Source organism: Deinococcus aquaticus, assembly GCF_028622095.1.
GTDB lineage: Bacteria > Deinococcota > Deinococci > Deinococcales > Deinococcaceae > Deinococcus > Deinococcus aquaticus.
The window spans coordinates 2960006-3071716 of sequence record NZ_CP115165.1; the positions used below are offsets into that span (position 1 = coordinate 2960006).

Annotated in this window: 107 protein-coding genes and 1 tRNA gene (2 of these 108 only partly in view); 46 read left to right on the forward strand and 62 right to left on the reverse strand. The window is 69.8% G+C overall.

Annotation, left to right across the window (positions count from 1 at the left end; genetic code table 11):
• The 3 genes in view from M8445_RS14275 to M8445_RS14285 are tightly spaced (at most 18 nt apart) and all read right to left on the reverse strand, a layout consistent with a single transcriptional unit that may run on beyond the window.
• Window positions 1-464, reverse strand: the 5' portion of a protein-coding gene (locus M8445_RS14275) for a P-loop nucleotide/nucleoside kinase family protein (protein ID WP_273988581.1). It extends 16 nt beyond the left edge of the window; the window shows 464 of its 480 coding nt (coding positions 1-464); its start codon is at window positions 462-464; the stop codon falls past the left edge of the window.
• 11 nt (window positions 465-475) lie between these two features.
• Window positions 476-2020 carry a hypothetical protein gene (locus M8445_RS14280; protein WP_273988582.1) on the reverse strand — a complete coding sequence of 515 codons (1545 nt, stop codon included), beginning with the start codon at window positions 2018-2020 and terminating at the stop codon, window positions 476-478.
• 18 nt (window positions 2021-2038) lie between these two features.
• Window positions 2039-2554: a M67 family metallopeptidase gene (locus M8445_RS14285; protein ID WP_337961602.1), complete on the reverse strand. Its 516-nt coding sequence runs from the start codon at window positions 2552-2554 to the stop codon at window positions 2039-2041.
• Between the two features lie 119 nt (window positions 2555-2673).
• Here M8445_RS14285 and M8445_RS14290 point away from each other — a divergent pair, with 119 nt between their 5' ends.
• Complete coding sequence (locus M8445_RS14290) at window positions 2674-6156, forward strand: DNA translocase FtsK (protein ID WP_273988583.1); 3483 nt, start codon at window positions 2674-2676, stop codon at window positions 6154-6156.
• A gap of 317 nt (window positions 6157-6473) precedes the next feature.
• A complete protein-coding gene (locus M8445_RS14295; protein WP_273988585.1) occupies window positions 6474-8186 on the forward strand; it encodes a fasciclin domain-containing protein in 1713 nt (570 codons plus the stop codon).
• A gap of 80 nt (window positions 8187-8266) precedes the next feature.
• Here M8445_RS14295 and M8445_RS14300 read toward each other — a convergent pair whose 3' ends face one another.
• The 3 genes from M8445_RS14300 to M8445_RS14310 all read right to left on the reverse strand — a co-directional run bounded on the left by M8445_RS14300 (window position 8267) and on the right by M8445_RS14310 (window position 11293).
• A complete protein-coding gene (locus M8445_RS14300) occupies window positions 8267-9121 on the reverse strand; it encodes a metallophosphoesterase family protein (protein ID WP_273988586.1) in 855 nt (284 codons plus the stop codon).
• Between the two features lie 152 nt (window positions 9122-9273).
• A complete protein-coding gene (locus M8445_RS14305; RefSeq protein WP_273988588.1) occupies window positions 9274-10569 on the reverse strand; it encodes an ABC transporter permease in 1296 nt (431 codons plus the stop codon).
• The gene (locus M8445_RS14310) at window positions 10562-11293 is read right to left on the reverse strand and encodes an ABC transporter ATP-binding protein (protein ID WP_273988590.1); all 732 of its coding nucleotides are present in this window, start codon (window positions 11291-11293) and stop codon (window positions 10562-10564) included. The genes M8445_RS14305 and M8445_RS14310 overlap by 8 nt, the downstream gene beginning before the upstream one ends.
• Before the next feature lie 543 nt (window positions 11294-11836).
• On the opposite strand from M8445_RS14310, the gene M8445_RS14315 reads away from it, so the two are divergent.
• Both M8445_RS14315 and M8445_RS14320 read left to right on the forward strand, forming a co-directional pair.
• A complete protein-coding gene (locus M8445_RS14315) occupies window positions 11837-12343 on the forward strand; it encodes a transcription initiation factor IIE subunit alpha family protein (protein ID WP_273988591.1) in 507 nt (168 codons plus the stop codon).
• A gap of 137 nt (window positions 12344-12480) precedes the next feature.
• The gene (locus M8445_RS14320; protein ID WP_273988592.1) at window positions 12481-12810 is read left to right on the forward strand and encodes a cyclic-di-AMP receptor; all 330 of its coding nucleotides are present in this window, start codon (window positions 12481-12483) and stop codon (window positions 12808-12810) included.
• Between the two features lie 93 nt (window positions 12811-12903).
• On the opposite strand, the gene M8445_RS14325 is transcribed toward M8445_RS14320, so the two are convergent.
• Both M8445_RS14325 and M8445_RS14330 read right to left on the reverse strand, forming a co-directional pair.
• Window positions 12904-14502: a peptide chain release factor 3 gene (locus M8445_RS14325; protein ID WP_273988593.1), complete on the reverse strand. Its 1599-nt coding sequence runs from the start codon at window positions 14500-14502 to the stop codon at window positions 12904-12906.
• A 316-nt stretch (window positions 14503-14818) separates the two neighbouring features.
• On the reverse strand, window positions 14819-15751 hold the full coding sequence (locus M8445_RS14330; protein ID WP_273988594.1) for a histone deacetylase family protein: 933 nt from the start codon (window positions 15749-15751) through the stop codon (window positions 14819-14821).
• 126 nt (window positions 15752-15877) lie between these two features.
• Here M8445_RS14330 and M8445_RS14335 point away from each other — a divergent pair, with 126 nt between their 5' ends.
• Genes M8445_RS14335 through M8445_RS14345 form a run of 3 tightly spaced genes read left to right on the forward strand, consistent with a single transcriptional unit; the run spans window position 15878 to window position 18172 of the window.
• Window positions 15878-16594: a VIT1/CCC1 transporter family protein gene (locus M8445_RS14335; RefSeq protein ID WP_273988596.1), complete on the forward strand. Its 717-nt coding sequence runs from the start codon at window positions 15878-15880 to the stop codon at window positions 16592-16594.
• A gap of 40 nt (window positions 16595-16634) precedes the next feature.
• A complete protein-coding gene (locus M8445_RS14340; protein WP_273988598.1) occupies window positions 16635-17657 on the forward strand; it encodes an NAD(P)H-dependent flavin oxidoreductase in 1023 nt (340 codons plus the stop codon).
• A complete protein-coding gene (locus M8445_RS14345; RefSeq protein WP_273988600.1) occupies window positions 17654-18172 on the forward strand; it encodes a GNAT family N-acetyltransferase in 519 nt (172 codons plus the stop codon). Before M8445_RS14340 ends, M8445_RS14345 begins: the two co-directional genes overlap by 4 nt.
• A gap of 186 nt (window positions 18173-18358) precedes the next feature.
• Here M8445_RS14345 and M8445_RS14350 read toward each other — a convergent pair whose 3' ends face one another.
• Window positions 18359-18739, reverse strand: a complete 381-nt coding sequence (locus M8445_RS14350) for an ACT domain-containing protein (protein WP_273988602.1) — start codon at window positions 18737-18739, stop codon at window positions 18359-18361.
• Between the two features lie 125 nt (window positions 18740-18864).
• Between M8445_RS14350 and M8445_RS14355 the strand changes: the two genes are divergently transcribed.
• On the forward strand, window positions 18865-19986 hold the full coding sequence (locus tag M8445_RS14355) for a S1C family serine protease (protein ID WP_273988603.1): 1122 nt from the start codon (window positions 18865-18867) through the stop codon (window positions 19984-19986).
• Between the two features lie 71 nt (window positions 19987-20057).
• Window positions 20058-20699, forward strand: coding sequence for a helix-turn-helix transcriptional regulator (locus M8445_RS14360; protein WP_273988605.1), 642 nt, complete (start codon window positions 20058-20060; stop codon window positions 20697-20699).
• Window positions 20700-20764: 65 nt separating this feature from the next.
• On the opposite strand, the gene M8445_RS14365 is transcribed toward M8445_RS14360, so the two are convergent.
• The 6 genes from M8445_RS14365 to M8445_RS14390 all read right to left on the reverse strand — a co-directional run bounded on the left by M8445_RS14365 (window position 20765) and on the right by M8445_RS14390 (window position 24395).
• Window positions 20765-21760 (reverse strand): aldo/keto reductase, encoded by a 996-nt coding sequence (locus M8445_RS14365; protein WP_273988607.1) that lies wholly within the window; start codon window positions 21758-21760, stop codon window positions 20765-20767.
• The gene (locus M8445_RS14370) at window positions 21757-22242 is read right to left on the reverse strand and encodes a putative antibiotic biosynthesis monooxygenase (RefSeq protein WP_273988609.1); all 486 of its coding nucleotides are present in this window, start codon (window positions 22240-22242) and stop codon (window positions 21757-21759) included. Before M8445_RS14370 ends, M8445_RS14365 begins: the two co-directional genes overlap by 4 nt.
• The gene (locus tag M8445_RS14375; protein ID WP_273988611.1) at window positions 22239-22694 is read right to left on the reverse strand and encodes a MerR family transcriptional regulator; all 456 of its coding nucleotides are present in this window, start codon (window positions 22692-22694) and stop codon (window positions 22239-22241) included. Before M8445_RS14375 ends, M8445_RS14370 begins: the two co-directional genes overlap by 4 nt.
• A 111-nt stretch (window positions 22695-22805) precedes the next feature.
• Window positions 22806-23510, reverse strand: a complete 705-nt coding sequence (locus tag M8445_RS14380) for a metallophosphoesterase (protein WP_273988613.1) — start codon at window positions 23508-23510, stop codon at window positions 22806-22808.
• A 96-nt stretch (window positions 23511-23606) separates the two neighbouring features.
• Window positions 23607-23683: transfer RNA gene (locus M8445_RS14385), tRNA-Pro, on the reverse strand.
• A 94-nt stretch (window positions 23684-23777) separates the two neighbouring features.
• Window positions 23778-24395: a regulatory protein RecX gene (locus M8445_RS14390; RefSeq protein WP_273988614.1), complete on the reverse strand. Its 618-nt coding sequence runs from the start codon at window positions 24393-24395 to the stop codon at window positions 23778-23780.
• Window positions 24396-24600: 205 nt separating this feature from the next.
• Between M8445_RS14390 and rpsT the strand changes: the two genes are divergently transcribed.
• Window positions 24601-24879: a 30S ribosomal protein S20 gene (rpsT, locus tag M8445_RS14395; RefSeq protein ID WP_273988616.1), complete on the forward strand. Its 279-nt coding sequence runs from the start codon at window positions 24601-24603 to the stop codon at window positions 24877-24879.
• A gap of 167 nt (window positions 24880-25046) precedes the next feature.
• Here rpsT and M8445_RS14400 read toward each other — a convergent pair whose 3' ends face one another.
• Window positions 25047-25574 carry a hypothetical protein gene (locus tag M8445_RS14400; protein WP_273988618.1) on the reverse strand — a complete coding sequence of 176 codons (528 nt, stop codon included), beginning with the start codon at window positions 25572-25574 and terminating at the stop codon, window positions 25047-25049.
• Between the two features lie 199 nt (window positions 25575-25773).
• On the reverse strand, window positions 25774-27105 hold the full coding sequence (gene glmM / locus M8445_RS14405; RefSeq protein WP_273988620.1) for a phosphoglucosamine mutase: 1332 nt from the start codon (window positions 27103-27105) through the stop codon (window positions 25774-25776).
• Between the two features lie 126 nt (window positions 27106-27231).
• Between glmM and M8445_RS14410 the strand changes: the two genes are divergently transcribed.
• Window positions 27232-27471 carry a hypothetical protein gene (locus M8445_RS14410; protein ID WP_273988622.1) on the forward strand — a complete coding sequence of 80 codons (240 nt, stop codon included), beginning with the start codon at window positions 27232-27234 and terminating at the stop codon, window positions 27469-27471.
• Complete coding sequence (locus tag M8445_RS14415) at window positions 27471-28508, forward strand: phosphotransferase family protein (protein WP_273988623.1); 1038 nt, start codon at window positions 27471-27473, stop codon at window positions 28506-28508. The genes M8445_RS14410 and M8445_RS14415 overlap by 1 nt, the downstream gene beginning before the upstream one ends.
• Here M8445_RS14415 and M8445_RS14420 read toward each other — a convergent pair.
• Entirely contained in the window at window positions 28477-28899 is a 423-nt protein-coding gene (locus M8445_RS14420) for a DNA glycosylase AlkZ-like family protein (RefSeq protein WP_337961604.1), read from the reverse strand. The two genes, M8445_RS14415 and M8445_RS14420, sit on opposite strands and share 32 nt — an antisense overlap.
• A gap of 96 nt (window positions 28900-28995) precedes the next feature.
• Here M8445_RS14420 and M8445_RS14425 point away from each other — a divergent pair, with 96 nt between their 5' ends.
• Complete coding sequence (locus M8445_RS14425) at window positions 28996-30042, forward strand: transposase (RefSeq protein ID WP_273988203.1); 1047 nt, start codon at window positions 28996-28998, stop codon at window positions 30040-30042.
• A 7-nt stretch (window positions 30043-30049) separates the two neighbouring features.
• On the opposite strand, the gene M8445_RS14430 is transcribed toward M8445_RS14425, so the two are convergent.
• On the reverse strand, window positions 30050-30811 hold the full coding sequence (locus M8445_RS14430) for a DNA glycosylase AlkZ-like family protein (protein WP_273988624.1): 762 nt from the start codon (window positions 30809-30811) through the stop codon (window positions 30050-30052).
• Window positions 30812-31025: 214 nt separating this feature from the next.
• Window positions 31026-31961 carry a ferritin-like domain-containing protein gene (locus M8445_RS14435; RefSeq protein WP_273988625.1) on the reverse strand — a complete coding sequence of 312 codons (936 nt, stop codon included), beginning with the start codon at window positions 31959-31961 and terminating at the stop codon, window positions 31026-31028.
• Window positions 31962-32230: 269 nt separating this feature from the next.
• Here M8445_RS14435 and M8445_RS14440 point away from each other — a divergent pair, with 269 nt between their 5' ends.
• From M8445_RS14440 to M8445_RS14465, 6 genes are all read left to right on the forward strand, one after another.
• Window positions 32231-32581, forward strand: coding sequence for a histidine triad nucleotide-binding protein (locus M8445_RS14440; RefSeq protein WP_078299707.1), 351 nt, complete (start codon window positions 32231-32233; stop codon window positions 32579-32581).
• Window positions 32578-33285 carry an HAD family hydrolase gene (locus M8445_RS14445; RefSeq protein WP_273988628.1) on the forward strand — a complete coding sequence of 236 codons (708 nt, stop codon included), beginning with the start codon at window positions 32578-32580 and terminating at the stop codon, window positions 33283-33285. Before M8445_RS14440 ends, M8445_RS14445 begins: the two co-directional genes overlap by 4 nt.
• Before the next feature lie 118 nt (window positions 33286-33403).
• The gene (cax, locus tag M8445_RS14450) at window positions 33404-34579 is read left to right on the forward strand and encodes a calcium/proton exchanger (protein ID WP_273988630.1); all 1176 of its coding nucleotides are present in this window, start codon (window positions 33404-33406) and stop codon (window positions 34577-34579) included.
• A gap of 105 nt (window positions 34580-34684) precedes the next feature.
• Window positions 34685-34987 carry a PadR family transcriptional regulator gene (locus M8445_RS14455; RefSeq protein WP_273988632.1) on the forward strand — a complete coding sequence of 101 codons (303 nt, stop codon included), beginning with the start codon at window positions 34685-34687 and terminating at the stop codon, window positions 34985-34987.
• Window positions 34984-35514 (forward strand): hypothetical protein, encoded by a 531-nt coding sequence (locus tag M8445_RS14460; protein WP_273988633.1) that lies wholly within the window; start codon window positions 34984-34986, stop codon window positions 35512-35514. Before M8445_RS14455 ends, M8445_RS14460 begins: the two co-directional genes overlap by 4 nt.
• The gene (locus M8445_RS14465; RefSeq protein WP_273988635.1) at window positions 35493-35981 is read left to right on the forward strand and encodes a hypothetical protein; all 489 of its coding nucleotides are present in this window, start codon (window positions 35493-35495) and stop codon (window positions 35979-35981) included. Before M8445_RS14460 ends, M8445_RS14465 begins: the two co-directional genes overlap by 22 nt.
• A gap of 53 nt (window positions 35982-36034) precedes the next feature.
• Here the strand turns inward: M8445_RS14465 and sdaAA are convergent, their stop codons facing one another.
• The gene (gene sdaAA / locus M8445_RS14470) at window positions 36035-36922 is read right to left on the reverse strand and encodes an L-serine ammonia-lyase, iron-sulfur-dependent, subunit alpha (RefSeq protein WP_273988636.1); all 888 of its coding nucleotides are present in this window, start codon (window positions 36920-36922) and stop codon (window positions 36035-36037) included.
• Window positions 36923-37051: 129 nt separating this feature from the next.
• Here sdaAA and M8445_RS14475 point away from each other — a divergent pair, with 129 nt between their 5' ends.
• Entirely contained in the window at window positions 37052-37696 is a 645-nt protein-coding gene (locus M8445_RS14475; RefSeq protein WP_273988638.1) for a histidine phosphatase family protein, read from the forward strand.
• Window positions 37697-37775: 79 nt separating this feature from the next.
• Here the strand turns inward: M8445_RS14475 and hutH are convergent, their stop codons facing one another.
• The 5 genes from hutH to hutU are packed head-to-tail and all read right to left on the reverse strand — an operon-like array spanning window position 37776 to window position 43774.
• Window positions 37776-39278 (reverse strand): histidine ammonia-lyase, encoded by a 1503-nt coding sequence (gene hutH / locus M8445_RS14480; protein WP_273988639.1) that lies wholly within the window; start codon window positions 39276-39278, stop codon window positions 37776-37778.
• Between the two features lie 53 nt (window positions 39279-39331).
• A complete protein-coding gene (gene hutI / locus M8445_RS14485) occupies window positions 39332-40537 on the reverse strand; it encodes an imidazolonepropionase (protein ID WP_273988641.1) in 1206 nt (401 codons plus the stop codon).
• A complete protein-coding gene (locus M8445_RS14490) occupies window positions 40534-41472 on the reverse strand; it encodes an arginase family protein (RefSeq protein WP_273988642.1) in 939 nt (312 codons plus the stop codon). The genes hutI and M8445_RS14490 overlap by 4 nt, the downstream gene beginning before the upstream one ends.
• Window positions 41469-42092 (reverse strand): hypothetical protein, encoded by a 624-nt coding sequence (locus tag M8445_RS14495; RefSeq protein ID WP_273988643.1) that lies wholly within the window; start codon window positions 42090-42092, stop codon window positions 41469-41471. Before M8445_RS14495 ends, M8445_RS14490 begins: the two co-directional genes overlap by 4 nt.
• Complete coding sequence (gene hutU, locus M8445_RS14500; protein ID WP_273988645.1) at window positions 42089-43774, reverse strand: urocanate hydratase; 1686 nt, start codon at window positions 43772-43774, stop codon at window positions 42089-42091. Before hutU ends, M8445_RS14495 begins: the two co-directional genes overlap by 4 nt.
• A gap of 194 nt (window positions 43775-43968) precedes the next feature.
• Here hutU and M8445_RS14505 point away from each other — a divergent pair, with 194 nt between their 5' ends.
• From M8445_RS14505 to M8445_RS14515, 3 genes are read left to right on the forward strand one after another with little or no spacing between them, the layout of a single operon-like run.
• Window positions 43969-44601 carry a TetR/AcrR family transcriptional regulator gene (locus tag M8445_RS14505; protein WP_273988647.1) on the forward strand — a complete coding sequence of 211 codons (633 nt, stop codon included), beginning with the start codon at window positions 43969-43971 and terminating at the stop codon, window positions 44599-44601.
• Complete coding sequence (locus tag M8445_RS14510; protein WP_273988649.1) at window positions 44598-45848, forward strand: glycosyltransferase; 1251 nt, start codon at window positions 44598-44600, stop codon at window positions 45846-45848. Before M8445_RS14505 ends, M8445_RS14510 begins: the two co-directional genes overlap by 4 nt.
• A gap of 53 nt (window positions 45849-45901) precedes the next feature.
• Window positions 45902-46642 (forward strand): IclR family transcriptional regulator, encoded by a 741-nt coding sequence (locus tag M8445_RS14515; RefSeq protein ID WP_273988651.1) that lies wholly within the window; start codon window positions 45902-45904, stop codon window positions 46640-46642.
• On the opposite strand, the gene M8445_RS14520 is transcribed toward M8445_RS14515, so the two are convergent.
• The 3 genes from M8445_RS14520 to M8445_RS14530 all read right to left on the reverse strand — a co-directional run bounded on the left by M8445_RS14520 (window position 46611) and on the right by M8445_RS14530 (window position 51114).
• Entirely contained in the window at window positions 46611-49040 is a 2430-nt protein-coding gene (locus tag M8445_RS14520) for an EAL domain-containing protein (RefSeq protein WP_273988654.1), read from the reverse strand. The genes M8445_RS14515 and M8445_RS14520 overlap by 32 nt on opposite strands.
• Window positions 49041-49127: 87 nt before the next feature.
• The gene (gene sdaAB / locus M8445_RS14525) at window positions 49128-49793 is read right to left on the reverse strand and encodes an L-serine ammonia-lyase, iron-sulfur-dependent subunit beta (protein ID WP_273988656.1); all 666 of its coding nucleotides are present in this window, start codon (window positions 49791-49793) and stop codon (window positions 49128-49130) included.
• A gap of 37 nt (window positions 49794-49830) precedes the next feature.
• A complete protein-coding gene (locus M8445_RS14530; protein WP_273988657.1) occupies window positions 49831-51114 on the reverse strand; it encodes a lycopene cyclase family protein in 1284 nt (427 codons plus the stop codon).
• A 168-nt stretch (window positions 51115-51282) separates the two neighbouring features.
• On the opposite strand from M8445_RS14530, the gene M8445_RS14535 reads away from it, so the two are divergent.
• From M8445_RS14535 to M8445_RS14545, 3 genes are read left to right on the forward strand one after another with little or no spacing between them, the layout of a single operon-like run.
• Window positions 51283-52182: an alpha/beta hydrolase gene (locus M8445_RS14535; RefSeq protein ID WP_273988660.1), complete on the forward strand. Its 900-nt coding sequence runs from the start codon at window positions 51283-51285 to the stop codon at window positions 52180-52182.
• A 41-nt stretch (window positions 52183-52223) separates the two neighbouring features.
• Entirely contained in the window at window positions 52224-52601 is a 378-nt protein-coding gene (locus M8445_RS14540; RefSeq protein WP_273988661.1) for a hypothetical protein, read from the forward strand.
• Complete coding sequence (locus tag M8445_RS14545) at window positions 52598-53029, forward strand: inorganic pyrophosphatase (RefSeq protein WP_273988663.1); 432 nt, start codon at window positions 52598-52600, stop codon at window positions 53027-53029. Before M8445_RS14540 ends, M8445_RS14545 begins: the two co-directional genes overlap by 4 nt.
• Window positions 53030-53078: 49 nt before the next feature.
• On the opposite strand, the gene M8445_RS14550 is transcribed toward M8445_RS14545, so the two are convergent.
• From M8445_RS14550 to M8445_RS14560, 3 genes are all read right to left on the reverse strand, one after another.
• On the reverse strand, window positions 53079-53990 hold the full coding sequence (locus M8445_RS14550) for an alpha/beta fold hydrolase (RefSeq protein WP_273988665.1): 912 nt from the start codon (window positions 53988-53990) through the stop codon (window positions 53079-53081).
• Between the two features lie 61 nt (window positions 53991-54051).
• Window positions 54052-54780, reverse strand: a complete 729-nt coding sequence (locus M8445_RS14555; protein WP_273988666.1) for a response regulator — start codon at window positions 54778-54780, stop codon at window positions 54052-54054.
• Entirely contained in the window at window positions 54777-56501 is a 1725-nt protein-coding gene (locus M8445_RS14560; RefSeq protein ID WP_425557494.1) for an ATP-binding protein, read from the reverse strand. Before M8445_RS14560 ends, M8445_RS14555 begins: the two co-directional genes overlap by 4 nt.
• Before the next feature lie 155 nt (window positions 56502-56656).
• On the opposite strand from M8445_RS14560, the gene M8445_RS14565 reads away from it, so the two are divergent.
• The 3 genes from M8445_RS14565 (at window position 56657) to M8445_RS14575 (ending at window position 59747) form a co-directional block, all read left to right on the forward strand.
• Complete coding sequence (locus M8445_RS14565; RefSeq protein ID WP_273988667.1) at window positions 56657-57607, forward strand: Bug family tripartite tricarboxylate transporter substrate binding protein; 951 nt, start codon at window positions 56657-56659, stop codon at window positions 57605-57607.
• Window positions 57608-57720: 113 nt separating this feature from the next.
• Entirely contained in the window at window positions 57721-58257 is a 537-nt protein-coding gene (locus M8445_RS14570) for a tripartite tricarboxylate transporter TctB family protein (RefSeq protein WP_273988669.1), read from the forward strand.
• Entirely contained in the window at window positions 58257-59747 is a 1491-nt protein-coding gene (locus M8445_RS14575) for a tripartite tricarboxylate transporter permease (RefSeq protein ID WP_273988671.1), read from the forward strand. The genes M8445_RS14570 and M8445_RS14575 overlap by 1 nt, the downstream gene beginning before the upstream one ends.
• A gap of 196 nt (window positions 59748-59943) precedes the next feature.
• On the opposite strand, the gene sodA is transcribed toward M8445_RS14575, so the two are convergent.
• Window positions 59944-60567 (reverse strand): superoxide dismutase [Mn], encoded by a 624-nt coding sequence (gene sodA, locus M8445_RS14580; RefSeq protein ID WP_273988673.1) that lies wholly within the window; start codon window positions 60565-60567, stop codon window positions 59944-59946.
• Between the two features lie 223 nt (window positions 60568-60790).
• On the opposite strand from sodA, the gene M8445_RS14585 reads away from it, so the two are divergent.
• On the forward strand, window positions 60791-62470 hold the full coding sequence (locus M8445_RS14585) for a chloride channel protein (protein ID WP_273988674.1): 1680 nt from the start codon (window positions 60791-60793) through the stop codon (window positions 62468-62470).
• 116 nt (window positions 62471-62586) lie between these two features.
• Complete coding sequence (locus M8445_RS14590; RefSeq protein WP_273988675.1) at window positions 62587-63828, forward strand: MFS transporter; 1242 nt, start codon at window positions 62587-62589, stop codon at window positions 63826-63828.
• A 164-nt stretch (window positions 63829-63992) separates the two neighbouring features.
• On the opposite strand, the gene M8445_RS14595 is transcribed toward M8445_RS14590, so the two are convergent.
• Window positions 63993-64817 (reverse strand): amino acid ABC transporter ATP-binding protein, encoded by an 825-nt coding sequence (locus tag M8445_RS14595; RefSeq protein WP_273988676.1) that lies wholly within the window; start codon window positions 64815-64817, stop codon window positions 63993-63995.
• Between the two features lie 319 nt (window positions 64818-65136).
• Here M8445_RS14595 and M8445_RS14600 point away from each other — a divergent pair, with 319 nt between their 5' ends.
• From M8445_RS14600 to M8445_RS14610, 3 genes are all read left to right on the forward strand, one after another.
• A complete protein-coding gene (locus tag M8445_RS14600; RefSeq protein ID WP_273988677.1) occupies window positions 65137-66105 on the forward strand; it encodes a TAXI family TRAP transporter solute-binding subunit in 969 nt (322 codons plus the stop codon).
• Window positions 66106-66273: 168 nt separating this feature from the next.
• Entirely contained in the window at window positions 66274-68430 is a 2157-nt protein-coding gene (locus M8445_RS14605) for a TRAP transporter permease (RefSeq protein ID WP_273988679.1), read from the forward strand.
• A gap of 261 nt (window positions 68431-68691) precedes the next feature.
• The gene (locus tag M8445_RS14610; protein WP_273988680.1) at window positions 68692-69867 is read left to right on the forward strand and encodes an AI-2E family transporter; all 1176 of its coding nucleotides are present in this window, start codon (window positions 68692-68694) and stop codon (window positions 69865-69867) included.
• Between the two features lie 105 nt (window positions 69868-69972).
• On the opposite strand, the gene M8445_RS14615 is transcribed toward M8445_RS14610, so the two are convergent.
• The 7 genes from M8445_RS14615 to purB form a co-directional block, all read right to left on the reverse strand.
• A complete protein-coding gene (locus M8445_RS14615; protein ID WP_273988681.1) occupies window positions 69973-70764 on the reverse strand; it encodes an amino acid ABC transporter permease in 792 nt (263 codons plus the stop codon).
• A 316-nt stretch (window positions 70765-71080) separates the two neighbouring features.
• Entirely contained in the window at window positions 71081-71839 is a 759-nt protein-coding gene (locus M8445_RS14620; RefSeq protein WP_273988682.1) for an ABC transporter substrate-binding protein, read from the reverse strand.
• Window positions 71840-72093: 254 nt separating this feature from the next.
• A complete protein-coding gene (locus M8445_RS14625) occupies window positions 72094-73266 on the reverse strand; it encodes an ABC transporter ATP-binding protein (RefSeq protein ID WP_273988684.1) in 1173 nt (390 codons plus the stop codon).
• Window positions 73267-73547: 281 nt separating this feature from the next.
• Window positions 73548-74624 carry a type IV pilus twitching motility protein PilT gene (locus tag M8445_RS14630; protein ID WP_273988686.1) on the reverse strand — a complete coding sequence of 359 codons (1077 nt, stop codon included), beginning with the start codon at window positions 74622-74624 and terminating at the stop codon, window positions 73548-73550.
• On the reverse strand, window positions 74621-75424 hold the full coding sequence (panC, locus tag M8445_RS14635) for a pantoate--beta-alanine ligase (RefSeq protein WP_380091550.1): 804 nt from the start codon (window positions 75422-75424) through the stop codon (window positions 74621-74623). The genes M8445_RS14630 and panC overlap by 4 nt, the downstream gene beginning before the upstream one ends.
• Before the next feature lie 115 nt (window positions 75425-75539).
• Complete coding sequence (locus M8445_RS14640; protein WP_273988687.1) at window positions 75540-75908, reverse strand: phage holin family protein; 369 nt, start codon at window positions 75906-75908, stop codon at window positions 75540-75542.
• A 79-nt stretch (window positions 75909-75987) separates the two neighbouring features.
• Entirely contained in the window at window positions 75988-77295 is a 1308-nt protein-coding gene (gene purB / locus M8445_RS14645; protein ID WP_273988688.1) for an adenylosuccinate lyase, read from the reverse strand.
• Between the two features lie 135 nt (window positions 77296-77430).
• Between purB and M8445_RS14650 the strand changes: the two genes are divergently transcribed.
• The 5 genes from M8445_RS14650 to M8445_RS14670 all read left to right on the forward strand — a co-directional run bounded on the left by M8445_RS14650 (window position 77431) and on the right by M8445_RS14670 (window position 82612).
• Entirely contained in the window at window positions 77431-77607 is a 177-nt protein-coding gene (locus tag M8445_RS14650) for a hypothetical protein (RefSeq protein ID WP_273988689.1), read from the forward strand.
• Between the two features lie 67 nt (window positions 77608-77674).
• Window positions 77675-78625, forward strand: coding sequence for a histone deacetylase family protein (locus M8445_RS14655; protein ID WP_273988690.1), 951 nt, complete (start codon window positions 77675-77677; stop codon window positions 78623-78625).
• Between the two features lie 388 nt (window positions 78626-79013).
• Window positions 79014-79640 (forward strand): Crp/Fnr family transcriptional regulator, encoded by a 627-nt coding sequence (locus tag M8445_RS14660; protein WP_189065571.1) that lies wholly within the window; start codon window positions 79014-79016, stop codon window positions 79638-79640.
• 123 nt (window positions 79641-79763) lie between these two features.
• Window positions 79764-80792 carry a DNA double-strand break repair nuclease NurA gene (locus M8445_RS14665; protein ID WP_273988692.1) on the forward strand — a complete coding sequence of 343 codons (1029 nt, stop codon included), beginning with the start codon at window positions 79764-79766 and terminating at the stop codon, window positions 80790-80792.
• A gap of 47 nt (window positions 80793-80839) precedes the next feature.
• A complete protein-coding gene (locus M8445_RS14670; protein ID WP_273990932.1) occupies window positions 80840-82612 on the forward strand; it encodes an ATP-binding protein in 1773 nt (590 codons plus the stop codon).
• A 208-nt stretch (window positions 82613-82820) separates the two neighbouring features.
• Here M8445_RS14670 and M8445_RS14675 read toward each other — a convergent pair whose 3' ends face one another.
• The 5 genes from M8445_RS14675 to M8445_RS14695 all read right to left on the reverse strand — a co-directional run bounded on the left by M8445_RS14675 (window position 82821) and on the right by M8445_RS14695 (window position 86148).
• On the reverse strand, window positions 82821-83531 hold the full coding sequence (locus M8445_RS14675; protein WP_273988694.1) for an anti-sigma factor: 711 nt from the start codon (window positions 83529-83531) through the stop codon (window positions 82821-82823).
• A gap of 80 nt (window positions 83532-83611) precedes the next feature.
• Complete coding sequence (locus tag M8445_RS14680) at window positions 83612-84157, reverse strand: RNA polymerase sigma factor (RefSeq protein ID WP_273988695.1); 546 nt, start codon at window positions 84155-84157, stop codon at window positions 83612-83614.
• A 149-nt stretch (window positions 84158-84306) separates the two neighbouring features.
• Window positions 84307-84603, reverse strand: coding sequence for a twin-arginine translocase TatA/TatE family subunit (tatA, locus tag M8445_RS14685; RefSeq protein WP_273988696.1), 297 nt, complete (start codon window positions 84601-84603; stop codon window positions 84307-84309).
• Window positions 84604-84724: 121 nt separating this feature from the next.
• Window positions 84725-85462 (reverse strand): ferritin-like domain-containing protein, encoded by a 738-nt coding sequence (locus M8445_RS14690; protein ID WP_273988697.1) that lies wholly within the window; start codon window positions 85460-85462, stop codon window positions 84725-84727.
• Window positions 85463-85491: 29 nt separating this feature from the next.
• Complete coding sequence (locus M8445_RS14695) at window positions 85492-86148, reverse strand: ferritin-like domain-containing protein (RefSeq protein WP_273988699.1); 657 nt, start codon at window positions 86146-86148, stop codon at window positions 85492-85494.
• 300 nt (window positions 86149-86448) lie between these two features.
• On the opposite strand from M8445_RS14695, the gene M8445_RS14700 reads away from it, so the two are divergent.
• The 3 genes from M8445_RS14700 to M8445_RS14710 all read left to right on the forward strand — a co-directional run bounded on the left by M8445_RS14700 (window position 86449) and on the right by M8445_RS14710 (window position 90558).
• Complete coding sequence (locus tag M8445_RS14700; protein ID WP_273988700.1) at window positions 86449-87444, forward strand: RluA family pseudouridine synthase; 996 nt, start codon at window positions 86449-86451, stop codon at window positions 87442-87444.
• Between the two features lie 512 nt (window positions 87445-87956).
• A complete protein-coding gene (locus M8445_RS14705) occupies window positions 87957-89735 on the forward strand; it encodes a DEAD/DEAH box helicase (RefSeq protein ID WP_273988703.1) in 1779 nt (592 codons plus the stop codon).
• Between the two features lie 409 nt (window positions 89736-90144).
• A complete protein-coding gene (locus tag M8445_RS14710; protein WP_273988704.1) occupies window positions 90145-90558 on the forward strand; it encodes an META domain-containing protein in 414 nt (137 codons plus the stop codon).
• A gap of 26 nt (window positions 90559-90584) precedes the next feature.
• On the opposite strand, the gene M8445_RS14715 is transcribed toward M8445_RS14710, so the two are convergent.
• The 16 genes from M8445_RS14715 to M8445_RS14790 all read right to left on the reverse strand — a co-directional run bounded on the left by M8445_RS14715 (window position 90585) and on the right by M8445_RS14790 (window position 108606).
• On the reverse strand, window positions 90585-91310 hold the full coding sequence (locus tag M8445_RS14715; protein ID WP_273988706.1) for a metallophosphoesterase family protein: 726 nt from the start codon (window positions 91308-91310) through the stop codon (window positions 90585-90587).
• A complete protein-coding gene (locus M8445_RS14720; protein ID WP_273988708.1) occupies window positions 91307-91678 on the reverse strand; it encodes a hypothetical protein in 372 nt (123 codons plus the stop codon). Before M8445_RS14720 ends, M8445_RS14715 begins: the two co-directional genes overlap by 4 nt.
• An 81-nt stretch (window positions 91679-91759) precedes the next feature.
• The gene (locus M8445_RS14725; RefSeq protein ID WP_273988709.1) at window positions 91760-92146 is read right to left on the reverse strand and encodes a low molecular weight protein tyrosine phosphatase family protein; all 387 of its coding nucleotides are present in this window, start codon (window positions 92144-92146) and stop codon (window positions 91760-91762) included.
• Entirely contained in the window at window positions 92143-92436 is a 294-nt protein-coding gene (locus M8445_RS14730) for an antibiotic biosynthesis monooxygenase family protein (protein ID WP_273988711.1), read from the reverse strand. Before M8445_RS14730 ends, M8445_RS14725 begins: the two co-directional genes overlap by 4 nt.
• Before the next feature lie 93 nt (window positions 92437-92529).
• Entirely contained in the window at window positions 92530-94104 is a 1575-nt protein-coding gene (locus M8445_RS14735; RefSeq protein ID WP_273988713.1) for a 2-isopropylmalate synthase, read from the reverse strand.
• 275 nt (window positions 94105-94379) lie between these two features.
• Entirely contained in the window at window positions 94380-96164 is a 1785-nt protein-coding gene (locus M8445_RS14740; protein ID WP_273988714.1) for a hypothetical protein, read from the reverse strand.
• A 25-nt stretch (window positions 96165-96189) separates the two neighbouring features.
• Window positions 96190-98505 (reverse strand): hypothetical protein, encoded by a 2316-nt coding sequence (locus tag M8445_RS14745; protein WP_273988716.1) that lies wholly within the window; start codon window positions 98503-98505, stop codon window positions 96190-96192.
• A gap of 133 nt (window positions 98506-98638) precedes the next feature.
• A complete protein-coding gene (ilvC, locus tag M8445_RS14750) occupies window positions 98639-99649 on the reverse strand; it encodes a ketol-acid reductoisomerase (RefSeq protein ID WP_273988720.1) in 1011 nt (336 codons plus the stop codon).
• 124 nt (window positions 99650-99773) lie between these two features.
• Complete coding sequence (gene ilvN, locus M8445_RS14755; RefSeq protein ID WP_273988723.1) at window positions 99774-100400, reverse strand: acetolactate synthase small subunit; 627 nt, start codon at window positions 100398-100400, stop codon at window positions 99774-99776.
• Window positions 100397-102097, reverse strand: coding sequence for a biosynthetic-type acetolactate synthase large subunit (ilvB, locus tag M8445_RS14760; RefSeq protein WP_273990938.1), 1701 nt, complete (start codon window positions 102095-102097; stop codon window positions 100397-100399). Before ilvB ends, ilvN begins: the two co-directional genes overlap by 4 nt.
• Window positions 102098-102518: 421 nt before the next feature.
• Window positions 102519-104159: a VanW family protein gene (locus tag M8445_RS14765; RefSeq protein WP_273988725.1), complete on the reverse strand. Its 1641-nt coding sequence runs from the start codon at window positions 104157-104159 to the stop codon at window positions 102519-102521.
• 289 nt (window positions 104160-104448) lie between these two features.
• Complete coding sequence (locus M8445_RS14770; protein WP_273988726.1) at window positions 104449-105732, reverse strand: acetylornithine/succinylornithine family transaminase; 1284 nt, start codon at window positions 105730-105732, stop codon at window positions 104449-104451.
• Between the two features lie 163 nt (window positions 105733-105895).
• Window positions 105896-106768 carry a DMT family transporter gene (locus M8445_RS14775; RefSeq protein ID WP_273988727.1) on the reverse strand — a complete coding sequence of 291 codons (873 nt, stop codon included), beginning with the start codon at window positions 106766-106768 and terminating at the stop codon, window positions 105896-105898.
• The gene (locus M8445_RS14780) at window positions 106765-107388 is read right to left on the reverse strand and encodes a pyridoxamine 5'-phosphate oxidase family protein (protein WP_273988728.1); all 624 of its coding nucleotides are present in this window, start codon (window positions 107386-107388) and stop codon (window positions 106765-106767) included. Before M8445_RS14780 ends, M8445_RS14775 begins: the two co-directional genes overlap by 4 nt.
• Complete coding sequence (locus tag M8445_RS14785; RefSeq protein WP_273988729.1) at window positions 107385-108005, reverse strand: DJ-1/PfpI family protein; 621 nt, start codon at window positions 108003-108005, stop codon at window positions 107385-107387. The genes M8445_RS14780 and M8445_RS14785 overlap by 4 nt, the downstream gene beginning before the upstream one ends.
• 133 nt (window positions 108006-108138) lie before the next feature.
• Window positions 108139-108606: a GNAT family N-acetyltransferase gene (locus tag M8445_RS14790; RefSeq protein WP_273988730.1), complete on the reverse strand. Its 468-nt coding sequence runs from the start codon at window positions 108604-108606 to the stop codon at window positions 108139-108141.
• Between the two features lie 18 nt (window positions 108607-108624).
• Here M8445_RS14790 and pdxR point away from each other — a divergent pair, with 18 nt between their 5' ends.
• The 4 genes from pdxR to M8445_RS14810 form a co-directional block, all read left to right on the forward strand.
• Window positions 108625-110154, forward strand: a complete 1530-nt coding sequence (gene pdxR, locus M8445_RS14795) for a MocR-like pyridoxine biosynthesis transcription factor PdxR (protein WP_273988732.1) — start codon at window positions 108625-108627, stop codon at window positions 110152-110154.
• Window positions 110151-110519 carry a hypothetical protein gene (locus tag M8445_RS14800; RefSeq protein ID WP_273988734.1) on the forward strand — a complete coding sequence of 123 codons (369 nt, stop codon included), beginning with the start codon at window positions 110151-110153 and terminating at the stop codon, window positions 110517-110519. Before pdxR ends, M8445_RS14800 begins: the two co-directional genes overlap by 4 nt.
• Before the next feature lie 67 nt (window positions 110520-110586).
• Window positions 110587-110889, forward strand: a complete 303-nt coding sequence (locus tag M8445_RS14805) for a hypothetical protein (protein ID WP_273988735.1) — start codon at window positions 110587-110589, stop codon at window positions 110887-110889.
• On the forward strand, window positions 110886-111711 hold the 5' portion of the coding sequence (locus M8445_RS14810) for a glutathionylspermidine synthase family protein (protein WP_273988736.1). Its footprint extends 338 nt past the window's final position; 826 of the gene's 1164 nt are visible here — the first part of the coding sequence; it begins with the start codon at window positions 110886-110888; its stop codon lies off the right edge, out of view. The genes M8445_RS14805 and M8445_RS14810 overlap by 4 nt, the downstream gene beginning before the upstream one ends.

The following is a 111711-nucleotide window of genomic DNA, read 5'->3' on the forward strand; positions in this document are numbered from 1 at the left end:
ACGTCCTGCAAGGCCTCCTCATCCGGGGTGAGCGGCTCGAAGCGGGTGCGGAACAGGTCGAAGGTGTCGTCGGCGATGAACAGCGCACCCGGCCGGGCGTTGCGGGCCTGCACCCGGCGGCGCGCCTCGGCGCCCGGGACGGCCAGAACGTGCAGGGTCAGCGGCGCGCCCAGTGCGGAGGCCTGCGCGCGCAGTTCGTCGCGGGCCGCGCGGGTCCAGAACCCGTGATCCAGAATGACCGGCACGCCCAGCGTGGCCGCGCGGGTCCACTGGGCGTCCATGACGGTCATCACGCGACGGAACAGGGCCGGGAACTCGTCGGCGGGCGGGTCCTGGCCGTACAGGGTGGTCATCCACTCGTCGGACGTGAAGCGCAGCGCGCCCAGCTGCGTTTCCAGCGTGCGGGCCAGGGTGGTCTTGCCGCTGCCGATGAAGCCGTGCAGCGCGTGGATGCGCCCCGGCATCAGTTCCATCATCAGATGAGATCGATGCTGAACGGCGCGGGGCGCGGCAGCACCCGCACGTGCGGCGACAGCACCGTCGGCTGATCCGCCGCGCCGACGGGCGGGGTGAGGGACGGGGCTTCGAGGTTCAGATCGAAGCTGGGGATGGGGTCGGGCACCCCGGCGCGGCGCAGCAGCGTGAGCGTCCCGGTGTGCCCGTTCAGCCGGACCAGTGCGCCGTCCAGCAGCCAGTCCGTGTCGTGCGCGGTCAGGGGCAGCGTGATGGCGGGGCGGGCGCCGTGGCGGGCGTGCGCGGCGACCGGCGAGTGCAGGCCGCTGCGGGGCACGATCAGCGCGGCGGCGTCGGCCAGGGCGGGCAGGTGGTGCGGGGCGGGCGGGCCGGGCAGCAGGGCCACCCGGCCGGGCGGGACGCGCTCGCCGGGCGTCCAGCGGTGCAGGCGGCCGTCGCGCACGCCGGGCGACAGGGCCGTGCCGGTCAGGGTGTCCGGCCCCGCTGCGTGAGGGGCCGGCACGTGAGGAACGGACGCGGGCAGCGGTTGCGACCGGGCGGCGTGCCGGCGGGCCTGTGCCAGGGTGCGCAGCGTGGCGGGGTCCAGCGTGCCGTCCAGCGCGGCGATCAGGTCGGCGGGCGTCAGCCAGCGGGCGTCGGCGGTGCGGTCCAGCCAGCCGTGGGCGCGCAGGTGCGCGGCGGCCCCGACGGCGGCGCGCAGGGCGGCGCGGCGGGCGGCCCTCAGGGCGCTCTGCTGGGCGTCCAGCGCACTGTGCTGCGCGCGGGCGACCCGCAGGACCAGCAGGGCGGCGGCGCGGCGCGGGCCGTTCAGGGTGGTCCGTAACTGGTTCAGGGCGTGGCGGGGCACGCCGGTGTCGTCGCGTTCGGCCAGCAGTTCCAGGTGCAGCCCCCCGGCGTCGTTCAGCCAGTGGCGGGTCACGCGGGACAGCAGGTGCGTGGAGAGCGGCGCGGTCAACGGGGCCGGGTGCGCCGCCTGCCGTTCCAGGGTGCCCAGCGCGTCGATCAGGGTCCGCGCCGGGTCCAGCCGGTCCGGCGCGGCCTGATGCGCGGGCAGTCGGGTGGCCTGCCACAGCAGCCGGGGCAGGCGCAGGGTGCTGCGCGGCCCGCGTCCGCTGTCCGGGGTGGGCGTGCCGGGCTGGTCGGGTCCGGCCCCCAGGGCGTCCCGCAGGGCGCGGGCGAGCGCGGTGGGGTGCGGGCCGGTCAGAACCCTCAGGTGCGCGGCTTGCAGGTGCGGCCCCGCCTCCTGCGCCGTACTGCCCGGCCCGGAACCGGCTGCACTGGCGCGGACCGGGGAGGGAGCCGCGCGCAGGATCCGGGCGCTGACTCCGTGCGGGTCGCTTCCGCCCAGGGCGGCGCTCAGGGCGTGGGCGCGGGCGGCGTACTCCAGCCGCAGCAGTTCGGCGAACAGCGTGCCGGGCGGCAGGGACGGCTGGTCGTGCATGGGCAGCCAGCCGTCCGCCGGGGCGGGGAGGCCATCACCGGCGGGCGTCCCACTCGCGGGGGGGCGGGTGGGGGGCGTGGGGACGGCGCGGTCGGGGTCAGCCATGGGCTGCGCTCATTGTGTTCACATCCGATGTTCAGGTGCAAGGGCAGCGGTTCCGTTTGCACTGTCCTTCTCCGTGTCGCTTCCATCCGGGCCGCCCCCAGATACCTGCATTCCGCCGGGTTCACCTGCGAGCACCCTGACCTCCCGACCCGCCGGCAGCAGGTAGGCGCGCAGCGTGCCGCCGTGCAGGTCCGCGATCAGGTACGGCACGTCGTAGGTCGCCAGTCGGGTGTCGGTGAGGCTGGGCTGATCGGGGCCGCGCGGGTGACTGTGGTACAGGCCCACCAGTTCCAGGCCCTCGGCGCGCATGGCTTTCAGGGCGCGCAGCAGGTGCAGCGGGTCGGCCAGGTACTCGCGCTGCGGGTCGCGGGCGGTGTTCGGCAGCGGGTACAGCGTCCGCACCTGCCAGGTGGGCAGCGCACCCGCCTGCACGGGCACGGTCAGGCCGCCCAGCGCGCCCACGCACTCGCGCGGGGCGTCCCGGCGGGCGTGGGCCCACAGTTCGGCCCGCAGTGAATCGGGAAGCAGCAGCACCCGGTCATTATGAACCGCTGCGTGCCCGGCAGGCCAGGACCTCCCCTGACGGGTGAAATGCCGTGCTGGCCGCAGCCTTCCGGGTGCGGTGAGGGGGGCGATGGGGTACACTGCGCCCCATGGCGAAGGCTCGTTCAAGGGGTGCTCCTCCGGTAGGAAGATTTGACGGAGAGGCGCTGGGCCTGGTGCTGTTCGCGCTGGGTATTTTTCTGGGTGTCACGGTGCTGCTTCCACAGACCGACGTGAACGGCGCGGGGTTCATGGCGCAGGCGCGGACGCTGCTGACCACCTGGCTGGGGTGGGCGGCGTGGCTGCTGCCGGTCGTGCCGGTCGCGTACGGGGTGCTGGTATTCCTGGGACGCGACCTGACGAACCTGTCGCGCCGCGTGCTGGGCGGCGTGATCGTGGTGCTGTCCATGCTGGCGCTGCATGAGGTGGTGCAGCCGGGCGCGGCGGGCCGGCTGGCCGAGCAGGTCATGAGGCCGCTGCTGGCGGCCGTCAGTTACCTCGCGGCGCTCATTCCGCTGGTCACGTTGACGCTGGGGACCGAGGTGATGCTGCGCCTGAAACCGCTGACGCTGCTCAAGGGCTTCTTCCTGATGGTCAGCGTGCTGCTGGGCGGCGGGGCCGCGCAGGTGCAGGGTGCCATCGAGTCCCGGCAGGAGGGCCGCGAGGCTGCCCGCGTGCGGGGCGCGGCCCGGCAGGGCGTGGCCGCCACGGCCCGCGACGTGGACACCCTGCGCCGCCTGTACCCGCAGGCCGACGCGCCGCGCACCCTTCAGGCCGAACTGCGGGAAGCGCAGCGGGAGATCCGCACGCTGGACGAGGCGGGCCTGAAGAACCTGGACCGTGAACTGAGCGCGTGGCGCGAAAGCCTGCGCACGTTCGTCGGGGACGCCGCGCGCGACCTGCGTGAACAGGTGATCGCCGAAGCCCCGGACGCCGGAGCGAACGTGGAGGCGACTGCCAACGAACTGCGCGCCGGACGGCACGAGCTGAGCGTCGAGCTGCCCAGCACCCTCGCCAGCGGCGCGCTGGAACGCCTGCGCCGCGCGATGGTCATGGAAATCCAGAGGCTCGCGCAGCGGGCCGGGCGACTGGAACGCGACCGCAAGGCCGCCGAGAAGGCCCTGGGTAAACCGGACGCCGCCACCCTGACCCGCGAACTGCCCGCCCATCAGGAACGCACCCAGGAGTGGCTGGATCTGGTCGCGGACTTCACGGCGTGGCGGGGTCGCCTGCACGCGTACGCCGGCTGGCCGGACCTGACGGCCGCGTTCGACCGCGCGCCGACCGAGGCGGCCGCGCAGCTGGCCGAGGCGCTGGCCGCCGACCCGGACGGCACGCTGGCCGACCCGGCCGAGTGGCGCGTGCATCTGGCCCGCGTGCAGGAAGAAGCCCGCCGCCGCGCCGAGGCCATGAGCACGCCCGCCGTGACCGCGCTCCCCACCCTGGATTTCGATTTCAGCGCCGCGCCCGCCCCGCAGCCAAGCCCGCTGCCCGCTCAGACGCTGGCCCCGGCAACCGCGACGTCGCCGGGCCTGTGGACCCGTCCCGGCGAGACGCTACCGCCATCCGCGCCGCCACCTGTGACCCTGCCTGCCGCCCAGACTCCGGTGCAGACCGTGGCTCCGGCTGCGGCGTCTGTGGGGGCCGGCCTGCCGCCCGCCGCGACCCGTACCCCGGTCACGCTGCCGCCCGCAGAGCCGCTGGACCCGGCGCTGGACGACCTGGACTTCGGCCCGGAACTTGAAGCGCAGACGGCGGCCGACCTCCATGGTTCAAGTGACACCGTGGACCATGACAGGGTGGCCTTCATGCCGGCCAGTCCAGCCGCTTCCATGCCCTCTGCGCAGGCGGCGGGCGGGTCGCTGGACCCCTTCAGCGACTGGGACGATGACGACCTGCCGTTCGGCCCGGCCAGCAGCGGGACTGTTCAGGGCGGGGGGGCTCCTGCGGTTCCGGCAGCCCGCGTCTCCGCGCCGTGGGAGGCGGGTCCGCCCGTCTCCCCTGCCCGGCCCGCGCCGGTGCCCTCTGCGCCGACTGTTTCTGCTCCGACTCCGGTCACGGCGCCTGTGGTGGCGGCCCTGCCGCACGAGAAACTCGCGGCGCTGGCGGCGCTGGAGCGTCCGCCCATGCAGGGGGCCTTACCGCTGGCGCTGCCCACGTACGCGCTGCTGGACGCCATTCCGGCGGCGGCGCTGAACACCGAGGCGCTGGACATCTCGGCGCGGCAGCGGGCCAGTCTGATCGACGAGACGCTGCGGCACTTCAACCTGCAGGCGCGGGTGGTGGATTACGCGCGCGGCCCGACCGTCACGCGTTACGAGATCGAGCCCGCACCCGGCGAGAAGATCAGCCGCATCGCGGGCCTCAGTAACGATCTGGCGCGGGCGCTGGCGGTCGGCGGGGTGCGCGTGGAGGCCCCAGTGCCGGGCAAGAGCGTCATCGGTCTGGAAGTCCCGAACGCCGAGCGCGAACCCGTCACGTTCCACCAGGCGGCGGACGCCCCGAGTTTCCGGGCCACGCGCGCAAAACTGCCGATCATTCTGGGCAAGAGCATCGACGGGGAACTGATGGTCGGGGACCTCGCCAAGATGCCGCACCTGCTGGTGGCGGGCAGTACGGGCAGCGGGAAGTCGGTGTGCGTGAACACGCTGATCACCAGTCTGCTGTTCCGGTACCTGCCGACCGAACTGCGCTTCCTGATGATCGACCCGAAGATGGTGGAACTCACGCCGTACGACGGGATTCCGCATCTGGTGCGGAACGTGGTGACCAACCCGGTGGACGCGGCGGGCGTGCTGCTGGGCGCCGTGGCGCACATGGAGCGGCGGTACAAGATGATGTCGCAGGTGGGGGCCAAGAACCTCGAGCAGTTCAACGCGAAGATGCGTCAGATCGGCGAGACGGAACTGCCGCATCTGGTGATCATCATCGACGAGCTGGCGGACCTGATGATCACCAGCCCCAAGGAGGTCGAGAGCGCGATCATGCGGCTGGCGCAGATGGCCCGCGCGACCGGCATGCATCTGGTCCTGGCGACGCAGCGGCCCAGCGTGGACATCCTGACCAGCCTGATCAAGGTGAACGTTCCGGCGCGCATTGCGTTCGCGGTGAGCAGCAGCCACGATTCCCGCACGATTCTGGACGCCATGGGCGCCGAGCGCCTGACCGGCATGGGCGACATGCTGTTCTATCAGCCGGGGCTGATCAAGCCGCTGCGGTTGCAGGGGCCGTACATCAGCGAGGTCGAGTCGGCCCGCATTGCCGACGAACTGCGCCGGCAGGTGTTCGAGGATGATTTCGTGGAGGCTTACGGCTCGGATTTCGAGGGGGGCGTGGAGGCCAGTGGCCCCGGCGCGGACCGCTCGAACATGGACTTCAGTGACCCGCTGCTGCGGCAGGCGGCGCAGATCTGCATCGAGGAGGGTCAGGGGAGCGTGTCGAGGTTGCAGCGTCGCCTGTCGGTGGGGCACGCCCGCGCCGGGAAACTGATGGACATGCTCGAGGCGATGGGAATCGTCAGCAAGCACCAGGGCAGCAAGCCGCGCGACATCCTGATCAGCGAGGCGGATCTGGCCGAGCACTTCGGCCGCTGACAGCGGCGGACAGGTGGGCAGCGCGGTGATTCCGGTCCGGGAGTCCCGCGCTGCTGCCATTGTCCCGCTGCTATGGCCCGGGGGGCGGCGTCTGACCCCGAGCCGCCTTCCATCGGCACGGGCAGGGCCAGGCGCCGCCGTGCAGTATTCGTACCTTTCGCTTATTAAATGAGTTAAGAGTGAGATTCCGCCTAATTTTGCGGCCTATTCCGTTTAACAGATTTGTTGGAAAGCTTCCTGAAGTTGCATTTTTATGCCGCGTGGTGAAGATTAAGTGCCGGACTACAGCACAACCCAATTTCACAAGAGGTGATTTCATGAAGAAGCAAACCAGCTTTATCACGCTCAGCCTGATGCTTGCCACGCCTGCCCTGGCCGGCGGCGCAGGTGCGCCCGCAGCCCGCCCCGCTCCCGCAGCCTGCATGACCATCTCGCAGATCGTGGCGAAGGACCCCAACTTCAGCACCCTGGCCACCGCGCTGGAAGCGGCCGGACTGACCAACACCCTCAAGAGCGGCAGCTACACGGTGTTCGCGCCCACCAACGCCGCCTTCTCCAAACTGCCCAGCGATACCCTCGCCATGGCCCTGAACGACACCGAGATGCTGCGCAGCATCCTGCTGTACCACGTGGTGCCCGGTAAGGTCACGGCCAAGCAGGTCATGGGCATGAGCTCGGGCATGACCGCCCAGGGCGGCTCCTTCCTGGTCACCGTGACCGGCGGCAAGGTCATGATCGACAACGCGACCGTCACCAAGGCCGACGTGGTGGCCTGTAACGGCATCGTGCACGTGATCGACACCGTCCTGATGCCCGCCATGGACGCCATGCAGGGCGCGGCCGACACCGCCGAGCCTGCCATGGCCGAGCCCGTGGTGGCTGAACCCGTCATGGCCGAGCCCGTCGCCGCCCCCGCCGCGCCCGCCAGCGTGGACCTGATGAGCATCCCCGCCACGCCCGTCAGCAGCGGCATGACCACCACGACTAATGTGACGACCAGCACCACCACGACCGACACTGCGGCCAGCACCGCCACGACCGATACGGTCGCCACGGGCGACACCATGATGGCCGGCACCACCCTGTACGACATGATCGTGGCCGACGAGCGCTTCAGCACCCTGCGCGACCTGATCAGCGACGCCGAACTGACCGAAGTGCTGATGACCACCGACTACACCGTCTTCGCGCCCACGAACGCAGCGTTCGAGAACGTGAACCCCGAGCAGCTGGCCCTGATCGCCAGCAACCCCGACGTGCTCAAGCAGGTGCTGCTGTACCACGTCGTGACCGGCAAACTGACCGGTGAAGACCTCGCGGCCGCCACCCAGCTGCGCAGCGCCGAGGGCGAGAGCCTCGACCTGACCCTGGACGGCACCAGCCAGATGGTGAACACCGCCATGATCGACGGGGCCGCTATTGAGGCCAGCAACGGCAACATCTACGCCATCAACGAACTGCTGCTGCCCCCCGAACTGGTCATCCCCGAGATGCCCGCCGACGACGGCATGGAAACGACGGACGCCGCCGTGACCGACACCACGACCGCCACGGTCACCACCACGACGACCACCACGACCACTGCGGCGGCCCCCGCCATGACCGGTAACGCCCTCGTGGACGCCCTGAGCCAGCCGCAGTTCAGCACCCTGCTGAGCCTCGTCAAGAAAGCCGATCTGGTCGCCGCACTGACCGCCGCTGACGTGACGGTCTTTGCCCCCACCAACGACGCCTTCGCCAAGGTGCCCGCCGCGACCCTGGACGCCCTGATGGTCAACCCCGACGCCCTGAAACAGGTCCTGCTGTTCCACGTCGTTTCCGGCCGCGTGGTCGACGACGGCCTGAAGGTCAGCCAGCTGCGCTCGCTGGAAGGCAGCTCCATCGACCTGAAGATGGACGGCACCAACATGATGGCCGGCGTTCTGAAGGCCGACGTTCTGACGGGCGGCACGTACAGCACCCGCATCGACGCCGGTAACAGCGTCATCTACCCCATCGACTCCGTGCTGCTGCCCCCCACCCTGAAGTAAGCGGCAGGGCGCAGACAGGAGGAGGGCCGTTTCACCTCAGGGTGAGCGGCCCTCTTCCTGTGTCTCCCTTTCCCGTGTGGTCAACCGGCCGTGCGGGCGTCCAGGGTGCTCAGGAAGGCGTCCCAGGTGGCCTGCGTGCGCGGCAGGGCGTCCTGTTCGGTCCAGGCCCAGTACGGCGTGTACAGGCTGCGGGCCGTGATGACTTCCTGCCGGAAGATCTCGGCGCTCAGGCCCATTCCCAGCAGGCCACTACTTGCAAAGCGGCCCAGGACGCCGCTACGGTCGTACGGCACGGCGCGCGGCGTGACCTGCCAGCCGTGTGGCGTGGGTTCGAGCAGCAGGTACTGGGCGCGCGGATCACCCGTGGCTGGCGACCCGACCGACCCCGTATTCACCACCCACGTGCCGTCGATCACGGCGTTCACGGGCCGGTGAATGTGAGAGGCGATCAGCACGCCGTACTCGCCGCCGTCCGGGGCGCGGCGCAGCGCCTGCACGCGCTCTGCGGGCGTGCGGTCGCTCAGGCTCTCGCGGTAATGATCGGCGGTGCCGTGCGCTACCTGCACCAGCGGCAACCCCGGCTCACGCAGCGTCAGGGTCATCGGCCAGTCGGCCGGGACGTGCAGCAGTCCCGCCGCGTCCAGCTGATCGGCACTCCAGGCAGTGGCCCCCCAGAACGGGTCCGGAAACCATTCGGGCGGCAGCACATCACTGCGCGCCTGCCACAGCCGCAGGAGGTCATCGTGATTCCCCAGCGTGAACGTCACGTCGTCCCGGTCCAGCAGCGTCTGGAGGACCTGCACGGAATCCGGCCCCCGGTTCACCACGTCTCCGTTCACGATCAGCCGCCCGGCCCCCTGCGCCCGCGCGTCGCGCAGCACGGCCGCCAGCGCGTCGGCGTTCCCGTGAATGTCTGCCAGAATCGCCACCCTCATCAGAGCGGCATTCTAGAACGCCCAGTAAGGGCGGCACGGCGACCAGATCGGGATTCTCGCGGTCGCCGTGGGCGGGAAGCGGGCGGGGCCGGGCCGGTTCGCCTGATCTCCCCTGCCCGGCCCCGCTCCTGCCGACTCATACGGCGTCCGTATCAGTTGCGGAAGATGACCTCTTCGCGGTTGAAGGACCGCAGGGCCAGGGCGCTCAGCAGGGCCGCGCCCGCGATGTTCACGGTCATGGCCAGCAGCGCATTCAGGGGGTTGATGTCGCCCTGCACGGTGTCCAGGATGGCGACCATGCCGCCGAAGATGGGAATGGCGTACACGCCGGTTCCCAGGGTCAGGAAGTCCGCGAATTGCAGCAGGAGGGCCGGAATGACGATCAGGATGCTGATGGGCGCGATGTACGTCTGCGCTTCCTTGAAGGAGCGGGCGTAGATGCCGATGGCGATCAGCAGGGCGCTGATCAGCAGGGCGGCGCTGACGGCCACGCCCAGCAGGGTCAGGGTGCCGCCGACGCTGAGGGTCAGTTGCCCGCTCATCTCGCGCGTCAGGGCGGCGGTGTCCGGCGCCTGACCGCCCAGCCAGACGTTCAGGGCGACGCCGCTGAGGACGAAGCCCATGACGCTGAACGCGGCGCTGGTCAGGGCGGTGACGGTGGTGGCCAGGAGTTTCCCGGCGACCACCTCGGCCCGGCGGATCGGGGAGACGATCAGGCTTTCGAGGGTGCCGCGTTCCTTCTCGCCGGCGGTGGCGTCCACGGCGGTGGCCATCGCGCCGGACAGGATGAACTGCACCATCAGCATGGGGATCAGGAAGGCCAGTTGCCCGCTGCGCTGTTCCTGCTGGGTGCTGGTGTCCACGGGGCTCAGGGTGACGGGCGTCAGGGTCTGTTCGTTCAGGCCCAGGCTGTTCAGGCGGCTGACCGCCAGGGTGTGGTTGTACTCCTCGACCACGCCGCGAACCTTGCCGTACGCGCCGGTCTGGGCGCTGAGACTGCCGAGTTTGGCGTGCACCTCCAGGGTGCCGGTGCCGCTGCCGGCGCGGGTGGGCAGAGGCGTGGCGGCGCGGATGGCGGCGTCCACGTCCCCGGACTGCACGGCGCGCGTGGGGTCCGTGACGGGCACCAGCGTCACGCCGGCGCGGACGACCGTGCCGTCCGGGAGGGTCTCGTCACGTTCCAGGGCGGCGCGCAGCGGGGCGGGCAGGGTGCCGGCCACGCCGATCTTCTGGCGTTCCTGCTGCTGCCCGCCGATGAAACTGCCCAGCATCAGGGGCAGGCCCAGGGTCAGCAGGGGAATCAGGATCAGGGGCATCAGGACGGTGGCGTTCAGGGTGCGGCGGTCGCGCAGCGTGGAGAGCAGGTCGCGGGCGGCGACGTGCCAGACCATGCGGGGCCGCAGGCCGCGGGCAGGGCGGGACGCAGCGGTGGGGGGCATGTCAGGCATGGGCGGCCTCCCCGCGCAGCAGCGAGAAGAACGCGCGTTCCAGGTTGCGTTCCCCGGTGCGCTCCAGGATGTCCGGGACGCTGCCGGTCGTGACGAGCGCGCCCTCGTGCAGGATGGCGACCCGGTCGCAGAGTTCTTCCGCCTCGCTCATGACGTGCGTGGAGTACACGGTCAGGCGGCCCGGCGCGCGGGTGGCCTGCACGAAGTCCAGCAGGGTGCGGCGCGCGAAGATGTCCAGTCCGCTGGCAGCCTCGTCGAGAATCAGGACGGCCGGGTCGTGAATGACGGCGCGGGCGATCACGACCTTCTGTTTCATGCCGGTCGAGTACTCCCCGGCGCGGGTGTCGAGCGTGCGCCCGAGTTCGAGGCGTTCGTCGAGTTCAGCGATGCGGGCGTCGGCCTGCGCGCGGGTCAGGTCGTACAGCGCCGCGAAGGACCGCAGCACCTCGCGTCCGGTCAGGCGGGCGGGCAGGCCCATGCCGCCGTTCACGACGCCCACCACGCGCCGCACCGATTCCGGGTCACGCAGGGCGTCATGTCCGGCCAGGGTGACCTGACCGCTGTCGGGGCGCAGCAGAGTGGCCATGATGCGAAGCAGCGTGGTCTTCCCCGCTCCGTTCGGGCCGAGCAGACCGAAGACCTCGCCGCCGCGTGCGTGCAGGTTCACGCCGCGCAGCGCGGTGAACGTTCCGTAGGTTTTGCGTAGTTCCTGAATGTCGAGCATCGGGCTCCTGTGCGTGAATGACCGGCCTGAACACCACCGGGATGAGGACGACGGAAGGGAAAGGGGATGTCGGGGGGCCTGAGGTGAGTGGCCGCCAATGTGTTCTGAAGTGCCATACGTGCCGGACGCACAGTTGGTTTCCGTCAGGTCGCCCACACGAACCTGACGGGCCGCTGACCGGCGCCGGGCGGGTGTTCCGGGCCACAGGACGCAGGTCAAGATCAAGTGACTGTTGCCTCATGCAACATGAGAGAAAATCTGTAACAATGGGAAAGTTGCGCTACCAGGCGCACCCTGCCCCGCAAGTTGTACCCGGTCCACCCGGCGACCAGCCCCCCCGAACGTCTGTTCTTTCCCAGGTTCCACCCATGACTGCCGGCCACATCCCGCCCGCTCAGGGCACCCTCATCGGCGCAGGTTCAGATCAGTTCAGCAGCGGCCAGGGCCCACACGGGCACACGCCGTTCACCGCGCTCAACCCACCCCCACCCCTGCGCGCCGGCCACCGCCCGTGTCCGCCGCCCGCACCCACCGGAGGAACGCATGTTCAATCCCCCCACCCTTGAAGACCTGCAGGAAACCCGCCGCGCCAACGAGAAACTCGTCCTGAAGGCACTGGAAAGCAAGCCGGAATGGGTCGAGACTGAACTTGCCAAGACCACCGGACTGGCCCTGTCGCACCTGCGCGCCGCGCTGGCCAGCCTGCTCGACCAGGGCCGCGTGCGCCGCCTGCCCGGCACCGGCACCCGCGCCGTGTACGGTCTGGCCGACCCCGGCCTGGCCGACGTGCCCGCCACGCCCCTGACGGGCGACGCCAAGCGCGTCCGCGACTACCTGGAGGGCCGCGCCGACAGTGCCCTGTACATGAGCGACCAGCTGCGCATGACCCGCGAGGACGTCATGACCGCCCTGAGCCTTCTGAACGCGCACGGCATGATCACCTGCACCTTCGTGGGCAGCCTCGTGATCTTCCGCCTGAAAGAAACCCAGGCGCTCGGCAGCGAGCAGGCCGCCCCGGCCGCCGCCGGCAAGAAGAAACAGGTCGCCTGACCCCGACCCGTCCGGGGCCGGCCCTCCCACATGCGGGGGGCCGGCCCCGGACGTCTGGCTACCTGCAGAGGCGCGGCCGGCGGCTCTCTGTGACGGCCTGACGGTCGCCTCACGGAGCGTTTGGTATTCTCGGGGGTATGAAGCTTGTGCTCGCTGTGATTCAGGACGCTGACGCGACCGCGCTGGTGCGGGTGCTGTCCGAGAACGCCTTCGAAGTCACGAAGCTGGCCAGCACCGGCGGCTTCCTGCGCGAAGGCAACACCACCCTCATGATCGGCGTGGACGACGAACGCCTCGAGGAACTCAAACGGCACGTGCAGCGCACCTGCCGCGCCCGCACCCGACTGGTGGCGCCCAGCGTCCCCATGGGCGAACAGAACGAGGGTCTCGTCGGCGACCCGGTCGAGGTGCCGGTCGGCGGGGCCGTGATGTTCGTCATGGGCGTGCAGGAATTTATCAAGGTCTGACCCGGGGTTGATGGTTGAAAGGAGATGGATGATGGACGCGAAAACCGACCATCATCCATCTCCCTTTAACTTCTGTCTTTCAACCGTTCACCCTTACACGCGGGTGAGGTCCCTGGGCAGCGGCAGGAACTCGATTTCCGGGTGCTGCTCGGCGGTGTATTCCAGGTCGTACTTGCTGCGGAACAGCATGACGGGGCGGCCCTGGTCGTCCTCGACGTGGCGGGCGAAGCGGGCGACGCCGTCCGGATCGCCGGCCAGCCAGCGGACGAGGCCGTAGCTGGTGACATGCATCTCGACGTCCACGGTGTATTCCTCGAGCAGGCGGGCCTGGAAGACCTCGAATTGCAGCGGGCCGACCGCGCCCAGGTAGGGGTCGCGGGCGCCGTCGGTGGGGTAGAAGACCTGCACGACGCCTTCCTCGGCCAGCTGCGTGAGGCCCTTCATGAACGCCTTGCGTTTGCCGACGTCCTTGAGGCTGATGGTGGCGAACGTCTCGGGCGTGAAGCGCGGGAAGCTGGGCAGCGTGACCTTGGCGTCGAGGCTGATCACGTCGCCGATCTGGAACACGCCGGGGTTCACGAGGCCCACGATGTCGCCGGGGTACGCTTCCTCGACCTTCTCGCGGTCCTGCGCGAACAGCGTGTGCGCCTGCGAGAGCCGCAACTTGCGGCCCGTGCGGGTGTGCGTGACGTCCATGCCGCGCTCGAAGTGGCCGCTCATGACGCGCATGTACGCGGTGCGGTCACGGTGCTGCTTACTCATGTTCGCCTGCAACTTGAAGATGAACCCCGCGAAGGCCGCCTCGGGGTCGCGGTCGCCAAGGTTCGTTTCGACCGGGCCGGGGGGCGGCGCGAGGTCCACGAAGTTACTCAGGAAGTGCTCGACACCGAAGTTGTTCATGGCCGACCCGAAGAACACCGGGGTCAGTTCGCCGGTCAGGAATTTCGCTTCCTCGAATTCCGGCATGGCTCCCTGAATCAGTTCGACGTCCTCGCGAAGTTTCGCGGCGAGGTCCGCGCCGACCAGAGCGTCCAGTTTCGGGTCGTTCAGGCCGCTGGTCTGCATGGGCGCGCGGTGCTTCCCGCCCGACGTGCGCTCAAAGGCCAGCACCTGCCCGGTCTGGAGGTCGTACACGCCCTTGAAGTCCGGGCCGTCCCCGATGGGCCACGTGAGCGGCACGGCCGTGATCTTCAGGATGCCTTCCAGTTGCTCCAGCAATTCGAAGGGGTCCTGGGCGGGGCGGTCCATCTTGTTCACGAAGGTCAGGATCGGAATGCCCCGGTTGCGGCACACCGCGAACAGCTTCTCGGTCTGGGCCTGCACGCCACGCGCGGCGTCGAGGACCATCAGGGCGCTGTCGGCGGCGGTCAGGGTGCGGTAGGTGTCCTCACTGAAATCCTGGTGTCCGGGCGTGTCGAGCAGGTTCACGTGCCGACCCGCGTACTCGAAGGTCAGCGCGGAGGAACTGATGGAGATGCCGCGCTGCTGCTCGATGCTCATCCAGTCGCTCTTGGTGTGGCTGCGGCCTTCCTTGGCGGTCACGCTGCCGGCTTCCTGGATGGCGCCTCCGTACAGCAGGAGCTTTTCCGTGATGGTGGTCTTCCCGGCGTCCGGGTGACTGATGATGGCGAAGGTGCGGCGGCGGGCGATCTCGCTGCTCAGGGCGGCGGGGTTGATGTCGGGGCTGGTCATGGAAACTCCTGCGGGCCTGAAAAAGCGCGGCCCGAAGCGGGAAAACGGCGGGAAGGTCACTGCGGAGAATGGTCCTGGACACGGGGTGCTGCGAACGTGGGGCGCTGCGGGAACACAGTTCTCGACCCTCGCTGGAACATCTGTCCGGATTCCAGTGTCAGGGCGCCTGACGCTTCCATTCTCCCAACTGCTCCGAGAAACTCACTCACTGCGCCGGGTGGGCAGCCCCTTCTGACGCTGCCGACCCGGCACTTCTGACTAGGGTGGCGTGAGGAGAACGGTCATTCCCGCATGATACCGCCCCGCGCGCGCCGCGTCACCCGCCCGTCACGGTGGGAGCGAAGGCGCTCAGGGCGGCGTCCAGGGTACCCAGGCGCGCGGCGATCAGGGCGTGCGGGTCGCGGTGGTACCCGCCCGCCATGACGGTCACGGTGGGCAGGCGGGCGCGGGCCGCCCAGCGCAGCACCCGGTCGTCGCGGCGGCGCACCCCGGCCGGACTGAGGGCCAGTTTGCCCAGTTGATCCCCACTCAACACGTCCGCCCCGGCGAGGTAGTACACGAAGTCCGGCGCGAAGGTGGCCACAGCGGGCGCGACCACCCGGTCCAGGGCATTCAGGTAGGCGGCGTCCCCGGTGCTGTCGGGAAGCGGCACGTCCAGGTCGCTGATCTCCTTGCGGAAGGGGTAGTTGTTCTGCGCGTGCACGCTGACGGTCAGCACGCGCGGCTCGCGGGCGAAGATGGCGGCCGTGCCGTTGCCCTGGTGCACGTCTAGGTCCAGGATCAGGATGCGGCTGGCCTGCGCGGTGTCCAGCAGCCAGCGGGCGCTGATCGCCACGTCGTTCAGGAACGAGAAGCCCTCGGCGTGATCCGCGTGGGCGTGGTGCGTGCCGCCCCCCAGGTTCAGGCCCAGCCCCAGGGTCAGGGCGTCGCGGGTGGCGGCCAGGGTGGCGCCGCAACTGCCCAGGCCCCGCTCGACCAGCGCCGGGCTCCAGGGGAAGCCCAGGGCGCGTTCCTCGTCTCGGGTCACGTTGCCGGCGCGCCAGCGGGTCAGGAACGCCGGGTCGTGCACCCGCCCGGCCAGCGCCCACGGCAGGTCCGGCGCGTCATGCAGGGGGAGTCTCGCGGCCGCCCCGTCCAGCAGCGGCGCAATGAACTCGCGCGGCAGGAACTGACGGCGCGGCGCGGGCGCCCCCTGGTAAGCCGCGCGGCGAAACGGCGTGAACGCCCGGAACGGATGCGTGAACCTCACCCGCGCAGGCTACGCCGGGCCGCGCCGCCGCACCGCGAGCCCTGACAGCTTTGCCCGGCCTGCGCCCACGCCGATTCCCAAGGATCGCTCTGCGCGGCCCCCCGCGCCCGGGCGCACAGTGCAGGCATGTACCGCGCCGTGACCGCCCACCCCGAGAAGCACTTCACTGGCTCGGAAACCGTGTCGGACATCGTGATCGGCATGAGTGACGGCCTGACCGTGCCGTTCGCACTGGCGGCCGGACTGTCCGGCGCGGTCGCCAGCGGGCACGTGGTGCTGATCGCCGGGATTGCCGAGATGGCCGCCGGAAGTATCGCCATGGGCCTGGGCGGGTACCTCGCGGCGCGCAGCGAGCACGAATCGTACCTCTCCGAACGGGCGCGCGAGCAACGCGAGGTGGAGGAGAAACGCGACCTGGAAATCGAGGAGGTCCGCGACGTGTTCCGCAGCTACGGCCTGACCGGTGACACCGTGGAGGCCGCCACGCAGGGCATCATCAGCGACCGGGAACGCTGGGTGAACTTCATGATGAAGCAGGAACTGGGCCTGGAGGAACCCGACCCGAAACGCGCCCTGCGCAGCGCCCTCACCATCGGGCTGGCGTACGTCGCGGGCGGCGTGATTCCGCTCGCACCGTACGCGCTGAACGTCCCCCTGAACCGCGCGCTGCTGATCTCGGCCGCACTGACGCTGGTCGCGCTGTTCATCTTCGGTGCACTCAAGGGCCGCTTTACCGGCGGGTCCGTGTGGCGCAGCGCCTTCCAGACCCTGCTGGTCGGTGCGGCCGCGTCCGGCGCGGCGTTCCTGATCGCGCGCGCCGTGTCCGGCACGGGCGGCGCGTAGGGAACACGTACGGGTGGGGTGGGCGGCGCAGAATAACCGCGTGAGCACCCACTCCCGCTGGGCGGCCCTGCGCCGCCACCTGCAAGTCCCGCTCGTGCTGGCCCCGATGGCGGGCGGCGTGGGCACCCCCGCCCTGGCCGCCGCCGTCTCGGAGGCTGGCGGGCTGGGCAGCCTGGGCGCCGCGTACCTGACGCCCCCGCAAATCCGGGAGGCCCTGGCGGCCGTGCGCGCCAGGACAGACCAGCCGTTCGCGGTGAACCTGTTCGCGCCGCAGCCCCTGCCGCCCGTGACCGCGCAGGCCATCGCGGCGGCCTGCGCGGAACTCGCGCCCTTTCACGCGGCGCTGCACCTGCCGCCGCCCACCCTGCCGCCGCAGGTGCAGGAGGACTTCGGCGCGCAACTGCACGCGGTCCTCGCCGACCCGCCGGCCGTGTTCTCGTTCGCGTTCGGTCGCCTGCCGCCCGGCGCGCTGAACGCCCTGCACGCGGCGGGCGTGCTGGTGATTGGCACCGCCACCAGCCTCCCGGAAGCGCAGCTGCTGGCGCAGGACGGCGTGGACGCCGTGACCGTGCAGGGCGGCGCGGCCGGCGGTCACCGGGGCGGCTGGCAGGAGGACGCCCTGGCCGGCACCCTGACCCTCACGCGGCAGGTCACTCAGGCCACGCGCCTCCCGGTGATCGCGGCGGGCGGCCTGATGACCGCTGGGGACGTGCAGGCCGCGCTGGATGCTGGGGCGACGCTGGCAGCGTGCGGCACGGCGTTCCTGCTGGCCGACGAGGCCGGCACGCCCGACCCCTACCGCCGCGCCCTTCAGAGCGGCGAGCGGCAGACCGTCCTGACCCGCGCCTACAGCGGCCGCACCGCGCGCGGCCTGCGCACCACCCTGACCGGCGGCGTCCACTCTCCCCTGCCCTTCCCCTGGCAGAACGCCCTGACCCGCTCCCTGCGCGCGGCGGGTGCGCAGGCCGGACACGCGGACCTGCTGAGCCTGTGGGCCGGGGAAGGCTACCGGCAGGCCCGCGCCGGGAGCGCCGCGCAGATCATGGCGGACCTGACCCCATGACGCCAGCCCCCCTGACCGTCGCCCTGCGGCCCCTGCGCCCCGGGGATGAGGAGGCGGCGGTGCGCTGGGCGGCGGACCCGGTGTTCTGCCGCGCGGTGGACTGGACGCCGGGCCTGTCGGCGCGGGTGGTGCGGCGGCACTGGCAGATGATCATCGCGGCGCAGGAGCCTGCCTTCTACCGCTGGGGTGTCACGGTGAACGGCGAACTGGTCGGGTACGCGGACCTGGGCCGCATCGGGCCGGACGGCGCGGAACTGGGCATCGCCCTCGGGGACCGGGCGCAGTGGGGGCGCGGGGTGGCGTTCAGGGCGTGCCGGGAGCTACTGACCCTGGCGTGGGAGGCGGACCTGCCGCGCGTGACGGCGCTGGTTCACGCGCCGAATGCGCGTTCGCACGCCCTGATGCGCCGCCTGGGAATGCACGAGGACGGGCAGGCCAACCCGGAATCGTACGGGGGCGAGGTGATGCCCGTCACGCGCTACGTGATCTTCAATCCGCAGGCAACGCGGAAGTAGGTGGGCAGTGCGGAGTGGTTCGCCATACCCATATCCCCCCACTTCCTACTCATACGGACTCCGATGGAATGGTTTGCAAAAACCGTTCCATCCGAGCGGACGCGAGCAGGAGAGAAACGGGTTCCGGGCGTGGAGTTAGCAACCCGGTGCTGTCCCGGGTTGTTAACGAAACAGACGGAATCCGTATCAGTCCCGCAGCGTGTGGCCCGCTTCCCGCAGGGTGTGGGCGGCGCGGTGCAGGTCGGCCTGCGCGACGAGCACGTAGTCGGTGTTGAAGGTGGACAGCGCGAAAATGCCGATCCCGGCGTCCCGCAGGGGGTCCAGGACACTGGCGAGGATGCCGGCCAGGGTGAATTCGAACGGGCCGTGCAGTTTCAGGGCGGCCCAGCCGCGCTGCGTGGTGACGCCCGCCGGGACCTGCGGGGCGGCGCACACGACGGACAATTCGTCACTGACGCCCAGGACGCACCACAGGTCGCCCGTGAACGCCCAGGCGGGCGCGGGGCTTCCGGCGGGAAGCTGCGAGACGGCGTACTCGCCGGGCAACACGGACAGCGTCTGGGACATGGCGGCAGCATAGGCCGACCCGCAGGTCCTGTGCGGCCCGCCCCGTCCCCCCCTCCATCCGGCCAGGGTGGGCACCTGTCCGTTTGCCGGGCGTGCTGGCAGGGCGCGGGGATCACCATGTGGGCATGACGATTTTTTCTGAACTTTCGAAGGGAATGGCGGACGCGGTCGAGGCCGCGTCGGAGAGTGTGGTGCAGGTCCGGGCGGCGCGGCCGGTCAGCGGCACGGTGGTCGGTGACGGCCTGATCCTGACGGCCGCGCACGTGCTGCCCACCGATGACGTGACGGTCGTGACGGCCGGCGGGGTGCGCTGGGGGGCGGTGGTGGCGGGGCGTGACCCGGCGACGGATCTGGCGCTGCTGCGCGTGCCGGGCCTGAGCCTCCCGGCCCTGACCGTGGGCACTGCGGCGCGGGTGGGCGAGTTGCTGCTGGCGGTGGGTCGCCCGCCGCATGGCGTGCAGGCGGCGCTGGGTCTGTACGGGCGCGGCGTGCCCACGCGCGGGCCGGGGCAGGGCTGGCTGCCAAGCGGGGCCGCGCCGTTCCCGGCGTCGAGTGGGGGGGCGCTGCTGAACGCGGGCGGCGGTCTGGTGGGCGTCCTGAATGCGGGCGTGCGGCGCGGCGAGTTGCTGGCCGTGCCAGCCGAGCGGGCGCTGCGGGTGGCGGCGCTGCTGGACTCGCAGGGCCGCGTGCCGCGCGGGTACCTGGGCCTGTCCGCCCAGCCGGTGCACTTCCCGGAAGCGGACCCCGCTGCGGCGGAGACCGGCGCTGAGAGTGGGTCCGGTCCGGACGGGCCGGCAGCGCACGAACCGCGCGGCCCCTGGGTTGGCGGCTCCTGGGCTGGCGGTCCCTGGGGTCACGGCCACCGGGCCGGGCGGGATCATGAACGCGGTCGTGAGGGTGGTCGTGGACGAGGCCTGGGCCGGGGTCCCGGCGGCGGGCGCGGCGGCCCCTGGGGACCGCGTGGACCCTGGCAGAAGGGTGATTGGCAGCCGGGCGGATGGAACCAGAGCGGTTGGAATCAGGGCGGCCGCGTGGGCCTGACGGTCGTGCAGGTCGACCCGGACGGCCCGGCGGCGCAGGCGGGCGTGCTGGTCGGGGACGTGCTGCTGAGCCTGGACGGCACCCCGGTCCGGCACCCGCATGAACTGCTGGAACGCGTGCGGGATCAGGCCGGGCAGACGGTGACGCTGCGCGTCCTGCGGGGCGGGCAGGAGCAGGACCTGCCGGTACGGGTCGGGGAACGCTGAGCAGCGCCGTGCGCCGGCCCGTGACTCCGCCCGTGATTCCGGGCAGGCTGGCGGGACGGGTAGGATCAGGCATGAGCGGCCAGCCATCCCACCCCGCCGCCGGCAGTCAGGCCCTGCCGACCGTTCAGGTGGCGGTGGCCTCGGCGATGCTCGCGGCGGGCGTGCAGGCGATCCTGGCCGCGCACGGCATTCGCAGCGCGCCGGACCGTGACCGGCCGGAGGCGGACGTGCTGATCGTGGACGACGCGTGGCTGGCCGACCCGGACGCCCTGGGCGGCCACCCGGCCCTGGTGGCGCTGGGGTCGGGCGTGTGGGCCACGCTGCTGCCCGACCTGAGCGCGGGCGGCTGGGCGGCCCTGGGTGCCGACGCCACCCCCGCCGAACTGCTGGCCGGGGTGCTGGGGGCCGCCGCCGGACTGGCCGTCCTGCCGCCCGCGCTGCTGCCACCCCCCACCCCGGAAACCCCGGCTGACGACCTGCAAGACGACGATCCTGCGAGTGTCCCACCGGGCGACGTGATCCTCACCCCCCGCGAACGCGACGTGCTGGCCCTGCTGGCCGAGGGCCTGAGCAACAAACGCGCCGCCCGTGACCTGGGTGTCTCAGAGAGCACCGTCAAGTTTCACGTGCAGGCCCTGTACTCCAAGCTGGGCGTGCAGAGCCGCGCCGGGGCGGTCGCGCGCGGCATCTCCCTGGGACTGGTCAGCGTGTAATACGGAGTCCGTGTAAGGCAAGACCGTGGGATGTGTCCCTGCACCCCACGGTCCACACCTCCGCGTCAGCGGTTAACGGCGCTCATGTCAGGGTAGCGGTCTCCGGCGGCGGCGCCCTGCGGAAAGACCGCGTCGATGCGCTTCAGGTCTTCGGGGGTCAGGGTGACGTTCAGCGCGCCGAGGTTCTCCTCGAGCGCTGACACGCGGCGCGTGCCGGGGATGGGGGCGAGATCCTGACCCTGCGCGAGCACCCAGGCGAGGGCAAGCTGGGCAGGCGTGCAGCCTTTCTCTGCGGCGATGGCCTGCACCTGCGTGACCAGGTCGAGGTTCTGCCGGAACGCATCGCCCTGGAAGCGGGGGTTGTGGCGGCGGAAGTCATCCGACGCGAAGTCGTCGGGGGTCCTGATCTGCCCGGTCAGGAAACCGCGCCCCAGGGGGCTGTACGGTACGAAGCCCACGCCCAGTTCACGGCAGGCGGCCAGGACGCCGTTCTCGGGGTCGCGGGTCCACAGCGAGTATTCGCTCTGCAGGGCGGTGATGGGGTGCACGGCGTTCGCGCGGCGCAGCGTGTCCGGGCTGACCTCGCTGAGGCCGATAGCGCCCACGAGGCCTTCCTGCACGAGTTCGGCCATGGCACCCACGGTGTCCTCGATGGGGGTGTTCGGGTCCACGCGGTGCAGGTAGTACAGGTCGATGTGACTGGTGTTCAGGCGTTTCAGGCTGCCCTGCACGGCCTGCCGCACGTACGCGGGCGTGCCGTTGATGCGCCGCCCGCCCGGCGCGTCCGGGTCAGCCTGAATGCCGAACTTGGTGGCCAGGACCACGCGGTCGCGTTTGCCGCGCAGCCAGCCGCCCAGCAGTTCCTCGTTGGTGTGCGGGCCGTACATGTCGGCGGTGTCGTAGAAGGTCACGCCCAGGTCCAGCGCGCGGTCCAGGGTGCGGCGGTTCTCATCCTGGTCGCGGGGGCCGTAGAAGGCGCTCATGCCCATGCAGCCCAGGCCCAGCGCGGAAACGGTCAGGTCACGAAGCCCACGGGTGGGCAGGTCGGTGGTGGGGGTCATGCGGTTCTCCCTGGGGTGGAACCCTGAATCCAGGGTCGGGCGAGGGGCAGGATGCGCGGCAGCACCAGCGACTGCACGGGCACGGCGATCAGAGTGACGATCAGCGTCAGGACCGGAATGGGAACGCGTCCGGCCAGCAGGGGCAGCATGATCAGCAGCACCAGCGTGATCAGCGGGTACGTGACGGCCCACACGACCAGCGCCGTGCGGTGACGGGCGGGTCCGTGCAGGACCGGGAAGCGGACCCGCCCGGCGCTCAGGCGTTCGATCAGCGGGAACACCACGTACTGCGTGAGCGGCACGAGGAGTGCGGTCAGCAGCAGCGAGATCAGCGGCGTGGGAAGATGCCCGATCAGGGCCGGACCGAGCAGCAGAAGCAGCGCCGTGATCGTGGGGTAGATACCCGCCCAGCGGGCCACGGTCAGGCGGCGCAGCGAGGAAGGCACGGCCGGACCCGGCACTGAGGTAGGGAGGGCCGTCATGCGTAGTCTCCCGGCTGCGCGCGGGTCCCGGCAGGCGGGACGGCGGGCGTGCCGTCGCAGGCGCGGTGAGCGTCGTACCGTTCGATCTTGGCGCGAATAGCGCGCAGGTCGCCTTGCAGGGCCAGCAACCGCGCCTGCACCGCCTCCTCATGCCGGACCAGCAGGGCGCGCCGCTCGGGGGCCGTATGGTCGCCCGCCCGGACGAGCGTCATGTACTCGCGCAGGCCCGCCATGCCCATGCCCGTGCCGCGCAGGTGCAGCAGGAACCTCAGCAGGCTCAGCTCCCGCCCAGAGTACCGGCGCTCGCCGCTGCTGGCGCGCGGCACGTCCAGCAGGCCTTCACGGTCGTAATAGCGCAGGGTATGCACGCTGACGCCCAGCATCAGCGCCGCGTCGCGGATAGCGTACGTCGGCGCGCCCTGCTGGTCGGCGGGGGGATCGGTGACCGTCATGCCCGTACGGTAGACCTTCGAGCGCACGCGAGGTCAAGCGCCCGGCCACCCATGAAGACCCGGTGAACGTACCACCCGGTTCCCAGACTGGCTACCGCGATTCCGGGGGGGTCAGTCGCCGGTGTCGAGCAGCAGTTTGGGCCTGAATTTCAGCATGTCGGCGGCCACGAGGTGCGCGGGCACCCCACTGACGTGCTGCATGCTGCGCTGGACGGGCACGCCGTGCAGGTGCCCGTACACGATCATGTCGGGGCAGGCGTCGTCGATGACGCGGGTGATGGGGTTGGCGGGGTACGGGGGTGTGGCGGGCGGGTAGTGCAGCATCAGGATCAGGTGATCGCCGGGTTGCCGCAGGGCGCGGGCGGCTTTCACGCTCAGGCTCAGGCGCTCGGCCTCGCGGGTCAGGAGGCGGGTATCGTCGTCGCCCAGCGGGTCGTGGCCGGGCGTGAGCCAGCCGCGCGAGCCGCACACGACGACATTTTCCACGCGCACGGCGTCGTTCACGACGGCCAGCATGCCGGGTGGCAGCGCCGCGCGGAGTTTCCCGGCGGTGGGCCACCAGTAGTCGTGGTTGCCGCGCAGCAGGACCTTGGTGCCGGGCAGCGCAGCGACGGGGGCCAGGTCGGTCATGGCATCCGGGAGACGCATGGCCCAGGACAGGTCGCCGGGCAGCAGCACGAGGTCCTGCGGGCGGACGAGGTCCTGCCACTGGTCGAAGATGGCCTGCGGGTGGCCCGCCCAGTTCGGCCCGAAGACCGTCATGGGTTTCGGGGTGACAGTGGCGAGGTGCAGGTCGGCAATGGCGTACACGCGCATGGGGTCTGGGTCGTCTCCGGGTCGGGAAGGGGGCGGGGCGGGCGGGGCAGCAGAAAAGCGCCTTCCCGCATGGTACGGGAAGGCGCTTTTCCATGATGGTCGGGGCGAGAGGATTCGAACCTCCGACCCCGTCGTCCCGAACGACGTGCGCTACCAGGCTGCGCTACGCCCCGAACCCGACCATCACCCCGCTCTCGCAGGGCAGGGGGTAGTCTACGCGGCGCTTTCCGGGGTGTCAAGCGGCGCGGGGCGCGTCATTCCACAGTGTCATTCCCAGTCTTCCGGACTGTCTTGCGGGTCGTCCGGCAACTCCTCTTCCGGCCCCTCCCCTGCCGGCAGGTTGGCGACGTGCTCGCGGATGGCGGGCCAGATGACGTTCCCGGTAAAGCCCCGCCGCGCGAGGAACCCGAACGCGCTGGCCTGCGGGTCGCGCTTGCGGGCAAAGGACGACCAGCGGCGCACGAGCAGTTCCCGCACGACCTGCGTCTCGTCGTCCGGGTCGCGGGCGTCCACGGTCTCGCGGATCAGGTCGTCGGTCAGGCCCCGGCGTTTGAGGGTCTGCCGGACGCGCAGGCCGCCCACGCCGCGCCGCGCTCCCTCGACCCGCGCGACCTGCGCGTCGTCCTGGTACCCGAGTTCCTGCACGCGGGCCAGGACCTCGGCGATCAGGTCCGGGTCGTCGCTGCGTTTCTCCAGTTTCGCGCGCAGTTCCGCCTGCGTCAGTGCCCGCTGGCCCAGCGCGCGGAACGCGTACCCGATCAGGGCGTCGCGCTGCTCCTGCGGGGTGCGTTCCCGCGCGGGCCGGGCGTCGCGCGGCGGCCCAGCCTCCGGGTCGGCGTCGGGCGTGCGGGCCGCGCGGCGTCCGGGTCTGTATCGTCCGGTCATGCCCGCCAGTATGGCGCTTGCCACGGCCCGCAAAGGCAGGTATAGTCACGAGGTTGCCCACCCCGCGCGGGTGGCAGCCCGGACCAGCCGCCCAGCGTGGCGCGCAGGTCCGGCGCGCCGGACCCGATACCCGGACGCTCGTGTTCCCCAGCGTGGGAACCGCCCTGCACCGCCAGACCGGCGGCGGGAGAAAAGGAGAATTCACATGGCCCTTCGTCACAAATCCGCCCAGAAACGCCACCGCCAGAGCCTCAAGCGCCGCAACACCAACCGCAGCCGCAAGAGCACCATCAAGACCTTCACCAAGAAGGCCGTCGTGGCCGCCCAGACCGGCGCCGAGGACCTGAACACCCTGCAGGCCCGCGCCGAGAGCCTGATCGACAAGGCCGCCAAGGGCAGCACCCTGCACAAGAACACCGCGGCCCGCAAGAAGAGCCGCCTCGCCAAGGCCATCAACAAGGCCAAGGCCGCGCAGCAGAGCTGAGCCCACAGGCACACGAAACCCCGTCCCACCCCAGCGGTGAGGCGGGGTTTCGCGTTGCCTGTCGCAGCAGGGCCGCGAAAAAGGCAGCGACTCCCGAGGGTGGGAGTCGCCGCCTGTCTGACACTGTTCTGGCTGAGGCTACCTGCTCGCTGAGCTGACTTGACCGCTTACTTGACGGTGGCGCGAATGGCGCAGGTGCCTTCCTGACCGGCGTTCAGGCGGGCGATGTTCCAGCGGACGCCGGTGTACTCGCTGGGTTTGACCTCGACTTTCTTCTGCACGCTCTTGCCGTTCTCGGTGACGGTCACGGTTTTCATGAGCGGCGCGGCGGCGAAGGTCTTGCCGTCGGTGGTGTACTGCGTGGTGACGCCGCCGACCGTGCAGGACGCCTGCTGGAAGGTGGTGGCCGGGTCGACTTTCATGTTCAGGGCGATGCCGCTCAGGGCGCCCGTGCTGACGTTCTTGAAGGTCTGCGTGAGGGACAGGACGGTGCCGGGGATGACCTGTTTCTTGCTGGCGTCGGTCAGCACCTCGACTTTCTTGCCGTCGCGGGTTTCCTGCGTGACGACCAGGGTCGCGGCCTTCAGGGTCAGGGGGCTGGTCTGGGTGCCCTGGGCGGTGGCGGCGGGCAGCAGGGCCGCGCCGGTCAGGGCGGCCATCAGGGTCAGGCGGGCGGTGCGGGTGGGGGTGTTCATGTCGTGACCTCCGGGTCAGGCAGGGTTGAGGTGGGGGGTGGCCGCGCCCGGCGGCGACCGGGGAGCTCCCCTCATCTGTACCGCGCGGCTTCATGAGCTGCGTGGGTCTGCTGGGGGATGCATACCCCCCGCCGGGCGCGTGCTACGCGTCAGATTCAGGTCAGTACGGGTCAGGGGCCCCCGGCGGGCAATCGGTGGGTCAGGCGCCCGCGCCGCGCGTCTGGACCACGCCGGCCAGCACGCGGGCAATCTCGTGGATCTCGGCGGCGTCCTGACCCTCAACCATCACGCGGATCAGGTTCTCGGTGCCGCTGGGACGCAGGTTCACGCGGCCCTTGCCGTGCAGTTTCGCCTCGGCGTCGGTCACGGCGGCCTGCACGGCGGGGTCCACGGCAATGGCTTTCTTGTCGGCCACGCGCACGTTCACGAGCGTCTGCGGGTACATGACGAGGTCGTCGTGCAGCTCGTCGAGCGTGGTCTGGGTGGCGCGCATGCTGCCCAGCGTGAGCAGCGCGGTCAGCACGCCGTCCCCAGTGGGCGACACGTCCAGGAACAGGATGTGGCCGCTCTGCTCGCCGCCCAGGGTCAGGTGCTGGTCGTGCAGGCGCTCGTGCACGTAGCGGTCCCCGACGGCGGTGCGTTCCAGGGGAATGCCCGCCTCGTTCAGTTTCACCTCAAGGGCCATGTTCGCCATGATGGTGGTCACAACCGCTTTCTCGCCGCGTGCTCGGGCGTTCAGCAGCAGCATGTGGTCGCCGTGCACGACGTTCCCGCGGCTGTCCACGAACAGGGCGCGGTCGGCGTCCCCGTCGAAGGCGACGCCCAGGTCGTACTTCCCTTCACGCACGATGCGTTGCAGGTGGTCCAGGTGCGTGCTGCCGCACTCGCGGTTGATGTTGCGGCCGTCCGGGGTGGTGTACACGGCAAACACGTCCGCGCCGGCCGCCTGGAACACCTTGGGGCCCACGCGGTACGCCGCGCCGTTCGCGCAGTCCATGGCGATCCGCAGGCCGCTGAGGTCCGGGGCGTGCGTCTTGAGGTAGTTGACGTACAGGCGCTCGGCCTCGGCGTAGTTGGTGACGCCGCCCAGGTCCACGCCAGTTACGGGGGGCAGGGCGTCCACGCGGTCGATGGCGGCCTCGATCTGCAGTTCGGTGGCGTCCCGGAGTTTCTGGCCGTCCGCGCCGAAGAACTTGATGCCGTTGTCCTCGTAGGGGTTGTGCGAGGCGCTGATGACCACGCCGGCGTCGGCTTTCAGGTGGCGGGTCAGGTAACTGACGCCGGGGGTGGGCAGGACGCCCACGTGGATGACGGTCACGCCCCGGCTGGTCAGGCCGGCCGCGAGGGCCGCTTCGAGCATGTCGCCGCTCTGGCGGGTGTCCTTGCCGATCACGACGCTGGCGCGCGGGTTCTGTTCTTTCAGGACCTCGCCGGCCGCCGCGCCGAGCTGCATGACCCAGGAGGCCGTCAGGGGGAAAGCCCCCGCCACGGCGCGCACGCCGTCCGTTCCAAAGTACTTCCGTTCACTCATGATGAAGCCCATCATACGCGTGGGAGTGCCGTGAGTACCTGACTCATGGCTGACCAGGCCGGAACAGTCTTCTTGCACCGGGTTCAGTCCCGGCAACCCGGCGGGGCGCAGGCGCGTACCGGAGGCATGAGTGGATTCTCTGGCGGGTCGTTTTCGTTCAGTCGCAGCGGACGCGGGGGTGGTCTGGGTGGCCTGCTCGGCGGGCGCCACAGCCGCAGCAGTTTCAGCGGGGGCCGCGCCCACTACGGGCGGCGCGGGCATTACCGGCAGCGGCGCGGCGGGTGCCTGGGCTGCCTGGGCGTGGTCGCGCTGGTCACCGTGACCCTGGCGGGCGGCGCGGCGGGCCTGCTGACGCTGCTGGGCTGATGCGCTCCGGGCCGGCCGCCGCGCTGGCCGACACGCTGACCGTGCTGCGCGGCGACGGGCCGGTGATCCTGCACGCCCGCCGCTGGCCGCGCGACCTGCACGCCCTGTTTCCGGGTGTGGGCCGCCCGCTGGAACGCTGGGTGGGTGAGGGGGCGGCCTTCGCCCGCTTCAATGCAGGCGGGGAGCCGCTGTTCCTGAAGTTCATTCCGGCCGGCTGGCGGGACCGCCGCGCCTGGGAACGCCTGGCCCGCGAGGCCGCGTACCTGCGGGACCTCGCGCCGCTCTCGCCGGTGCCGCACGCCCCTTTCCGGCACGCGGCGCAGTCGGAGCGCACGCCGCACGCGCACCTGCTGACCCGCGACTTGACCGAGGAGACGACCGGCTGGGGGGCGTTTGCGAATGACGCGGCGCGCGGCGCGGCCCTGCTGGAAATCGCGCGGCTGCTGGCGCGGCACCACGCGTTCTGGGCGGGTCCGGGACAGGCGGCGCTGCGCGGCCCGTGGGCGTGGCAGCCGGAGCGGGTGCTTGAGCGCGCCGCCCGGATGCACGCCCAGCTAACGGCAGGCGGTCTGAGCGGCCCGGACGGACGGCCTGCGCCGCTGCCAGAGCCGGTGGTGCGGGCGGCACGCGAGGCGGCCGGGCAACTGCCCTCGCTGCTGGCGGCGGCCCCCGTGACGACCCTGGTGCACGGCGACATTCACGCCGGGCAGGTGCTGTGGCGCGGGCCGCAGCCGGTCCTGATCGATTACGGGCAGGTGCACGCCAGTGTGCCGGGCGAGGACCTCGCGCACCTGCTGGCGCTCCGCCTGGACGCCACCGACCGCGCCCGCCTGGGACCGGACCTGCGCGCCGTGTACCGGGACGAACTGGCCCGCGGCGGCCTGCCCCTGACGGACGCGGAACTGGCGGCGCAGGAACGCGCGGGACTGGCCCTGAACCTGCTGTCGGTGGTGCGACAGGCGGCGCGCACGCCGGAGCGGGGCACGGCCGAGGCGGCGCTGAAGGTCACGGCGGCGTGGGAAGAACTGGCTGGCTAGGGGCCGTACGGACTCCATCACCCAGACCCTCCAGCCCCAGGAAGGCGCGCCAGCGGTCCAGTTCGCGGTCCAGCGAGCGGGTGAACGCGCCGGTCTGCCGCACGCCGGGCACGAAGCCCAGGTCGGTGATCAGTTCGCCGCCCTGCACGCTCAGGTTTGCCCAGCCGACAGCCCGCCCCGCGTGAAAGACCGGCAGGGCGTAGTACCCGAACTGGCGCTTCGGGGCGGGCGTGTACGCCTCGAAACGGTACGTCCAGCCGTGCAGGTGCGCGAAGCGGCGGCGGTCCCACACCAGCGGATCAAAGGGGTTCACGATGCGCACGCCGCGCGGGGCGGGAGCCTGCGCGGGGTCCTGCGCGGGCAGCCACACGTACGTCAGGCCGTCTACCAAGAGTTTCCACAGGCGAGGGAATAGCGACCAGCACGAAGGCCCAGGAGGCAGGGGCTTGAAATTCCCCGGTCTCATGGGCCTTTATGCGAAGTGACTATGCCTCGCATCCCCAGCCTACCGCACAGCATCATCACCGCTCAGCTGAACCGGGTCACCAGCCTCAGTGGCCTCATCCCCTACAGCACCCTGTGTAAAAGTGCCATCTCCAAAGAGATGGCGCGGGACTCCTTCGCCTCCACGGAGGACTTCAAGCGTCGAGCCAGGAACGCGCCGGAGGGCGCGTTCCTGGCCATTGATTTCGTCATGGTGCCCCACGCCGGACGGACGATGGAAGGCGTGAACTACCACTACAGCGGTCAGGCCCAGACCCGTCTGGGCCATCAGTTCACCTCCGCGGCCCTGGTCAGGTTCGGTGAAGATCCAGTTCCGTTGCTGGAGCGCTTCAAGGTTTCCCAGGCCCTGCATACAGAGCGCTATCCTTACCGTACAGCGACTCAGGAAATGATCCACGTCGTCCAGGATTGCCTCGCGGCGGGCGTCCCCATGGCGGGTCTCCTCCTGGATGGGGAGTTCGGGCGGGACGCGGCTGTGACCTTCAGTCGCGAGCATCAGATTCCGGTATTGATCCGTGCCAAAGCCAATATGACCGTGCAGTTCGAGGGTGAGGGACTCACCCTCGGTGCGCTGAGTCGGCAGTTCCCTCCAGAACGCTGCCACCTGTACGCGGAGTTCGGGTGGCGTGTCCGTCGATTGTCGGTCACCCGTGAGGTCGGTGGGTTCGATGTCCTGATCGTGTGGCGCAAGGTGCACGGGGAGTGGACACGGTTTTTCCTGTTCAGCACGTTTGGTGGTGACGTCACGGTTCGCTCACTGCTGCGGGCCTGGAAGGCCCGCTGGGGAATTGAGGTGATTCACCGGTTCTTCAAGCAGAACCTGGGACTGGGACGCTGTCATTGCCGGACGATCCAGGCGCAGGAGAACTGGGTGTGGTGCGTGGTGGAGGCCTTTCACGCGGTGTTACGGGTGCGTAGGGAAGTACCGGGAATGACGTGGCGGGCCGCACAACGGCAGGCAGCTCAGAATGCCGAAAAGTACGTCCTGACCGGGATGGAGCAGGACGGCCCCCTGCTTGACGCCGCGTGACACGACATCAGCAGGGAAGTGGAAACTCTTGGTCTACCCGCGCCGAGTGCAGGTCCTCCCGCACCGCCTGCCGGAACGCGGAGCGCAGTTGCGGCAGCAGGTGCGGAAGGCCGTAGTGCGACAGGCCGATCAGGTACCCCAGGCTCGCCTCGGGCAGCGGGCCGTACAGCCGCGCGAGCAGGTGCACCGCGCCGCGCAGCCGCTCCGGTTCCGGCAGCGGCGACTCGCGCAGCGCCCGCAGGTGCGGGGCCGGGCCGTACAGCCGCACGCCCCCAGCCCGGCGGGTGACACGCAACTCGCCCCGGCGGTGCAGCACGTCCAGCGCGCGGGTCGTGGCGCTCGACTGCCCACCCCAGGCGTTCACGGTGCGGCCCTGTCCCAGCAGCGCCGCCACCTCGCGCGGATGCACCTCCTCACGGCCCTGCACGGCGGCCCGCACCTCGGGCAGCAGGTCGGGGTGCGCGGCCTCCAGTCGGGTGGACGGCACCTCACGCGGATGCAGCAGTGCCTGCACCGCCCGGGGCATGAACCCGTAGTTGGGCAGCATGTCCTCCTCGGCGTCCAGGCCAGGGTACAGGCGTTCCAGGTCCCCGGCGCGGTAGCCGGGCACGCGGGCCATCAGGGTCAGGTCCTGCGCGCGAGCCGGCGAGCGGATCGGGTCGGCCTGCAAGAAACCCATCGCGTTCAGGGCAGCCTGCACGCTCCGCTGTGGGTCCAGCGTGCGCGCCGCCGCCGCACGCAGGGCCGCCAGGGTCGGATCGGGAGTCACACAGTCAGGGTAACGTGCCAGACAACGCAGGAAAGGGAGGTGGACCAAGTGGCCCAGCCTCCCTCTCCCGGCTAACTCTTATGCGGATTCCGTCTGTTTCGTTGACAGATCGGAACACCACCGATCTGCCAACTCCACGCCCGGAACCCGTTTTGCTCCCACTCGCGTCCGCTCGGATTGAACGGCTTTGCAAGCCATTCAATCGGAGTTCGTCTTACTTGATGCTGCCGGTCAGGCCGTTGGGGTAGAAGCCGCCCTTGGTGGCGTTGGGGGCCAGGTAGACGATGTTCAGCACTTCACGGGTGCTGCGGCCGTACGCCACGCCGTTCTTGTCGGCGGGCGCGACGATCATGTTCCCGGCGTTGTCGCTCAGGCCCTGGTCTTTCATGCCGCCGACCGAGCCGCGCAGGTTGCTGATGGCCTGCACGACCTGACCGACGTACAGTCCGGCGGCGGCCGTCACCTGACGCTGCTGGTACAGCATGGCGCGGATGGCCCCACCGTGGTACGCCTCGACGGCCAGGATGCCGGCGGCGGCCTGCAGGTACGCGGGGTTGGTGATCAGGGTCGCGGCGCCGTTGTAGGCGGTGACGCCCACGTCCTCGAAGATGAACGCGCCGTGCAGGAAGAACAGGTCGTTGGCGTAGGGGTTGAATCCGTCGATCTTCCCGCCGGACGCGGCCTTACCGGCGGCGCGGAACGCTCCGTTCAGGTCGATGACGGGGCGGGCGGCGGCGGCCTTCCCGAGCGCGCCGTGCAGGAATTTCACGTGCGCGAGTTCGTCCTCGGCGATGTCGCGGGCCAGGGCCTGCACGTTGCCGTCCTTGAACTGCATGCCGCGGGCCTGGTCGAGGCTGGCGGGCAGGATGATGTTCGCGCCGCCGCCGATCTTGCGCAATTCGTCCACGCGGCCCACGGCGGCGAGGTAGAAGGCGGCTTCCAGGTACTCGAGGTTCAGGGCGAAGTTCAGGACGGCCCCGTCGATGTCCTTGGCGGGCGCGGCGGCGGCGGTTCCGGCGGTCGCGGCGAGGCTCATGGCGGCGGCGCCCATGCCGATCTTGCCCAGGAAGCCCATGGCGGCGCGGCGGTTCATGGTGTCGGTGTTGGTGGCGTCGGCGATGATCTGTTCGGTGCTGGTGCGGTTATCCATGATGGGTGCTCCTGTGTGGGCGCAGTGAGCCTTCTGGACGTCACGGGTGTGAGGTCCGGCGGGGCGCTGCGAGAGAGGGATGAGGGGTGGGCGGAACCGGGCGCTGGCCCTGTAGGGGGAACAGCGCTGGCGGCTCCTTCCTGACAACCGGGTATATGCCGGGGTGCCGGGATCGGATCACGCGCCCGGCACAACATGAACGCGCCCTAAAGGACGCAGGCTGATCCGGGCGGCCGGACCACACGGGCGGGGCGGCTAGAGTGGGGCGCATGACAGCCTCTCCCACCCTGTTCGAGCGGATCATTGCCCGCGAGATTCCCAGCCAGATCGTGTTCGAGGACGAGCACTACATCGCCATCCGCGACATTGCGCCCAAGGCGCCCATTCACCTGCTGGTCATTCCGAAGAAGGTCTCGGCGCGCGTGGACGAGATCACGGACGCCGCCGAGATGGGCGAGTTGTGGCTGACTGCCACGCGGGTGGCGCGGCAGCACGCGCAGGATTACCGGCTGGTCGTGAACTGCGGCCCCGGCGGCGGGCAGATGGTCTTCCACACGCACGTGCATATCCTGGCCGGGTGGGAGAACGGCCCGGCCGACGACACGGGCCTGGGCCAGTGACAGAAGTGACGCGTGGCCCGACCCTGGCCGGAACCTTCGACGCGGTGCTGTTCGACCTGGACGGCGTGCTGGTCGACAGCGAGGCGCTGTCGGCCGACGTGTGGGTCCGCACGCTGGCCGAACACGGCCTGCCGCTGGCCCTGAACGACTTCGCACACCTAGCGGTCGGGCAGACCTTCCCGAACGTCCTGCTGCGCCTGGGTGACCTGCACGGCTGGACGCCCACCGACGCCTTCCTGCCCACCCTGGAAGGCCGGTTCAACGCAGCCTTCGAGTCCCTGGACGCCATTGAAGGTGCGCGCGACACCCTGCGCGGCCTGCAAGACCGGGGCGTGCCGTTCGCGGTGGGCAGCAACAGCGAACGCGGGCGGCTGCACATGAAACTCGCGTCGGCCGGACTGGCGGAACTGGTGGGCATGCACGCCTACGACCCGTCATGGGTGGGCGGGCGCGGCAAGCCCGAACCGGACCTGTACGCCTTTGCCGCCGCGCAGCTCGGCGCGGACATCACGCGCTGCGTGGTCATCGAGGACAGCGTGCCCGGAGCGACAGCGGGCGTGCGGGCCGGCGCGACCGTGATCGGCCTGCTCGCCACCGGGCACGCCCACCCGGACGACGCCGCGCACCTGCTGGCCGCCGGAGTGCGCCACGTGGTGACCTCACACGCCCAGTTGCAACAGCTGCTGGGTCTCACCACCACCTGATCCGCCCCTGCCGGATTCCACGGGGTTGGCCGCCATCAAGACAACTGACCCGCGCACCTGAACTTTCGCTCTGCATGAAGGCCACTCTTCATGAGAACACTGGGCCTACACTACCGGCATGTGGATGAAACTCCTGCTTGCCTTCATTCCGGTCAGCCTGCTGCTGGAATACGTCCTGCACGCGCCCCCGCTGTGGGTGTTCTTCACGTCCGTCATTGCGATCATTCCACTGGCGGACCTGCTGCGGCAGGCGACCGAGCAGGTCGCGGCGCGCGCCGGGCAGACCATCGGCGGCCTGCTGAACGTGACGTTCGGGAACCTCGCGGAGCTGATCATCGCCATCTTCGTGCTGCTGGCCGGGAACATTACGGTCGTGAAGGCGCAGATCACGGGCAGCATCATCGGGAACGCGCTGCTGGGCCTGGGTCTGGCCATCCTGATCGGCAGTTTCGGGCGGAACACGCAGAAGTTCAGCCGCACGAACGCCGGGCAGCTGAACTCCATGCTGTTCCTGGTCGTCATTGCCCTGCTGATCCCGGCGCTGTTCGACTACACCGAGCGCCTCCCGGACTTCCTGGCGGGCAGCGACACGGTCCGCGCGAACCTAGACGAGTACCTGAGTCTGGGCGTGGCCGTCGTGCTGATCGCCGTGTACGCCCTGAACCTCGTGTACACGCTGGTCACGCACAAGGACGCCTTCGCCATGGAGGAAGAGGAAGGCGGGCACGGGCACGGTGACCTGTGGCCGGTGTGGCGGGCAGCCGCGACCATGATCGGCGCGACCGCCCTGATCGCCCTGGAATCCGAGATGCTCTCCGGCGCGCTGGAAGCCACGAGTACCACGCTGGGCCTCAGCCCGTTCTTCCTGGGCATCATCGTGCTGGCCGTCGTGGGGAACTTCGCGGAGTACATCGCCGGGAGTTACTTCGCGCGCAAGGGACAGATCGGGCTGGCCATCAACATCGCGGTCGGCGCGACCATTCAGGTGGCGCTGTTCACCGCGCCCGTGCTGGTGATCATCTCGTACGTGATCGGCAAACCCATGAACCTCGTGTTCTCCAGCCCGCTGGAACTGGTCGCCATCGTGGCCGTCGCGTTGATCGTCACGACCGTCACCAAGGACGGCGAGGCCACCTGGTTCGAGGGTGTGCTGCTGATCGCCGTGTACCTGCTGCTGGGCCTGTCGTTCTACTTCGTCACGCCGCGCGCGCAGAGCGAAGGGGCCAGTCTGCCCGTGCCTGCCGGGACCACGCAGGCGTACGCGCATACGCCAGGAATTCCCGCCGCCGCCTGAGCAGAGGCGCCGTGAACCGCTGCCTCCGCACTGGACGGGGGCAGCGGTTGTTCGTCTGCGGCATGACCGCTTGACAGTAAACTCTACATATGTTGTTAATGGGATATGCCCCGGTCCCCCAACTCCAGCCCTCACACGAAAGCCGTTCTGCACGCCCTCCAGCAGACCTACCCCGCCCACACCTACGGCTACGACCTCAGCAAAAGCACCAGCCTGAAAAGCGGCACCCTCTACCCTATCCTCCAGCGCCTGCACGAACAGGGCCACCTGGACGCCCAGTGGGAAGACTCCCCCCACCCCGGCAGACCACCCCGCCACATCTACCGCCTGACGCAGAGTGGCCTCCAACTGGCCCGCGAACGCCACGAATCCACCACCATCCACCGCATCAAAGGAGCCCTGACGTGAACCACGACGACTGGAAGACCGGCATGCGCAACGAGGCGGACAGCACCGGGGACACCCGCTGGGCGACCCAGACGCGGCGGGCCGCCGCACTCCTGCCGCGCCGGACCGTGCGTGGCGACGCTCTGCTGGCGGCCGGGGCCGCGCTGGGCGTTACGGTCACCCTGCTGGGACTGATCCTGGCGGCGCATCTGCTGACCGGGGGAGGCACGCACGCCCCGACCCGGCCGCAGCAGTGGTGGCTGGGCCTGAACGCCGGCCTGATCCCCCTGATCGCCGGGATGATCCTCGCGGCGGACCGTGCGCGGCCCGGCGCGGTGGCCGCCGCGTTCCTGACCACACAGCTGTGGTGGGGCCTGCTGACCCACCTGGTCGGGGCGTTCGGCCTGCTGCCGGGCTGGACCGCGTGGCCGCTCTCCCCCACCGCAACGACCCTCGCGGCGCTGGGAGTCACGGGCCTCACGCTGGGGGGCATGAGTCTGTTCCGGAGTGTGCAGGGCGGCTGGACATGCCTGCGGAACCCCGCATGACGCCCGACGAGTGGAAGACCGCCATGCAGAACGAAGCCTCCAGTGTGAATGACCGGGATTGGGCGGTGCAGACGAGACTGGCGGCGGGACGGTTCGGGTGGCGTGGCGCGGGCGTGTCTGCGCTGGTGTTCGCCGGGCTGGGCGTGAGCATGGTCCTGCTCATCCAGTTCCTCTGGCAGCACGACACACCGGATGGGCTGTGGTCGGGCGTGATGGTCGGCTCGGGCGTGGTGGGCGCACTGCTGGGCCTGCGCCGCGTGGGACCGCTGGAGGCCGGAGCGGGTGCGCTGGCGTTCCTGCCGGGCGCGTGGCTGGCGGTGGTGTCGTTGCAGGCCACGCTGGGCAACGCGGCCCCGCGTGATCCCGGAATGGACGATCAGGGGGTGACGGTCCTGGCGGTGATCGCCGCGTGCGCGGCGGGAAGTGTCCGGAGCTTGGCGGCGCTGCGTCGTTCCGCCGCGACCTGAACCCGTGACGACACCGGGCCGGCCCGCAGTTCCGGTCGGCCCGTTCCTGTTCCTTACGCCATCGGCAGTTCGATCATGCCGCCCGAGTCCCCGTCCTTGCCTTCCATGCGGGCGGTGACGGCCAGTCCGGTGGGCGTCTGGGCGAGGCCCCCGTCGGCGGTTTCGCGCAGCGCGGCGGGCATCATGCGGCCCACGCTGGCCATCGCGCCCAGAACCTCGTCGGGGGGAATGAAGGATTCCAGTTGCGCCAGCGCGAGCTGCGCGGCGCTGACGGCGTGCACGGCGTAGAAGGCGTTGCGGCTGACGCACGGCACCTCCACGTACCCGCCGACCGGGTCGCAGACGAGGCCGATGGTGTTCATCAGGGCCATGCTGGCGGCGTGCACGGCGGCGCGGGGCGTGCCGCCCATCAGTTCGACGATGGCGGCGGCGGCCATGGCGGCGCTAGAGCCGATCTCGGCCTGACAGCCGCCGGCCGCGCCGCTGATGAACATGCGTTTGCTGATGGCCTTCCCGATCCCGGCGGCCAGGATCATAGGACTGACCAGCCGCTCATCGGGAATGCCCAGGTGGTCGGCCACGCCGATCAGCGCGCCGGGAATGGTGCCGGCACTGCCGGCGGTGGGCGCGGCGACGATGCGGCCCATGCGGGCGTTCTCCTCGTTCACGGCCATGGCGTAGGCCTGCACGCGCCGCAGCAGGGGCGCGCCGAGGGCGTCCGGGGCGTCCCAGAGGCCCTTGGCGTTCCAGCCGACCATGCCGGTGATGCTGCGGGCGTCGCTGCTCAGGCCACGCTGGATGCTGTCGCGCATCTCGCGGATGCGGCGCAGCATCTCGGTGCGGATGTCGTCTGGGTGTAGGCCGGTTTCAGCGCAGTCCTGCGCCAGAATCCACTCGGAGGCGGGGGCGGGTGCGTTCAGGATGTCGTCGAGGGTGGTCATGGGTTCCTTGGGTGAGGCGTGAGGGGCGTAGGCATCTGGAAGTGGACCCCATCCTAAGGCCGGACCTGTCTAGCCGAATCAGCGCCGCATGAGGTCGTCCGTGCCGCCCGGACGCCTTACGGTAAAGGTGTGAAGCTGCTGCTGATCCGCCACGCCCAGTCGCAGAACAACGTGATCGAGGACCGCCCCGACTACGCGCAGGCGCGGCAGCCCGACCCGCCCCTCACCGCGCACGGGCACGCCAGCGCCCGGCAGTTCGCGCAGGACGCCGACCTGGGCAGCGTGACGCACCTGTACACCAGCCTGATGCTCCGCGCCGTACAGACCGCCGCACCCATCGCCGCCCGCCTGAACCTCCCCGCGCACGGACTGGAACTGGCGTACGAGTACGGCGACCTGACGACCGGCCCCGCCGGAGGCTTCACGCCCGTCACGGGCAGCGACCATGCAACCCTCCGCACCCACTGCCCCGCGCTGCTCTGGCCCGCGCACCTGCACGGGCAACCGTGGCACGGCGGCGCGGAACCCTGGCAGGAACCCCTCTTCCACGCCCGCGCCACGCAGGTCCTGACCGACCTCCGCGCCCGGCACCCCGGTCAGGACCGGGTGGCGCTGATCACGCACCACGACTTCGCCGGAGCCCTGATCCGCGCGGCGCTCGGCTGGCCCGCCACCGACACACCGCCCACCTTCCATCTCGCGCACCTGGGTACGGCACTCCTTGACCTGCCAGACGGCGGCGGTGTGGGCGGGCTGCTGTGGCTGAACCGGTAGGTAGGGGACCCCTCACCCTCCCGACGCTCCGCGTCTCCTTCCCTCTCCCCTGGGGAGAGGGGCAGGGGTGAGGGCTCTTCTACGCTTCCCGCCCGACCCGCAGCAGCTCCCCGGCCCGCACCATCTCCACGATCTTCAGGAGGTCTGGGCGGTAGTAGCGGTCCTGCGTCATGTTGGGGATGTGGGCGCGGATGTGCTCCCACGCGGCCTGCGCGCCGCGCCCGGCGTGGAGGTTCTGGAAGTCGAGGGCCTGCGCGGCGCACAGCAGTTCGATCCCGATGACGTTCTGCACGTTCTCCAGGATGGCCCGCAACTGCCGGGCGCCGTGCGCGCCCATGCTGACGTGATCCTCCTGGTTGGCGCTGGTGGGGATGGTGTCCACGCTGGCCGGGTGCGCGAGCACTTTGTTCTCGCTGACAAGGGCGGCGGCCGTGTACTGCGCGATCATGAAGCCGCTGTTCAGGCCGCCCTGCGGCGCGAGGAAGCCCGGCAGGCCCGACAGGGCCGGGTTCAGGAGCTGCTCGCAGCGGCGCTCGCTGATGCTGCCCAGTTCCGCCACCGCGACCTTGAGTGCGTCGATGGTCACGGCCAGCGGCTGCCCGTGGAAGTTCCCGCCGCTCACCACATCCCCGGTATCGGGGAAGATCAGTGGGTTGTCCGTCACGGACGCGAACTCGACGGCCAGCACCCGCTCGGCGTGCGCCAGGGCGTCCAGGCTCGCGCCGTGCACCTGCGGCGCGGCCCGCAGCGAGTACGCGTCCTGCACCTTCCCGTCCCCCACCGCGTGCGACGGCGCGATCTGCGAGTCCCGCAGGAAGAATCGCAGTTCCTCGGCCACCGCGACCGCGCCGGGGTGGGGACGCAGGCCGATCACGTCCGGCTGGAACGGCCGGTGAGAGCCGTACATCGCCTCGACGGTCATGGCTGCCGCGAGGTTCGCCGTGCCCAGCAGCGTCCGCGCATCCGCGACCGCCAGGGCCAGCAGGCTCCCCATCAGCTGCGTGCCGTTGATGAGGGCCAGCCCCTCCTTCGCCTGCAAGGTCAGCGGGTTCAGGCCGAGTTCCGCGAGCACGTCCGCACTGGGCCGCACCTGCCCCCGGAACTCCATGTCGCCCAGCCCGATCAGGCCCAGCGCCAGGTGCGCCAGCGGCGCCAGATCCCCCGACGCGCCCACACTCCCCTGCGCCGGAATGACCGGGTGCGCCCCCGCGTTCAGCAGCGAGAGCAGCAGCTCCACCACCTCCGGCCGCACGCCCGAGTGCCCCAGTGCGAGCGACTGCGCGCGCAGCAGCAGCATGCCGCGCACCACCTCGCCCGGCAGGTTCTCCCCCACCCCGATCGCGTGCGACAGGATCAGGTTCAGCTGCAACTCCTCCAGCCCCGCGCGCGGCACCTGCACGGACGCGAACTTCCCGAAGCCCGTATTCACGCCGTACACCGCCGCCTGACCATCCACGATCCGCTCGATCACCGCCCGCGCACGAAGAATGCGCTCCCGCGCGGCATCGGACAGCTGGACGGACTCGCCGCCACGCACGACAGACAGGAAATCAGACAGGGAAAGGTGTTGATCGAGAATCACAGGGGCTCCTTCGGAGGGTTGATGGGTGATGGAGGATGGTTGATAGAGGTGGCTCAGACCGAAGTCCCGCCGATGAAGACCTGCCGCACGGGGTTTGCGCCGAGGGTGTAGGGCAGGTCGCGCCAGTCGGGGCTGTGCAGGGTGAGGAAGTCGGCTCGCTGGCCGGGCGCGAGGGTGCCCCGGTCGCTCAGGCCAAGGGCGGCGGCGGCGTTCACGGTGCAGGCGGTCAGCGCCTCGGCGGGCGTCAGGCGGCACAGGCGCACCGCGAGCGCCAGCGCGAGCTGCGCGCTGAACACGGGGGATGAGCCGGGGTTCAGGTCGGTGCCCACGGCGACCGCCGCGCCCGCGTCGATCAGGGCGCGGCCCGGCGCGGCGGGCAGACCCAGGTGCAGCGTCACGCCCGGCAGGATGGTCGCCACGGTGTTCGACGCGGCCAGCGCGGCGATCTGCGAGGGGCCGCTGGCCTCCAGGTGATCCACGCTGAGCGCGCCGAGTTCGCAGGCGAGTTCTGTGCCGCCGATGGCGTGGAACTGATCGGCGTGCAGCTTCGTCTGAAGCCCGTGTGCTTTCGCCGCCTGGAGGATGGCGCGGCTCTCCTCCACCGTGAACGCCTCGCGCTCGGTGAACACGTCCACTGCGGCGGCCAGACCCTCGCGCGCCACGCCGGGAATGAGGTCATGGCACACCGCCTGCACGTACTCCGCGCGGCCCCCGGTGGGCGGCACGTGAATCAGGAGGGTCGGCACGAGCTGGAATTCAGCCTGAAGGGCGCGGACAGCGCGGAGCATCCGCAGTTCGGCGTCGAAGTCCAGGCCGTACCCGCTCTTGACCTCGACGGTCGTCGCGCCGGACGTGCGCAGCGCCTCCAGGCGGGGCCGGGCAAGTGCCACGAGTTCCTCCACGCCCGCCGCCCCGGTCGCCCGCATGGAGCTGCGGATGCCGCCGCCCCGCGCGAGGATCTCCTCGTACGGTACGCCGGAAATGCGCGCCTCGAAGTCCACGAGGCGGTCCCCGGCCCAGACGGCGTGCGTGTGCGGGTCGATCAGGCCGGGCACGACGGCCACGCCGCCCAGATCATGCTCTGGCACATTGCCGGAAGCCCCGGCGCGCGGGCCGACCCAGCGGATCACGCCGCCGGACACGAGTATCGCCGCGTCAGGGATGACGGTCAGGTCACGCATGGCCGCGCCGCGCTGCATGCCCACCCCTGGCGTGACGAGCTGGCTGATGTTCGTGAACAGCGTTTCCGTGCCTGTCATCGCGCCCACCCTGGCTGCGCGGAGCCGAATTCGTCCACGGCGCACAGCGTCTCCATGATCAGTCGCGCCATCAGGAGTTCGCTGCGGCCGGTCGGGTCGAGGTTCGGGGCGAGTTCCACCACGTCCAGGCCCACGATGGTGTTGTGCCGCGCGGTTTCCGCCAGGATTTGCATGCCCTGCGCGTACGTCAGGCCGTCCGGTTCGGGGCTGCTCGTGCCGGGAATCACGCTGGGGTCGAAGGCGTCCACGTCCACGCTGAGGTACACGTTCTTCCCGTGTGGCAGGCGGGCCAGCACGCCTGGCAGGTCGCCCGCTACGTCCGTCATGGGCATCAGGGTGTGCCCACGGGCGCGCGCCGCTGCCACTGCTTCTGGGTCGAAGCGCAGACCGCGCAGGCCAATGGTCGTGATGTGCACGAGATTCTCCATCTCCTCGCACGCGCGGCGGAAGGGGCTGCTGTTGCTGTAGCGGGTGTCGTTGCGTGTATCCGTGAAGTCCAGGTGGGCATCCAGCTGCACCACATGCAGGTCAGGCACGCCCGCGAAGGCCCGCAGGATCGGGTACGTGACGCTGTGATCCCCGCCCAGGTAGACGGGAAGACTGCAGCGGTCCCGCACAAGTTCCGCCGCCGCGCTGATCCGCTGCCGCGCCAGTTCCGGTTCCAGGCTGGGCAGCACCACGTCCCCCGCATCCGCGAAGGTCACGCCCGCCAGCCTCGTCACGCCGTCCAGCCCCGTGAAGGGAGGCACGCTCCGCAGGCTCGCCTCCCGTAGGGCACGCGGGGCGAAGCGTGCGCCGGGGCGGAAGCCCAGCGCGATATCGAAGGGAATGCCGAGCACGGCCACGTCCGCCGTCCAGTCAGCATCAGGCTGCACGATAGGTGCGCGGGCGAAGGTGGGAATGCCGCCGTAAGGAAGGTGGGTGAGCTGGGTCATCGGCAGAACCTCTGTCCGTCCTGTGGCGCGCGCTGAAGGGTGAACTGCCCGGCCGGTCGCAGGGACGGGACATGCAGGCGCTGCACCTTCCAGGAGTTCGCGTCGCTTCCGGTGACGAGGGGCTGCGTGGCCACGCACGCGATGCCCGGGATGACGTCCAGCCGATCCATACCGTCAAGAACGCGGGTGCGCAGGCCGCCGCTGGTGTTCCACAGGCGCAGGGTGTTCCCGCCGCGTCCCAGCAGGTACTGCCCGTCTGGCATCCAGATCACGTCGAACACGTCACTGTTCTTCAGGGGCAGGACGCGTCCGTCCGGTTTCACCAGATGAACGGCGATGGGGTCGTGTTTGGGATTGTTGGAGAACTGCCGGAACAGCAGGGCGTGAAATCGACCGTCCAGGCTGGGCTGGCGCTGATCGAGTTCCCAGGTCATCCAGCCGACATCTGCCCATTCCGGGGATGGCGCGCTGACCGACACCACCCGGCCGCCGACCAGCGTGACCGGGTAGGTGGGCGGGGTGGGGGGCGCGTCGGTCTGCGCGTGGGCCAGCGCGCCGAGGGCCAGAGTCGTGGCAACGGCTCGCCGGAACAGGCCTGAGCTGGAGGCGCGACGGTTCATTTGCTGGACTGTACGCCGAGGCTAGGGAGGTCGAGGCCCCGCTCGCGGGCCACATCCAGGGCGTGGTCGTAGCCGGCGTCGGCGTGGCGGATGACGCCCATGCCGGGGTCGTTGGTCAGCGCACGGCTGAGTTTCCGGGCGGCTTCCTCGGTGCCGTCGGCGACGATGACGAGGCCGCTGTGCTGTGAAAAGCCCAGGCCGACGCCGCCGCCGTGGTGGAAGCTCATCCAGCTGGCGCCGGAGGCGATGCCGAGGCCGAAGTTCAGGAGGGGCCAGTCACTCACGGCGTCGCTGCCGTCGAGCATGGCTTCCGTCTCGCGGTAGGGGCTGGCGACGCTTCCGGCGTCAAGGTGGTCGCGGCCGATGACGATGGGGGCTTTCAGGCGGCCGTCGGCGACCATCTCGTTGAACAGCAGCGCGGCGCGGTCGCGTTCCTTATACCCGAGCCAGCAGATGCGCGCGGGGAGGCCCTGGAAGGCGATCTGGTCGGCGGCGTACGTGAGCCAGGATTGCAGGCGTTCGTCGTGCGGGAAGAGTTCCAGCAGCGCCCGGTCGGTGGCGCGGATGTCCTCGGGGTCGCCGCTGAGGGCCACCCAGCGGAAGGGGCCGCGCCCTTCGCAGAAGCTGTCGCGGATGAAGGCGGGCACGAAGCCGGGGTAGTCGAAGGCGTCCGTCACGCCGGCTTCCTGCGCGCGGTGGCGGAGGTTATTCCCGTAGTCGAAGGCGACCGCGCCACGCCGCTGGAGTTCGAGGATGGCGCGGACGTGCGCGGCCATCGCGTCGTACGCGCGCTGGCGGTACTCGTCGGCGTGGTCTGTGCGGAGTTTGTCGGCGTCCTCGTCGGGCGCGAGGACGGGCAGGTAGCCCCACATGGGATCGTGCGCGCTGGTCTGGTCAGTAACGAGGTCCGGCGTCCAGTTCATCGTCACGAGCTGCGGGACGAGGTCGGCGGCGTTGCCCTGCACACCGATGGACCGGGCGACCCCCTCGGCCTTGTATTTTTCCGCGCGGGCGATGGCGTCCTCAAGGCTCGTGGCGACCTCGTCGAGGTAGCGGGTGTCGAGGCGTTTCTGGATGCGGGTGGGATCGATCTCGATGGTGATGCTGACGCCCCCGGCGAGTTTCACGGCTAGCGGTTGCGCGCCGCCCATGCCGCCCAGTCCGGCCGTGACGGTAATGGTGCCTTTCAGGCTGCCGCCGAAGTGCTTGATGGCGGCGCTGGCGAACGTCTCGTAGGTGCCCTGGAGGATGCCCTGCGTGCCGATGTAGATCCAGCTTCCGGCAGTCATCTGGCCGTACATCATCAGGCCCGCCTGATCGAGCTTGTCGAAGGTCTCCCAGTTCGCCCAGTGCGGCACGAGGTTGCTGTTGGCGAGCAGCACGCGCGGCGCCCACTCGTGCGTTTTCAGGACGGCGACGGGCTTGCCGGACTGGATCAGCAGCGTCTCGTCGTTTTCCAGTCGGTCGAGCGTCTCCACGATCTTGTGGTACGCGTCCCAGTTGCGGGCCGCCTTGCCGCGCCCGCCGTACACGACGAGGGCGTCCGGGTGCTCGGCGACTTCTGGGTCGAGGTTGTTCATCAGCATGCGCTTGGCGGCTTCCTGCACCCAACCTTTAGCGGTCCTGTTCGGGCCGCGCGGGGCGCGCACGACGGGGGCGGATTCGGTAGTGGGCTGGGTCATGGGAGGTCCTCCGGCAGGCAGGGCGATGGGGTGGGTGAGGCGTGAAGTTCCGTTCGGGGCGCGAAATCCGTCACTTCTGTTGTGTTTTGCCATCTTCCATCCGCCATCCGCCTCCCGCAATCGCCTTTTCCGGTCTGCCCGGAAAGACGCTTCCCTCCCTTGCATCCCAGCCTGTTATTCGGCATCATGAATGAATGAGCACTCACTCGGAAAAGGATGGTCGGGTCAAGCGCACCTCGCCCCGCCCGGCAGACGATCCCCAGCGGCGGGCGACGATCCTCCGCGCGGCGCAGACCTGCTTCGCGCAGGACGGCTTCCACCGCACGACCATGCGCGCCGTAGCCCGACAGGCGGGACTGGCCGAGGGCACCCTCTACCACCACTTCCGCAGCAAGGACGACCTGCTGCTGGGCCTGTTCGGCGCCCTGGGCGAGCAGGCGCGCGACTCGCTCGATCCGGCGGCGCTGGCGGCCCTGAACCTGCGGGACTTCCTGCGGGCGTTCCTGGCCGCGCCACTGGCGGCGCTGGCGCAGGACGAGGCGGGGCTGCTGCGCGTGATCCTGTCCGAGGGCCTGATCCGCCGCGACCTGGGCCGCGCGTTCGCCGAGGGCCTGACCGGGACGGCGGACCTGGGCGCGCAGGCGCTCGCGGCACGGCCCGAGTTGCGTGGCGTGGACACCGGCGAGCTGCTGCGCACCGGCCTGACGCTGGTGCTGGGTCACTGCGTGCAGGGCGCGCTGTCGGGCGACCCTCTCCCCGATCCGCAGGTGACGGCGGCGCGCGTGGCCGACGTGCTGCTGGCCCTGGTGCCGGCGGAGCGGGCATGAGGGTCACGCTGATCGCGCTGGGGTCGCGCGGGGACGTGCAGCCGTACGTGGCGCTGGGGCTGGGGCTGCGCCGGGCGGGGCACGCGGTGCGGCTCGCCTCGCACGAGGCGTTCCGCGCGCTCGTGACGGGCGCGGGTCTGGAGTTCGCCCCGATGCGCGGGGACGTGCAGGAGGTCGTGAACAGCCCCGAGATGCGCGCCGCGCTGGCGGGCGGGAACATGCTGGCGATCAACCGGGTGTCCGCGCGCGCCACGCAGCAGGGGGCGCTGCTGTGGGCCGAGGACGGCCTCGTGGCCGCGCGGGACGCCGACCTGCTCGTGGCGGGCATCGGGGGGATGAACGTCGCGCAGGCCCTCTCGGAGAAGCTGCGCGTGCCGCTCGTGGAGGCTCATGTGGTGCCGTTCCATCCCACGCGGGCGTTTCCGGGCGCGATCTTCCCGCCGGCCACCGCGCGGCTGGGCGGCTGGGCGAACCGCCTGTCGCACGTCCTGACGCGGCAGGTGATGTGGCAGATGTTCCGCTCGGCCGACACGCGCGCGCGGCGCGAGGTGCTGGGCCTCTCCCCCGCGCCCTGGTCCGGCCCGCGCCCACTGCGTCCCCGGCCGACCCTGCACGGCATCAGTCCGGCGGTGCTGCCCCGCCCCGCCGACTGGGACGTGGCACAGCACCTGACCGGCTACTGGTTCCTCCCGCAGGAGGCCTGGACGCCGCCGCCCGCGCTGGAAGCGTTCCTGAATTCTGGCCCTCCCCCCGTATCCATCGGGTTCGGGAGCATGACCACCCCGGACCCACAGGCGACCACCCGCGAGGTGGTGCGGGCGCTGGAGCGCAGCGGGCAGCGGGCGGTGCTCCTGAGCGGCTGGGGCGGCCTGAGCGCCGCAGACGTGCCGGACTCGGTGTTCGTGACGGACAGCGTCCCGCACGACTGGCTGTTCCCGCGCGTGGCGGCCGTGGTGCATCACGGCGGGGCGGGCACGACGGCGGCGGGCCTCGCGGCGGGCGTGCCGAACGTGATCGTGCCGTTCTTCGGGGATCAGCCGTTCTGGGGCGACCGTGTGCAGAGGCTGGGCGTGGGGCCTGCCCCGGTGCCCCGCCGCGCCCTGAACGAGCGGACGCTGGCGGAGGCCCTGACGCGCGCCGTGACCGATCCCGGCATGAAGGACCGGGCGGCGGCCCTGGGCGCCCGCATCCGGGCGGAGGACGGGGTGGCGCGCGCGGCGGAGGTGATCTCGGGACTGGCGCTGTGAACCCCACATGCCCGGCCTTTCCGGTGTGACCGGAAACGTGGCAGACTGCGCGCATGGCCTCCCCTTCCCTGCTATCCGGCGCGGTGGATGTCCTGACTGCCTTTGACGCGGATCACACCGAGTGGCGCCTGTCGGACCTGTCGTGGCAGCTGGGTGTGCCGACCAGCACCCTGCACGAGCAACTGCTGGCGCTGTGCGAGACGGGGCTGCTGGTGCGGGTGGGGCGCGGCCGCTACCGGCTGGGGTGGCGGCTGCTGAAACTGTCGAGCGCTCTGTACGGCAGCCTGCCGTGGTACGCCCCGGCGCACGCGGCGATGGAGCGCGTGGCGCGCGGCACGCACTGTCTGGCGTTCCTGTGCGTGCTGGACGGCGAGGACCGGGTGCTGTGCGTGGCGCGCAGCGTGCAGGGCCGGGACGGACCACCCGTGGCGGGCGAACTGGATTTCGAGCTGCCCGCCCACGCGACCGCCAGCGGGAAACTGCTGCTGGCGCTGGCCGGGCGGCCCCTGCCAGCGGAGGCACGGCCGTTCACGGCGCACACGGTCACGGACGGGCAGGCGTGGGCAGTGCAGGCGGCCGCGATCGGCCGGGACGGGTACGCGGTCACGGCGGACGAGTGGGCGGACGGCACCGCCAGTCTCGCCGTGCCGGTGCGGGAGGCGGGCGGGCGGGTGCTGGCCGCGCTGGGCATCAGTCTGCCCACGCCACGCCTGCGCGGGCGGGACGCGCCGCTGCGCTCGCTGCGGGACGCGGCGGACGCGGTCAGCTGGGAGCTGGGGTGGCGTCCGGAATGAGTTCTGCGGCCTGCGTGGGCGGCAGTGGGCGCGACAGCAGGAATCCCTGTGCGTGGTCGCAGCCCAGCCCGGCCAGGATCCGGCGCTGCTCCTCGGTTTCGATGCCCTCGACGGTCACGGTCATGTCCAGCGTCTGCGCCAGCTGAATCATGGCGGTCATCAGGGCCGTGACGCGCGGCCCGCGCGGGCCGGTCAGGGCGTTCGTGAACGACCGGTCGATCTTCAACTGATCGAACGGCAGCGCCTGCAACATGCTGAGGCTGCTGTACCCGGTGCCGAAATCGTCGATGGCGATCTGCACGCCCAGCGCCTTGAGGTCCCGCACGTGCGTCTGCGCGCGTTCCAAGTCGTGCATGACCAGACTCTCCGTGACTTCCAGGATCAGGTGCCGGGCACTCAGGCCCGTCTGCTCCAGCGCGCTGCGGACGGTCTGCACGAAGTCCGGCAACTCGAATTGCAGGGGGCTGACGTTCACGGACATGAACAGCCCGCGCCGCTCGAAGCCCCAGCGGACGGCCTGCGCGCACGCCCCGCGCAGCACCCACTCCCCGATGTTCAGGATGGCGCGGCTGTCCTCGGCCAGCGGAATGAACTGACCGGGCGGCACGAGGCCGCGCGTGGGGTGCTCCCAGCGGACCAGCGCCTCGAACCCCGCCAGCCGCAGGCCGCACAGGTCGTGCCGACCCTGGTAGTGCAGGCGCATCTCGCCGCGTTCGCAGGCGCCGCGCAGGTCACGTTCCAGCTGTTGCCGCTCGCCGGGTTCGCCCATCTGCGCCTCGAAGTGCAGCACCTGATTGCCGCCGCTGCGCTTGACGCGGTACATGGCGAGGTCGGCGTGCTGTTGCAGCGCCCCGGCGTCCGTGCCGTCGGCGGGGGCCACGGCGCACCCCACGGACGCCGTGATGTTCACGCGCTGCCCACCCAGCGTGAACGGGCGCGCCAGGGCGTCCGCGAGTTTCTGGGCGACCAGCGTCACGTCCTCGCGGGCGGCCACGCGGCTCAGCAGCACCGTGAACTCGTCGCCGCCCATGCGGCCCACGAGGTCGGTGCTGCGCACGGCCTCCCCGAGGCGGCGGGCCACCTGTTGCAGCAGGTTGTCCCCGGCGGGGTGCCCGAGCGTGTCGTTCACCTGCTTGAAGCGGTCCAGGTCGATGAAGATCAGCGCAGCCTGCTGCCCGGCTTCCAGGCTGCCCAGCGTGTCGTGCGTCACCTGATGAAAGTGCGCGCGGTTGGCGACGCCGGTCAGGGGGTCGTGCGTGGCGCGGTGCAGCAGCACCTGCTGCGTCTCCTGAAGGGCGCGGTTCGCCTGCGCGAGTTCCACGTTGCGCAGCCGCTCGATTTCCGCCTCTCGGTTCAGCAGTTCCAGGCGGATCTCGGCGGTCAGGAGTTGCGAGCGGGCGTCGACCTCGCGGGCGTGCATCTGGCGTTCCAGGTCGAAGTGCTCGCGGGCGGTTCTGAGGGCCTGTTCGTGGCGGCCCTGCTGCTCGAGCAGGTCGGCCAGGGCCTGCAGGGCCAGCGCCTCCTGCGGCCGGGTGCGGGCCTCGCGGCTGATGCGCAGGCTCTCGCGCAGCAGCGGCTCGGCCTCGTCCAGGCGGTTCAGGCGCAGCAGGGCGCGCGCGGCCGTGACGCCCTGACGGCACACTGCTTCCAGGTCCTGCCGGGCGCGGTTGGCGTTCAGGTCGTCCAGCGCCACGCGCAGCGCCTCCTCGGGCCGGTCCTGGCGCAGCAGGGCGCGGCTCACGCATTCCTGCACGGTGGACGTCCAGCGGGGCGGTCCGGACTCGCGGATCACGTTCAGGTGCGCGGCGGCCAGGGTCAGCACCTCGGCACTGGCGTGCATCTGGTCCTGAATGGTGATCAGGTGCGTCATGGAGGACGCCAGCATCACCGGGGACTGGAGCGCCTCGGCGATCTGGAGGGCCTGCTGGTGGAACGACAGCGCCTGCGTGATGTTGCCGGTGTCGCTGTACAGGCTCGCGAGGTTGTTCAGCGCCCGGAAGCTGCCCATGCGGTCCCCGGTGTCCTGCGTGATGCGCAGGCTGTGCAGGAATGCCTCGAGCGCGCGGTCGTACTGCCCGAGGCGGTCGTGACCGAGGCCCAGGCCGTTCAGGGCGCGGGCCTCGGTCTGGCGGTCGCCCAGTTCACGCGCCAGCGGCAGGCAGTGGCCGATCTGCACCAGCACCTCCGGCAGGTCCCCAGTGTACAGCGCGCACCCGGCCAGCAGCAGGTGCGCCTGCGCGCACGCCGCCCGGTCGCCCTGCGCCTCCGCGCGGCGCAGCAGGGCCGCGATCTGGTCCTGGGAGCGTTCCGGCGTGTGGTACATCCCGGCTTCCAGCGCCTGCAACTGCTCCAGCAGCGTGCCGGAAGGGGGTGGAACGGGGGGGCCTGATTGCGTCACGGGGGAACCTCCTGCCAGCGCGGACTCTGCCCACACACTAGGCAGGGACGCACCACAGAAACGTCACACTCCCGCAACCTTCAGGCGCTAGCCGTCCATCAGTTTGGGCAGCATCCGCACCCAGTTCACGTCAGGCCAGCGGTTCAGGAACGCCAGCGCCTCGGGGCTCAGGGCCTGATCGAGTTCGATGGCCAGCAGCGCCTGCCCGCCGCGCGTGTCGCGGGTGCAGGTCAGGGTGGCGATGTTCACGCCGTCGGCGGCGATGGTACTGGCGATGCGGGCGATCATGCCGACCGCGTCCGAGTAGCGCAGCAGCGCGGTGGGACTGGCGGCGCTGAAGTTCACGCCGAGGCCCTGCACCTGCGCGACCTGAATCACGCCGCCGCCCGTGCTGCTGCCCTGCACCGTGACGGCCTGCGTGTCGCCCTTCACGGCGATGCGGGCGGTGTTCGGGTGCACGTCACCCAGGTCCGCGTCCCGGAATTCGAAGGTCAGTCCGGCCGCCTGCGCCTCCTCGAAGGCGTGAGGGAGGCGCTGGTCGTCGGGCCGCATGCCCAGCAGTCCGGCAATCAGCGCGAGGTGCGTGCCGTGCCCGCGCCCGGTCTTGGCGAAGGAGGCGTGCAGGTCGATGACCGCGCTGCGGGCCTCCTCGCCCAGCAGGTGGTGCGCGACCAGTCCCAGACGGCAGGCGCCCGCCGTGTGGCTGCTGCTGGGGCCGATCATCACCGGGCCGATCATGTCCAGAAGGCTCATGCGGTCAGTGTACGCGCGCCCGGCGAACAGGTGGCCTTCAGGGGCGCGCGGCGGCGTTCAGGGCGTGCAGGCTGGTCCCGGCGTGCCGCAGGGCCGCGCGGGCCAGCGGAAGGCGCACGTGGGCGGGCGCGTGCGCGAACAGCCGCAGCATGGTGCGCGCCAGCGGGCCGGGCGGGGTGCGCGGGTCCAGGAAGGCGTGCCAGCGCGCGGGCGGCAGCGCGAAGAACGCCGCGAAGAAGGCGGGCAGGGCGCGCGGCGGCAGGTTCAGCAGGGCCTGCACGCCCAGCAGGTGCACGGCGCGGGCGGCGCGGCGTTCCGGGGGCCACAGGGCGTCCCAGCCGGCCTGCACCGGGTCGCCGCCATCCCGCAGAGCCCCGGCAATTGCGTCTGCCACGGCCGGGGCGTCCCGCAGCGCGCCGCTCACCTGAAAGCCGCTGATCGGGTGGACCAGTCCGGCGGCCGCCCCGAAGGCCAGCACGCTCCCCTCCCCGGCTGCGGGGGGGGCGGTGTTCATGGGGAAGGACACCCACTCGTCGCTGATGATCTCGCGCGGCGGGGTGCCCTGGGCGTGCAGGCGGGCGTGCAGGCGGGCTTCCAGGTCCTGGCGGGTGGGGGCGGGCCGGGCGATCAGGCTGGTTTCCTCCACGAAGTACCGGTCGCCGCCCAGGTGCATGGCGTACAGGAACGTCGCGCCGCCGCGCAGGTCAGCGGGCGGGTCCCCGTGTGGCGTGCGGTAGTCCATCCACACGACCGCGCCGGGCGCGCTGGGTGGCCGGTCGAAGGTCGCCACGATCCCGTACGCCGTCTGCAGGGCCGCGCCGTCCGGGTGGCGGTCCGGGTGCCGCAGCAGCGCGGGCTGGTGACCGCTGGCGTCAATGACCACGCGGGCCTCCCAGCGGGCGGGCTGCCCATCCTGCGTGCCCTGCACCGTCCAGCCGCCCGCCGTGCGTGTGGCCCCGCACACCCGCGCGGCCGTGAGGGTCAGTCCCCGCCCGGCCCGGCCGAGCAGCGCGGCGCGCAGGCCCGCGTTGTCCAGCAACGTGTACGGGCGCAGCAGCGGCGTGGGCTGCGGTCCGGTATACACGCGCACGTCCGCCCAGGTGTGCGCCGCGCAGTCCTGCGCCCAGCCGGGCAGGTCGTCCCGCCACGCGCCGTACGTGGCCGGGAACGGGGCGTGCGGGGCGGGGTCGGTCACGCGGACGCTCAGGCCGCGCGCGCTCAGTTCGGCGGCCAGGGCCAGTCCGGCGGGGCCGGCGCCGACGATCAGGGCGTCCGTCGGCGGTCCGGACAGGCCCGTGGGGGGGGAAGCGTCGGCGGTCATCTGGCCCGCAGGCTAGCGCGGCCCGGCCCGGCGCGAGTGTGCGCCCGCACCCCCCCGCACCGGCCGGGCCACAGGAGCCGGGGGGCGGCGAAAGCATCAAGGGCCTCTAAGGGCCGAGTGTGCTGCGGCACGCAGCGGCCCGTGCGGGCGGCACTCTAGCCTGCGCGCATGAGCACTCCTGACCACTCCTCCCGCCGCCCCGCTGCCCGACGCCTGCTGCTCGGGGCAGGCGCGCTGGCCCTGGGCCTGTCCCTGGCCGCCTGCTCGCGTGACGGCGCGCAGGGCTTCCTGAACAACGTGACCAGCACCGGCGGCCTGACCGTGAAACGCGACGTGTCGTACGGCCCGGACGCCCGCAACGTCATGGACATCTACGCGCCGCAGAACGCGCAGGGCGCGCCGGTCGTGCTGTTCATCCACGGCGGCTCCTGGCAGAACGGCGACAAGGACGGCCACAAGTTCGTCGGGGAGTCCCTGGCGCGCGCCGGGTACGTGGCGGGCGTCATGAGTTACCGCCTCGCGCCGCAGAACGTGTACCCGTCGTACGTGCAGGACGCCGCGCAGGCCCTGAAGGTGCTGCGCGCCGACGCCAAGACCTTCGGCGGCAACCCCGACAACCTGTTCGTGATGGGCCACTCGGCCGGGGGATTCAACGCCACCGAGATGGTCGACAACGCCCGCTGGCTGGCCGAGGTGAACGTGCCCGTGGGGAGTATCCGGGGCGTGATCGGCGTGGCCGGGCCGTACTCCTTCGATTTCCGTACCTTCCAGTCGGCCGTGGCCTTCCCGAAAGGCGCCACGCCCGACGAGGTCATGCCCGACCGCCACGTGCGCGCCGACGCGCCCCCGCACCTGCTGCTGGTCGCGCAGAACGACGACACGGTCGAGGCGTACAACGGCGTGAACATGGAACGCGCCCTGCGCGCGGCGGGCGTGCCGGTGGAACTCAAGGTGCTGCCGCGCGTGGGGCACATCACGATCATCGCGGCCATGTCCCGGCCCCTGACGTTCCTGGGCGACACGCGCGCGCAGGTCATCCGCTTCATCGAGGAGCGCCGCCTGAAGTGAGCGCCGCCTGAAAGAACGCGGCGGGGCGGTAGATTGGGCGCATGTCCCGCTCCGCCCTGCTTCTCATTGCCCTGGCGTGCGCGCCGCTGCTGGGCGGCTGCCGTTACACGTTCGTGCCGCTGATTCCCGCGCAGGTAAACGTGGACCTGCCCGTGCGCCTCACGAGCGCCACGCTGGAACGGCAGGGCGAGACCCTGAAGCTCTCGGCGCAGGTGGACGGCCGTTTCGAGCCGGGCTTCCTGACCGTCCGCTGGTTCGACGGCGGCCGGCTGCTGGGCACCGACAGCGTGTACCTGGACGGGGCGCAGCGCCGCGCCGCCTTCACGTGGATGGCCGCCCAGCCCGGCACGTACCGCGCGGTCCTGTCGTTCGGCGGGACGGTGCTGCGGCAGGTCGAACTGTACGAGGTGCAGCCGTGACGCCAGCGGGCGGGCCGCAGCCGCGCACCTGGGACGGCGTGGTCGAGTGGACGGCCGGCACCCGCGAGCGGTTCATCTGGCAGGCCGGGCAGCTCAAACCGCTGCGGACCGAGGCGTGGGACGCGCCCGTCAATTACGGCTGCGTGCCCGGCACCTGGAATCCCGCCGACGACGCCGAGGTGGACGCCGTGTGGCTGGGCGGGCCCCTGCCGGTCGGCACGCGCCGCACGCTGGCCCCGGCAGGGCTGCTGCACCTGCATGACGGGGATCACAAGGTCATCTTCGACGCGCGCCCCACCGCGCCGGATGCACCGCTGGACGGCGCGGCCGTGCAGGCACTCCTGAACTGGTTCCCGCCCGACCGGGGCGCCCGCCTGCTGCCGGCCCACGAGGCCGCCGCGTGGCTGGCCGACTGCAGCACTCCCTGAAAAAGGGGCGGCTGAAGAAGGGTCCGGGACGCGCTGGAACGGGGCGAGGTCAGGGTTGCGCGAGCGGCTGGGCGGGCCGGGATGGCTGGGTAGACCGGGATGGCTGGGCGGGCGTCCAGACCTGCACGACCTGCGTGAGGCGGGCGCTCACCCACGCGAACGCGTCGCTGCGCGGTGTGGTGACGGCGCTGTGGTCCTCGCGGGACGACACGAACAGCTGCAGGCCCTGGCGGGTGCCGTCCAGGCGGGTGTTGACGCTCAGGTCGAACAGGTAGTTGACGGGCAGGCCGCCGCTGGCGCTGCGGGCCGGGTAGCGTTTGCTCTGCACTTCCAGGTTGACGGTCACGTTGGGCCACACCACGTCCTTGATGTTGCGGCGCGCGCCGTTCACCTGGATCAGGTCGCAGGCTTCCAGCAGGCTGGGCGTCTGGTCGTGGCCGCGCAGCAGCGCCTGGAAATCGCCGCGCCAGCCGACGCAGATGGCGTCCAGGTCGATCTGCACGTCGAAGGTCACGTCCGGGTTCACGCGGGTCAGGTGGTGCAGCCACACCGCCCCCTGCGAGTGTCCCAGCAGCACCAGCCGGGGCGGGTGGGGGCCGCGCAGCCAGGGTTTGATGGCGGTCAGGTCGGCCTGCAACGCGGCGTACCCGCGCTGGTCGGCCCCGATGAACGGGGACCGGAACTGCCCGGCCGGGTGGCTGGCGTACCCGCTGGCCTGCACGCTCAGGCCGCGCGCGGTGAACACGCCGGCCAGGGCGTCCAGCGTGCCGCGCCCCGACAGGTAATCCACGTTGTCACGCGGGGCCTGACAGGGCGGCCCGCACCGGCCGGAGACCGACAGGATCACCACGTCGGGCGGCGGACCAGCCAGGTTCAGGGGCGGGGTGCGCGGGGCCTGCGGCGTGAACCGGGGGGCGCACGCCGTGAGCAGCACAAGCAGGAGCAGAAGCGGAGCGCGCATTCGGCCCCCAGTGTAGAAGCCCTGCGGCAGCGGTAGGTCATGCAGATGCCATTTGCTCCGTTCAGGGCTGGTCGGTGGGCTGCCCGGCGGGGCGGTCGCTGCGGCGGTACAGCTTGGCGGGGCGGCCCGCCTGCCCGTACTGGTGGTCCAGCTGGGCCGCCCCGCTGCGCACGAGGTGTTCGAGGTACCGCCACGCGGTGACGCGGCTGAGGCTGACCTGCTCGCCGATGTCCTCGGCACTGACGGGGTGCGGGGCGTCCCGCAGGGCCTGCGCGACGCGTTCGAGGGTGTTCGGGTCGATGCCGCGCGGCAGGCTGGGCAGGGTCGGGCCGAGGCCCAGCAGGCGGTCCAGGCGGCCCTGGTCGAGGCGGCCCTGGTCCACGCGGCCCGCCTCGGCGTGGTGGCGGGCGCGGTGGCGGGCCAGCAGGTCGTTCAGGCGCGCGCCGGTAAACGGTTTGATCAGGTAGTCGAACGCGCCGTGCGCGAGGGCGAGGCGCACGCTGGCCTCGTCGTCGGCGGCGGTGATCAGGGCCACGTCGGTGGTCAGGCCCTGGGCGCGCCAGTGGCGCAGCAGGCCCAGGCCGCTGCCGTCGGGCAGGTGCACGTCCAGCAGGATCAGGTCGGGGGTCAGGGCGCGGGCCAGGGCGTCGGCCTGGGCGCAGGTGGCGGCGCTGCCGACGACGTGCACGTCCGGGTCGCGTTCCAGCAGGTCGCGGTTCACGCGGGCGACGCGCAGGTCGTCCTCGACCAGCAGGACTCGGGTGGGGGCGGGCGCGGCGGCTGGGTTCATGGGTGATCTCCGGCAGCATACGGGGCGGGGTCGGGGGGGTCGTCGGTGGGCGGGCCGGACCGCAGCGCGCCAGGAGCCGGCAGGCCGGGGTGCAGCGGGGTGGGGCGCAGCGGGGTGGGCAGCGGCAGGCTCAGCAGGAACACGGTCCGCCCGTCCCGGCGGGTGTGGCGCAGTTCGCCGCCCAGGGCGTGCAGGCGCACCGTCACGCCGTGCAGGCCGTAGCCGCGGCCCTCGCCCTTGCTGCTCACGCCGCGCTCGAACAGGCGGGTGCCCAGGTAGGCGGGCACGCCGGGGCCGCTGTCCTCGACCTCGATCTGCATGCCTTCCGGGTCCTCTCCGATCAGGACCGTGACCTGTCCGGGCTGGCCGCCCAGGGCCTCGAAGGCGTTGCCGGTCAGGTTGCCCACGGCGCTGACCAGCGTGTCGGCGTGCCGTTCCCAGATGGGGCCGAGGCTGCTGCCCTCGGCCACCTGAAAGTCGATGCCGAGTTCCTGCGCCCGCTCGCGTTTCCCGGCCAGCAGGGCCACCAGCCGGGGCACCTGCACGTCGTGCAGCAGTTGCCGGAACTGAGAGTCGGCGTGAATCTCGGCGTTCAGGACGCGCAGGGCCTCCTCACTGCGGCCCAGTTGCAGCAGGCCGGACAGGACGTGCAGGCGGTTCTGGTACTCGTGCGTCTGGGCGCGCAGCACGTCCACGAAACCGCGTGCGTGCGTGAGTTCCTCGGCCAGGGCCAGCGCCTCGGCCCGGTCTCGGAAACCGGCCACGAACCCACCGGCGTCCAGCGGTTCGAGGTTCACGAGGACCGGCTGCCCGCGCAGGGTCAGTTCGAGGTTCTGGTGGCGGCCCGGCGCGGCGGGGTCGGTCACGCGGGCCAGTTCCGGCCACAGCTGCGCCAGCGGGGCGTGGTCCGGTCGGCCCAGCATGCTGACGGCGCGGTCGCTGCTGAGCGTGACCTGACCGGCGGCGTTCACGGCCAGCACGCCCTCGCGCAGCGCGGCCAGCACGGCCCGCTGCTCGCTGACCAGCGCAGCGATCTGTTCGGGTTCCAGGTTCAGGATCTCGGCCCGCAGGCGCCGGGCGGCCCACACGGCCCCCAGGGTGCCCAACGCCAGCGCCAGCACAAACCAGGGCAGCAGGCTGACGAGCGCGCCCAGTACCAGGTGCCACACCTGCGGCATCAGGTACCCGGTGCTGACCACGCCCACCACGCGCCCGCCGCGCACGCCGCCCGCCCAGACGGGCACCTTGCCGCGCACGCTCAGGCCCAGGCTGCCGCGCGCCACGCTGACGACCTCCTGCCCGGCCAGCGGCAGGGCGTTGTCGCCGCCTTCCATGGGTTTGCCCAGCCGCTCGGGCAGCGGGTGCGCCAGCCGCACGCCCCGCCGGTCCCCGACCACGATGAAGTCCGCTTCGGCCTCGGCACGCAGAGCGTTCACGCGGGCGTTCAGGGCGGCGTCCGGCGCGGCGCGGGTCGCTCCGACGATCACGTCCGGCAGGCGCGACACGATGCGGCTGGCCGTCAGGGCGCGTTCCCCCAGGCGTTCGCGGGCCTCGCCGTACAGTTGCGCGGTCTGCACGGCGACCAGCAGCAGCGTCATGGCGCACAGCACCAGCAGGTGCAGCCGCACGAGGCGGCCCTGCAGGTCAGGGCGTCGGGAGAACACGGCCATCGGTACCAGCGATTCTAGGCGGCGGGCGGGCGCGGGGCCGGTTGTGTTCATTCTGTTCACACCTGTGCGTTACGTAAGCGGAAAGCGTCGTGCTGCGCGCAACAAACGCCTTGTAGTAAAGGCCGCGTGAGGGTAGGGTAGCCGGGTACTGACAACCCAGACCGGCTGCCCACCCGAGCGGCAGCCCACCCCCCCGGAGGTTCACCATGAACGTGAAAACTGCTGCCCTTGCCCTGTCCGCCCTGCTGAGTACCGCCGCCCCCGCCGCCGCGCAGAACCTGAACCTGCGCGTCATGGCCCCCGCCAGCCCCGGCGGCGGCTGGGACCAGACCAGCCGCGCCATCCAGACCGTCATGCAGGACGAGGGCATCGCCAAGCCCGTGCAGGTGTTCAACGTGCCCGGCGCGGGCGGCACCATCGGTCTGGCGCAGCTGTACAACAGCAAGGGCGACGGGAACCTGCTGATGACCATGGGCCTCGTGATGGTCGGCGCGATCCAGACGAACAGCTCCAAGGTGGACCTGAGCCGCGTGACACCCATCGCCCGCCTGACCGGCGAGTACGAGGTCATCGTGGTGCCCGCCAGCAGCCCCTACAAGACGCTGGGTGACCTGGCAGCCGCCTGGAAAGCGAACAACGCCCTGGCCTTCGCCGGGGGCAGCGCCGGGGGCACCGACCACATGCTGGTCGGCCTGTTCGCCAAGGCGGCGGGCGTGGATACCAAAAAGATGAACTACGTGCCGTTCAGCGGCGGCGGCGAGACCCTGGCGGCCGTGCTGGGCAACCAGGTCGCGGCGGGCGTCGCCGGGTACGGCGAGTTCGAGGCGCAGATCAAGGCCGGGAAGCTGCGCGCCCTGGGCATCAGCGCCCCCAAGGCGCAGGCCGGGATTCCGGTGCCCACCATGAAATCGCAGGGCTTCAACGTGGACCTCGCCAACTGGCGCGGCATCGTCGCCCCTCCCGGCATCAGCGGCAGCCAGAAGGCCACGCTGGTCAGCGCCATGGACAAACTGCACACCAGCAAGGCCTGGAAGGACACCCTGAAGACCCGTAACTGGACGGACCTGTACATGAGCGGCAGCAAGTTCGACGTGTTCCTGAAACTCGAAGCGGTCCGCACCCGCGAGATCCTGAAAGACATCGGCCTTGTCAAATAACGTCAAGTAACACCGACTTTTTCAGCGGTCCGGGCGGCGGCGAGTTTCCTTCGCCCCGCCCGGCTTGCTGTGCCTGCTTCCTTTATCCATGGTCTCCACACGAGGTTCGATTCATGTCTGATTCCACCGTCCCCCCCATCCCACCTGCTCCTGCGGCCCCTTCCGCGCGGCCCGGCCTGAGCGTCCCGGACCTGCTGGTCGCGCTGGGCGTCGTCCTGCTGGGCGCGCTGCTGCTGGCTGGCACGCTGCGGATTCCCTTCGGGATCAATGCCGTGGTCGGCCCGCGCGTGTTTCCGCTGATCGTGTCGGTTGGCACGCTGCTGCTGGGCGCCCTGCTGACCGTGAACGTCCTGCGCGGCGGCCGCGCCGAACCGGCCGCCGAGGAGGACACCGACCCGGACGCCCAGCCCGACCTTCGCCAGCCGGGCCTGATCCTGGGCGGGTTCCTGCTGGGCGCCGCTCTGCTGCAACCGCTGGGTTTCGTGATCGGCACGGCCCTGATGTACTTCAGCGTGGGCTTCGCGTTCGGTGAGCGGCGCGCGCCGCTGCTGGCGGGCGTGGCGCTGGCCGTGGCGCTCGTCACGTACGTGGTGTTCACGCGCGGCCTGGGCCTGACCCTTCCGGCCGGCATTCTCAAGGGCGTGCTGTGATGGAGGCCGTCACCTCTCTGCTCGCGGGTTTCGAGACGGCCCTGACGCCCCTGAACCTGCTGTGGGCGCTGATCGGCGTGACGCTGGGTACCCTGGTGGGCGTGCTGCCCGGCATCGGCCCGGCCCTGACGGTCGCGCTGCTGCTGCCCGTCACGGCGCAACTACCGCCCGTGAGTGCGTTCATCATGTTCGCCGGGATCTACTACGGCGGCATGTTTGGCGGCAGCACCACCAGCATCCTGCTGAACACGCCCGGCGAGAGCAGTTCGATCATCACGGCGCTCGAAGGCAACAAGATGGCCCGCAAGGGGCGTGCGGCCGCCGCTCTGGCCACGGCCGCCATCGGGTCGTTCGTGGCTGGAACCATCGGCACCATCCTGCTGACCTTCGCCGCGCCCGCCATTGCCAACGTGGCTGTCATGATTCCGCCCAGCGCCAAGTTCGCGCTGATCATGCTCGCGTTCGTGACCATCAGCGCCACCTTCGGGAACTCCCCACTGCGCGGCCTGATCAGCCTGTTCTTCGGCCTGACCATCGGGCTGGTCGGCACGGACCTGCAGAGCGGGCAGGCGCGCTTCACGCTGGGCCGCCCGGAACTGCTCGACGGCATCGAGTTCGTCACGGTCGTGATCGGCCTGTTCGCCGTGGGCGAAACGCTGTTCGTCGCCAGCCGCCTGCGCAAGGACAAGGCCAGCGTCATCAAACTGGATGGCAACGCCAGCATGACCCGTGAAGACTGGCGGCGCTCCTGGAAACCCTGGCTGCGCGGCACGGCCCTGGGCTTCCCGTTCGGCGCGATTCCCGCCGGCGGCGCCGAGATTCCCACGTTCCTGTCGTACACCCTGGAACGCCGCCTGAGCAAGCACCCGGAAGAATTCGGCAAGGGCGCCATCGAGGGCGTCGCCGGGCCGGAAGCCGCGAACAACGCCAGCGCGGCGGGCGTGCTCGTGCCGCTGCTGACGCTGGGCCTGCCCACCAGCGCCACCGCCGCCATCCTGCTCGCCGCGTTCCAGCAGTACGGCCTGCAACCGGGCCCGCTGCTGTTCGTCACGAACGGCGACCTCGTGTGGGGCCTGATCGCCAGCCTGTACATCGGGAACGTCATGCTGCTGGCCCTGAACCTGCCGCTCGCTCCCGTGTGGGCGCGACTGCTGCTGATTCCCCGCCCGTTCCTGTACGCCGGGATTCTGGTGTTCTCCACGGTCGGCGTGTACTCCCTGAACAACTCCGTGTTCGACCTGATCCTGCTCGCCATCTTCGGCGTGATCGGGTACGGCATGCGCCGCTTCGACTTTCCGGTCACGCCCGCCATCATCGGCGTGATCCTCGGCCCGGTCGCGGAAAGTCAGTTCCGCACGGCGCTGCAGCAGAGTAACGGCAACCCCACCATCTTCCTGCAGAGCCCCCTGACCGTCTTCATCCTGCTGGCCGTCCTGGCCGCCCTGATCGTCCCGGCCGTCCTGAAAGCCCGCGCGGCCCGCCGGGTCTGATACGGACTCCGGTTGAATGGTTTGCACAAACCATTTAACCCGAGCGGAGCGAGTGGGAGCCGGACGGGTTCCGGGCGTGGAGTTGGCAACCCGGTGTGGTTCCGGGTTGTTAACGAAACAGACGGAATCCGTCTGATACACACAGACAAGCGCCCCCGACCGTGATGGTCGGGGGCGCTGTCATGCCGGGAAGAGGTTACTTCGCGGCGGTGTAGCGGCGCGCAACTTCGTCCCAGTTCACGACGTTCCAGAAGGCCTTCAGGTAGTCCGGGCGCTTGTTCTGGTAGTTCAGGTAGTAGGCGTGTTCCCACACATCCACGCCCAGGATGGGGGTGCCGCTGACGCCAGCGACGGCCTCGCCCATCAGGGGGCTGTCCTGGTTGGCGGTGCTCACGACGGCCAGCGCGCCGTCCTTGACGACCAGCCAAGCCCAGCCGCTGCCGAAGCGGGTCTTGGCGGCGTCCTCGAACTTCTCCTTGAAGGCGTCGAAGGAACCGAAGGCGGCGTTGATGGCGTCGGCCAGTTCACCGCTGGGTTGCCCGCTGGCCTGGGGGCCCATGACGGTCCAGAACAGGCTGTGGTTGGCGTGGCCGCCGGCGTTGTTGCGCAGCGCGCCTTTCTTGTCGGCGGGCACCTGATCGAGTTTGGTGATCAGTTCCTCGACGCTCAGGCTGGCAAACTCGGTGCCTTCGAGGGCCTTGTTCGCGTTGTCCACGTACGCCTGATGGTGCTTGGTGTGGTGGATTTCCATGGTGCGCGCGTCGATGTGGGGTTCGAGGGCGTCGTAGGCGTAGGGCAGCTGGGGAAGTTCGTAAGCCATGATGAGCTCCTTTACAGGCCGGGTGGGCGGTCCCGCACGGTGCGGGCCGTTCCCGGCGACCGCTGTGTATCTTACGCGCCGCCGCGCCGCTGCGTGGAGGCCCGGCGGGTTAAGGCGGACTTCATGTTGCCCGGCAGGTGCCGGGTGGGCGACCGGTGCGCCCTGCATACGGCCACGCACTGGTGCGCGTGCAGGTCGGGCAAATGCTCTAGCATGGCGGGTAATGCGTTCTCCCCTGCCCCGCGCCGTCCTCAACCGCCTGGAAACCGGGCGGCTGGTGGTGCTCAGCGTGCTGCTGGGCGCCCTGGTCGGGGGCCTGAGCATCATCCTGCGGCTTACGCTGGACGCCGCCGTGCGGCTGGGCACCCTGATCACGGATTACGCGCCGCCCGGCACGACCGGCGAGGGCGGCCTGATGATGGCCTTCGGAACGGCCGCTCCGTGGGGACTGCTGGCGCTGCCGCTGCTGGGCGCGCTGTACGCGTGGCTGGTCCCCGCCCGGCTGGGTGACCCGCTGACGCAACTGGTGCGCGGCTACCACGGGCGCGGGCAGTGGCCGGGGCCGCTGGTGCAGGTGCGGACGCTGCTGGCGACCCTGCTGGCGTACGGCTCGGGCCTGCTGATCGGGCGGGACTCGGCGTTCACCATGACCGGGCAACTGGGCGCGCGGCTGATGCAGCGCGTGACCCGCCTGGACGCCGTCGAGGTCCGCACGCTGACCCTGGCGGGCGCGGCGGCGGCGCTGGGCGCGGTGCTGCACGCGCCGCTGGCCGCCGCGATCCTGATTGCCGAGGTGCTGTACCGCCGCTTCGAGTTCGAGTTCGAGGTGGTCATGCCGTGCGTGCTGGCGGCCGTGGCCGGGACGGCCGTGTACGGACTGGCGTTCGGCTTCGCGCCGCTGCTGGCCTTCCCGGACGTGCAGGTGCCGGCCAGCACGCAGTTCCCGGCGTTTCTGCTGGTGGCGCTGGCGGCCACGCTGCTGGGCTGGCTGTCGCTGCTGGCGTGCCGGGTCGTGCCTGAGGCGTGGTCCGAGGGGCGGTTCCGGCCGCTGCTGGGCCTGATCTTCGGCGGGATCACGGCGGCCGCCGCCGTCTTCAGCACGCCGGCCGTGCTGGGCGACGGGAGCGGCTGGGTGCAGCTGAGCGCGGCCGGGTTCATGGGCACCGAGGGCCTGGGGCAGAGCGCGTGGCGCTGGCTGCTGCTGGCGCTGGGCGCGCAGATCGCGCTGGGCGGCGGGGTGCTGCCGTCGGTGGGTGTGGGCGGCCTGCTGGGCGCGGGCCTGAGCAGCCTGCTGGGCGTGGATACCGCCACCGGCAGCATGGTCGGGGCGGTCGCGTTCCTGACGGTCACGCTGAACGTGCCGCTGGCCGCCACGCTACTGGCCGTCGCGTGGGGCGGCGACACGCTGCTGCCCGTGGCGCTGGTCGCCAGTGGCGTGGCGCACGTCCTGAGCGGCACGAGCGGAATCGTTCCGTCGCAGCTTCAGGCCCGGCGGGACAGCGCCGTGCATGCCGGGCCGGCGTGGCTGCCGGACTCCGTGCGGTTCATCTCGCGCCGGCCCACGGCCGGGCAGCCCGGCGTGCCGTTCGACGCGCCGCAGGACGCCCCGGCCACCCAGCCGGACGCCCTCAGCCCGGACCTGCCGGTGGACGGCGACCTGCTGCCCGCCCCCACCGCCGAGCGCGAACTGTACCGCCGGGTCGTGCCGCCCAGCTGGCGCGGCGCGCGCCTGAGCATCCTGAGCCTTCCGCCGGGTGTGGAGGTGGTCGGGATCGTCCGGGACGGCTCGGTGCGCCTGCCCCGCCCGGAACTGCGCCTGACCGCGCAGGACGAACTGGTGTTCCTGGCCCGCCCGGAGGCTTACAACGCGCTCGAAGGCATCCTGCGTCTGCCGGGCAGCTGAAACCGGGACGGGTCGGCCGCCGACACACTGACCGCTGACGTGCCCCTGCCGGGCTGTCCTGGCATGCGGAACCGCTTCCGGCTGGCCCGGCGGCCGGGCGGCGTGCGGCGCGGATAATGCCGCTCATGACGCCTGCCTCTTTCCGCGCCTGGGACCGGAACGAACGGCTGGGCATCCTGAACGGCTGGGCGGTATTCACCGGAGACGGGTTCCTGAACGTGTCGGTCGTCGTCGTGGGCTTTGCCGCGCGGCTGGGCGCGCCCAACTGGGTGATCGGGCTGCTGCCGGCCATCGCGGCGGGCGGGTGGATGCTGCCGCAACTGCTGGTGGCCGCGCGGGTCCGTAGCCTGCCGTTCAAGTTACCGGTGTACCGGTCGGCAGCGCTCGTCCGGACCGGCACGTACGTGGCGATGGTCCTGATCGCGGCCCTGCTGACGGACAGCCCGGCGCTGTGCCTGACGCTGTTCGTGCTGGCCATGCTACTGAACGCCCTGGCGTCCGGCGTGTCCGGCCTGCCGTTCCTGGAAGTGGTCAGCAAAACGGTACCGTCCGCGCGCCGCCCGCGTTTTTTCGGGACGCGCAACCTGTACGGCGGCCTGCTGGCGTTCGGGGCGGGCCTGCTGGTCCGCTGGATTCTGGCGTCGGACCTGCCGTTCCCGCTGAATTACGCGCTGATCTTCGCGCTGGGCACGGCGGCGTTCACGTTCGGGTACTGGGTGTTCGGACTGGTCACGGAGCCCGCCGATCCGCCCCTGGCGCGGCAGGGCACCCGCGCGGAGTTCCGCGCCATTCCCGCCACGCTGCGCGACCCGCACTTCCGGGCGTTCCTGATCGTGCGCCTGCTGCTGGCGGCCGCCAGCATGAGCGAACCGTTCTTCGCCGTGAACGCCCTGCGGGAATTGAACTACCCGGCCGCCACGCTGGGCGTGTTCGTGATGGCCCTGACCGGCGCGGCCCCCCTGTCGAACGTGGTGTGGCAGCGCGTGGCCGAGCGCAAGGGCTCGCGGCGCATCATCCGCTACGCCAGCGTGTTCTACGGTCTGGCCCCGCTGTACGCCATCGCGGTCGGCGCACTGGGCCTGAACGCCTGGGCGTACCTGGGGGTGTTCGTGCTGTCCAGCGTGGCCACGCAGGGCTTCAACCTGGGGCACACCAATCACCTGCTGAACATCGCGCCCGAGGACGCCCGCAGCCGCTACATCGGCACGCTGAACACCCTGGTCGGCGCGGCCCTGTTCACCCCGGTGATCGGGGGACTGCTGGCCGACCGGGTCGGGTACACGCCCGTGTTCGCGGTCAGCGGCCTGCTGTGCGCCGCCGCGTGGTGGCAGTGCGGGAAACTGCGCCGCGACGCGTAGGCCTGACCGGAAGCCAGCCAGTCATCCGGCCCCCCTCCCCCCTCCGGTTGACCGTTTCCGTGGACGGTTCAACCGAAGCTCATACGGACTCCGTCTGTTTCGCTCCTGCTCGCACATCCGCTCGGATTGACCGGTTTTCGCAAACCATTCAATCGGAGTCCGTATCAGTGGTCCAGAATCTTGCTCAGGAACTGCTTGGCGCGGTCGTGCTGCGGGTTCTGGTAGAAGTTCTCGGGCGTGGTGTCCTCCACGATGTTGCCCTGGTCGAAGAACAGGATGCGGTCGGCGACCTCACGCGCGAAGCCCATCTCGTGCGTGACGACCAGCATGGTCATGCCGGTGCGCGCCAGTTCCTTCATGACGTCCAGCACCTCCTTGATCATCTCGGGGTCCAGGGCGCTGGTGGGCTCGTCGAACAGCATCACCTTGGGGTCCATGGCCAGGGCGCGGGCAATCGCCACGCGCTGCTGCTGCCCGCCGGACAGTTGCGCCGGGTACTTGTGCGCCTGCTCCTCGATGCCCACGCGGCGCAGCAGGTCCAGGCCGCGTTTGTCGGCGTCGGCCCTGGTGGCCTTGCGGACGCGGGTGGGGGCCAGCGTGATGTTCTCCAGGACGGTCAGGTGCGGGAACAGGTTGAACGACTGGAAGACCATGCCGACCTCGCGGCGGATGGCGTCCAGGTTGCCCTTGCCGTTCAGGGGGATGCCGTCCACGGTGATGGTACCGCCGTCGTGCGCGTCGAGGGCGTTGATGGTGCGGATGAAGGTGCTCTTGCCGCTGCCGCTGGGGCCGATGATCACCACGACCTCGCCGGGCTGTACGGTCAGGTTCACGCCCCGCAGCGCGTGGAAGGTGCCGAAGTGCTTCTGGACGTTCTGCGCGTCGATGATGGGCGGTCCGTCCTTCTGCCCGGCGGGCGCGCGGGTCTGACCGGGCAGGGGGGCCGGGCCGGCAGCTTCTTTACTGAGGGACGGGGAGGAATGCGTCATGCAGGCAGTCTACCGTCCGCCCGCCGGGCGTGACAGGACTGGGCCGGGCTGTGCTTGTGCTGGGCTGTGCTGGGCGGGCGCGGTCCACACGCTCCGTGCCTGCCACGGGCCGCACCCGGGTGTCGCCGCGCCCAGGTTTCGAAAGGCGGCCCGGCGGGTTTCGTTGACGGGTGGGCGATCCTCTGTACGAAACCCGCCCGGTCCGTTAGAAGGCGGCGCCGTCAACTGTTTATCAGGCCTGCATGCTAGGATGACCTCTATTCTCACGCGCGGTTCAGGCTGCCTGCAGGCCGCCGAACCTTTCAAAACAGGAGTTCCCATGAAGAAAAGCACCCGTCAGCTGACCGCTGTTCTCGTTCTCGGTACGGCCGCCGCCGCCCTCGCCCAGGGCACCACCTTCCTGACCATCGGGTCGGGCAGCACCACCGGCGTGTACTTCCCGGTCGCGACCGGCATGGCCAAGATGCTCAACGACGCCGGCAGCGGCGTGCGCGCCAACGCCCGCTCGACCGGCGGCAGCGTGTTCAACATGAGCGCCATCGCCAGCGGGGAACTCGACGCGGCCGTCGCGCAGAACGACGTCGTGTACTACGCGTACAAGGGCACGGGCCTCCAGGCGTTCCAGGGCAAGGCGAACAGCAAACTGCGCACCATGGCCGTCCTGTACCCCGAGGTGCTGCACGTCGTGGCGCGCAAGGACAGCGGCATCAAGACCATCGCGGACCTGAAAGGCAAGCGCGTGGTCATCGGTGACCTGGGCTCCGGCACGGAGCTGACCGCCAAGCAGGTCATGGAAGCGTACGGCCTGGGCTTCGACGACCTGGGGCAGGCGCTGCGCGTCTCGCCCGCCCAGGGCATCAGCCTGATGCAGGACAAGCGCGCCGACGCGCTGTTCTACACCGTGGGCGTGGGCGCCAGCGCCATCGCGCAGATCGCGCAGACCGTGGACGTGAACATGGTCCCGGTCAGCGGGAACCAGGCCAGCAGCCTGCTCAAGAAGTACCCCTTCTACGTGCGGTACAACATTCCCGCCAAGAGCTACAAGGGCATCGGCGCGACCGTGCCCAGCGTCGCCGTGCAGGCCACGCTGGTCACCAGCACCGCCATGAGCGAGGACGCCATCTACAAGGCCATGAAGGGCATCTTCGACAACGAGGCCGACCTGAAGGCCATTCACCCCAGCCTGGCCACCAACTTCAGTTACGCCAAGGCCGTCAAGGGTCTGCCCGCGCCGCTGCACCCGGGCGCCGTGAAGTTCTTCAAGGAAAAAGGCCTGAACGTCAAGTGAGTGCAGGCACTCCGGTCCGGGGCGAGGCGTCCTGAACCGGAACAGCCGGGGCCAGCCGTGACATGATCGGGCTGGCCCCACACCTTGATTCCCGCCCGCCAATTCCCGCACCGGCGCACCCGCAGACCCCGGTCCGGGCCATTTCTGTTCAAGGAGAACCCCAGACGCATGAGTGATCCCACCAGACCCATCAGTTCAGACCCGACCCTGACACCGCCCGGCACCGAGATGACCGAGGGGGAACGCCGCGCCATCGAGATGGTCGAGGCGGCCGAGACCGGCGGCCGGAAACTTCAGGGGGCCCAGAAGTGGCTGGTGACGCTGCTGGCCGTCGCGTGGTGCGTGTACCAGATGTACGCCGCGCAGGTCGGGGACATCGACACCCTGACCCTGCGGGCCACGCACCTGGCGTTCGCGTTTGCGCTGGCGTACCTGGTGTTCCCGTTCCGGAAGACGCCGGGCCGCCCGCAGACGCGCGTGCCCTGGTACGACTGGATTCTGGGCATCGGCGCGACCGCGACGGCCGTCTACCTGATTGCGCGGTACCCGAACATTGCTGGCGAGCAGGGCGGCACCCTGACCACCCCGGACGTGTGGGTGGGCAGCGGCATGGTGATCCTGCTGATGCTGGCCGCGTGGCGCACCATCGGGATTGCCATGCCGATCGTGGCGGGCGTGTTCATGCTGTACGCCCTGACCGGCCCGCGCGGCCTGATCCGGGGCGACCTGGGACCGCAACTGCAACTGCACGCCGGGCAGACGTGGCCGCAGGTGGTGGGGCAACTGTTTGCTAACACCGAGGGCATCTTCGGGACGGCCATCGGCGTCTCGGCACAGATCGTGTTCCTGTTCGTGCTGTTCGGCGCGATCTTCGACAAGCTGGGGGCCGGCGAGTGGTTCATGAACGTCGCGCAGGGCCTGCTGGGCGGGTTCCGGGGTGGTCCGGCCAAGGCCAGCGTGCTGAGCAGCGCCCTGAACGGCATCATCTCGGGTTCGGCGGTCAGTAACGTCGTGACCGGCGGGAACATCACCATCGGCACCATGAAACGCGTGGGGTACAGCGCCGAGAAGGCCGGGGCCATCGAGGTCGCCAGCTCCAGCAACGGCCAGCTGATGCCGCCCGTGATGGGCGCGGCGGCGTTCATCATGGCGCAGAACCTGAACATCGAGTACCGCAGTCTGATCCTGGCGGCGGCCATCCCGGCGTTCCTGTGTTACGGGGCGCTGCTGGTCGTCACGCACATCGAGGCGCTGAAACTGAACCTGCGGGGCCTGCCGAAGAGCGAGTTGCCGCGCGTGCGTCAGACGCTGCTGTCCGGCTGGTACTACCTGCTGCCGCTGGGGTACCTGATCGGCACGCTGACCATCAACCCGGAGGCCACCCCGGAACGCGTGGCGCTGAACACCATCTTCATGATGATGGTCATGATGTTCGTGCAGGAAGCCTTCTTCGCCGCGCGTGACGGTCGCGGCCCGGGCCGGGGCCTGCTGGACGGCGGCCGCAAACTGATCGAGGCTTTCGAGAGCGGCGCGCGCTCCATGATCGGCATTGCCATTGCCACGGCCGCCGCCGGGATCATCGTGGGCATCGTGACCATCACGGGCCTGGGCTTCGGACTGGCGGACATCGTGCAGCTGGCCAGCGACGGCGTGCGCTCCCTGATGGCCTTCGCGGGGCCGCAGGTGGCGACGTTCGCGTCCGTGCTGGTGGTGCTGTTCATGGCGCAGCTGATCGCCCTGATTCTGGGCATGGGTCTGCCCACCACCGCGAACTACATCCTGATGAGCGCCCTGATCGTCCCGATCATCGCGAAGGTCGCGGGCCTGGATACCAGCAACCCGGCGCAGATGCTGCCCGTGCACATGTTCGTGTTCTACTTCGGGATCATGGCCGACAGCACGCCCCCGGTGGCGCTGGCGGCGTTCGCGGCGGCCGCCATCAGCGGCGGGAACCCGGTCGCGACCGGCGTGCAGGCCTTCAAGTACGAGCTGCGCACCGCGCTGCTGGCGTACATGATGTTCTTCAACCCGCAGCTGCTGCTGATCGCGAACGGCCGCCTGAACGGGGTGCCGTTCGGGGAGGCGGTCTTCATGGTGATCTTCGCGTTCATCGGGCTGGTGGCGTTCAGCGCGGCCACCATGCGCTTCCTGCACCGCAAGACCAACCCGGTGCAGATGCTGCTGCTGCTGATCGCGTCGTTCATTCTGATCATTCCCACGCAGATCGTGTGGAACCTGACCGCGCTGGCGCTGATTGCCGCCGTGTACTTCTGGCAGAAGGCGGGCAGCCGCTCCGAGCCGCCGGCCACACTCAACGCCGCCTGATACGGACTCCGGTTGAAAGGTTTGCAAAACCTTTCAACCCGAGCGGAGCAAGCAGGAGCAAAGAGGATTCCGGGCGTGGAGTTGGCAACCCGGTGCCCCTCCGGGTTGTTAACGGAACAGACGGAATCCGCATGAGCCGCCGCGCCTGATCTGCTCCGCCCGATCAGGGGTCCCTCAAGGAATACCCAAGCTGAAACGCCCCGCCCACCGTGCCGGGGCGTTTCGCGTGGCGGGGCGCGGTGTCAGGATAATGAGGTGAACGTGCCCCGCCCTCCCACCTCCTCTGAACGCCCGGCCCGGCCTGACTGGCGTGACGCCCGCGACGTTCCGCAGCTGCTGCGGACCCTGTGGGCGCAGCCGCCCGTCCGCCTGATCGCCTACCTGCTGCTGCTGCTGGCCACGTTGCGGACGCTGATGTGGGGCTCGCAACTGCTGGCCAGTGTGACCGTGACCGTCATCGCCGCGTATGGCCTGGCGTTCCTGGCGAACCCGCTGCTGTCGTGGCTGGAAAGCCGCCGCGTGAGCCGCATGGTGGGCGTCCTGCTGCTGCTTTCCGTGACCATCGCCCTCACGACGCTGCTGGTCATGACGGTCAGTTCTCAGGTGACCGGGCTGATCAACGGCATTCCGGATCTCGCGCGGAACCTCAAGGGCATCATCAGTTCGGGTCTGGACCGTCTGGACAGCGTCAAGGGTGCCGAGGGCATCAAGGACAGCCTCTCGAAGTACATCGACGAGCAGACCACCAACCTGACCACCAACACCGGCCCACTGCTGGAACGGCTGGTGAACGCCGGGCCGGACGTGCTGGGTACCCTGACCAGTCTGGTGGGCTGGCTGGGGCAACTGGGGTTCATCGTGACGCTCGCCATGTACTTCATGCTGGATTACGACCGGGCGGGCCGCAGTGTCCTGACGGTCTTCCCGCGCCGCTGGCAGCCCACGCTGCTGCGCCTGTCGGACGACGTGAGCAGTAGTTTCGGCGGGTTCCTGCGCGGGCAACTGCTGCTGATGCTCAGCACCGCCGTCCTGGCCACGGCGGGTCTGATGGCCCTGCGGGTCCCGAACGCGCTGGCGCTGGGCCTGCTGAGCGGCCTGCTGAGCCTCGTGCCGTACGTGGGCATCGTGGTGGCCGCCGCCGTGCCCATGCTGCTGGCCATCTCGCAGGGTGCGCTGACAGTCGGGCTGGTGGCCGCGCTGTACTTCATCATCAACCAGTTGCAGGGCAACGTCCTGGGACCGCTGATCATGGGCCGCACCATGCGCCTGAGCCCGGCCGCCATCCTGATCGCGCTGCTGGTCGGTCTGGCTGTCGCCGGGGTGCCCGGCGCGATCCTGGCGATTCCGCTGGCCACGCTGTTCAAACGCTGGCTGAAACGCTACTGGATGACCACGCCCGCCTACCGGGGCGGCAGCAGCATCGACTCCGGCCGGTAGGTCGCCTGTCCCCTGCGCGGACCGCACCACGGCCACCGAAGGCAGATCAGAAACAGGCACCGGACGTATCACGCGTCCGGTGCCTCGTCTGTGAGCGGGAATCGTTCAGCGGGTGGCGATCTTCACGCGGCGTTCCAGCTGATCGGTGAAGAAGGTCATCACGGTCGTCAGGGCGAGGTACACGGCCCCCACAGTCGTCAGGACCGGCACTGGCAGGAAGCTCTCGCTACTGACCCGCTGACCGGCCAGCGTGAGTTCCAGCAACGCGATACTGGAGGCCAGCGAGGAGTCTTTGAGCAGCGCCACGAGGTTGTTCACCAGGGGCGGCACGACCAGCCGCAGCGCCTGCGGCAGCACGACCGTCCGCATGGTCTGCGCGCCGCTGAGGCCCAGACTGCGGGCCGCTTCGGTCTGCCCGCGCGGAATGGCCAGAATCCCGGCGCGGATCACCTCGGCGTTGTACGCCCCGACGTTCAGGGACAGGGCGATCACGGCCGACCAGAACTCGTTCAGTTGCACGTCCAGACCGATGCCCGCCAGGATGGGCGGCAGGGCGTTGTACACGAACAGAATCTGAATCAGCAGCGGCGTCCCGCGAATCAACCACACGAACAGGTTGGCGGGCGCGCGGACCAGCCACGACGCGCTGGTCTTCTGAATGCCCGCCACCACGCCGATGATCAGGCCAATCAGCCCGCTGACGACCGTGAGTTGCAGCGTGATCTGCGCGCCCTCCACGAACAGGTCGGCGCGCGGCCCGATCGGGTCGGGCATCTGCCGCAGGATCACCGTGATCAGGTAGAACAGCAGCAGGAACGCGGCGGCCGCACCGACCAGCCACAGCAGGATCGCGCCGGGACCGAGCGGTTGATTCCGGGGGGTGGCAGGAGTCGTCAAGGGAGCCTCCGGAAGGAAGGGTCAGGTAAAAAAAGCGAGCTGATCTGCATTTGAAAGATAATGGCACACCCGCCGGACCAGTGGAAACCTGACCGGTCAAGACAGCGCAGCCCCCCACTCAGGAGGGGCCTGCGTCCCGCCAGGAGCGGCAGCTCAGCGCAGAATGCTCAGTTGCCCACTCGTACGGATTCCGTCTGTTTCGTTGACAACCCGGCAGGGCACCGGGTGGCCAACTCCACGCCCGGAATCCGCAGGGCTCCCACTCGCATCCGCTCGGATGGAACGGTTCTTGCAAACCATTCCATCGGAGTCCGTATCAGTTGCGGCAGCGGACGTCCGTACCGAAGTACTGGCCGCTCAGCTTGGCGTACGTGCCGTCGCTGAGGCTCTTGGTCAGCGCGGCGTTCAGTTCTTTCAGCAGGCCCGCGTTGCCCTTCTTGACGGCCATGCCGATGCGCTCGTTGAACAGCAGGCTCCCGGCGGTCAGTTTGCCCTTCTGGGCTTTTACGAGGTCCAGGCCGGTGAACTTGTCGCCCACCCAGGCGTCCACGCGGCCCGCCATCAGCGCGGCCTGCGCGTCGGTGTCCTTGGGGAAGGTCTTGACGTCCTTCACGCCCGGCACCTTGCGCACGTTGTCCAGGTAGGTAGTGCCGACCTGCACGGCCACGGTCTTGCCCTTCAGGTCAGCGGCCGTCTTGGGTCCGCCGACCCGGCTGACGATCGCGCCGCCCGTGCAGTAGTGCGGGTTGCTGAAGTCCACAGCCTTGGCCCGCTCGGGCGTGATGCCGTGGCTGGCGATCACGAAGTCGTACCGGTCCTGCTGCAACCCGATCAGCAGGCTGTCGAAGGGCTGCGTGACCCACTGGACTTTCAGGCCCAGCTGCTTGGCGAGCTGATTGGCGAGATCAACCTCGAAGCCGGTCAGTTCCTTGCCCTTGAGCAGGTTGAAGGGCGGGAAGGCGCCCTCGGTGGCGATCTTGATGGTGCCGGACTTCTTGATGTCTTCCCAGGAGCGGGCCTGTGCGGTCGTGGCGAGCAGGGCCAGGGCGGTCAGGGTCAGCAGTGCTTTTTTCATGGGAGCTCCTTATCCGGTACTGGGACTGTCGGCCTGGGGCGGGCCGGGCAGTCTGGGGTGTCCAGTGATGGGTGCCTGAGTCTAGCGCCGCATGAAGGGCAGGTAAACACCTGCTGCGGGTGTGCGCGCCCACCGGGCACAGAACGCGCGGCAGCCGTCCGCGCCGAACCTCCGGGAGCGCCGCAGCCCGGTGCCATGAGAACGCGCCGCCGGTACGGGACCGGGCGGCGCGTTCTCAGCAGAGCGGGGTGTGCTCAGTCGGCGCTGACGGCGTGGGCGTACTCGTAGCCCAGGCCGGGGGTGTCCGCCTGACCGCGCGTACCGGCGGGCGTGCCACGGTCGATGGCGTCCTCGCTGGTGGTGTCGAAGGCGTGCATGCGGGTCTGGTCGATCAGCAGTTCGATGGGATCGCCGGGCAGCACGGTGGCCTGTCCCTCGACCTTCACGGTCAGGTGCTGGCCGTTCACGTCGATGATCAGGTCGGTCTGCGCGCCCAGCGGCTCGACGACCACGACCTGACCTTTCAGGACGTTGGTGCCGTGGGGCAGGTCGGTCATGCCGACCACGCCCACGTGCTCGGGGCGGATGCCCATGAACACGTCCTTGCCCTCGTGCGCCTTGATGCTCTGCGCGAGGCGGCCCATGGGGGCCACGCGGTTCTGGCCGATCACGAACTCGCCGTTCTGGATCTTGGCGGTCACGAAGTTCATGCTGGGGCTGCCGATGAAGCCGGCCACGAACTTGTTCTGCGGGAAATCGTAGAGGTTCATAGGCGTATCGACCTGCATGATCACGCCGTCGCGCATGACGACGATGCGGTTGCCGAGCGTCATGGCCTCGACCTGATCGTGCGTCACGTAGACGATGGTTGCGCCCAGGCGGCGGTGCAGCTGGCTGATCTGCGAGCGCATCTCGACGCGCAGTTTGGCGTCCAGGTTGGAGAGCGGCTCGTCCATCAGGAAGACTTTCGGCTCGCGCACGATGGCGCGGCCCATCGCGACGCGCTGACGCTGACCGCCGGACAGTTCCTTGGGTTTGCGGCCCAGCAGGTGCTCCATCTGGAGGATCTTGGCGGCTTCACGCACGCGCTTGTCGATCTCTTCCTTGGGCGTCTTGCGGAGCTTCAGGCCGAAAGCCATGTTGTCGTACACGTTCATGTGCGGGTACAGGGCGTAGTTCTGGAACACCATGGCGATGTCGCGGTCCTTGGGCGGCACGTCGTTCACGACGCGGTCGCCGATCTTCAGGATGCCGTCACTGATGTCTTCGAGGCCGGCGATCATGCGCAGCGTGGTGGACTTCCCGCAGCCGGACGGCCCGACGAAGACCATGAATTCACGGTCCTGGATGTGCAGGTTGAAATCCTTCACCGCGTGGTGCTTGCTGCCGTAGCGCTTGTTGATGTGCTCGAGGATGACTTCTGCCATGGTGTGCCTACCTTTGCCCCTACTCTTACCCGCGAGTGGCCCAACGCCCGTGAGACCGGGGTTGGAGATCGGGTAACCGGGGTGCATGAACGAGAATGCCCGGGGTTTACGCTGACGCCTTGCTGACAGCTTGCAGTTTACCACGCCGTCCCGGCGTTGCCACTCCCGGTCAGGGCCGGTGTACAGACAGTGACCCGCCCCCGACCACGAACGGCGGCGCGGATGACCGGACGAACGGGTGGGAGCGGGTCAGGGACAACGGTTCCGGAAGACCGGTCAGGTCAGTACGCGACGCCGCTGCGGGTCAGCATCAGTTTCAGTTCGTGCGGGCTGGTCGCGGCGGCCAGGGCCTCGTCCATGGTGATCAGGGTGTTGCGGTACAGCTGCGCGAGGTGCTGGTCGAAGGTGTGCATGCCGCGGATGTTGTCCTCGATCAGGGCGTCCTTGATCAGGTGGGTCTTGTCCTCGTCTTTCACGTACTCCTGGATCAGGGGGGTGTTCATCATGATTTCCAGGCCCAGCACGCGGCCCACGCCGTCCGCGCGGCGCAGCAGGCGCTGGCTGATGATGCCCACCAGCGACTCGGCGAGTTGCAGGCGCACCTGATCGCGCTCGTAGGGCGGGAAGAAATCAATGATGCGGTTCACGCTGCGCACGGCGTCCTGGGTGTGCAGCGTGCTCAGGACCAGGTGGCCGGTCTGCGCGGCGCTCAGGGCGGCCTCCACGGTTTCCTTGTCGCGCATCTCGCCGATCATGATCACGTCCGGGTCCTGGCGCATGGCGTACTTCAGGGCGGTGCGGAAGTCGCGGGTGTCGCTGCCGATCTCGCGCTGCACGACGATGCTCTTCTTGTTCTTGTGCAGGATCTCGATGGGGTCCTCGACCGTGATGATGTTGTACGCGAACGAGCGGTTCACGTGGTCGATCAGGCTGGCCAGGGTGGTGGTCTTGCCGCTCCCGGTGGGGCCGGTCACGAGGATCAGGCCGCGCGGCGCGTCGGCCAGGTGGCGCAGCACGTCGGTGGGCAGACCCAGCGCGTCGAAACCGGGAATGGCGTCCGAGACGATGCGCATGACCATGCCGACCGCGCCGCGCTGCCGGAACACGTTGCAGCGGAAGCGGCCCAGGCCCGAGACGCTGTACGCGAGGTCCAGTTCGTTGCGGTACGTGAAGTCGTCCCACTGGTCGGCGGTCATCAGGGCCTGCGCGAGCATCTGCGTGTCGGGCGGCATCAGCGGCTGCGTGCCGAACGGAACGAGCTGCCCGTCGATGCGGCCCATGGGGGGGCTGCCGGCCTGGAGGTGCACGTCCGAGGCGCGGCGGGTGACCATCTCGCGCAGCAGCTCGTCGAGGGTCACGCCGGGCTCACCGTGGACTGGTTCACCGTGGGCTGGGGGGCGAGGGGCATGTTGTCGATCAGCCGGACCCCGAACATGCGGGCGGCCACGAGGACACGGTTCATGGAGTCATTGTCCATGATTTCCCTTTCATGCATGTCACTGCCCACGACACTCAGGTAATCCAGGGTCAGGTCCGGGCCAGCGTTCAGGACGTCCAGTCCGGCCTGCCGCAACGCGGCGCTGCGGCGTTCCCCGCCCGCGTACGAGGCCTGCACGGCCCGCAACGCCCGCGACAGCACGGTGGCCTGGGCTCGCTGATCGACGTTCAGGTAGGCGTTGCGGCTGCTCAGGGCCAGTCCGCTGTCCTCGCGGACGGTGGGCACGCCGCGCACGTCCACGTTCAGGTTCAGGTCGCGGACCATGCGGCGCACAACGGCGAGTTGCTGCCAGTCTTTCTCGCCGAAGAACGCGGCGTCCGGGCGCACGAGGTTGAGCAGTTTCAGGACGACGGTCGCCACGCCCGTGAAGTGACCGGGCCGCGCCGCCCCGTCGAGCGGTTCGCTGACGCCGGACACGCTCACGCTGGTGCTGAAGCCGTCGGGGTACATGGTGGGCACGTCCGGGTGGAACAGCAGGTCCGCGCCCGCCTCGCCCGCCACGCGCCGGTCGCCGTCCAGATCGCGGGGGTAGCGGCTCAGATCCTCGTTCGGCCCGAATTGCAGGGGGTTCACGAACACGCTGACGACCACGCGCCCGCCGGGCACGGCCGCCCGCGCCGCGCGGATCAGGGCGGCGTGCCCCTCGTGCAGCGCGCCCATGGTGGGCACGAACGCCACCGTCTGCCCGCGCAGAGCGGCGCGCAGGTCGGCTGGGTCCGTGATCAGGGCCGGCAGATGCTGACCGACCTCCGGTTCGGGCGGGAAGGTCACGGCGTTAATTCCGTCCACCGTCCAGCTTCAGGGCGCCCACCACGGCGTCCAGCACCCAGGAGATCACGGCCAGGATGATGGCCCCGATGACCGCCGCGCCGAAGCCCGCGACGTTCAGGGCGGTGGCGGCCGCCACGAGATACAGCACCACGCCGTTCACGACCAGCGTGAACAGGCCCAGCGTCAGGACGTTCACGGGCAGCGACAGCAGCAGCAGCACCGGGCGGATCAGGGCGTTCACGATGCCCATGACCACCGCCGCGATCAGGACGCTCACGAGGTCCGCGCCCGGCTCGAAACTCACGCCTGCATACACGCGGGCCAGCAGGTACAGGGCCAGTGCGTTCACCAGCAACCGAAGAATGAAACCCATGCCAGCAGGATACGGGATGCGCCGCGCCGGAATGGGAACGCGCCCGGATGAAAACGGGCGCGCAGTTACAACGCCGGGGTTACAGCCCGAAGCGGGCGTAGATGTCGTCCACGTGCCGCAGGTACCACGCCAGGTCGAAGGCGGCGTCCAGGTCCGCGTCGCTCAGAGGGTTTTCCGGGTCGGCTCTGAGCAGGTCGCGCAGGCCCTCGCCGGTCTCCCAGCTGGTCAGGGCGTTGCGCTGCACCAGGGTGTAGGCGGCCTCGCGCATCATGCCTTTCTCGTCGATCAGGGCGTGCAGGACGCGCTGGCTGAACACCAGTCCGCCCAGGTCGTTCAGGTTCTTCAGCATGCGGTCCGGGAACACCACCAGGTCGCGCAGCACGCCGGTCAGGCGGCGCGCGGCGTAACTGGCGGCACTGGTGGCGTCGGGCAGGATGACGCGTTCGGCGCTGGAGTGGCTGATGTCACGCTCGTGCCACAGGACCACGTTCTCCAAGCCGGTGGTCAGGAAGCCGCGCAGCAGCCGCGCGAAGCCCGTGACGTTCTCGGTCAGGATGGGGTTCTTCTTGTGCGGCATGGAGGAGCTGCCGGTCTGGCCCTTCCCGAAGGGTTCCATGGCCTCGCGGACTTCACTGCGTTGCAGGTGCCGGATCTCCACGCTGATGCGTTCCAGGGTCGTGCCGAAGATCGCCAGGGCCGAGAGCACCTCAGCGTGACGGTCGCGGGCGAGGGTCTGGTTGGTGACGGGCGCGGCCTGCCAGCCCCACGCGGCGGCGACTTCCTCCTCGACTTTCGGGGAGACGTGCGCGTACGTGCCCACGCTGCCGGACAGCATGACGACCTGCACGCGTTTGCGGGCGGCGTGCAGGCGTTCGAGGTCGCGGTCCAGGGTGGCCATCCAGTTCAGGAATTTCAGGCCGAAGGTCATGGGTTCGGCGTGAATACCGTGCGTGCGGCCCACGGTGGGCGTGTGCTTGAACGCCACGGCCTGAGTGCGGCACACCTCGCGCAGCGCCTCGGCGTCCGTGATGATGATGCCCAGCGCCTCGTCCAGCAGCAGGTTCTGGGCGGTGTCGACCACGTCGGTGCTGGTCAGGCCGTGGTGCACGAAGCGGGCTTCCTCCCCGTAACGTTCGGTCAGGGCGCGCGTGAAGGCGACAATGTCGTGGCGGGTGACGGCCTCGATCTCGGCGACCTTGTGCGCGAAGGCCTCGTCCAGCGGATCGGCCTCGCTTCTGGCGGTCAGGGCGGCGTGCGCCTCGGCGGGCACCTCACCGTGGTTCGCCTGGGCGTGCATGGCGGCCAGTTCCACGCGCAGCCACGCGCGGTACTTGCTGGCCTCGCTCCACAGGGCCTTCATTTCCGGGGTCAGGTAACGGTCAATCACGCCCCCGACGCTAACACGCCCGCGCACCCGTCCGCCGCGCGGTGTCCAGCCTGCATGGGCGGCCTAGACTGCCGGGGTGAACCGTGCAGGTATGAAAGGGACAGAAGAGGTCCGGGACGGACGTAAGAGCCGGGCGTGCTGATCGGTATGGTCGTGCTGATGCTGCTCAGCATCAACCTGGGCGGCCTGATGAGCGTGATCCTGCAACTCGGGCGCGGTGAGTGGCTGGCCGGGCTGGGATCGCTGGTGACGCTGGCCGTGGTGGACGCGCTGGGCTTCCGGGTGCTGCGCGGCCTGCGCGGGCAGGACTGAATACCGGGGGCCTGGGCTGTGGCTTCGCTTGCCGTCCGGCGGGGCGGGCTGCGGCAGACTGCCGGGCGTGACTGACGCTGCCGTGACTGACGCCGCTGAGCCTGTCCTGCCGGAGTCGGGGTTCCGGCACGCGTTCCGGGCGTACTCTCCGGCGGATTACGGGTTTCCGCTGCCGGACGGGCACCGCTTTCCGTACTACAAGTACGAGGGGGTCCGGCGGCGCCTGTCCCCGCTGCTGCCGGTGCTGGACACCCCGGCTCTGCGCTGGGCGGACGCGGCGCGCGTGCATGACCCGCACTGGCTGAGGCGCTGGCGGCGAGGCGAGGTGGACCGGCACGAGGAACGCGCCTTCGGGCTGCCGTGGTCGCCGGGCGTGGTCGAGCGGGCCCGCCGCGCGGCTGGGGGGTCCCTGGCGGCGCTGCACGACGCGCTACAGGTGGGCTGGGGAGCGAATCTGGCGGGTGGCACGCACCACGCCTTCCGGGACCGCGCCGAGGGCTTCTGCCTGGTGAACGACGCGGCGATCCTGACCCGTGTGGCACTGGATGAGGGGCTGGCCCGGCGCGTGGCGGTCGTGGATCTGGACGTGCACCAGGGAAACGGCACGGCGGCGCTGCTGGGCACCGAGGCGCGGGCGTTCACGCTGAGCGTGCATGGCGAGCGTAACTACCCGTTTCGTAAGGAGGTCAGTTCGCTGGATATAGGACTGGGGGACGGCGTGACTGACCACGAGTACCTGTCGGTGGTGCGGGAGCGGGTGCTGCCGCCGCTGGAGGCGTTCCGGCCGGACCTGCTGCTGTACCTGGCGGGGGCGGACGTGCTGGCCGGGGACCGCTTCGGGCGGTTCGCGCTGACGCTGGACGGCGTGCGGGAACGTAACCGCGCGGTGCTGCGCTGGTCGCGCAGGGCGGGTGTGCCGGTGGTGACCATGATGGCGGGCGGGTACAACCATGATCACGCACTGACGGTTGAGGCGCACGCGAGCGTGGTGCTGGACGGCCTGGAGGTCATGGGGTAGGGCCAGGACGGCCTGCGGTTGCAACTCCGGCGCGACGGGGAGAGGACTGTGAGGAGGGTTGTACAGCCCTGTACATCCCTGAAGAAGGTTGTTCAGGCGCCTGGGCGGGTGGGGGGATCGGGGGCGATCCGGCCGCGCACAGGCCCGGTGGGGGTGGGGGGTACACGCCCCGACAACCGGTCTCCGGTGAGGTTTCCCTGAACCGCTTTCCACAGACTGGCACGATATTTTTCTGGATTTTCCAGAACCCATTGATTTACTTTTCACACTGTAAGCCGTGAACGTTTCAGGGTTGTACAAGGGTTGTACACTTCATTCCTCAAGAGTAAGGCCGCAACCCGACGCACCGCATCCTTCCAGCGCCCCGCCGCACCAGACAGGAGTCACCATGACCTACCTCGCCCCCACCACCCTGCCCCAGACCCACGACCTGAACCGCACGGTGCGCCGCGGCCAGACCCTGTACTACGCCGGAGACAGCGCCCCCAGCCTCTACCGCCTCGAAAGCGGCCTGATGCGCGCCGTGCGCCTCACCCCCCAGGGCCGCAACCTCACCGTGCGCCACATCCGCCCTGGCGACATCTTCGGCGAGGAATGCCTGCACGGCCAGACGCGCGGCCATCAGGTCGTCGCCCTCACCGACACGGTCCTGGTGCCCATCCACCCGCAGCACCTGAGTGCCGCCGAACTGTGGGACCTGACCCGCAGCCTCAGCGCCCAACTGCAACGCATGATGACCGACGGCGTGCACATTCAGGACGGCGACCTGCGCGAACGCATCGCCCGCTACCTGCTGAACCTCGCGGACAGCACCCTGGGCGGCGCGCACAGCGACGGCACCCGCTTCGTGCGGGCCACGCACGAACTGATCGCCGAGGGCACCGGCGCCACCCGCGAGAGCGTCAGCAAACTGATCGGCGAGATGCGCGACGACGGCCTGCTGAGCCCCGCCTACCGCTGCCTGACCCTGACCGACGAGGACGGCCTGCGCCTCCTGAGCGGCTACCACGGCTGAAGACCGCACCACCCCACCAGCGCCGCCCGTCCAAGTGAGGACCGGCGGCGTTTTCGTGTCACCGGAGCCACGGCGCACCAGAGCAACAGCCAAACATTCTGTCCAGCGCGTAGAATTGCGGGCATGCGTATTCGCCTGGACCCCTGGCCCGTGGACATCGAGGGCGGGCAACTGACCCTGGAACCCTTTGACGGCACCCTGATCGACATAGAAACGCCGCGCTGGGCTGCCATACCCGCCCGCCCCATCCCCCGCCAGCTGAGTACCGTGCAGGTCGTGGACGGGAAACGCCGCATGGAAGGCCGCGTGTTCGTGGAAGATGATCACGGGAACGTCGGCACGGGCGGTTTCGGGGCGTACGTGGTAGGCGCGGTCAGCCTGTGCCCGCACGGTTCGCGCGCCGCCGAATTGCTGGACGTGCGGGCCACGCGCGTTCTGGCGCACGCCCCGACCCTGAAACTCGACGCGACCAGCCTCTCGCCGCGCAACCCGCATACCGGCACGCTGCTGTACAACCCGGTCCCGACCGACAGCGCCGACCCGATGGCGCCACTGCACCGCCTGCAGGCGCTGATGCTCGACGCCGAGCAGACCCTCTCGCACGGGTACGCCTCGCTGGTGCCGTTTGAGGAAACCGACGACCGCGAGGCCCTCACCTCCCTGACGTTGCAGGACGGCACGCTGCGGCGCGGCGGGGCCACGCTAGGCGGCGCCGTTGTGGGGTATGTAAAGACCATGCAGACCCAGTACCTGAGCGCCGACCGGGTAGGCCTGCTGAGCGACCTGAAACCCGGCGAGCGCACCCCCATCCTGCACATGAAATCCGAGACGGGCCGCAGCACGCGCTTTACGTGGTACGTGCGGCTATCCGGCGCCGCCTTCTACCAGCACCCCATGAGCGGCGTCATGCGCCTGGAAATGTACGCGCCGCCCGAACCGGACTTCCTCCCGCCCACCGTGCGCGAAGTCGCGAACCTCAGCGGCACGCTCCTGATGCGGCTGGGCAGTCACGCGCACAAGGATCCGCGTGCGCCGCAGAACCTGATTCCCACGGCGGCGCTGGAGCAGGCGATGGGCCGCAGCATGGGCAGCGCGGACCTCGTGACGCGGCGCATCCGGGCGCACATCGCGGGCCTGCAGGGGGTCGCGTGACGAACCTGAAGTTCGGCGGCCCTGACGTGACGGGCACGCAGGTGGGCATGGTGCTGGGCACGCAGGACGTGACGCCCGTGAGTTTCTGGTTCGCGGTGCTGCCCGGCGCGAGTGTGCAACTCGATGATCTGGTGGCCGTGCAGACGCGCAAACCGGACGGGTCGTTCGTGAACTTCTACGGGATCGTGGATCATGTGCGCACCCGGCATGAGGGGGTGACCTTCGACAGTGACGTGCAGGACGTGGCGGCGGGCCTGCTGCCGGCCAGCGTGAGTTACGCGGCGCGGGTGCTGGTGACGCGCGTGAACCCCGAGAATTTCATTCCGCCGCAGCCGGGCGACGGGGTGCGGCACGCGCGGGGCGACGATCTGCGCATGGCCCTGAGCGCCGACAAGATGGGCGAGAAGGCCTTCCCCGGCGGGCTGCTGGCCGACGGGCAGGTGCTGCCCATCAACTACCGGTTCGTGAACGGCGAGAACGGCGGGCACATCAACATCAGCGGGATCTCGGGCGTGGCGACCAAGACCAGTTACGCGCTGTTCCTGCTGCATTCCATCTTCCGCAGTGGCGTGATGGGCACGGGGGCGTCGGCCGGGCGGGCACTGATCTTCAACGTGAAGGGCGAGGACCTGCTGTTCCTGGACAAGCGCAACCGGGAGGTCGAGTCGCGTGAGGCGCAGGCGCGGGCGCAGAAGGGCCTGCCGGACCACCGCTACGCCCTGATGGGCCTGCCGGTCGAGGCGTTCCGGGACGTGCAGTTCCTCGCGCCGCCCCGGCCGGGCAGTGCGGGCGCCGCCATCGTGCCGCACGTCGAACAACGCGGCGAGGGCGTCACGCCGTTCCTGTACTCGCTGCGGGAGTTCTGCGCGCGCCGCATGCTGCCGTACGTGTTCGTGGACCGGGACGCCAGCGTGAACCTGGGCTTCGTGATCGGCAGTATCGAGGAGCGCCTGTACCGCATGGCGCAGGGCGCCGACACGCCCTACCTGACCGTGGACGACTGGCAACCCGACACCGAGCAGGTGCTGGACGAGGACGTGCGCTTCGACGAGATGGGCAGCGTGCGCATCAGCACCTTCGCGCAGCTGGTCGCGTACCTGGAGTACAAACTGCTCGACGCGAACGACGGCGAGGGCGACCGCAAATGGGTGGGCAAGCAGTCCCCGGCCACCCTCCAGGCCTTCATCCGCCGCCTGCGGGGCGTGCAGAAGCACCTGACGCCGCTGGTGCGCGGCGACGTGAGCGCCGAGCAGGCCGCCCGCTTCCGCCCGGACCCCCTGAAGCCCGGCGTGCAGACGACCGTGGTGGACATCCACACGCTGTCCGCCACGGCGCAGATGTTCATCGTGGGCGTGCTGCTGCGCGACCTGTTCGAGCACAAGGAACGCGTGGGACGGCAGGACACGGTGTTCGTGGTGCTGGACGAGCTGAACAAGTACGCGCCGCGCGACGGCGACAGTCCCATCAAGGACGTGCTGCTGGACATCGCCGAGCGTGGCCGCAGCCTTGGCATCATCCTGATCGGGGCGCAGCAGACGGCCAGCGAGGTCGAGCGGCGCATCGTATCGAACGCCGCGATCCGCGTGGTGGGCCGCCTGGATCTCGCGGAAGCCGAGCGGCCCGAGTACCGTTTCCTGCCGCAGAGCTTCCGCGCGCGCGCCGGCATCCTGCAACCCGGCACCATGCTGGTCAGCCAGCCGGACGTGCCGAACCCCGTGCTGGTCAACTACCCCTTCCCCGCCTGGGCCACCCGCCTGGACGAGGTGGATGACCTGAACGGCCGGGCCGTCGAGGACATCGGGGAGGACTGGCTGCACTGATATGGGTTCCGTTTGAATGGTTTGTCAAAACCGTTTAACCCGAGCGGATCGAGCATGAAAAGAACAGGTTCCGGGCGTGGAGTTGGCAACCCGGTGCGTTTCCGGGTCGTTAACGAAACAAACGGAATAGGTATGAAGGGCACAAGGGAAGGCGGGCGGGGAGAACATGCTCCCGGCCCGCCTTCTGCTGCTCTGCTCGGTGCCCGCGTTACAGAGACTGCACCAAAATAGGTTGCGTGGTCGGCTGCCGGCTGCCGCCCGGAGGTTCCACGCTGACCGCGATGGTCTGCCCGTCCTTCAGGGCGGGGATCACGATGCCCTGTCCGTCGAACACGCCGGCCGGGACGGGCGTCTCGTTCTCGATGCGCCACAGCTGATACACGCTCTTTGCGGGCGCGGCGGCGGTCAGGTGCAGGTACGCGCGGCCGTCCGGCAGGCGGATCAGTTGACCCAGCGGCTGCCCGGCCGTGGCGAGTTCCTGCGTGACCGAGCCGGGGGCGCGGGCGAATTCGCTGAGGGCGTCCGTGGATTGCGGCGGGCGTATCAGCAGCACACCGGCCGCCACGGCAGCCACGAGCGCCAGAAGGCCGCCGCGCCAGTTCAGCCACGGAGAGCGCCGGTCACTGACGGCAGCGGGCTTCGTGGCCGGTTCAGCCGGGAACAGTGGCACGGAGTGAGGCGCAGCGACGGGCGCGCTGCAGGTTTCGCTGTTCAGGCGGGCCATCAGGCGGTCCTCAGCCCCGGCGGGTACCTCGGCGGGTGGCAGGTCGTCGGGCAGGCGGTGCAGGGCGTCCAGGTCCGCGCGGTAGTCGGCCATCAGGGCCGGGTCGGCGGCCAGGGCGGCCTGGACACGCGCCTCCTCTTCCGGGCTTAGCAGTCCAAGCGCCAGCGCCAGCAGGTCATCTCTGTTGATTGTCACGTGTCTTCACCTGCCTTTCTGGGGTCAGCGGGGCTGAGTGGGAGTGAGGTGGAAGCGGGTGTGGGCAGCGCGGGGTCCGCCTAGCGGGCATTTCCGGTTCCCAGGTGGGTTCTCATGCGGTCGATGGCGGTCCGCAGCCGGGATTTTACTGTACCGACGGGCAGGCCGGTGATGATGGCCAGTTCGCTGTGCGAGTACCCGCGGTAGTAGGCCAGTTGCACCAGTTCACGCTGCTGCGGGTCGAGTCCCTCGACGGCGCGCTCGGCCATGATACGGTCAGCCGGATCGGCGCTGGTGGTGGGAGCGTCCCAGTCCTCGATTTCCAGGGCGGTATCAGGGCGGTCGCGCAGTTCCTGCAGGAAGCGGTGGTGGGCGATGCTGACCAGCCAGGTCTTGGCGCTGGCGCGGGCCGGATCGAAACGGGCCGAGTGCTTCCAGGCGTTCATGAACGCGTCCTGCACGCAACTTTCCACATCGTCCGTCTGCCGGAGCATGCGGTGCCCGAGGGAGTACAGGAGCCGGGAGTACCGGCGGTGTAACTCCTGCAGGGCGTCCTGGTGGCCGGATGCCATTGCCTGAAGCAGGGCCTCGTCGGGCAGGTCGGGGTGGAGGGAAGGAAGGCTCATGAGTTCACGGGTCAGCCTAGCAGGGTACCCGGGCCGGCGTGGACGAAGGCGGGATCATTCCCTTAATACTCAGTCATTCATTCTCATGGGTCAACAGGAAGGCGGTTGCCCTGCTGCGCCGGTCGCGCCCTGTGGCGCGTGGCCGGGGCTCAGGCCTGAACCTTGTTCAGCACCACGGGGGTCGGGGTCACGGCGGCGGGCGTGACGGCGCTAGGGCTGACAGCACTGGGGCTGACGGCGACCGTGGCAGCGACCGGAGCGGGAGCGGCCGTCTGGGCGGCGGGTTCGTCGAGGCTCATGCTGTCCTTGAGTCCCTGGGTGCTCTTGCGGAATTCGCGCAGGCCATTGCCCAGGCTTTTACCCAGTTCAGGCAGTTTGCGGGGGCCGAAGACGACCAGGGCGACGAGCAGGATCACGAGCAGTTCTGGGGCACCGATGTTGGGCATGACAGTCTCCTTGATTGGGGTGGGTGGGAATGGGCGAGGGGACAGGAGCCGCAACCAGCGACTTCCTCATCCCCCCGGATGGTGCGGGACCGGCCCGGCGTGTGCCGGGCGCAGGCCAGCTTCAGCTCTTGATGAGCGGTTTGACGATGGCCAGCACCTCGTCCATGCTCAGCGGCGACCAGAAGTCGGTGGGCGTGGGCGAGAAGTCACCGTCGAAGTCCGCGACGTTGGTGCTGGTGGGCTTGGCGTCGCTCTGCGGGGCGATGCTGGTCTGGCGGGTGGGTTTCTTGTTGAATCCCAGCTGGGTGCGCAGTTCCTGAATGCCGCTGGCGTGGTTCGCCTCAACGGCCAGGATGCTGGCGGCGGCGGTCAGAACGTCACCGTTCATGACCTTGTCCGCCTGACCCAGGTAGGCGCGCACGCCGATGGGTTCGAAGGTGTTCGCCAGGGCCAGGAACAGCTCGTCGTTCACGGTCTTGGCGCTGCCGTCACTGTTCTTCAGCAGGGGGCTGAAGTCAATGTTGGGCTTGGCGACGGGCGTGCCGCCCAGCGACTTGATGGTGTCCTGAAGGGCCGTCACATGGGCGTTCTCGTGCAGGGCCAGTTCAGCGGCGTACTCGCGGACGCGGGGGTTCACCAGCTTGCTGGCGTAGGCGCCACTACCGGCGAAGGCGTTGTAGAACTCGGCTTCCAGGTATTCGAGGGTCAGGGCGTAGTTCAGGATCGTGAGGTCCTGCGCGGCGCTCTTGGTACCGACGCTGGTCGCGGCCAGGGCGGAGAGGTTCAGGCCGCCCAGGGTCATGGCTCCGGCGCTGACACCGGCGAATTTCAGGAAGGAACGGCGGTTGGGTGTGGTCATGGTGTGGTCTCCTTTCCGTGCAGTGCCGCTTACTTGATGACGGGTTTAACGATGGCCAGGACCTGCGCCATGGTCAGGGGTTTCCAGAACGCGGTGGGCGTCGGGGAGAAGTTCGCGTCGAAGTCAGCAGCGGAGGTGCTGGTGGGCTTCGCGGCGCTCTGCGGCGCAATGTCCGTCTGGCGCGTCGGGGTGGTGTTGAAGCCCAGCTGCACGCGCAGTTCCTGCACGGCGGAGACGTGGTTGGCTTCCACGGCGTGAATCGCGGCGGCGGCGGCGATCAGTTCGGGGTTGCTCAGGCGGGCCACCTGACCCAGGTAGGCGCGCACACCGACCGGTTCAAAGGTGGCGGCCAGCTGCAGGAACAGCTGATCGTTCACGGTGGCGCTGCCGATCAGGGGGCTGAAGTCGAAGGTGGGTTTGGCGACGGGCTTGCCACCCAGGCTGATGATGGTGTTCTGGAGCGCCTTGACGTGCGAGGCTTCGTGCGCCGAGATTTCCTTGGCGTACTCCTTCACGCGGGGGTTGACCAGCCTGGAAGCGTAAGCGCCGCCGATATCGAAGGCCGCGTAGAACTCGGCTTCCAGGTACTCCAGTGTCAGCGCGTAGTTCAGGATGTCAAGGTCCTGAAGGTCAGCGGCAGTCTTGGGGGGGGCGGCACTGGTCGTTCCGCACGATACGAGGGCCATGCCTCCGCTGAACAGTGCGGCGTATCCCATGAACTGACGGCGTGAGGTGCTGTTGGCGGCAGATGTGATCTGGGTGTCCTCCGGCATTGAAGCCTCCCTTGAGCGGTGTGCACTTGCCTGGTCCTTCCCTCCTGGGTGGGTTCCTGATCTGGCGTCGGGGGGCGGTGTGCGCCTGACCCTCTTCCTCGCTCGAACAGCCATATGCGGGGCCTGGGGGATCGGATCACGGGCGCGCGGGACAGTGAAGGTCGCATGAAGAATCCGGTGTGTGGCCGTCTGGCGGGCGGTACACTGCGCGCCGTGAATGACGTGCCGCGCCCTGATTCCAGCCTCCTGACGGCTCCCCTGCTGACGGCCACGCCGGGCCGTCTGGACGCCGTGCTGTCGGCCCTGACCGGCGCGAGCCGTTCACAGGTGGCCGGGTGGATCACGGGTGGGTTCGTGCAGGTGGCGGGGCAGGTAGCGCTGAAGCCTGCGCTGAAGTTGCGGGGCGGTGAGGTGCTCGGCGTGAGCGTGCCACCCCCACCCGACGCGACCGTCCGGGCCGAGGACGTGCCGCTGGACGTGCTGTTCGAGGACGAGTTCCTGATTGCGGTGAGCAAACCGGCGGGCATGATCACGCACCCCGCGCCGGGCGTGAGTACCGGTACGCTGGTGAACGCCCTGCTGGGCCGCATGAGCCTGCCGCAGCAGGACGGTCACGACGGCCCGGACGGGTACCGGCCCGGCATCGTGCACCGCCTGGACCGGGAGACCAGTGGCGTGATCGTGGTTGCCAAGACGGTCGCGGCGCACGCGGCCCTGGCAGCGGCTTTCAAGGACCGCCGGACCCGCAAAACGTATCTGGCGATTGCAGCCGGGCAGTGGAAGGCGCAGGAACCCGCCGAGGTGGACGCCCCGGTAGGCCGGCATCCGGTGCAGCGGCAGCGCATGACGGTCGGGGGCGCGCAACCCCGTGACGCGCAGACGCTGTTCACGCCGCTGGACAGCCTGCCGGACGGTCACGGGCGCACGCTGACGCTGGTGCGGGCCCAGCCGCGCACGGGCCGCACACACCAGATCCGGGTGCACCTGGCCCACCTGGGCAGCCCGATCCTGGGCGACAGCGTGTACGGCCGCGAGAGTGAAGTCATGCCCCGGCACGCGCTGCACGCGCAGTTCCTGACCATTCCGCATCCGGTCACGGGCCGGGCGCTGCGCCTGCACGCCCCGGTACCGGACGACATGCTGAGCGCCTGGGTGGGCGTGGGGGGCCGCATACCGGACGATCTGGAAGCTCCGCCACGCGGCGACTGATCCGGATTCCGTCTGTTTCGTCGGCAACCCGAACAGGGCACCGGGCTGTTCACTCCACGCCCGGAACCCGCTGGGCTCCCACTCGCGCTGCTTAGCAGCTCTACGAGTCCGCCCGGATTGAACTGGTGTTGCACGCCACTCGGTCGAAAGTCCGTATGACCTGTCTCCCCTGCCGGGCCGTCATCCGTTGTGGGCACGAGTATCCGTTGTGGGCACGAGTATCCGTTGTGGGCACAGGCCGGAACCGGGTGCGCTAGACTGCCGGGCAGTTAAATCCCGGAAGCGTTGCATGACGCAGATCAGAACGGACAGGCAGCAGGCCCACGTCCGGGCCTTCTGGTGTGCATGCCCCTTGCATGTTGGGCCGACTTGATGTAATCTTTCAATTCGTGCGCCGCAGCGGGAGATACCCGGGCGGCTGGAGAGTGCCCCCACTTTCAGGACATGCGTGATGCCGGGATTCAAGGCGTTTGCTGGTTCACTGGGGCTGTGCTTTCCCGAAAGGACCACAAATGAACTTTGACCAACTGATTGCGCCCGAACTCGCGGCGCGTCTCGCCGAGCGCGGTATCACCGAAGCCAGCCCCATCCAGGCCGAGAGCCTGCCTCATACCCTGCAGGGCCGCGACATGATCGGCCGCGCCCGCACCGGGACCGGCAAGACCCTGGCCTTCGCGCTGCCCATCATCACCAAACTGGAAGCCAGCCGTGAACGCGGCCGTCTGCCCCGCGCCATCGTGGTCGCCCCGACCCGCGAGCTGGCCAAGCAGGTCGCCGAGGAGTTCAGCAAGAGCGGCCAGAACCTGACGACCGTCACCGTGTACGGTGGCGCCGCCTACGCCCCGCAGGAGAACGCGCTGCGCCGCGGCGTCGACGTGATCGTCGGCACGCCCGGCCGCCTGATCGACCATATCGAGCGCGGCAACATCGACTTGGCCGCCGTTGAGTTCGCGGTGCTGGACGAGGCCGACGAGATGCTCAGCGTGGGCTTCGCCGACGCCATCGAGACGATCCTTCAGCGCACCCCCGAAGGCCGCCAGACGCTGCTGTTCAGCGCCACGCTGACCAACGACATTCACCGCCTGTCGAAGAAGTACCTGAACAACCCCATCGTGATCGACATGGTCGGCGAGGGCAAGAGTCAGGCCGCGCAGACCGTCGAGCACCTGAAGATCCGCGTGGGCCGCGCCCGCACCCGTGTGCTGGCCGACCTGCTCACCATCTACAACCCGGAAAAAGCCATCGTGTTCACGCGCACCAAGCGTGAAGCCGACGAACTGGCGAACGAACTGATCCACCGCGGCATCGAGTCCGAGGCGCTGCACGGCGACCTCGCGCAGAGCCAGCGTGAACGCGCCCTGGGTGCCTTCCGTAACGGCCGCGCCAACGTGCTGGTCGCCACCGACGTGGCCGCCCGCGGCCTGGATATCCCCGAGGTCGATCTGGTGGTCCAGTACCACCTGCCGCAGGACCCCGAAAGCTACGTGCACCGTTCCGGCCGTACGGGCCGCGCGGGCCGCACCGGCACCGCCATCATCATGTACGGCGACCGCGAGCAGCGCGAAGTGATGGGCCTGGAACGCGTGACCGGCGTGCGCTTCATCGAGCGTCCGCTGCCCACCCCCAAGGAAGTGCAGGGTGCCAGCGCCCGCACGAGCGCCGAGATGGTCCGCAAGGTCGACAGCGGCGTCGCGCAGACCTTCCAGGCGGAAGCCGAGCGTCTGTTCAGCGAACTGGGTCTCGAAGCCCTAGCCCGCGCGCTGGCCAAGATCAGCGGCGTGACCGAGCCCGTGAAGGCCGCCAGCCTGCTGAGCGGTGAGGAAGGTCAGACGACCATCATCCTGCACGCCGAGCGCATGAGTGTGGCGCGTGCCGTGGCCCTCCTGGCCCGCAACGGCGACATCGATACCCGCCGCCTGGGTAAGGTCCGTCAGTGGCGCGGCGGTGCCGTGGCCGACATTCCCAGCGAACTGGTGCAGAAACTGATGTCCGCCAGCCCGCTCGAAGGTGAAGTGACCGTGGAAATCGCGCAGGAACTGCCGGAACTGTTCGAGCAGCCCACCCGTGAACGCCGTGAAGGCGGCTACCAGGGCGGCGGCCGTAGCGGCCGTGACGAGGGTGGCTACCGTGGCGGCGGAAGCCGTGGCGGGTACCAGGGTCAGGGCCAGGGCGGCGGAAACCGTGGTGGTCAGGGCGGAGGCGGCGGCCAGGGTCGCTGGAGCCGTGACGACCGTGGCGGACGTCCCCGCGAGGACTTCGCGGACCGTGAATTCGTTCCTGCCGGTCGCTGACCTGCGGTAACACGACCCCCGGTTTCCTGAAGCAGTAAGTGAAGAAGGCGTCCTCACCAGATGGTGGGGACGCCTTCTTCACTCCCTTCACGGCCCGGAGTCTGGTTCTGCTTGCGTGGGCGCTGCCTGCCTGGGCGGGTGCTTCCGAACTCCTTCTGGTCAGGGGTAAATGACTGATACGGATTCCGTCTGTTCCGTTAACAACCCGGGACAACACTGGGTTGCTAACTCCACGCCCGGAATCCTCTCTGCTCCTGCTCGCGTCCGCTCGGATGGAACGGTTTTTGCAAACCATTCCATCGGAGTCCGTATGAGAGGACCGGGTTCATCTGGCTGGCCTTACCCACCCGCACAGTTAAATGAATCCCGAATTACAATCACTGTCGCCTGGAACCTCCCAAATGGGATTATGAAGAAGTTCACACTGGCTCTGCTGCTGCTGGGCCTCCCTACCGCCCAGGCACAGGTTTCCCTGAACATCGATCTGGAAGGCAGCTGGAAAGTCGTCGGCTGGACCCTGCCGGACGGCGTCCCCGTCAAGAACAACCTGCCTCGCCTGAACTTCATGGGCAACCGCGTGACCGGCACGGCCGGCTGTAATCGCATCAATGGCACCGTCAAGATCACGGGGAATACCGTGGTGTTCAGCGCCCTCGCTACCACCCGCATGGCCTGTGCGCCCGCCGTGGCCGCGCAGGAACAGGTGTTCCTGAAAGCCCTGTCCGGCCGCACCCTGACCGCCACGCGCGCACAGGACAGCCTGACGCTGGACACCGGGGCCGGCATGCTCAACATCCGCCGCATGACCGTCCAGACGCCCTGACGGGAACCAGGAAAGGCGGGGACAGCTCAGGGTTCCCGGCCACCCGTTAACCACGCAGCCTCCAGATCGCCCACCCGCTGCGGGGCGTGCGCCCGCGCCCAGGCGGCAGCGGCCGCCACGTCATACTGCGTGCGGCGAAACTCGGGCGTCCATTGCCCGTCGCGGCGGGTCAGGAGCGCCCAGCGCGCCAGCGGCAACCCGTCCTTCTGGCGTGAGACCGGGCCGACATTCATGACGGTCACGCCGTCCACGACCGCCAGCATCTCGCGGTGCGTGTGGCCCACCACGCACACCTGCCCTCCCCCATCCGCCGTGAAGCCGTCCAGGCGCTCCCGCAGCTCGGCGAAGCGCGCCGGGCGGGTGCGGCCTGCGGGCGACTCGGTCAGCATCAGGTCCTCCCAGGCGCTGCGGGGACTGCCGTGCGCCGCGCGCACCTCGCCTCCGGCCACGTCCAGCCGCACGGGCAGGGCCGCCAGCTGCGCAGGCAGTGAGTCCGGTACCTGTGAGCGTACCCAGGTCCGCATGTCTTCCTTGCCGTCCCGCAGGCCCGCCACGCGCTCATCGGTGTTTCCGCGCACGCTGGGCGGCGCGAACTCCGCCTGCAACGCCCAGGCCGCGCCGGGATCGGCGGCCCCCCACACCGTATCCCCCAGGTTCAGGATCAGGTCCGGAGAGGCCGCGCGGATGTCGTCCAGCACGGCCCGCAGCGCGAATGCGTTCCCGTGCACGTCTGACAGGACCGCGATTCTCAACGGCCAGCCTGTGGGCGGCGCAGCGCCGCGAAGATGAGCGAGAAGAGCGCGACCGCTATCACGTACCCGATCAGGGAAGCCGCCGGGTTGAACGCCGGGCTCAGCACGTCACCCGTGAACTTGTACACCGCATACGGCACCGCCCACCCGAGCGCGAACAGTCCCGCGCGGCGCCCGTACTCCGGCGTGACGCTCGCCTGCGGAAAGTACCGCATGGGCAGCGTCATGGCCGGGATCAGCAGCAACTGCGCCACGTAGAACCACCAGGGCAGCCGGTCCAGACCATAATTCAGCGCGGCAAACACGATATTCACAGCAGCGATCACGAGACCCGTGATCAATGCAGTCCTCAGAAGCGGATTCTTCACGTGCCCATGCTGCCACGCCCGGCCGCACCAAACGACCCGCCCGCATGAAGACACCTGAATCAGCCCGCACGGCCTGTTCCCTCAGTTGCCGGCTGCCGGGCGGGGCCGGACGGACTCCAGACGCCACGGCACCAGCCGGCGGAGCTGCCGTACCAGTTCCTCGTCCATGAATTCGAAGTCGTCCGGGATGCCCAGGGTCAGGATCCGGTCGTCCGGCAGCGCCCCCCGGAACCGCTGACGCAGGATGTCCCGGTGGCGTTTCTCCATGCAGACCGCCAGGTCTGCCCACTCCAGCAGGTCACGGCTGACTGGCACCCCGGCGTCCCGGTTGGTTCCGGCCGACGCGACCTCCCAGCCGTCCACGCCCCGGAAGATGCTCTCGGCCGTGGGACTGCGCAACCTGTTCTGGGCGCACACGAACAGCACGCGCAGTGGCCGGGTCGTGGTCGGCCCTGATGACTGGGTCACAGAGCGACCCCTACAAAATGCTCGACCGTCGGGAACGGATCGTAGAAGTGATGCAGCAGCGAACGCCACTCCTGGTACTCGGGGCTGCCCCGGAAGCCGACCGTGTGGTCCTCCAGCGTCTCCCACCAGATCAGTAGCGCATACCGGTGACTGTCCTCCATGCAACGCTGAAGCTCGTGCCGGACGTGCCCGCCCATGCCCGCGACGATGCGCTGCGCCTGCGCGAAGGCCGCCTCGAACGCGGCGGTCTGGCCGGGGCGGATCTGAAGCATCGCGATTTCCAGGATCATCTGCCCTCCAGCATACCACGGGGAGGCCAGTGCACCCGGCCTCCCCGTCCTTCAGCCGCGAAGCGGCGAACCCATCACCTTTCTACCATCACCTCAGATGCGGCCGGGAGCGAATTCGCCCTGGCGGCGTTCGGCGCCCATGCCGGCGACGATCATGTTCTGAATGCGCAGCCAGGCGCGGGCGCTGGATTCGACGACGTCGGTGGCGACGCCGCTGCCGTGCAGCAGGGTCTCGCCGTGGCGGGCGCTGATGCTGACCTCGCCCAGCGCGTCGCCGCCGCCCGTGACGGCCTGAATCCGGTAGCTTTCCATGGTGGGCGCGATGCCCGTGATGCGGTTGATGGCCTGCACGGCCGCCTCGACGGGACCGTCGCCGTGCGCGGTAGCCTCCACGGACCCGTCGGGGGTAGTCAGGCGGACGAAGGCGACGGGCGTCATGTTCATGCCGCTGGTGATCTGGAAGGCTTCCAGCGTGAACGTCTGCGGCACGTCGGTGCGGGCATCGACCAGGGCGCGCAGGTCGTCGGCGAAGATCTGGCCCTTACGGTCGGCCAGGTCCTTGAAGCGCGTGAACAGGTGCTGGACCTTGTCGTCGGGCAGTTCCGTGTACCCCAGGTCGTTCAGGGCCTTGCGGAACGCGGCGCGGCCCGAGTGTTTGCCCATGACCAGCACGGCGGCCTCGCGGCCGACCAGTTCGGCGTTCATGATCTCGTACGTCTCGCGGGCCTTGATCACGCCGTCCTGGTGAATGCCGCTCTCGTGCGCAAACGCGTTGTCCCCGACGATGGCCTTGTTGGGCTGCACGGGCATGCCGCTCAGGCGGCTGACCAGTCGGCTGGCGCGGTACAGTTCGCGGGTGCGGATGCCGGTTTCCAGACCGTAGTGGTCGCGGCGGGTGTGGAAGGCCATGACCAGTTCTTCCAGGCTGGCGTTCCCGGCGCGCTCTCCGATGCCGTTGATGGTGCACTCGATCTGCCGCGCGCCGCCCTCGGCCGCAGCGATGGAGTTCGCGACAGCCATGCCCAGGTCGTCGTGGCAGTGGGCGCTCAGGATGATGTGGGCGGGAATGGCGGCGCGGATCTCGCTGAACATCGCGCGGATCTCCTCGGGCGTGGTGTACCCGACCGTGTCGGGGATGTTCAGGGTGGTCGCCCCGGCCTCCACGGCCGCCTGGAAGATGCGGATCAGGAAGGGAATGTCGCTGCGGGTGGCGTCCTCGGCACTGAATTCCACGTCGTCCACGAAGGTGCGGGCGTAGGTCACGGCCTGCACGGCGCGCTCCACGACCGCGTCGGGTTCCAGTTGCAGTTTCTTCTGCATGTGAATGGGGCTGGTCGCAATGAACGTGTGAATGCGGGGTTTCGCGGCGGCCTCGACGGCTTTCGCGGCGGCCTCGATGTCAGGCCGGGCGGCGCGGGCCAGTCCGGTGATGACCGGGCCGCGCACCTCGCGGGCAATGCGGCTCACGCCTTCCAGGTCACCGGGGCTGGCGATGGGAAACCCGGCCTCAATGACGTCCACACCCAGGCGGGCCAGCTGGTGCGCGATCTCCAGTTTCTGCGAGTGGTTCAGGGCCACGCCCGGGCTCTGCTCGCCGTCACGCAGGGTGGTGTCGAAAATGATGATGCGGTTGGAATCGGTCGTCTGGGTCTCGGTCGTCTGGGTCATGGCGGGGCTCCTGTGCGGGCGTGAGGGGGCGAGGGAGTGGGGCGGTCCGGCCGGGCATGAAAAAACCCCGGAGGGGAGTCCTCCGGGGGCGTTCCAGGCATGCGCTGATGCTTGCCGTTCACTCCACCGGAGGACGGGTAAGAAGAAGCAGGCCGAACGCGTTCATGACCCGGAGTGTAAGCGCAGGCCGGGGCCATGTGCAAGAGTTGTCTGGAATGCAAGTGTGCCGGGCGGGTGGGGGTGGCGCGCGCACCTGCTCTCCCGGAGGAGGCGGCTTACAGAAGTTGCGCGGCCTGAAGTTCTTCTTTCAGGGCGCGCAGGGTCGGGTATTCCTGGGTCAGCAGTCGCGCGGCGGACTGAGCCTCGGCCCGGCCGATGATGGGAGATGCGTCCCGCAGGGTCCGGGCCGCCGACTGGTAGTGCGGGCGGCTGCGACCCGCTACGTGGGCGGCCGCGACCTGAATGATCAGTGCCAGCGCCTGCTCTGCCGGGAGTTGCAGCGCGAGTTGCCGGGCGAGGTCCAGGCCGAGGACGCTGACGGGATCTGGCACGCCATGCAGGAGTTGCGCGGCGCGTTCCGGCTGGTGTTCGCGCAGCAGCAGGCGGACCAGGGGCAGGAGGTGCGGACCGTCCGGCCGCGCGGCCCAGTGCGTGATCAGGGTTTCGCGGTCGGCGGGCCAGTCGGGGCTGACGGTCTTCAGTTGCGTGATCCAGAACGGGGTGTCGGCGTGAGCGGGCGGGAGTTGCATCAGGGCGTCGCGGGCAACGGTGTGCGCCTCGGCGCGTCGGTTCTGTTCGTTCAGGTGCGTGAACAGCCAGCGGCGCGCCCAGGGGTCCGGTCGGGTCCGCGCGAACGCTTCAAGGTGGGCGAGCGCTCCGTATTCCTGAAACAGTCCGGCCACCACACTGAGGCTGATTTCCGGGTGTTCCCCGAGCAGCGCGGTTGCCTCTTCGGGCTGTCCGCTGTCCAGCAAGGCCGCCGTGATCATGACGGTGTCGCCCGTGGCGCGGGCAAACGCGAGGTTCTCGTGAGCACTCAGGTCGCCGGTCGAGGCCAGGGCGTACAGCGTCCTCGCCCGTCGCTGGCGGGCGTACGTTCCGGCCTCGCTGTCGTGCAGGCCGCGCACGAACGCCACGGTCAGGGCACGGTCCTCTGCCGGCAGTTCAGTGAACAGGTCCAGTTGCCCGTCGATTTCATGGTCGGGCCAGCCGAGGTTCGCCACGGATTCGTGCAGGGTGCCGAGGGCCGCGCCCTGCAGTTCGGCGGGCAGGGGCCGGGCCAGCAGGGACAGCAGGGCCGTGCGGGCAGGTTCGACCAGGGTGGACAGGTCGTCCAGCGAAAGATCGGGCTGCTGCGCGTTCAGGTCGTGACAGCCGTCCAGCGTCGCCTGAATGGCCGCGAGGGCGTTCAGTTGCGCGGCGTGGTCCCCGCTGAGGGCCGCCCCGACCAGTTCCTGGAGTTCTTCCAGCATGGGGGTCAGTTCGCTGAAGTCCGGGCCGTCCCAGTCGTTCTCCCAGTGCCAGTGATCCTCGTCCGGGAGGTCCAGAAGGTCGAAAGCCACCCGGATTCGTCCGGGCAGGTCACTGATGGGGTCTGCGCCGTCCGGTTGAACCTGCGCGGTCTGCGGCTGGGTACTGGACTGGGTGTTGGGCTGGGTCAGGAGCACGCTCAGCAGGTCCGGCTCGCGTGACAGCATGCGGCGAATGACGGCGCGCAGGGCCGGTGCGTCCAGTGCGTCCAGCGCGGCGTCCAGCAGCGGAAGCTTCCGGAAATCGGCCGGGGAGGCGACCGCGCGGGCCAGGAGCGCCGCCACGTGCTTGCAACGGCCGTCCCCCCCGACCGGGCAGGAACACGCGGCGCCCTGCACCTGACCCCGGTCAATGGTGGCGCTGACGCTGTACCGCTCCTGCCCGTACGCGGAGGCGCGCAGGATGGTCACCGCGCCGTCCGGCTGGGCGCTCAGGCCAGTGAGGGACGACATGTACGGCTGACCCTTACGCCACTCGCGCTCTCCGGCGTGCGAGAGAGCCTGTGTCTTCTGGAGGGTGAATACGGTCACCTGCCCAGCGTACCGGCTGCGCCTCTCAGCGGACGCTGGCGCGGAAGCAGACGCTGCCGGTTTCGCCGATAGGAATGGCCCCCAGGCGCACGCTGATGTCCTGGCCGGCAATGCTGCCGGCGTCGGTGTCGGCGGCCGAAGTGAGGGTGACGGTACTGGCGGGGCGGGTGACGAGCAGGCCGAGGCCCGCGCCGAACGCGCTGCTCTGCGGGAGGGTCTGCGGGGGTGAGGTGTCACGCAGCACGAAGTTGGCGGCGTCGCCGCCACTGACCCGGTATGCGATGCAGTACTCGAGGATCTCGCCGGGCAGCGCGCTGGACGTGGTGCCGGCCGCGCCGCTGCGGGTGACGTTCCGGACGCTCTTGGTGAGCAGCACGACGGGCGGCTGGGTAGTCACGGTCACGATGTCGCTGGCGGCGTTGTTGCTGGTCTGCGCGGCGGCCTCCCCTCCTCCGCTGACGCTGGCCGCGTTGGTGTACGTGCCGGCCGGACTGACCAGTACGGTCAGGGTCACGTCCGGGTAACTGCCGCCAGCGCTCAAGGCGTCGGTGCGGGTGCAGCGCAGCGGCGAGAGGGTGCAGGTCCAGCCGGGCCCGCTGATGCTCTGCGCGGTCATGCCGGCGGGCAGCGTGTCGGTCAGGGTGACGGTGCCAGTCGTGGGAGCGGGTCCGGCGTTCGAGACGCGCAGCGTGAACGTGCCGGGCACGCCCGTGCGGAAAGTTCCGGTGTGGGTTTTCGTGACGCTGAGGTCGGGGCCGGCGACGGTGACGCGGGCCGGTTGATCTCCGGCGGTGACGGGGTCGCTGTCGCTGGTGTCCGAGACGACCGTGCCGAGAGTCTGCTGGCGGTAGCTGACGGTGCCGGTGTTGTCAATCACAGTGCCGCCGGGCGTTCCGGCGTTCACGGTGACCCGGAAACGCACGCGGCTTTCCTCGTTGGGAAGGACCGCGCCGCCCTGCACAGCGTTCGCGCCGGTGCCCACGCGGAACACCACGCGTTTTCCGGCGGTGTCAAATTCAGCCTGATCGTCGCCGGCCAGGTCGGTTTTCGGGCCGGCGTTCGCGCCGGTCACGGTCATGGAGCCGGGCAGGTAGGTGGTGCCAGCCGGGATGGGGTCGGTCAGGATGACGTTCAGGGCGCCGTCGTTCCCCTGGTTGCGGATGACCAGTTCGTACTCCAGGGTGTCGCCGGGCAGCAGCACGCCGCCGTTCAGGTCGGTGACGGTCTTGGTCAGGGCGTCCTTGATGTTCGGAACGAAGATCTCTGTGGCCAGGGTGATCACGCCGGGGAAGATCACGTCGCTGCCCGTGCCGATCACGCGGACCACGGCGGAGGTGCTGCCGTTCGGGAGGGGCGTGTTGGGCGTGAAGGTATCGATGTCGAGGCCCAGGGTGTTCGTGAAGGCCGGCGTGCGGCCGCCCGTGACGTCCGTGCCGCCGCCCGCCGCGCCCGTGGTGGTAGAGATGGTGGAGTTGAATACGTCGTTGACCGGGTTGACGGTGTTCGACACGGTGTTCAGGGCCGCGGTGTTCGGCCCGAACCGCAGGCTGCCCTGCGGGGTCGCGGACACACCTTCCTGAGAGCCGCGGTCACCGTCGTACGCGACGACCCCGATGGTACTTTTGACCGTGCCGACGCTGGGGGTAATAAATCCGCTCACGGAAATGTCCACGGGCACGGCGGGGTCACTGGCCTGCAGGAATCCGTCGAACACGGCGAGGTTGCGGGTCGGCTGGGCCGGGTTGCGGTAAGCGACGACCAGCGTCCAGCCGGCCCAGCTGCCGCCGCCGGCCGTGCTGGCGACGTTCCCGGCGGTGTACGTGCCGCTGCCGCCGGCCTGCACGAGCGTGGTGACGTCCACGAACGACTGGTAGTTGCTGCCGATGACGCTGGTGCGCGTGGCGGTCAGGGCGACGCTGGCGCTGACGGGCGTCGCCAGGCGCACAGCCGCGCGGTTGGCGGCGCTGGTGCTGATACCCGACCAGTACAGTCCGGCGAACAGGACGCTGCTGCCGCTGCCCAGGGTCAGCGTGGCGGAACTGGAATTGGTGGTGGTGGCGTCGGTGTCGGTGTCGGTGGCCTGCATGTACACGTTGTTGTTCGTGTTGGTGCCGCCGGAGCGGACCGTGTTACAGGTAGCGATCTGCGCGGCGGTGGCGGGAGCGACCGTCAGGCAGTGAAAGTTCACGTTCCCGATCAGGACGATGTCGCCGTTCGTGGCGGTATTCGCGTAGCGGGTCCCGAAGGCCTGCTGCGCCGACGCGCTCCCCAGCAGGGCCAGCAGGACCAGCGCCGCGAGCAGCGGGCCCAGCGAAGTCAGCAGATGGAGCGGTGCGCGCATAATGCTTCTCACAGTACCGGGTCCGGCATGTCGATTTCCTCACATCTGCCGTCCCCCCACTGGGGGCGCTGAGGTACAGCAGAAGGGGCCGGGCCTCCCTTCACGGAATGCCCGGCCCCTGAACTTCGGGTGCTTAGACTTCGAGTGCTTTCTTGGTGATGAAGGGCATCTGGTCGCGCAGTTCCTTCCCGACGACTTCCAGGGTGTGATCGCGCATCTTGCCGCGCTGCTCCTCCATGAACGGGAAGCCGGCCTCGGCGTCCGCGATGAAGCGCTCGGCGAACTTACCGGTCTGGATGTCGCTCAGGACGCGGCCCATCTCGGCTTTCGTCTCGGCAGTCACGACGCGCGGCCCGGTCACGTAGTCACCGAACTCGGCGGTGTTGCTGATGCTGTGGCGCATGCCCTCGAAGCCCTTCTCGTAGATCAGGTCCACGATCAGTTTCACCTCGTGCAGCGTCTCGAAGTACGCGATTTCGGGCTGGTACCCGGCCTCGACCAGCGTCTCGAAGCCCGCCTGGATCAGGTGGGTCACGCCGCCGCACAGCACGGCCTGCTCGCCGAACAGGTCAGTCTCGGTTTCTTCCTTGAAGGTGGTTTCCAGCACGCCGGCGCGGGTGCAGCCGATGCCGCTGGCGTACGCCAGGGCGATGTCGCGGGCGTGGCCCGTGGCGTCCTGCTGCACGGCAAAGATGCCGGGCATGCCTGCCCCGTCGGCGTAGACGCGGCGCAGCATGTGACCGGGGCCCTTGGGCGCCACGAGGAACACGTCCACGCCAGCCGACGGCGTGATGCGGCCGAAGTGCACGTTGAAGCCGTGACCGAAGGCCAGCGCCTTGCCGTCCGCGAGGTTCGGGGCGATGCTCTGCTCGTACACGGCGGGCTGCTGCTCGTCGGGGATCAGGAGCATGACCACGTCCGCTTCCTTCGTGGCGTCCTCGATGCTGGCGACGCGCAGTCCGGCCTGCTCGGCCTTGGCGCGGCTGGCGCTGCCTTCACGCAGGCCCACGACGACGTTGAAGCCGCTGTCGCGGAGGTTCTGCGCGTGCGCGTGCGCCTGGCTGCCGTAGCCGATGATGGCGATCAGCTTGTTCTCGATGGGGGCGGTGCTCACGTCGCGGTCGTAGTACATTTTTGCAGCCATGTTGGGGATTCTCCTACAGAAAGTGGGTGGGGGCGGAGTGTGGGCTAGGCGGGTTCAAGGGGTGGATGGTTGATAGTTGAAGGTTGATGGGTTTTCTCTCGACCATCAACCATCAACCATTGACCTAGAACAGGTTGGGGACTTCGCGGGCGCGTTCCTCGCGGGGCTGTTCGATCTGCACGGCGGGCTTGAGGGCCTGCGTCTCGCCGTGGTACACGTGGCCGGGAATGTCGGCGTTGCTGCCGCGCGTCAGGGCGATGCGGCCGGTACGCATGGTTTCCAGGATGCCGAAGGGACGCATCTGCTCGATGAAGGCGGTCAGTTTGCCCTCGTCGCCCGTGACCTCGAAGGTCAGGGCGTGGCGGCCCACGTCCACGATGCGGCTACGGAAGTCCTCGGCGATCTGGCGGACCTCGACGCGGTTCTCGGGCGTGATGGCGACCTTCACGAGGACCAGTTCGCGGTCCACGTACTTCTCGAGGCTGTGGTCGATGATGCGGACCACGTCGTGCAGTTTCTCCAGTTGCCGGATGGCCTGCTCGACCACGCCCCGGTCACCGCTGACGACGATGGTCATGCGGGACACGCCTGGGTGCTCGGTGCTGCCGACTGACAGGCTCTTGATGTTGTAGCCACGCCGGCCGAACAGGGCGGTGATGCGGGTCAGGACGCGGGGTTCGTCGCGGACCAGGATGGACAGCAGTTGTTCGGGGTTGGGTTCGCGCTGGTGGGGAATGGTTGCCTGTGTCATGCGTTGCGGGCCTCCTCGGCCACCTCGGCCATGTCGGGGCCGGGGGTGCGGGCGGGTTCGGTTTCCAGCATCTCGTACAGCGCCGCGCCGGCCGGGACCATGGGGAACACGGCGTGCTCGTGCGGCACGACGACTTCCAGCAGTGCGCTCTTCGGGTCGGCCAGCCACGCGTCGATGGCGGCCGGGAGTTCCTCGGCGCTGCTGGCGCGGTAGCCGGGCACGCCGTACGCGTCGGCCAGTTTGATGAAGTCCGGGTTGCTGTCGCCCAGCCAGACCTCGCTGTAGCGCTTGCCGTGGAACATCTCCTGCCACTGGCGGACCATGCCCAGGAACGAGTTGTTGATGATGCAGATCTTGACGTTCCGCACGTCGTACATCTTGAGGGTCGCGAGTTCCTGCGCGGTCATCTGGAACCCGCCGTCCCCGGCGATGACGACGCTGCGCACGCCGGGTTCGGCCATGCCGGCGCCGATCGCGGCGGGGAAGCCGAAGCCCATGGTGCCCAGCCCGCCGGAGTTGATCCAGCGGCGCGGTTTCTCGAAGCGGGCGAGTTGCGCGGCGAGCATCTGGTGCTGGCCCACGTCGGAACTCAGGATGTCGTCCGGGCCGAGGCGGTCCACGACGGCTTTCACGGCGTACCCGGCGCCCCAGTGTTCGGGCATCTGGGTGCGGGACTTCCACTCCTCGACCTGCGCTTTCCACTCGGGGCGGTCCAGGGGGTGGGCGCCCTGCGCGAGCATCTGCGCGGCCACCTTCGCGTCGCCGCGCACCGGGACGTGCGTGCGGATGATCTTGCCGATCTCGGCCGCGTCAAGTTCCACGTGAATGATGCTGGCTTTCGGCGCGAAGCCGTTCACGCGGCCCGTCACCCGGTCGTCGAAGCGCAGGCCGATGCCGATCAGCACGTCTGCCTCGCTGATCGCGCGGTTCGCGGCGACGCTACCGTGCATGCCGGGCATGCCCAGCCATAGGGGGTCGCTGCTGGGGAAGGCGCCCAGGCCCATCAGGGTCGTGATCACCGGGATGTCCCACGCGCGGGCCAGGGCGGTGACCTCGGCGGCGGCGTCCAGGCTGCCGCCGCCCACCATGATCACGGGCTGCTGCGCCGCGCGGATCAGTTCCAGGGCGCGGTCAACGGCTTCCTGGCTGGGGGCCGGGATTTCCGGGCGGGCGTGCGGCGCGGGAATCTCGCCGTGGTACGGGGCCAGCTGAATGTCCTTGGGAATGTCCACCAGCACGGGCCCCGGGCGGCCGGAGCGAGCGATGCGGATCGCCTCGGCCACGATGCGCGGCAGTTCTTCCACGTCGCGGACCACGTAGTTGTGCTTGGTGATGGGCAGCGTGATGCCGGTAATGTCGGCTTCCTGGAAGGCGTCGGTGCCCATCAGGTGCGAGGCGACGTTCCCGGTGATGGCCAGCAGCGGCACGCTGTCGAGCATGGCGTCGGCCAGTCCGGTCACGAGGTTGGTGGCGCCGGGACCGCTGGTGGCCATGCACACGCCGATCTCGCCGGTCGCCTTGGCCCAGCCCTCGGCGGCGTGCGCGGCGCCCTGCTCGTGGCGGGCCAGGACGTGCCGGACTTCCGGGTAGTAGGTCAGGGCGTCGTACACGGGCATGATCGCCCCGCCGGGGTAGCCGAACACGGTGCTGATGCCGTGGCTGGCCAGCGTGGCCCACAGAGCCTTGGCGCCGTTCATCTCGCCCCGCCCGGGTTGGCCGGGCTCCTGTTTCGTCTGGTCGTGCGCGCTGTCTGAACTCATGACTCCTCCTTACCTGCTCACCTGCTGCCTGCTTGACCTGCCTGCTGCGCTGCCGTCCGCTCTGAGAATGAAAAACCCCCGCTGGTGGGCGGGGGTGTGCGAAGTGGCGCGGACGCCTAGCCTCGGAAACCCCCGATGCTAAGAAGTACCACCACGATCTGCGCACTCATGCCTACACCATAGGCTGACACCTGAACCCGGTGCAAGGTGCGTCTAGACCGCCCGCTCGGTACGGCGCGGGGAACAAACGAACGTTCGGCAGGCGTACACGCCTGTTGAGAGTCAACAGTAGATGGTTGATGGAATCCAGAGTCCATCAACCATCTACTTTCAACCATCACCTTTTAACTGTGAACCGTCAGCTTCTCGGGCCGGTTTCGTACACCGCCTGCCAGGGTTTGTACACGGTGCTGACCCGGTCGGTGCGGGTGCCTTTCGCGTCCCGGATGGTGCGGCTGATGTACAGGCTGTACCCGTCGGCGGCCCAGTCCACCTGGGTCATCTGGCCGGGGCGCAGGTTGGGGTTCACCACGTACTTGGGACCGGGGTGCGGCACGCGGGCCGTGATGACGGCCGGGTTGATGGTGACGGTCCGTTTGGGTTTCACGCCCCACACCTGCACGTCCAGGGTGCTGGTGGCGTTGTTGTTGATGGTCTTGATCAGGATGGGCGCGCTGGTGTCGTTCTTCATCTTCAGGTCCAGGCCCGGGTCGTACACGGCGGCCTCGAAGCCCACCTGCGGTTCGTAGTAGCCCACGCGGTACGAGTGCTGGTTACGTTCCACGACCGGCAGGCCCGCCTGGTACAGCGCGCGGAAGGCAGTGGTGCTGACCTGGCACACGCCGCCGCCCAGGCCGTCCACGGTGCGGCCACCGCTGATGATCAGGCCGCCCACGAATCCGTTCGAGGCGTCGATGCTGCCCAGGGCCTTCAGGAATGAGAAGACCTCTCCGGCGGGCACGACGGCGCCGTTGATCTTCGCGGCGGCGTTGGCGACGTTCGTGCGGCGCGCGGCGCTGGAGTGGTAGTAGGTGCTGCGGCCCGTGGCGATCAGCTCCAGTTTCCCGGCGTCCGGGAGGCTCGCCAGGGTCAGGGTGGGTTTGTCGACCCGGCTGGGGAACACGGCCGCCTTCTGCGTGACGTCCAGCACGCTCTTACGGAAGATGGCGTACGCGGCGGCGCGGTCCGTGACGACCCCGGCGCTCTCCCGGACCTTCACGAGCTTGCCGCCCTGAAGGGCGTAGCGGGCGTTCTGGGCAGGCTGATCGACAAAGCCGGTCAGGCGACCGAAGGCGGCCTTGAGGGTCGTCTCGTCGGGCACGATCCCGGTTTCACGCACCCAGTACAGGTCCGCGACCTGAAGGGCGTTCAGGGTGCCGGTGCGGCCCGTGGTGCCGAGTTTCACGGTGAAGGGGCGGGCCAGCGCGTTGCCCTGTTTCACGTAGGCGCCCAGAGCCTCGGTGGTGTACCGGGGGGCCTGCTCGGCCGCCGTGACCGTCAGGGTGGTGAGGGCGGGGTTGGCGACGTAGGTGTTCACGGCGCCGGTCACGTCGACCTTCACGCCGGTCACGCCGGGTTTCACGGCGTACTTCTTGCTGATCTTGTCGAAGTACACGCTGGCGTTTCTGGGCGCGGTGTTCAGCCCGGCGGTCAGGGTGGTCAGGGCCACCTTGGCCTGCGCGGCGTCCACGGCGGCTGTCAGGGGAATGTCCTGCACCTGCGCCGCCCCGATCATGCCCTGCAGGCGCTCCAGCACGCCGCGCTCGGCGGTGATCTTCTGCGCGGCCTGTACGCTGGTTTCAGCGTCGGCGTGCCAGCCGAGCGTGTCGGCCGCGACCGTCCAGCTGTTCTTGCCGGCGCGGACCGTGACCTGGGGCGCGGCGGCCGCCCGGTTTCCCAGCGCGGTGAGGGCCTGCTCGCGGTTCATACCGCCGACGTCCACGCCGGCAATGTGCAGTCCGGGGGCAATCTTGCCGTCCGGTTGCGTTGCGACACCCATGGCGAGCGCCCCTCCGAGGAGTGCGACTGCCGTTATCCCTGCCACCCAGTACTTCATCGCCGTACAGTGTAAGGAAATTCACGCCGCTGTGTTTAAGGAAAGTCACCTTCCCCCGCCCACACCCACGTTCATTAAGTTCCTGATGTTGTGAGGAAGTGTATACCCCCGGCGTGCCGTCCGGCCCGATACATGAAGACACCACTCCCGGAAAGTCCGGTGGGTGGTGTCCTTGTGGGCGCAGCGCCTGTACATTCCGGGCCTGTGCTGTCTGGGCCTATCCGGTCTGGGCCTACTCGGTCTGGATGGCCTCGCCCTGGGCCGTCCCGCTCGCAGCGGCCTGCGCGGCCAGCTGGGCCTGCCGCTCGGCGCGGGGGTTCACGCCGTTCAGCACGCGCTCGAAGGCGGCCACGACCGCGTCGATCTGCTCGCGGCTGATGGTGATGGGCGGCAGGAAGCGCACGACCAGGGGCGTGGCCTGCAGGGCCAGGACGCCCTCGTCGTGTTCCAGCGCGTGAATGTACGGCGCGCTCTTCTCCTTGAGTTCCACGCCGATCATCAGGCCCAGGCCGCGCACCTCGCGGATCTTGGGGCTCTGAATGGCGCGCAGCCGCTCCATGAAGTACTCGCCCTTCTCGCGGGCCTGCTCGGCCATGCCCTCGCGTTTCATGGCGCGGATGGTCGCCACGCCCGCCGCCATCGCCAGCGGGTTTCCGCCGAAGGTGCCGCCGTGCCCGCCGGCCGGCATGCGGTCAGCGACGTCCTGGGTCATAACGAACGCGCCGATGGGAATGCCGCCGCCCATGGCCTTGGCGAGCGTCATGCCGTCGGGCACCACGCCGTAATGCTCGGCCGCGAAGAACTTCCCGGTGCGGCAGAACCCGGTCTGGATCTCGTCGAGGATCAGCAGCGCGCCCTTCTCCTGCGTGATGCGGCGGGCTTCCTGCATGAATTCCAGGCTGGCGGGACGCACGCCACCCTCGCCCTGCACGGCCTCGAGGATCACAGCGGCCGTCTCGTCGGTGACGGCGGCGCGGAGTTCCTCGATGTTCCCGAAGGTCACGAAGTCCACGTTGCTGTTGTCCACGGCGTCACCGAAGGGCTCGCGGTACTTGGGTTCCCAGGTGAAGGCCAGTGCGCCCAGGCTACGGCCCGAGAAGCCGCGTTTCATGCTCACGAAGCGCTTGCGGCCCGTGCCGGTGATGGCGAACTTCTTGGCGGCCTCCATGGCCTCGGTGCCGCTGTTGCACAGAAACACGCGGTCGAGGCCGGCGGGGGTGACGCTGACCAGTTCCGAGAGGAACTCGGCGCGCTTGTCGTTGGGGAGGCTCTGCGGCATGACGATCAGGCGGTCGACCTGTTCCTTGATGGCGCGCACCACGTCCGGGTGGCTGTGGCCGACGTTGGCGACGCCATACCCGGCCACGCAGTCGATGTACGAGCGGCCCGACTCGTCCCAGACGGTCGCGCCCAGGCCGCGCGTCATGACGACCTCGTGCTTGCCGACGACGCGGCTGTCGTACTTCAGTTCGGCTTCAAGCCATTTGCTCTGCGGGTGGGTGGGTGCTCCAGTCATGCTCTTGTCCTCCGTGGGGTGTGCGCGCGCCCGGCTGGGGCGCGGTTGTTGCGACAGTGTAGGCCCTGCGGGGCCCGGTGGACTGTAGGTGTCCAGCCCACACGATCATGGCACATGATAGGCGAAACAGGTATTTTCTTTTCAATCGCCGCGTTCCCGATTGTCAGGCCGGTAGAGGTCTGGGGCGCGGCGGCAGGTTGATCAACCCCAGCCCCGCCAGCACCACCAGCACGCCCGCCACCGACAGCGCCCCCACGGGTTCCCCGGCCAGGGCCGCCCAGCCCAGACCCCACACTGGCAGTGCGTACGTGACGGCCGTGACCTGGGTGGGCGATACGCGCGCCAGCAGACCGTAGTACAGCAGGTAAGCCAGTCCACTGCCGACCACGCCCAGGAACGCCACCGCGCCCAGCGCCGTGACCGTCAGCGGCGCGGGAGCCGGGCCGATCAGGGCGACGGGCAGCAGCATGACGCTACTGAGGCCCAGTTGCGTGGTCGCCAGTCCCACGGGGTTCAGGCCAACCAGGGTGCGCTTGGCGATGGTCGTGGCGACCGCGTAGCCCAGGCTGGCCAGCAGCAGGATGATCACGCCCTGCACCGTGGCGTGCCCGCCGCCCAGCCCGCCGGACACCGTGAGGGTCACGCCCGCCATGCCCAGCAGCACGCCGCCCAGCGTTAGCCCGCGCAGCCGCGTGTCGCGCAGGGTCAGGCCGATCAGCAGCGCGAACAGTGGCGTGGTCGCGTTGATGATCGCCGCGATGTTGGAGCTGACTGTCTGCTCGCCCCACGCGAAGAACGACCAGGGAATCACGTTGTTGAACAGCGCGACCAGCAGCAGCGGTTTCCACAGACGCGCGGGCGGCAGCGCGTGGCGACCCAGCCGCAGCGCCCCGATCAGGACCAGCGCCCCGAACACCGATCTGAGCAGCGCCACCCACACCGGCGGGAACACCTCGCCACTCAGGCGGATCAGCAGGAACGACACACCCCAGAAGGCGGACAGCAGGAACATCTCCAGCGCGTCGCGGTGGGTCACGTGCGGCCTCCCGGCACGAATGGTGCGGCGAGGTGCGCGGGCAGGGCGGGCCAGCCTTCTTCCTGCGCGGCCCCGCCCGGCCAGTTCTCCTTGCCGCTCCAGCGCTCGATGCTCAGGGCATACACGCCGGTGCGGGCCAGGTCGGCGTCCGTGATGGGCCGGGTGTGCATGCCCACGCGCAGGCCCGGAAAGACCCGCTCGCTGAGGGTGGTCAGGGCCGCGCGGGCGTCCTCGCCGTGCAGGACGCGGGCCGTACCGAACACGATCACGCTGCGGTACTGCACGCTCAGTTCCAGCGGGGAGTTGCTGGGCAGCAGCGCGCCGGTCTCGGTGACCTCGAAGGTGGCGAGATGGCCCTGCGCCTCGCCCTGCTCCGTGTTGGCACGCAGGCGTCCCACGACGTTCGTGTGGTACACGAGGTCACGCCATTCTGGCCGGTACGCGAAGGCCAGCGGCGTCACGAACGGCCAGACGCGGTCGTCCTCGCCCCGGTACACGGTCGCCACGCGGCCCAGCGGCACGCGCAGCAGCAGGGCCTCGATCCAGGCGTCGTCCCGGCGGTTCTGCGGGCGGCGGCCCACGCTAGGGTCACGCTGCGCGGGGTCGTAGAAGCCGCTCACGCCGTCACCCCGTCCAGCAGCCCCTGGCCCGTCCAGCGGAATTCCATCTGCCGGGCGGTGCGTTCGGCCAGCGCGCGCGAGTGCAGCCTCTCGACGAGGTGCAGGGTCATGTCGATGCCGGCGCTGATCCCGCCGGACGTGACCACCGCGCCCGTGTCCACCCAGGCGACGTCCGGCACGACCATCAGTGCCGGGAACGTGGCGGCAAGGTCGGCCTGATCCTCCCAGTGGGTGGTGACGCGCCGCCCGTCCAGCAGGCCCGCCCTGGCCAGCAGGAACGCGCCGGTGCAGATCGACGCCAGCACCTCCACCCGCGTGGCCTGCGCGCGCACCCAGTCCTGCACGCGCGGGTCGGCCAGGGGAACGTCCATCACGCCGCCGGGCACGATCAGCACGTCCAGCGGCGGATGATCATCCAGCGTGGCGTGCGGCAGTACCCGGAACCCCCCGCGCCCGACCGCCGGGGTGCCGGACGCGCCGATCAGGACCGGCTGGAAGGGCGCCGCCTCGCCGTCGCGCCCGGCCAGCCGCGTGGCCACACTCAGGACCTCGAAGGGGCCGCCCAGATCGAGCACCTCGATGCCGTCGAAGATCAGGATGCCGACGGTGCGGGTCACAGCGACTCCGATTGAATGGTTTGCAAAACCAGCTCAATCCGAGCGGATGCGAGTAGGAGTAAGGCGGAGTCCGGGCGTGGAGTGAGCAACCCGGTGGTGTTCCGGGTTGTGAACAAAACAGACGGACTCCGCGTCATGCCGTCCCCCGGCCCAGCAGGAGGCTGAAGTGGTGCGCGGTGACGTTCATGCCAGCGCGGTGGTACAGGCGGTGCGCGGCGTGGCGCTTCTCCCCCACCCCGGAGTCGAGGTGGAGTTCCGCGCAGTGCAGGTCGCGGGCGCGGGCCTCCAGCCAGTGCAGCAGTGCGCGGGCGTGACCGCGTCCACGGGCTTCGGGGAGGGTGCTCAGGTCGTCCACGTACAGCGTGCGCCCGGCCCAGAGCAGGTGCATGACGCGGTACCCGGCGACGGCGGCGGCCTCTTCACGGTCCGGCTCGAACGCGCCGACCAGCGCGTAGCCCTCGACCTGGGTGGTGCTCAGGAAGGCTCGCAGGGCGTCCGGGCTGACGGTGTGGGGCGAGTCGGGCCGTAGCGCGCGTAGGGCCGGGAGGGCCAGCTCCGCCTGCGCGGGCGGGATGGGCCGGAGGGTGGCGGGATCAGTCATGGGCGTACACTACGAGGCATGGTGGCCCCCGTGAAAGCTCCACTTCCCGCTGAAATCCGGGGGCCACTGCCAGCCCGGACGGACGAACTTCCCTTTCCGCTGAACCTGCGCCGCGAGGACGCCGGGGCGCTGCACGCCCAGCTGGCCCGCCAGATCCGCGAGGCGGTGCTGTCGGGCCTGCTGCCGGGCGGCACGCCGCTGCCGGGCACGCGCACCCTGGCCCGCACGCTGAACGTTACGCGGGGCGTCGTGGAGGGCGCGTACGCCGAACTGCTCGCGGACGGCACAGCGCAGGCGCAGGTGGGGCGCGGCACCCGCGTGCGCGACGAGACACCCGTGCCCGCCCCGGAAGCCCCGGCCGGTGCGACCACCGTTCCGGCGTGGCTGCCGGACGCGCCGCCCCTGCCCGTGGACCGGCCGGGTGGCCGCCCCGGCATCGACTTCCGGGCGGGCGTGACGGGCACCGCCACCCTGGACCGCCGCGCGTGGCGGCAGGCCTGGGCGGACGCGGCGCGTGAGGACGTCAGCGGGGATTACGGCGACCCGGCGGGCACCCCGGCACTCCGCGCGGCGCTGGCGGCGTTCGCGGGACGGCAGCGCGGCCTGGGCGCGCAGGCCGAGGACGTGCTGGTCACGGGCGGCACGCTGCACGCCCTGAACCTGATCGTGCACGCGCTGCTACCACCGGGCTCGCGGGTGCTGATGGAGAACCCGGGCTACCGCGCCGCGCGGCAGGTACTCCTCGACGCCGGGCACGAGGTCATCCCGGTGGCGGTAGACGTGGACGGCCTGATCGTGAACCCGGACACGCCCCCGGCGCGACTGGTGTACGTGACACCCAGCCACCAGTTCCCGCTGGGAAGCCGCATGTGCCTGCCGCGCCGTCTGGAATTGCTGGACTGGGCGGCGCGGCACGACGCACTGATCGTCGAGGACGACTACGACGGCGAGTTCCGGTACGGGGCCCCTCCCCTGCCGCCGCTGGCGGCCCTGGCGGCGCAGACGGGCGCGGCGGGCCGGGTGCTGTACCTGGGCACCCTGAGCAAGGTGCTGACCCCCTCGGTGCGCACGGGCTTCGTGGTGGCCGCCCCACCGCTGCACGCGCGGCTGGTGCGGGCGCGGACGCTGCTGGACTTCGGGCCGCCCACGGCGGTGCAGTCGGCCCTGACGCACCTGCTGACCGGCGGACACGTGGACCGCCACATCCGCCGCTCGCGCCGCTGGCACGCGCAGGTGCGCGCCGCGCTGACCACCTCGCTGGACGGTCTGGAGGGACTGGCGCACCTGGGAGGTATCGAGGCCGGCCTGCACGTGTGCCTGCACCTCCACCCCTCCCTGCCCGCCCCGGTCGTGGCGGCCGAACTGGCCACGCAGGGCGTGCACGTCTCCACCCTGGACTCGTACACGCTGGGCGAGGCTCCGAACGCGCTGCTGCTGGGGCACGGCGGCCTCAGCGCCGCGCAGGCGAGCGCGGGCGGGCGCGTGATCACGCAGGTCGTGCGAAGTTGCGCAACCCGCGCCGGACTCGCGCCGTACTCTGACGCATGAGCAAGTCTTTCACCCTTCCCATGCTGGCGGCGCTGCCCGCCCTGCTGGCCTCCTGCGGAAACGACCTCGACCGGTACTCCCGCACCACCTACGGCAGTTACGAGCAGTGCATCATCGCCAACCAGATCCTGATCCAGCAGGGCCTGAGCAACCCCTGCGTGCGCCACACAGGCGGCAGCTACTACGGCCCGTACGTGCTGATCGCGGGCGGCACCACCCGCTACGTCGGGTACAACAGCCTGGGGAGGGTGTCCGGCGCGGGACTGACCTTCGACAGCAAGCGCCGCTCGTACGGCAGTTTCAAGGCGCCGGTCAGCCGGGGCGGCTTCACGTCCAGCAGCCGCTCAGGCAGCTTCGGCGGCTGACCTCCGTCCACGTTCTCGTCCTACACGTCCTTTGCGCTCGCCTCCACTGGCGCGCGCCGGAGTCCCCATGCCCAGAGAATTCCGTCTGCCCCTGATGACTGCCGTCCTCCCCGCGCTGATCGCGTCGTGCGCGAACCCGCCCGCGCAGCAGATGAACCAGCCGTACACGCAGTACGGCACGCTCGGCTCGTCGAATGCCCCTGCACAGACCGTCCCGGACGGCTGTGAACTCGGACTCGACGGCGAGATCGACTGCGACGACGACAGCGTCAAACTGAAGTCCGGGAAAAGTTCAAGCAAGGTCGCCAAAGCGGTGGTGACGGGCGTTGCCGCCCGCGCGGCCAGCACGGGTAGCGGGTACGGCGGATGATCCGGCGCACCGTCACGCCCCGCCCGAACTGGGAGGCCAGATTGCAGGAGGTGGGCTTCACGTGGTTTGCGCCCACGCCAGAGCACCCGGTGCCGTACTGGAGCGAGGACGGGTACTACGCGTTCACGCCCGCGCAGATCGATCTCCTACGCGCGGCCAGTCAGGAACTCACGACCCTGGTGCTGGAGGCGACCGGGTACGCCATCGAACGCGGGCGACTGGCGGAACTGGGTATTCCCGCGTTCCTGCATAGCGCCGTGCGGGACTCCTGGGAGCAGGACGAGCCGACCGTGTACATGCGCCTGGACCTCGCCTACGACGGGCAGGGCGGCGTGAAGCTGCTGGAGGTGAACGCGCAGACGCCCACCAGTCTGCTGGAGGCGGCCGTCAGTCAGTGGCAGTGGCTCGAAGACCAGCAGGCGCGCGGCGAGCTGCCCGCCGGGGCGACGCAGTGGAACACCATTCACGAGGCCCTGACCGAACAGTGGGCGCACCTGAAAGCGGCGCGGGGGCTGACCGAGGTGGCGTTCAGCTCCGCCCGCGTGGAAGAGGACGCGGCGACCGTCACGTACCTGCGCGAACTGGCCGGGGCGGCGGGGCTGCGCACGTCGTTCATCTTCACCGAGGACCTGGGCACCAGCGCCGCCGAATCCTACCTGCTGGACACCTGGAGCCTCCCGCTGCGGCAACTGATGTGGCTGTGGCCGTTCGAGTTCGCGTGGGAATCCCGCGACTCGGCGTTCCTGGCGAGCACCGGCACGCGCTTCATCGAGCCGCTGTGGAAAGCTGTCACCGGCAGCAAGGGCCTGCTGGCGCTGCTGC

Excerpts from the sequence above, each read along its gene's own strand:
- M8445_RS14295 (WP_273988585.1), top strand. The coding sequence starts at position 6,474 with ATGAAGAAGCAAACCAGCTTTATCACGCTCAGCCTGATGCTTGCCACG.
- M8445_RS14320 (WP_273988592.1), top strand. The coding sequence starts at position 12,481 with ATGAAGCTTGTGCTCGCTGTGATTCAGGACGCTGACGCGACCGCGCTG.
- M8445_RS14805 (WP_273988735.1), top strand. The coding sequence starts at position 110,587 with ATGCCCAGAGAATTCCGTCTGCCCCTGATGACTGCCGTCCTCCCCGCG.
- ilvB (WP_273990938.1), bottom strand. The coding sequence starts at position 102,097 with ATGAACGGCGCCAAGGCTCTGTGGGCCACGCTGGCCAGCCACGGCATC.
- M8445_RS14575 (WP_273988671.1), top strand. The coding sequence starts at position 58,257 with ATGGAGGCCGTCACCTCTCTGCTCGCGGGTTTCGAGACGGCCCTGACG.
- M8445_RS14590 (WP_273988675.1), top strand. The coding sequence starts at position 62,587 with ATGCCGCTCATGACGCCTGCCTCTTTCCGCGCCTGGGACCGGAACGAA.
- glmM (WP_273988620.1), bottom strand. The coding sequence starts at position 27,105 with ATGAGTGAACGGAAGTACTTTGGAACGGACGGCGTGCGCGCCGTGGCG.
- M8445_RS14410 (WP_273988622.1), top strand. The coding sequence starts at position 27,232 with ATGAGTGGATTCTCTGGCGGGTCGTTTTCGTTCAGTCGCAGCGGACGC.
- M8445_RS14565 (WP_273988667.1), top strand. The coding sequence starts at position 56,657 with ATGAACGTGAAAACTGCTGCCCTTGCCCTGTCCGCCCTGCTGAGTACC.
- M8445_RS14695 (WP_273988699.1), bottom strand. The coding sequence starts at position 86,148 with ATGGCCCTCGTATCGTGCGGAACGACCAGTGCCGCCCCCCCCAAGACT.
- sodA (WP_273988673.1), bottom strand. The coding sequence starts at position 60,567 with ATGGCTTACGAACTTCCCCAGCTGCCCTACGCCTACGACGCCCTCGAA.
- sdaAB (WP_273988656.1), bottom strand. The coding sequence starts at position 49,793 with ATGAGCCTTCTGGACATGATCGGCCCGGTGATGATCGGCCCCAGCAGC.
- M8445_RS14710 (WP_273988704.1), top strand. The coding sequence starts at position 90,145 with ATGAAGAAGTTCACACTGGCTCTGCTGCTGCTGGGCCTCCCTACCGCC.
- rpsT (WP_273988616.1), top strand. The coding sequence starts at position 24,601 with ATGGCCCTTCGTCACAAATCCGCCCAGAAACGCCACCGCCAGAGCCTC.
- M8445_RS14365 (WP_273988607.1), bottom strand. The coding sequence starts at position 21,760 with ATGACCCCCACCACCGACCTGCCCACCCGTGGGCTTCGTGACCTGACC.
- M8445_RS14550 (WP_273988665.1), bottom strand. The coding sequence starts at position 53,990 with ATGCGCGCTCCGCTTCTGCTCCTGCTTGTGCTGCTCACGGCGTGCGCC.
- ilvN (WP_273988723.1), bottom strand. The coding sequence starts at position 100,400 with ATGACACAGGCAACCATTCCCCACCAGCGCGAACCCAACCCCGAACAA.
- M8445_RS14360 (WP_273988605.1), top strand. The coding sequence starts at position 20,058 with ATGAGCGGCCAGCCATCCCACCCCGCCGCCGGCAGTCAGGCCCTGCCG.
- M8445_RS14435 (WP_273988625.1), bottom strand. The coding sequence starts at position 31,961 with ATGGATAACCGCACCAGCACCGAACAGATCATCGCCGACGCCACCAAC.
- M8445_RS14665 (WP_273988692.1), top strand. The coding sequence starts at position 79,764 with ATGCGTATTCGCCTGGACCCCTGGCCCGTGGACATCGAGGGCGGGCAA.
- M8445_RS14300 (WP_273988586.1), bottom strand. The coding sequence starts at position 9,121 with ATGAGGGTGGCGATTCTGGCAGACATTCACGGGAACGCCGACGCGCTG.
- hutU (WP_273988645.1), bottom strand. The coding sequence starts at position 43,774 with ATGACCCAGCCCACTACCGAATCCGCCCCCGTCGTGCGCGCCCCGCGC.
- M8445_RS14730 (WP_273988711.1), bottom strand. The coding sequence starts at position 92,436 with ATGATCCTGGAAATCGCGATGCTTCAGATCCGCCCCGGCCAGACCGCC.
- M8445_RS14560 (WP_425557494.1), bottom strand. The coding sequence starts at position 56,501 with ATGAACACAACCGGCCCCGCGCCCGCCCGCCGCCTAGAATCGCTGGTA.
- cax (WP_273988630.1), top strand. The coding sequence starts at position 33,404 with ATGTGGATGAAACTCCTGCTTGCCTTCATTCCGGTCAGCCTGCTGCTG.
- M8445_RS14690 (WP_273988697.1), bottom strand. The coding sequence starts at position 85,462 with ATGACCACACCCAACCGCCGTTCCTTCCTGAAATTCGCCGGTGTCAGC.
- M8445_RS14425 (WP_273988203.1), top strand. The coding sequence starts at position 28,996 with ATGCCTCGCATCCCCAGCCTACCGCACAGCATCATCACCGCTCAGCTG.
- M8445_RS14290 (WP_273988583.1), top strand. The coding sequence starts at position 2,674 with ATGGCGAAGGCTCGTTCAAGGGGTGCTCCTCCGGTAGGAAGATTTGAC.
- M8445_RS14735 (WP_273988713.1), bottom strand. The coding sequence starts at position 94,104 with ATGACCCAGACGACCGAGACCCAGACGACCGATTCCAACCGCATCATC.
- M8445_RS14335 (WP_273988596.1), top strand. The coding sequence starts at position 15,878 with ATGTACCGCGCCGTGACCGCCCACCCCGAGAAGCACTTCACTGGCTCG.
- M8445_RS14765 (WP_273988725.1), bottom strand. The coding sequence starts at position 104,159 with ATGGGTGTCGCAACGCAACCGGACGGCAAGATTGCCCCCGGACTGCAC.
- M8445_RS14800 (WP_273988734.1), top strand. The coding sequence starts at position 110,151 with ATGAGCAAGTCTTTCACCCTTCCCATGCTGGCGGCGCTGCCCGCCCTG.
- M8445_RS14515 (WP_273988651.1), top strand. The coding sequence starts at position 45,902 with ATGGCCTCCCCTTCCCTGCTATCCGGCGCGGTGGATGTCCTGACTGCC.
- M8445_RS14625 (WP_273988684.1), bottom strand. The coding sequence starts at position 73,266 with ATGGCAGAAGTCATCCTCGAGCACATCAACAAGCGCTACGGCAGCAAG.
- ilvC (WP_273988720.1), bottom strand. The coding sequence starts at position 99,649 with ATGGCTGCAAAAATGTACTACGACCGCGACGTGAGCACCGCCCCCATC.
- M8445_RS14555 (WP_273988666.1), bottom strand. The coding sequence starts at position 54,780 with ATGAACCCAGCCGCCGCGCCCGCCCCCACCCGAGTCCTGCTGGTCGAG.
- M8445_RS14620 (WP_273988682.1), bottom strand. The coding sequence starts at position 71,839 with ATGAAAAAAGCACTGCTGACCCTGACCGCCCTGGCCCTGCTCGCCACG.
- M8445_RS14455 (WP_273988632.1), top strand. The coding sequence starts at position 34,685 with ATGCCCCGGTCCCCCAACTCCAGCCCTCACACGAAAGCCGTTCTGCAC.
- M8445_RS14790 (WP_273988730.1), bottom strand. The coding sequence starts at position 108,606 with ATGACTGATCCCGCCACCCTCCGGCCCATCCCGCCCGCGCAGGCGGAG.
- M8445_RS14440 (WP_078299707.1), top strand. The coding sequence starts at position 32,231 with ATGACAGCCTCTCCCACCCTGTTCGAGCGGATCATTGCCCGCGAGATT.
- M8445_RS14310 (WP_273988590.1), bottom strand. The coding sequence starts at position 11,293 with ATGCTCGACATTCAGGAACTACGCAAAACCTACGGAACGTTCACCGCG.
- M8445_RS14490 (WP_273988642.1), bottom strand. The coding sequence starts at position 41,472 with ATGACCCAGCTCACCCACCTTCCTTACGGCGGCATTCCCACCTTCGCC.
- pdxR (WP_273988732.1), top strand. The coding sequence starts at position 108,625 with ATGGTGGCCCCCGTGAAAGCTCCACTTCCCGCTGAAATCCGGGGGCCA.
- M8445_RS14540 (WP_273988661.1), top strand. The coding sequence starts at position 52,224 with ATGTCCCGCTCCGCCCTGCTTCTCATTGCCCTGGCGTGCGCGCCGCTG.
- M8445_RS14370 (WP_273988609.1), bottom strand. The coding sequence starts at position 22,242 with ATGACGGCCCTCCCTACCTCAGTGCCGGGTCCGGCCGTGCCTTCCTCG.
- M8445_RS14495 (WP_273988643.1), bottom strand. The coding sequence starts at position 42,092 with ATGAACCGTCGCGCCTCCAGCTCAGGCCTGTTCCGGCGAGCCGTTGCC.
- M8445_RS14595 (WP_273988676.1), bottom strand. The coding sequence starts at position 64,817 with ATGACGCATTCCTCCCCGTCCCTCAGTAAAGAAGCTGCCGGCCCGGCC.
- M8445_RS14375 (WP_273988611.1), bottom strand. The coding sequence starts at position 22,694 with ATGACGGTCACCGATCCCCCCGCCGACCAGCAGGGCGCGCCGACGTAC.
- M8445_RS14415 (WP_273988623.1), top strand. The coding sequence starts at position 27,471 with ATGCGCTCCGGGCCGGCCGCCGCGCTGGCCGACACGCTGACCGTGCTG.
- M8445_RS14770 (WP_273988726.1), bottom strand. The coding sequence starts at position 105,732 with ATGACTGGAGCACCCACCCACCCGCAGAGCAAATGGCTTGAAGCCGAA.
- M8445_RS14605 (WP_273988679.1), top strand. The coding sequence starts at position 66,274 with ATGAGTGATCCCACCAGACCCATCAGTTCAGACCCGACCCTGACACCG.
- M8445_RS14535 (WP_273988660.1), top strand. The coding sequence starts at position 51,283 with ATGAGCACTCCTGACCACTCCTCCCGCCGCCCCGCTGCCCGACGCCTG.
- M8445_RS14305 (WP_273988588.1), bottom strand. The coding sequence starts at position 10,569 with ATGCCTGACATGCCCCCCACCGCTGCGTCCCGCCCTGCCCGCGGCCTG.
- M8445_RS14600 (WP_273988677.1), top strand. The coding sequence starts at position 65,137 with ATGAAGAAAAGCACCCGTCAGCTGACCGCTGTTCTCGTTCTCGGTACG.
- hutI (WP_273988641.1), bottom strand. The coding sequence starts at position 40,537 with ATGACAGGCACGGAAACGCTGTTCACGAACATCAGCCAGCTCGTCACG.
- M8445_RS14530 (WP_273988657.1), bottom strand. The coding sequence starts at position 51,114 with ATGACCGCCGACGCTTCCCCCCCCACGGGCCTGTCCGGACCGCCGACG.
- sdaAA (WP_273988636.1), bottom strand. The coding sequence starts at position 36,922 with ATGACCACCCTCGACGACATCCTGAACGCACCCGCCCCCGCCTCCGAG.
- M8445_RS14380 (WP_273988613.1), bottom strand. The coding sequence starts at position 23,510 with ATGCGCGTGTACGCCATTGCCGACCTGCACCTCGCCACTGTCACCCCG.
- M8445_RS14660 (WP_189065571.1), top strand. The coding sequence starts at position 79,014 with ATGACCTACCTCGCCCCCACCACCCTGCCCCAGACCCACGACCTGAAC.
- M8445_RS14400 (WP_273988618.1), bottom strand. The coding sequence starts at position 25,574 with ATGAACACCCCCACCCGCACCGCCCGCCTGACCCTGATGGCCGCCCTG.
- M8445_RS14390 (WP_273988614.1), bottom strand. The coding sequence starts at position 24,395 with ATGACCGGACGATACAGACCCGGACGCCGCGCGGCCCGCACGCCCGAC.
- M8445_RS14705 (WP_273988703.1), top strand. The coding sequence starts at position 87,957 with ATGAACTTTGACCAACTGATTGCGCCCGAACTCGCGGCGCGTCTCGCC.
- M8445_RS14325 (WP_273988593.1), bottom strand. The coding sequence starts at position 14,502 with ATGACCAGCCCCGACATCAACCCCGCCGCCCTGAGCAGCGAGATCGCC.
- panC (WP_380091550.1), bottom strand. The coding sequence starts at position 75,424 with ATGGGCGCGCTGCACGAGGGGCACGCCGCCCTGATCCGCGCGGCGCGG.
- M8445_RS14640 (WP_273988687.1), bottom strand. The coding sequence starts at position 75,908 with ATGGGTTTCATTCTTCGGTTGCTGGTGAACGCACTGGCCCTGTACCTG.
- M8445_RS14745 (WP_273988716.1), bottom strand. The coding sequence starts at position 98,505 with ATGCGCGCACCGCTCCATCTGCTGACTTCGCTGGGCCCGCTGCTCGCG.
- M8445_RS14510 (WP_273988649.1), top strand. The coding sequence starts at position 44,598 with ATGAGGGTCACGCTGATCGCGCTGGGGTCGCGCGGGGACGTGCAGCCG.
- M8445_RS14465 (WP_273988635.1), top strand. The coding sequence starts at position 35,493 with ATGCCTGCGGAACCCCGCATGACGCCCGACGAGTGGAAGACCGCCATG.
- M8445_RS14345 (WP_273988600.1), top strand. The coding sequence starts at position 17,654 with ATGACGCCAGCCCCCCTGACCGTCGCCCTGCGGCCCCTGCGCCCCGGG.
- M8445_RS14670 (WP_273990932.1), top strand. The coding sequence starts at position 80,840 with ATGGTGCTGGGCACGCAGGACGTGACGCCCGTGAGTTTCTGGTTCGCG.
- M8445_RS14585 (WP_273988674.1), top strand. The coding sequence starts at position 60,791 with ATGCGTTCTCCCCTGCCCCGCGCCGTCCTCAACCGCCTGGAAACCGGG.
- M8445_RS14315 (WP_273988591.1), top strand. The coding sequence starts at position 11,837 with ATGTTCAATCCCCCCACCCTTGAAGACCTGCAGGAAACCCGCCGCGCC.
- M8445_RS14280 (WP_273988582.1), bottom strand. The coding sequence starts at position 2,020 with ATGGCTGACCCCGACCGCGCCGTCCCCACGCCCCCCACCCGCCCCCCC.
- M8445_RS14680 (WP_273988695.1), bottom strand. The coding sequence starts at position 84,157 with ATGAGCCTTCCTTCCCTCCACCCCGACCTGCCCGACGAGGCCCTGCTT.
- M8445_RS14355 (WP_273988603.1), top strand. The coding sequence starts at position 18,865 with ATGACGATTTTTTCTGAACTTTCGAAGGGAATGGCGGACGCGGTCGAG.
- M8445_RS14570 (WP_273988669.1), top strand. The coding sequence starts at position 57,721 with ATGTCTGATTCCACCGTCCCCCCCATCCCACCTGCTCCTGCGGCCCCT.
- tatA (WP_273988696.1), bottom strand. The coding sequence starts at position 84,603 with ATGCCCAACATCGGTGCCCCAGAACTGCTCGTGATCCTGCTCGTCGCC.
- M8445_RS14505 (WP_273988647.1), top strand. The coding sequence starts at position 43,969 with ATGAGCACTCACTCGGAAAAGGATGGTCGGGTCAAGCGCACCTCGCCC.
- M8445_RS14350 (WP_273988602.1), bottom strand. The coding sequence starts at position 18,739 with ATGTCCCAGACGCTGTCCGTGTTGCCCGGCGAGTACGCCGTCTCGCAG.